Origin of the sequence: Streptomyces sp. HP-A2021, assembly GCF_022807935.1 — a bacterium.
Lineage (GTDB): Bacteria > Actinomycetota > Actinomycetes > Streptomycetales > Streptomycetaceae > Streptomyces > Streptomyces afghaniensis.
Map to the genome: position 1 here is coordinate 1 of NZ_CP094344.1, position 114,562 is coordinate 114,562.

96 protein-coding genes and 29 pseudogenes (1 of these 125 cut by a window edge) are annotated in these 114,562 nt (G+C 66.0%); 56 read left to right on the forward strand and 69 right to left on the reverse strand.

Annotated elements, in window-relative coordinates; genetic code table 11:
* Window positions 1–539: 539 nt before the first annotated feature.
* Window positions 540–1,868: pseudogene (locus MQE23_RS00005) on the forward strand (IS4 family transposase).
* 1,829 nt (window positions 1,869–3,697) lie between these two features.
* Here MQE23_RS00005 and MQE23_RS00010 read toward each other — a convergent pair.
* Window positions 3,698–3,880 carry a hypothetical protein gene (locus MQE23_RS00010; protein ID WP_243377774.1) on the reverse strand — a complete coding sequence of 61 codons (183 nt, stop codon included), beginning with the start codon at window positions 3,878–3,880 and terminating at the stop codon, window positions 3,698–3,700.
* Between the two features lie 1,461 nt (window positions 3,881–5,341).
* On the opposite strand from MQE23_RS00010, the gene MQE23_RS00020 reads away from it, so the two are divergent.
* Window positions 5,342–5,506, forward strand: a complete 165-nt coding sequence (locus MQE23_RS00020) for a hypothetical protein (protein WP_243377775.1) — start codon at window positions 5,342–5,344, stop codon at window positions 5,504–5,506.
* Between the two features lie 263 nt (window positions 5,507–5,769).
* Here the strand turns inward: MQE23_RS00020 and MQE23_RS00025 are convergent, their stop codons facing one another.
* The 21 genes and pseudogenes from MQE23_RS00025 to MQE23_RS43395 form a co-directional block, all read right to left on the reverse strand.
* Entirely contained in the window at window positions 5,770–6,075 is a 306-nt protein-coding gene (locus MQE23_RS00025; RefSeq protein WP_243377776.1) for a hypothetical protein, read from the reverse strand.
* A 2,736-nt stretch (window positions 6,076–8,811) separates the two neighbouring features.
* The gene (locus MQE23_RS00035) at window positions 8,812–9,156 is read right to left on the reverse strand and encodes a hypothetical protein (RefSeq protein ID WP_243377777.1); all 345 of its coding nucleotides are present in this window, start codon (window positions 9,154–9,156) and stop codon (window positions 8,812–8,814) included.
* Window positions 9,153–9,533 carry a hypothetical protein gene (locus MQE23_RS00040; RefSeq protein ID WP_243377778.1) on the reverse strand — a complete coding sequence of 127 codons (381 nt, stop codon included), beginning with the start codon at window positions 9,531–9,533 and terminating at the stop codon, window positions 9,153–9,155. Before MQE23_RS00040 ends, MQE23_RS00035 begins: the two co-directional genes overlap by 4 nt.
* A 907-nt stretch (window positions 9,534–10,440) precedes the next feature.
* A complete protein-coding gene (locus MQE23_RS43360) occupies window positions 10,441–10,737 on the reverse strand; it encodes a hypothetical protein (protein ID WP_279345093.1) in 297 nt (98 codons plus the stop codon).
* Between the two features lie 931 nt (window positions 10,738–11,668).
* The gene (locus MQE23_RS00050; protein ID WP_243377779.1) at window positions 11,669–11,971 is read right to left on the reverse strand and encodes an ATP-binding protein; all 303 of its coding nucleotides are present in this window, start codon (window positions 11,969–11,971) and stop codon (window positions 11,669–11,671) included.
* Between the two features lie 555 nt (window positions 11,972–12,526).
* On the reverse strand, window positions 12,527–12,784 hold the full coding sequence (locus MQE23_RS00055) for a hypothetical protein (RefSeq protein WP_243377780.1): 258 nt from the start codon (window positions 12,782–12,784) through the stop codon (window positions 12,527–12,529).
* A gap of 151 nt (window positions 12,785–12,935) precedes the next feature.
* On the reverse strand, window positions 12,936–13,397 hold the full coding sequence (locus MQE23_RS00060; protein WP_243377781.1) for a hypothetical protein: 462 nt from the start codon (window positions 13,395–13,397) through the stop codon (window positions 12,936–12,938).
* 280 nt (window positions 13,398–13,677) lie between these two features.
* Window positions 13,678–14,316: an MFS transporter gene (locus MQE23_RS00065; RefSeq protein ID WP_243377782.1), complete on the reverse strand. Its 639-nt coding sequence runs from the start codon at window positions 14,314–14,316 to the stop codon at window positions 13,678–13,680.
* 934 nt (window positions 14,317–15,250) lie between these two features.
* Window positions 15,251–15,466, reverse strand: coding sequence for an efflux RND transporter permease subunit (locus MQE23_RS43365; protein ID WP_347710155.1), 216 nt, complete (start codon window positions 15,464–15,466; stop codon window positions 15,251–15,253).
* Between the two features lie 86 nt (window positions 15,467–15,552).
* Window positions 15,553–15,681 (reverse strand): efflux RND transporter permease subunit, encoded by a 129-nt coding sequence (locus tag MQE23_RS43370; protein ID WP_279345095.1) that lies wholly within the window; start codon window positions 15,679–15,681, stop codon window positions 15,553–15,555.
* Between the two features lie 249 nt (window positions 15,682–15,930).
* Window positions 15,931–16,182: pseudogene (locus MQE23_RS00075) on the reverse strand (efflux RND transporter permease subunit); the annotation flags it as partial.
* A gap of 513 nt (window positions 16,183–16,695) precedes the next feature.
* Window positions 16,696–16,926, reverse strand: a complete 231-nt coding sequence (locus tag MQE23_RS00080; RefSeq protein WP_243377783.1) for an efflux RND transporter permease subunit — start codon at window positions 16,924–16,926, stop codon at window positions 16,696–16,698.
* A 74-nt stretch (window positions 16,927–17,000) separates the two neighbouring features.
* Window positions 17,001–17,135 carry an efflux RND transporter permease subunit gene (locus MQE23_RS43375; protein WP_279345096.1) on the reverse strand — a complete coding sequence of 45 codons (135 nt, stop codon included), beginning with the start codon at window positions 17,133–17,135 and terminating at the stop codon, window positions 17,001–17,003.
* Complete coding sequence (locus MQE23_RS43380) at window positions 17,132–17,377, reverse strand: efflux RND transporter permease subunit (RefSeq protein WP_347710156.1); 246 nt, start codon at window positions 17,375–17,377, stop codon at window positions 17,132–17,134. The genes MQE23_RS43375 and MQE23_RS43380 overlap by 4 nt, the downstream gene beginning before the upstream one ends.
* Entirely contained in the window at window positions 17,374–17,733 is a 360-nt protein-coding gene (locus tag MQE23_RS00090) for an efflux RND transporter permease subunit (protein WP_243377784.1), read from the reverse strand. The genes MQE23_RS43380 and MQE23_RS00090 overlap by 4 nt, the downstream gene beginning before the upstream one ends.
* Window positions 17,734–17,975: 242 nt before the next feature.
* A complete protein-coding gene (locus MQE23_RS00095) occupies window positions 17,976–18,668 on the reverse strand; it encodes an efflux RND transporter permease subunit (protein WP_279345097.1) in 693 nt (230 codons plus the stop codon).
* A 107-nt stretch (window positions 18,669–18,775) separates the two neighbouring features.
* Window positions 18,776–19,030, reverse strand: coding sequence for an efflux RND transporter permease subunit (locus MQE23_RS43385; RefSeq protein WP_279345098.1), 255 nt, complete (start codon window positions 19,028–19,030; stop codon window positions 18,776–18,778).
* Between the two features lie 101 nt (window positions 19,031–19,131).
* Entirely contained in the window at window positions 19,132–19,377 is a 246-nt protein-coding gene (locus MQE23_RS00100; protein WP_243377785.1) for an efflux RND transporter permease subunit, read from the reverse strand.
* Between the two features lie 14 nt (window positions 19,378–19,391).
* Window positions 19,392–19,757 carry an efflux RND transporter permease subunit gene (locus MQE23_RS00105; RefSeq protein WP_347710157.1) on the reverse strand — a complete coding sequence of 122 codons (366 nt, stop codon included), beginning with the start codon at window positions 19,755–19,757 and terminating at the stop codon, window positions 19,392–19,394.
* Window positions 19,758–20,279: 522 nt separating this feature from the next.
* Entirely contained in the window at window positions 20,280–20,378 is a 99-nt protein-coding gene (locus tag MQE23_RS43390; protein WP_279345099.1) for an efflux RND transporter permease subunit, read from the reverse strand.
* Window positions 20,369–20,542, reverse strand: a pseudogene (locus tag MQE23_RS43395) (efflux RND transporter permease subunit); the annotation flags it as partial. The pseudogene MQE23_RS43395 and the gene MQE23_RS43390, both read right to left, overlap by 10 nt.
* Before the next feature lie 53 nt (window positions 20,543–20,595).
* Between MQE23_RS43395 and MQE23_RS43400 the strand changes: the two are divergent.
* Window positions 20,596–20,793 (forward strand): hypothetical protein, encoded by a 198-nt coding sequence (locus tag MQE23_RS43400; protein WP_279345100.1) that lies wholly within the window; start codon window positions 20,596–20,598, stop codon window positions 20,791–20,793.
* Window positions 20,794–21,720: 927 nt separating this feature from the next.
* A complete protein-coding gene (locus tag MQE23_RS43405) occupies window positions 21,721–22,074 on the forward strand; it encodes a hypothetical protein (protein ID WP_279345101.1) in 354 nt (117 codons plus the stop codon).
* Here MQE23_RS43405 and MQE23_RS43410 read toward each other — a convergent pair.
* Window positions 22,058–22,348, reverse strand: coding sequence for a hypothetical protein (locus tag MQE23_RS43410; protein ID WP_279345102.1), 291 nt, complete (start codon window positions 22,346–22,348; stop codon window positions 22,058–22,060). The genes MQE23_RS43405 and MQE23_RS43410 overlap by 17 nt on opposite strands.
* 1,140 nt (window positions 22,349–23,488) lie before the next feature.
* Window positions 23,489–23,773, reverse strand: coding sequence for a hypothetical protein (locus MQE23_RS43420; protein WP_279345104.1), 285 nt, complete (start codon window positions 23,771–23,773; stop codon window positions 23,489–23,491).
* Window positions 23,774–25,003: 1,230 nt separating this feature from the next.
* On the opposite strand from MQE23_RS43420, the gene MQE23_RS00130 reads away from it, so the two are divergent.
* Entirely contained in the window at window positions 25,004–27,535 is a 2,532-nt protein-coding gene (locus MQE23_RS00130; RefSeq protein WP_243377786.1) for a DEAD/DEAH box helicase, read from the forward strand.
* A 58-nt stretch (window positions 27,536–27,593) separates the two neighbouring features.
* Here MQE23_RS00130 and MQE23_RS00135 read toward each other — a convergent pair whose 3' ends face one another.
* The 3 genes from MQE23_RS00135 to MQE23_RS00145 form a co-directional block, all read right to left on the reverse strand.
* Window positions 27,594–28,526 carry a DUF4238 domain-containing protein gene (locus MQE23_RS00135; protein WP_243377787.1) on the reverse strand — a complete coding sequence of 311 codons (933 nt, stop codon included), beginning with the start codon at window positions 28,524–28,526 and terminating at the stop codon, window positions 27,594–27,596.
* A gap of 499 nt (window positions 28,527–29,025) precedes the next feature.
* Window positions 29,026–30,051: a Gfo/Idh/MocA family oxidoreductase gene (locus tag MQE23_RS00140; protein WP_243377788.1), complete on the reverse strand. Its 1,026-nt coding sequence runs from the start codon at window positions 30,049–30,051 to the stop codon at window positions 29,026–29,028.
* Between the two features lie 50 nt (window positions 30,052–30,101).
* A complete protein-coding gene (locus tag MQE23_RS00145) occupies window positions 30,102–30,884 on the reverse strand; it encodes a TIM barrel protein (protein WP_243382396.1) in 783 nt (260 codons plus the stop codon).
* A 182-nt stretch (window positions 30,885–31,066) separates the two neighbouring features.
* Here MQE23_RS00145 and MQE23_RS00150 point away from each other — a divergent pair, with 182 nt between their 5' ends.
* Both MQE23_RS00150 and MQE23_RS00155 read left to right on the forward strand, forming a co-directional pair.
* Window positions 31,067–32,092, forward strand: a complete 1,026-nt coding sequence (locus MQE23_RS00150) for a LacI family DNA-binding transcriptional regulator (protein ID WP_243377789.1) — start codon at window positions 31,067–31,069, stop codon at window positions 32,090–32,092.
* A 397-nt stretch (window positions 32,093–32,489) separates the two neighbouring features.
* A pseudogene (locus MQE23_RS00155) lies at window positions 32,490–33,143 on the forward strand (DUF3800 domain-containing protein); the annotation flags it as partial.
* 123 nt (window positions 33,144–33,266) lie between these two features.
* Here MQE23_RS00155 and MQE23_RS00160 read toward each other — a convergent pair.
* Genes MQE23_RS00160 through MQE23_RS00175 form a run of 4 tightly spaced genes read right to left on the reverse strand, consistent with a single transcriptional unit; the run spans window position 33,267 to window position 35,918 of the window.
* Entirely contained in the window at window positions 33,267–33,647 is a 381-nt protein-coding gene (locus MQE23_RS00160; protein ID WP_347710158.1) for an SDR family oxidoreductase, read from the reverse strand.
* Window positions 33,572–34,012, reverse strand: a complete 441-nt coding sequence (locus tag MQE23_RS00165; protein WP_243377790.1) for an SDR family NAD(P)-dependent oxidoreductase — start codon at window positions 34,010–34,012, stop codon at window positions 33,572–33,574. Before MQE23_RS00165 ends, MQE23_RS00160 begins: the two co-directional genes overlap by 76 nt.
* Window positions 34,009–35,001: an alpha/beta fold hydrolase gene (locus MQE23_RS00170; protein ID WP_243377791.1), complete on the reverse strand. Its 993-nt coding sequence runs from the start codon at window positions 34,999–35,001 to the stop codon at window positions 34,009–34,011. The genes MQE23_RS00165 and MQE23_RS00170 overlap by 4 nt, the downstream gene beginning before the upstream one ends.
* A complete protein-coding gene (locus MQE23_RS00175) occupies window positions 34,998–35,918 on the reverse strand; it encodes a zinc-binding dehydrogenase (protein WP_020269197.1) in 921 nt (306 codons plus the stop codon). The genes MQE23_RS00170 and MQE23_RS00175 overlap by 4 nt, the downstream gene beginning before the upstream one ends.
* Window positions 35,919–36,007: 89 nt before the next feature.
* Between MQE23_RS00175 and MQE23_RS00180 the strand changes: the two genes are divergently transcribed.
* The 3 genes and pseudogenes from MQE23_RS00180 to MQE23_RS00190 all read left to right on the forward strand — a co-directional run.
* A complete protein-coding gene (locus tag MQE23_RS00180) occupies window positions 36,008–36,958 on the forward strand; it encodes a LysR family transcriptional regulator (RefSeq protein WP_243377792.1) in 951 nt (316 codons plus the stop codon).
* A 604-nt stretch (window positions 36,959–37,562) separates the two neighbouring features.
* A complete protein-coding gene (locus MQE23_RS00185; protein ID WP_020269281.1) occupies window positions 37,563–38,066 on the forward strand; it encodes a hypothetical protein in 504 nt (167 codons plus the stop codon).
* Between the two features lie 22 nt (window positions 38,067–38,088).
* Window positions 38,089–38,649: pseudogene (locus tag MQE23_RS00190) on the forward strand (alpha/beta hydrolase); the annotation flags it as partial.
* Between the two features lie 264 nt (window positions 38,650–38,913).
* Here MQE23_RS00190 and MQE23_RS00195 read toward each other — a convergent pair.
* Together MQE23_RS00195 and MQE23_RS00200 are read right to left on the reverse strand one after the other, a co-directional pair.
* Window positions 38,914–39,334, reverse strand: a pseudogene (locus tag MQE23_RS00195) (NUDIX domain-containing protein); the annotation flags it as partial.
* Between the two features lie 12 nt (window positions 39,335–39,346).
* A complete protein-coding gene (locus tag MQE23_RS00200; RefSeq protein WP_243377794.1) occupies window positions 39,347–40,312 on the reverse strand; it encodes a WYL domain-containing protein in 966 nt (321 codons plus the stop codon).
* 93 nt (window positions 40,313–40,405) lie between these two features.
* Here MQE23_RS00200 and MQE23_RS00205 point away from each other — a divergent pair, with 93 nt between their 5' ends.
* From MQE23_RS00205 to MQE23_RS43590, 3 genes and pseudogenes are all read left to right on the forward strand, one after another.
* The gene (locus MQE23_RS00205; protein ID WP_020269290.1) at window positions 40,406–40,771 is read left to right on the forward strand and encodes a VOC family protein; all 366 of its coding nucleotides are present in this window, start codon (window positions 40,406–40,408) and stop codon (window positions 40,769–40,771) included.
* Between the two features lie 71 nt (window positions 40,772–40,842).
* Window positions 40,843–40,977 (forward strand): annotated as a pseudogene (locus MQE23_RS00210) (leucine zipper domain-containing protein); the annotation flags it as partial.
* A pseudogene (locus MQE23_RS43590) lies at window positions 40,962–41,396 on the forward strand (Tn3 family transposase); the annotation flags it as partial. The pseudogenes MQE23_RS00210 and MQE23_RS43590, both read left to right, overlap by 16 nt.
* Window positions 41,397–41,669: 273 nt before the next feature.
* Here MQE23_RS43590 and MQE23_RS00220 read toward each other — a convergent pair.
* Window positions 41,670–42,608 (reverse strand): annotated as a pseudogene (locus tag MQE23_RS00220) (IS701 family transposase); the annotation flags it as partial.
* 165 nt (window positions 42,609–42,773) lie between these two features.
* On the opposite strand from MQE23_RS00220, the gene MQE23_RS00225 reads away from it, so the two are divergent.
* Window positions 42,774–43,172, forward strand: coding sequence for a hypothetical protein (locus MQE23_RS00225; protein WP_020269294.1), 399 nt, complete (start codon window positions 42,774–42,776; stop codon window positions 43,170–43,172).
* Window positions 43,173–43,434: 262 nt separating this feature from the next.
* On the opposite strand, the gene MQE23_RS00230 is transcribed toward MQE23_RS00225, so the two are convergent.
* Complete coding sequence (locus MQE23_RS00230; protein ID WP_037666235.1) at window positions 43,435–44,112, reverse strand: hypothetical protein; 678 nt, start codon at window positions 44,110–44,112, stop codon at window positions 43,435–43,437.
* 164 nt (window positions 44,113–44,276) lie between these two features.
* Between MQE23_RS00230 and MQE23_RS00235 the strand changes: the two are divergent.
* Window positions 44,277–44,639: pseudogene (locus tag MQE23_RS00235) on the forward strand (ATP-binding protein); the annotation flags it as partial.
* A 6-nt stretch (window positions 44,640–44,645) separates the two neighbouring features.
* Here the strand turns inward: MQE23_RS00235 and MQE23_RS00240 are convergent.
* From MQE23_RS00240 to MQE23_RS00250, 3 genes and pseudogenes are all read right to left on the reverse strand, one after another.
* Window positions 44,646–44,729: pseudogene (locus MQE23_RS00240) on the reverse strand (XRE family transcriptional regulator); the annotation flags it as partial.
* 31 nt (window positions 44,730–44,760) lie between these two features.
* Window positions 44,761–45,222 carry a GNAT family N-acetyltransferase gene (locus MQE23_RS00245; RefSeq protein WP_243377795.1) on the reverse strand — a complete coding sequence of 154 codons (462 nt, stop codon included), beginning with the start codon at window positions 45,220–45,222 and terminating at the stop codon, window positions 44,761–44,763.
* Window positions 45,223–45,318: 96 nt separating this feature from the next.
* Window positions 45,319–45,619: pseudogene (locus MQE23_RS00250) on the reverse strand (transposase); the annotation flags it as partial.
* Window positions 45,620–45,842: 223 nt separating this feature from the next.
* Between MQE23_RS00250 and MQE23_RS00260 the strand changes: the two are divergent.
* Window positions 45,843–46,397: a hypothetical protein gene (locus MQE23_RS00260; RefSeq protein WP_243377796.1), complete on the forward strand. Its 555-nt coding sequence runs from the start codon at window positions 45,843–45,845 to the stop codon at window positions 46,395–46,397.
* Here the strand turns inward: MQE23_RS00260 and MQE23_RS00265 are convergent.
* Window positions 46,394–46,717 (reverse strand): annotated as a pseudogene (locus MQE23_RS00265) (XRE family transcriptional regulator); the annotation flags it as partial. The gene MQE23_RS00260 and the pseudogene MQE23_RS00265 sit on opposite strands and share 4 nt — an antisense overlap.
* Before the next feature lie 27 nt (window positions 46,718–46,744).
* Here MQE23_RS00265 and MQE23_RS00270 point away from each other — a divergent pair.
* From MQE23_RS00270 to MQE23_RS00280, 3 genes and pseudogenes are all read left to right on the forward strand, one after another.
* Window positions 46,745–46,930 carry a DUF6233 domain-containing protein gene (locus MQE23_RS00270; protein ID WP_347710118.1) on the forward strand — a complete coding sequence of 62 codons (186 nt, stop codon included), beginning with the start codon at window positions 46,745–46,747 and terminating at the stop codon, window positions 46,928–46,930.
* Window positions 46,931–47,028: 98 nt separating this feature from the next.
* Window positions 47,029–47,229, forward strand: a complete 201-nt coding sequence (locus MQE23_RS00275) for a hypothetical protein (protein ID WP_243377797.1) — start codon at window positions 47,029–47,031, stop codon at window positions 47,227–47,229.
* A 144-nt stretch (window positions 47,230–47,373) separates the two neighbouring features.
* A pseudogene (locus MQE23_RS00280) lies at window positions 47,374–47,709 on the forward strand (IS30 family transposase); the annotation flags it as partial.
* Window positions 47,710–47,843: 134 nt separating this feature from the next.
* Here the strand turns inward: MQE23_RS00280 and MQE23_RS00285 are convergent.
* The 5 genes and pseudogenes from MQE23_RS00285 to MQE23_RS00305 all read right to left on the reverse strand — a co-directional run.
* Window positions 47,844–49,103, reverse strand: a complete 1,260-nt coding sequence (locus MQE23_RS00285; protein WP_243377798.1) for a lipase — start codon at window positions 49,101–49,103, stop codon at window positions 47,844–47,846.
* Between the two features lie 257 nt (window positions 49,104–49,360).
* Window positions 49,361–49,624: a DUF6207 family protein gene (locus MQE23_RS00290; RefSeq protein WP_243377799.1), complete on the reverse strand. Its 264-nt coding sequence runs from the start codon at window positions 49,622–49,624 to the stop codon at window positions 49,361–49,363.
* Window positions 49,625–49,698: 74 nt separating this feature from the next.
* Window positions 49,699–49,922 (reverse strand): annotated as a pseudogene (locus tag MQE23_RS00295) (hypothetical protein).
* 115 nt (window positions 49,923–50,037) lie between these two features.
* Window positions 50,038–50,664, reverse strand: coding sequence for an SDR family oxidoreductase (locus tag MQE23_RS00300; protein WP_279345185.1), 627 nt, complete (start codon window positions 50,662–50,664; stop codon window positions 50,038–50,040).
* 148 nt (window positions 50,665–50,812) lie between these two features.
* Window positions 50,813–51,399: pseudogene (locus MQE23_RS00305) on the reverse strand (IS6 family transposase); the annotation flags it as partial.
* Between the two features lie 75 nt (window positions 51,400–51,474).
* Here MQE23_RS00305 and MQE23_RS00310 point away from each other — a divergent pair.
* A pseudogene (locus MQE23_RS00310) lies at window positions 51,475–51,789 on the forward strand (ATP-binding protein); the annotation flags it as partial.
* Between the two features lie 35 nt (window positions 51,790–51,824).
* Here MQE23_RS00310 and MQE23_RS00315 read toward each other — a convergent pair.
* The gene (locus MQE23_RS00315) at window positions 51,825–52,424 is read right to left on the reverse strand and encodes a DinB family protein (RefSeq protein WP_243377801.1); all 600 of its coding nucleotides are present in this window, start codon (window positions 52,422–52,424) and stop codon (window positions 51,825–51,827) included.
* 285 nt (window positions 52,425–52,709) lie between these two features.
* Here MQE23_RS00315 and MQE23_RS00320 point away from each other — a divergent pair, with 285 nt between their 5' ends.
* Window positions 52,710–52,985 carry a transposase gene (locus MQE23_RS00320; RefSeq protein WP_243382403.1) on the forward strand — a complete coding sequence of 92 codons (276 nt, stop codon included), beginning with the start codon at window positions 52,710–52,712 and terminating at the stop codon, window positions 52,983–52,985.
* A 180-nt stretch (window positions 52,986–53,165) separates the two neighbouring features.
* Here MQE23_RS00320 and MQE23_RS00325 read toward each other — a convergent pair whose 3' ends face one another.
* Together MQE23_RS00325 and MQE23_RS00330 are read right to left on the reverse strand one after the other, a co-directional pair.
* The gene (locus MQE23_RS00325; protein ID WP_243382405.1) at window positions 53,166–55,223 is read right to left on the reverse strand and encodes a serine hydrolase; all 2,058 of its coding nucleotides are present in this window, start codon (window positions 55,221–55,223) and stop codon (window positions 53,166–53,168) included.
* A 377-nt stretch (window positions 55,224–55,600) separates the two neighbouring features.
* Window positions 55,601–56,662 carry an MBL fold metallo-hydrolase gene (locus tag MQE23_RS00330; RefSeq protein WP_243377802.1) on the reverse strand — a complete coding sequence of 354 codons (1,062 nt, stop codon included), beginning with the start codon at window positions 56,660–56,662 and terminating at the stop codon, window positions 55,601–55,603.
* 151 nt (window positions 56,663–56,813) lie between these two features.
* On the opposite strand from MQE23_RS00330, the gene MQE23_RS00335 reads away from it, so the two are divergent.
* Together MQE23_RS00335 and MQE23_RS00340 are read left to right on the forward strand one after the other, a co-directional pair.
* A complete protein-coding gene (locus tag MQE23_RS00335) occupies window positions 56,814–57,800 on the forward strand; it encodes a LysR family transcriptional regulator (protein ID WP_243377803.1) in 987 nt (328 codons plus the stop codon).
* Complete coding sequence (locus MQE23_RS00340) at window positions 57,797–58,705, forward strand: serine hydrolase (RefSeq protein ID WP_347710119.1); 909 nt, start codon at window positions 57,797–57,799, stop codon at window positions 58,703–58,705. The genes MQE23_RS00335 and MQE23_RS00340 overlap by 4 nt, the downstream gene beginning before the upstream one ends.
* Here MQE23_RS00340 and MQE23_RS00345 read toward each other — a convergent pair.
* On the reverse strand, window positions 58,653–59,282 hold the full coding sequence (locus tag MQE23_RS00345) for a hypothetical protein (protein WP_243377804.1): 630 nt from the start codon (window positions 59,280–59,282) through the stop codon (window positions 58,653–58,655). The genes MQE23_RS00340 and MQE23_RS00345 overlap by 53 nt on opposite strands.
* A gap of 948 nt (window positions 59,283–60,230) precedes the next feature.
* Between MQE23_RS00345 and MQE23_RS00350 the strand changes: the two genes are divergently transcribed.
* The 7 genes and pseudogenes from MQE23_RS00350 to MQE23_RS00380 all read left to right on the forward strand — a co-directional run bounded on the left by MQE23_RS00350 (window position 60,231) and on the right by MQE23_RS00380 (window position 65,912).
* Entirely contained in the window at window positions 60,231–60,815 is a 585-nt protein-coding gene (locus MQE23_RS00350) for a sigma-70 family RNA polymerase sigma factor (RefSeq protein ID WP_243377805.1), read from the forward strand.
* Window positions 60,812–62,554, forward strand: a complete 1,743-nt coding sequence (locus tag MQE23_RS00355) for a regulator (RefSeq protein ID WP_243377806.1) — start codon at window positions 60,812–60,814, stop codon at window positions 62,552–62,554. Before MQE23_RS00350 ends, MQE23_RS00355 begins: the two co-directional genes overlap by 4 nt.
* 515 nt (window positions 62,555–63,069) lie before the next feature.
* Window positions 63,070–63,716 (forward strand): annotated as a pseudogene (locus MQE23_RS00360) (helicase); the annotation flags it as partial.
* A 123-nt stretch (window positions 63,717–63,839) separates the two neighbouring features.
* A pseudogene (locus MQE23_RS00365) lies at window positions 63,840–64,207 on the forward strand (transposase); the annotation flags it as partial.
* Between the two features lie 72 nt (window positions 64,208–64,279).
* On the forward strand, window positions 64,280–64,927 hold the full coding sequence (locus MQE23_RS00370) for a GPP34 family phosphoprotein (RefSeq protein WP_243377807.1): 648 nt from the start codon (window positions 64,280–64,282) through the stop codon (window positions 64,925–64,927).
* A 148-nt stretch (window positions 64,928–65,075) separates the two neighbouring features.
* The gene (locus MQE23_RS00375) at window positions 65,076–65,567 is read left to right on the forward strand and encodes a hypothetical protein (protein WP_243377808.1); all 492 of its coding nucleotides are present in this window, start codon (window positions 65,076–65,078) and stop codon (window positions 65,565–65,567) included.
* 42 nt (window positions 65,568–65,609) lie between these two features.
* Window positions 65,610–65,912: a hypothetical protein gene (locus MQE23_RS00380; RefSeq protein WP_243377809.1), complete on the forward strand. Its 303-nt coding sequence runs from the start codon at window positions 65,610–65,612 to the stop codon at window positions 65,910–65,912.
* 29 nt (window positions 65,913–65,941) lie between these two features.
* Here MQE23_RS00380 and MQE23_RS00385 read toward each other — a convergent pair whose 3' ends face one another.
* Genes MQE23_RS00385 through MQE23_RS00395 form a run of 3 tightly spaced genes read right to left on the reverse strand, consistent with a single transcriptional unit; the run spans window position 65,942 to window position 68,796 of the window.
* The gene (locus tag MQE23_RS00385) at window positions 65,942–67,120 is read right to left on the reverse strand and encodes a DSD1 family PLP-dependent enzyme (protein ID WP_243377810.1); all 1,179 of its coding nucleotides are present in this window, start codon (window positions 67,118–67,120) and stop codon (window positions 65,942–65,944) included.
* Window positions 67,121–67,139: 19 nt separating this feature from the next.
* Complete coding sequence (locus MQE23_RS00390) at window positions 67,140–68,120, reverse strand: ornithine cyclodeaminase family protein (RefSeq protein WP_243377811.1); 981 nt, start codon at window positions 68,118–68,120, stop codon at window positions 67,140–67,142.
* Window positions 68,121–68,130: 10 nt separating this feature from the next.
* A complete protein-coding gene (locus tag MQE23_RS00395; RefSeq protein ID WP_243382410.1) occupies window positions 68,131–68,796 on the reverse strand; it encodes a PAS domain-containing protein in 666 nt (221 codons plus the stop codon).
* Window positions 68,797–69,077: 281 nt separating this feature from the next.
* On the opposite strand from MQE23_RS00395, the gene MQE23_RS00400 reads away from it, so the two are divergent.
* The 4 genes and pseudogenes from MQE23_RS00400 to MQE23_RS43435 all read left to right on the forward strand — a co-directional run bounded on the left by MQE23_RS00400 (window position 69,078) and on the right by MQE23_RS43435 (window position 71,787).
* Window positions 69,078–69,938, forward strand: coding sequence for an ATP-dependent DNA ligase (locus MQE23_RS00400; protein ID WP_243377812.1), 861 nt, complete (start codon window positions 69,078–69,080; stop codon window positions 69,936–69,938).
* Window positions 69,939–70,042: 104 nt separating this feature from the next.
* Window positions 70,043–70,671 (forward strand): annotated as a pseudogene (locus MQE23_RS00405) (hypothetical protein).
* 569 nt (window positions 70,672–71,240) lie between these two features.
* Window positions 71,241–71,303 (forward strand): annotated as a pseudogene (locus tag MQE23_RS43430) (hypothetical protein); the annotation flags it as partial.
* Window positions 71,304–71,454: 151 nt separating this feature from the next.
* Entirely contained in the window at window positions 71,455–71,787 is a 333-nt protein-coding gene (locus MQE23_RS43435; RefSeq protein ID WP_279345186.1) for a cysteine hydrolase, read from the forward strand.
* An 83-nt stretch (window positions 71,788–71,870) separates the two neighbouring features.
* Here the strand turns inward: MQE23_RS43435 and MQE23_RS00415 are convergent.
* Window positions 71,871–72,176, reverse strand: a pseudogene (locus MQE23_RS00415) (GFA family protein); the annotation flags it as partial.
* An 839-nt stretch (window positions 72,177–73,015) separates the two neighbouring features.
* Here MQE23_RS00415 and MQE23_RS00420 point away from each other — a divergent pair.
* The 3 genes from MQE23_RS00420 to MQE23_RS00430 all read left to right on the forward strand — a co-directional run bounded on the left by MQE23_RS00420 (window position 73,016) and on the right by MQE23_RS00430 (window position 83,952).
* A complete protein-coding gene (locus MQE23_RS00420) occupies window positions 73,016–74,296 on the forward strand; it encodes a hypothetical protein (protein WP_243377814.1) in 1,281 nt (426 codons plus the stop codon).
* A gap of 495 nt (window positions 74,297–74,791) precedes the next feature.
* Window positions 74,792–78,073, forward strand: a complete 3,282-nt coding sequence (locus MQE23_RS00425; RefSeq protein WP_243377815.1) for a hypothetical protein — start codon at window positions 74,792–74,794, stop codon at window positions 78,071–78,073.
* On the forward strand, window positions 78,070–83,952 hold the full coding sequence (locus MQE23_RS00430) for a toxin TcdB middle/N-terminal domain-containing protein (protein ID WP_243377816.1): 5,883 nt from the start codon (window positions 78,070–78,072) through the stop codon (window positions 83,950–83,952). The genes MQE23_RS00425 and MQE23_RS00430 overlap by 4 nt, the downstream gene beginning before the upstream one ends.
* Before the next feature lie 154 nt (window positions 83,953–84,106).
* Here MQE23_RS00430 and MQE23_RS00435 read toward each other — a convergent pair whose 3' ends face one another.
* The 6 genes from MQE23_RS00435 to MQE23_RS00460 all read right to left on the reverse strand — a co-directional run bounded on the left by MQE23_RS00435 (window position 84,107) and on the right by MQE23_RS00460 (window position 90,190).
* Window positions 84,107–84,514 carry a hypothetical protein gene (locus MQE23_RS00435; protein ID WP_243377817.1) on the reverse strand — a complete coding sequence of 136 codons (408 nt, stop codon included), beginning with the start codon at window positions 84,512–84,514 and terminating at the stop codon, window positions 84,107–84,109.
* Entirely contained in the window at window positions 84,511–84,861 is a 351-nt protein-coding gene (locus MQE23_RS00440; protein ID WP_243377818.1) for a hypothetical protein, read from the reverse strand. Before MQE23_RS00440 ends, MQE23_RS00435 begins: the two co-directional genes overlap by 4 nt.
* Before the next feature lie 516 nt (window positions 84,862–85,377).
* Complete coding sequence (locus MQE23_RS00445) at window positions 85,378–85,992, reverse strand: hypothetical protein (protein ID WP_243377819.1); 615 nt, start codon at window positions 85,990–85,992, stop codon at window positions 85,378–85,380.
* 24 nt (window positions 85,993–86,016) lie between these two features.
* Window positions 86,017–86,825 (reverse strand): IS5 family transposase gene (locus MQE23_RS00450; protein WP_243377820.1). Its coding sequence is split into 2 segments (ribosomal slippage): window positions 86,017–86,475 and window positions 86,478–86,825, totalling 807 coding nucleotides; the frame shifts between segments, so codons are not numbered across the junction.
* Window positions 86,826–86,874: 49 nt separating this feature from the next.
* Window positions 86,875–89,793, reverse strand: coding sequence for a hypothetical protein (locus MQE23_RS43440; protein WP_279345105.1), 2,919 nt, complete (start codon window positions 89,791–89,793; stop codon window positions 86,875–86,877).
* Window positions 89,794–89,809: 16 nt separating this feature from the next.
* The gene (locus MQE23_RS00460; RefSeq protein ID WP_243377821.1) at window positions 89,810–90,190 is read right to left on the reverse strand and encodes a hypothetical protein; all 381 of its coding nucleotides are present in this window, start codon (window positions 90,188–90,190) and stop codon (window positions 89,810–89,812) included.
* A 166-nt stretch (window positions 90,191–90,356) separates the two neighbouring features.
* Here MQE23_RS00460 and MQE23_RS43445 point away from each other — a divergent pair, with 166 nt between their 5' ends.
* Both MQE23_RS43445 and MQE23_RS00465 read left to right on the forward strand, forming a co-directional pair.
* Window positions 90,357–90,479, forward strand: coding sequence for a hypothetical protein (locus MQE23_RS43445; protein WP_279345106.1), 123 nt, complete (start codon window positions 90,357–90,359; stop codon window positions 90,477–90,479).
* 46 nt (window positions 90,480–90,525) lie between these two features.
* Window positions 90,526–90,789 carry a hypothetical protein gene (locus tag MQE23_RS00465; RefSeq protein ID WP_243377822.1) on the forward strand — a complete coding sequence of 88 codons (264 nt, stop codon included), beginning with the start codon at window positions 90,526–90,528 and terminating at the stop codon, window positions 90,787–90,789.
* A gap of 367 nt (window positions 90,790–91,156) precedes the next feature.
* Here the strand turns inward: MQE23_RS00465 and MQE23_RS00470 are convergent, their stop codons facing one another.
* Window positions 91,157–91,984 carry an SAM-dependent methyltransferase gene (locus MQE23_RS00470; RefSeq protein WP_243377823.1) on the reverse strand — a complete coding sequence of 276 codons (828 nt, stop codon included), beginning with the start codon at window positions 91,982–91,984 and terminating at the stop codon, window positions 91,157–91,159.
* Window positions 91,985–92,995: 1,011 nt separating this feature from the next.
* The gene (locus MQE23_RS00475) at window positions 92,996–93,865 is read right to left on the reverse strand and encodes a LysR family transcriptional regulator (protein ID WP_243377824.1); all 870 of its coding nucleotides are present in this window, start codon (window positions 93,863–93,865) and stop codon (window positions 92,996–92,998) included.
* Between the two features lie 68 nt (window positions 93,866–93,933).
* Here MQE23_RS00475 and MQE23_RS00480 point away from each other — a divergent pair, with 68 nt between their 5' ends.
* Window positions 93,934–94,845, forward strand: coding sequence for an EamA family transporter (locus MQE23_RS00480; RefSeq protein ID WP_243377825.1), 912 nt, complete (start codon window positions 93,934–93,936; stop codon window positions 94,843–94,845).
* Window positions 94,846–94,960: 115 nt separating this feature from the next.
* Here MQE23_RS00480 and MQE23_RS00485 read toward each other — a convergent pair whose 3' ends face one another.
* Window positions 94,961–95,380: an ester cyclase gene (locus MQE23_RS00485; RefSeq protein WP_243377826.1), complete on the reverse strand. Its 420-nt coding sequence runs from the start codon at window positions 95,378–95,380 to the stop codon at window positions 94,961–94,963.
* Window positions 95,381–95,478: 98 nt separating this feature from the next.
* Between MQE23_RS00485 and MQE23_RS00490 the strand changes: the two genes are divergently transcribed.
* The 3 genes and pseudogenes from MQE23_RS00490 to MQE23_RS00500 all read left to right on the forward strand — a co-directional run.
* Window positions 95,479–96,057 carry a PadR family transcriptional regulator gene (locus tag MQE23_RS00490; RefSeq protein WP_243377827.1) on the forward strand — a complete coding sequence of 193 codons (579 nt, stop codon included), beginning with the start codon at window positions 95,479–95,481 and terminating at the stop codon, window positions 96,055–96,057.
* A gap of 20 nt (window positions 96,058–96,077) precedes the next feature.
* Window positions 96,078–96,595, forward strand: a pseudogene (locus MQE23_RS00495) (alcohol dehydrogenase catalytic domain-containing protein); the annotation flags it as partial.
* 181 nt (window positions 96,596–96,776) lie between these two features.
* Window positions 96,777–96,890 (forward strand): annotated as a pseudogene (locus MQE23_RS00500) (class I SAM-dependent methyltransferase); the annotation flags it as partial.
* Window positions 96,891–96,933: 43 nt separating this feature from the next.
* Here MQE23_RS00500 and MQE23_RS00505 read toward each other — a convergent pair.
* Window positions 96,934–97,746, reverse strand: a pseudogene (locus MQE23_RS00505) (DUF6042 family protein).
* A gap of 64 nt (window positions 97,747–97,810) precedes the next feature.
* Window positions 97,811–98,320, reverse strand: coding sequence for a hypothetical protein (locus tag MQE23_RS00510; protein WP_243377828.1), 510 nt, complete (start codon window positions 98,318–98,320; stop codon window positions 97,811–97,813).
* Between the two features lie 164 nt (window positions 98,321–98,484).
* Between MQE23_RS00510 and MQE23_RS00515 the strand changes: the two genes are divergently transcribed.
* Together MQE23_RS00515 and MQE23_RS00520 are read left to right on the forward strand one after the other, a co-directional pair.
* A complete protein-coding gene (locus tag MQE23_RS00515) occupies window positions 98,485–98,682 on the forward strand; it encodes a hypothetical protein (protein WP_243377829.1) in 198 nt (65 codons plus the stop codon).
* A 171-nt stretch (window positions 98,683–98,853) separates the two neighbouring features.
* Window positions 98,854–99,600, forward strand: coding sequence for a phosphotransferase (locus tag MQE23_RS00520; protein ID WP_020269303.1), 747 nt, complete (start codon window positions 98,854–98,856; stop codon window positions 99,598–99,600).
* Window positions 99,601–99,676: 76 nt separating this feature from the next.
* Here MQE23_RS00520 and MQE23_RS00525 read toward each other — a convergent pair.
* Window positions 99,677–100,156: pseudogene (locus MQE23_RS00525) on the reverse strand (transposase); the annotation flags it as partial.
* A gap of 20 nt (window positions 100,157–100,176) precedes the next feature.
* On the opposite strand from MQE23_RS00525, the gene MQE23_RS00530 reads away from it, so the two are divergent.
* The 4 genes and pseudogenes from MQE23_RS00530 (at window position 100,177) to MQE23_RS00545 (ending at window position 102,690) form a co-directional block, all read left to right on the forward strand.
* Entirely contained in the window at window positions 100,177–100,665 is a 489-nt protein-coding gene (locus MQE23_RS00530) for a hypothetical protein (RefSeq protein WP_243382991.1), read from the forward strand.
* A gap of 61 nt (window positions 100,666–100,726) precedes the next feature.
* On the forward strand, window positions 100,727–101,017 hold the full coding sequence (locus tag MQE23_RS00535; protein ID WP_279345107.1) for a peptidoglycan-binding protein: 291 nt from the start codon (window positions 100,727–100,729) through the stop codon (window positions 101,015–101,017).
* Window positions 101,018–101,168: 151 nt separating this feature from the next.
* Window positions 101,169–101,970: pseudogene (locus tag MQE23_RS00540) on the forward strand (IS5 family transposase).
* 162 nt (window positions 101,971–102,132) lie between these two features.
* Complete coding sequence (locus MQE23_RS00545; protein WP_243377830.1) at window positions 102,133–102,690, forward strand: nucleotidyltransferase domain-containing protein; 558 nt, start codon at window positions 102,133–102,135, stop codon at window positions 102,688–102,690.
* 888 nt (window positions 102,691–103,578) lie between these two features.
* Here MQE23_RS00545 and MQE23_RS00550 read toward each other — a convergent pair.
* Entirely contained in the window at window positions 103,579–103,971 is a 393-nt protein-coding gene (locus MQE23_RS00550; protein WP_243377831.1) for an MmcQ/YjbR family DNA-binding protein, read from the reverse strand.
* A gap of 224 nt (window positions 103,972–104,195) precedes the next feature.
* On the opposite strand from MQE23_RS00550, the gene MQE23_RS00555 reads away from it, so the two are divergent.
* The 4 genes and pseudogenes from MQE23_RS00555 (at window position 104,196) to MQE23_RS00570 (ending at window position 107,968) form a co-directional block, all read left to right on the forward strand.
* Window positions 104,196–105,023 (forward strand): AraC family transcriptional regulator, encoded by an 828-nt coding sequence (locus tag MQE23_RS00555; RefSeq protein WP_243377832.1) that lies wholly within the window; start codon window positions 104,196–104,198, stop codon window positions 105,021–105,023.
* A pseudogene (locus MQE23_RS00560) lies at window positions 105,020–105,542 on the forward strand (transposase family protein); the annotation flags it as partial. The gene MQE23_RS00555 and the pseudogene MQE23_RS00560, both read left to right, overlap by 4 nt.
* A complete protein-coding gene (locus tag MQE23_RS00565) occupies window positions 105,542–106,006 on the forward strand; it encodes a DUF6336 family protein (RefSeq protein ID WP_243377833.1) in 465 nt (154 codons plus the stop codon). The pseudogene MQE23_RS00560 and the gene MQE23_RS00565, both read left to right, overlap by 1 nt.
* A gap of 345 nt (window positions 106,007–106,351) precedes the next feature.
* Window positions 106,352–107,968, forward strand: a complete 1,617-nt coding sequence (locus MQE23_RS00570) for a SpoIIE family protein phosphatase (RefSeq protein WP_243377834.1) — start codon at window positions 106,352–106,354, stop codon at window positions 107,966–107,968.
* A 90-nt stretch (window positions 107,969–108,058) separates the two neighbouring features.
* On the opposite strand, the gene MQE23_RS00575 is transcribed toward MQE23_RS00570, so the two are convergent.
* Window positions 108,059–108,658 carry a DsbA family protein gene (locus MQE23_RS00575; protein WP_020269201.1) on the reverse strand — a complete coding sequence of 200 codons (600 nt, stop codon included), beginning with the start codon at window positions 108,656–108,658 and terminating at the stop codon, window positions 108,059–108,061.
* Window positions 108,659–108,702: 44 nt separating this feature from the next.
* The gene (locus tag MQE23_RS00580) at window positions 108,703–109,410 is read right to left on the reverse strand and encodes an SDR family NAD(P)-dependent oxidoreductase (RefSeq protein WP_243377835.1); all 708 of its coding nucleotides are present in this window, start codon (window positions 109,408–109,410) and stop codon (window positions 108,703–108,705) included.
* Window positions 109,411–109,512: 102 nt separating this feature from the next.
* Here MQE23_RS00580 and MQE23_RS00585 point away from each other — a divergent pair, with 102 nt between their 5' ends.
* A complete protein-coding gene (locus MQE23_RS00585) occupies window positions 109,513–110,418 on the forward strand; it encodes a helix-turn-helix transcriptional regulator (protein ID WP_243377836.1) in 906 nt (301 codons plus the stop codon).
* A 54-nt stretch (window positions 110,419–110,472) separates the two neighbouring features.
* Here MQE23_RS00585 and MQE23_RS00590 read toward each other — a convergent pair whose 3' ends face one another.
* Both MQE23_RS00590 and MQE23_RS00595 read right to left on the reverse strand, forming a co-directional pair.
* Entirely contained in the window at window positions 110,473–111,624 is a 1,152-nt protein-coding gene (locus MQE23_RS00590; protein ID WP_020269204.1) for a GDSL-type esterase/lipase family protein, read from the reverse strand.
* Between the two features lie 58 nt (window positions 111,625–111,682).
* The gene (locus tag MQE23_RS00595; protein WP_037665961.1) at window positions 111,683–112,231 is read right to left on the reverse strand and encodes a YciI family protein; all 549 of its coding nucleotides are present in this window, start codon (window positions 112,229–112,231) and stop codon (window positions 111,683–111,685) included.
* Between the two features lie 547 nt (window positions 112,232–112,778).
* Between MQE23_RS00595 and MQE23_RS00600 the strand changes: the two genes are divergently transcribed.
* A complete protein-coding gene (locus MQE23_RS00600) occupies window positions 112,779–114,314 on the forward strand; it encodes an SDR family oxidoreductase (RefSeq protein ID WP_243382416.1) in 1,536 nt (511 codons plus the stop codon).
* A 70-nt stretch (window positions 114,315–114,384) separates the two neighbouring features.
* Window positions 114,385–114,562: pseudogene (locus MQE23_RS00605) on the forward strand (deoxyribodipyrimidine photo-lyase) (its annotated part continues 31 nt past the right edge of the window); the annotation flags it as partial.

The following is a 114,562-nucleotide window of genomic DNA, read 5'->3' on the forward strand; positions in this document are numbered from 1 at the left end:
GGTTATGGCGTTTTTCTCATAGTCAACGTGCCTGTGGTTTTTCATTTTGTGTCGGGGCGTTCAAGCAGCCTGACGGTTGGCTTTGCTGATCGTGAATAGCTCGGCGTTAGCTGCATACGTTCCCGTTATCCACCCATGGTAATGATGGTCGTGGTTGAGATGCGAGCTGTGGTTACTTTGAACCTGGAGGGAAAAAAATAGCCAGTATCCATTTGAGGTACAAAGTTCGCCCCAGATCTTGGGGCGAAATGGAGATAATTTATTCGTTGTAATTCACTTTGCTTTGATCGTTCTGGCTTTCAGCATCTCAACTCTGTCCTGATTCTGTTAATGACCAGAATGTGTAGTCTGCGCTGCCATCAATCGTTTTTAAATATTCAATTTTAATGAATCATATGCGCGCAATTGAAGGCCTATCGTCTTGATCCTGAGAGGAAACTTTCTTAGCGATGAGCCTTTGTCTGGGCTGATCAGTTACGATCAGAATGATCCACGAAGGTGTAAGAATCCGGGAAGTGTTCTTCATTTCCGGATTTTTTATGCGTATCTCTCAGGCCATCGACCTCGTTTCACGTTACGATTCGACCCGTAATCCTTTGACTTCTCTTGGCGACTTTCTTGACCCAGAACTTATTGCCCGTTGCCTTGCTGAGTCCGGCGTGGTCACCCTGCGTAAACGCCGTCTTCCTCTCGAAATGATGGTCTGGTGCGTTGTCGGCATGGCGCTTGAACGTAAGGAGCCGCTTCATCAGATTGTCAATCGGCTGGATATTATGCTGCCCGGTAACCGTCCCTTTGTTGCTCCCAGCGCGGTTATCCATGCCCGACAGCGGCTCGGAAGTGACGCCGTTCGACGGGTGTTCACGCACACCGCTCACTTGTGGCACAACGCTGTGGCGCATCCCCACTGGTGTGGATTGACGTTACTGGCGATGGATGGCGTCGTCTGGCGCACACAGGAAACACCTGAAAATGATACCGCCTTCCCGCGCCAGACTTACTGCGGCCAACCTTAGCTCTACCCGCAGGTCAAAATGGTCTGTCAGATGGAGCTGACCAGCCATCTGATAACCGCAGCAGCCTTCGGTACGATGAAAGACAGCGAATATACTCTTACTTGAGCAACTGATAGACCAGACCGCAGATAATACGCTGACGCTGCTCGATAAAGGGTATTACTCATTAGGGTTGCTGAATGCTCTAAGCGTGCGGGGAGAACACCGACACTGGATGATACCGCTTAAGAAAGGTACCCGTTACGAGGAGGTCCGGAAACTGGGAAAAGGCGATCATCTGGTACAGTTGAAAACTACGCCACAATCCCGCAAAAAATGGCCGGGACTGAGTACAGAAGTGACAGCCCGATTACTGACCTATAGCCGTAAAGGAAAAATCTATCAGTTACTGACTTCGATGACTGATGGCATGCGTTATCCGGGAGGTGAAATGGTTGAGCTTTACAGTCACCGTTGGGAAATCGAGTTGGGTTACCGTGAAATCAAACAGACAATGCAACTGAGCAGACTGACACTGAGAAGCAAAAACCGGAACTTGTGGAGCAGGAGTTATGGGGTGTGCTGCTGGCGTATAATCTCGTGAGATATCAGATGATTAAAATGGCCAGTCAACTGAAAGGTTACTGGCCAAATCAGCTGAGCTTCTCAGAATCCTGCGGGCTGGTCATGAGGATGTTGATGACGCTTCAGGGTGCATCGCCGGGTCGTATCCCTGAACTACTGCGAGATCTGGAGAGTATGGGACAGATGGTGAAGCTGCCGATAAGAAGAGAAAGAACCTTCCCGAGAGTGGTGAAAGAAAGGCCTTATAAATATCGAAAAGCGAAGAAAAACAGCCAGTCAGTTGCTTAACTGACTGGCATTACTCCTTTGTCTGCGATTTTTTCGTTTCGCAATTGTGGATGAGATTAATTTGATTCGGGATAATGTCTATAGGTAGGGCGATATTGTATGAAATATGTCCTTCCATTTCATGTCCACAGACCAAACTTTAATCCCGCCAGTTGTGTACACTTCAGGGAAAGTAGATTGCTAACAAAATCGAAAACATCATCGAAATCCGCTAGATTTAACTCAAGAGTTGGTTACAGAGATGTTTACATTACTAGTTCACTTTAATCGTCTGTTTTCTTTTGCAAATCGACTATTGCACGTAAATCATTTTCAGAAGATTGCCAATTAGCTCACCATCCGATTTGCTTGATGTTATCGTGTTTATTTGTTAACGCAACCAATCCATATAAATCTTTAGCTGTTGCCCATGTTTTCCCCAGAGGCGACGGTTGATGTCTTCTCGATGAATGCAGCAGCCTTCTCTGATTCAGAATCTTTTTCAGATTTGGGCTAAGTAGACTTTCCGGATTCTCGCGCACCAAAAACAATGAATATCGTAAAACTTTTGAGACCGCATAATCAAATTCTTCATATAACCAAACCATCTTCTGCGACAGAGCCATAACGGCCACCAGTCAGACGTGCAGATAGTAATCACAGTCACCATTTTTTAAATTCCATTGACCTTCATCGATTGTTGGGAATAATCACCCCTGCTGATGTAATCCATTTCTATTAGCGTTCGTATAACGTGTTTCCGTTCCTCTTCCAAATCCGTAAACGTTGAACTTACGAAACCTTGAGAATTGTTTATCCATTTCTATCCCTTAAAGAGTGAAGGCACGAAGCCCTCTATTCAACATTAACTCCGCGTGGTGGTAGGAATCACGCATACCATCACGATAGCCTTCAGCAATGCTGCTTTAGCTTTTATGGCGTACAGTGCCCGCTTGGTTACTTGTAAAACATGCAAATCGACTCAGACTTGTTCCGTTCGAGATAAGCCTGATTATAAGCCTTGATCGTAGGCGGCAGCCACAACATTTATGCCGCCCTCACCACCTTGGTCATCTGGTGAAGGGAATTAGCTGCATTAAAATGGATGAGATCGTATTACAGATTGTCGCAGCTCTATGAGCACTAATTGGTATTTACATGACCATCCAAGTCGGTACAATCAAAACCGTAGAAATGAAAGCGAGGTTAACAAACGTTGCTAGTCTGCAAACTCATGTAGGATTACAGTTGCAAGTCGGATTCATAATCATGAATCCGTTTTTTATGCCTGTCATTAACGCGATATCTGCTGTGTATTAATTCATTAAAATACCGCTGGCTTTAGTTGAGATTCTCGGAGTGCAAAGCTTGATTTTGAGGTTGAATTAGATTTTCACAGGTTAAGAAACGCTAACCTTGTCTGAGAATATAGAAATGCTCAATAACGCGCAAAAAATGAAAATTTGATCGAATGATTTTCAGCGGAAAATATAACCGCCTAATTTAGAGCGTCCTGTAGTGATATCTGGTTTGGGGTGCTTGAAAAACTGAACCGTTTAGCCCACTGACTGCGGGTCATCATTACTTTGCACGAAGTGATTGATGTCCATTAGCAATACCTCCCACTGGCATTATCCTGATCGAAGATTACGAAACACATCGCAAATATTTGATTTTGAAATGATCTGGTGCCCTTTCTTTGTGAAGGCTGAGAAATAATTCGTATCAACGATCTGGATAATGCCAGCAGGGAGTCACGGTATGCCCCACCGGTTGCCGCCTTCTTCCACGCGCCGTTGGGAGACTTATGAACACGCGACCTGCCGACTTTTCTGCCGCTTGCAGCAACATCACCACTCAATTTGCTCCTGTTTCTGCTGCTGGAAAAACGTCGACCAATGATGTGGTAACTTTACTGCTAATAGAAGGCTGGCGCGAATGCGCCGCTCGGCAATGGTGGCTGACCCTGAAGAGCTGCGCAGTTCAGCGCGGTGGCCGATGCGCTGCTGATTAATGTCGACGCTGGAGCGCACGCGAACTGAGGCGATGCGGCGTATAAAAACAGCGCACATCAGGCGGTACGCCGTGGGTGCTCGATCCGGCTGCGTTGGTGGCGACCTTTCGGGAGTGAATTTACCGGGAATGCTGGCGGGCTGACGGCGATTCGCGGCAATGCACCGAAATCGCGCATTGGCGGGGTTGCTGCACAGGGGCGTGGCGTGGATAGCGCCGATGATTCGCTGGCGGCGTTCTGCTGAGCGCGAACTGGCGCGTGGGGACATGGTCAGGTGACCGGCGTGGTGGATTATGTCACGGACGGCGAGCGAGATATCGCGGTAAAGGCGGCGATAGCATGATGACGCGCGTGGTCGGGATGGGCTGCGCCGTCGGCGGTCGTCGCGGGTTTCGTTTCGGAGGGGGATCGTTATCGCATGTAGCGGCAGCGTTATGTCAGCGGCGTTGCAGGCAGCAGCGGCTTCGGTGGCGCAGGGGACGGGGAGTTTGATACCCCAACTTCCTCGATAGACTTTATACCCTGAGTGATCTCATGAAGCGTATCAATGCGTTGACGATTGCGGGCAACGATCCGAGCGGCGTGCGGGTATTCAGGCGGATTTAAAAGCCTTTCGCGCTGGGGCCACGCACCGTCATTACCGCGCTGGTGGCGCAAAACACATGCGGCGTGCAGTCCATCTACCGGATTGAACTGGATTTTGTCGCGGTACGCTGGATCTGTGTTGATGATGTGCGTATCGATAGCAGCTAAGATTGATGCTGGCGGCAGGACTGGTTATCGTTGAAACCGTTGCCGAACGCCTGCGTCATTACGCGGTGCCTTCGTGGTGCTGCTGACACCGTGATGCTGGCGAAAAAGCGGTGATCTCATTGCCCGCGCCGGAGGCGGTGGAACTGATCCGTCGTGAGCCGCTGCCGCGGGTGTCCCTGATTATGCCCAATCTGCCGGAGGCCGCCGTTGCGAATACGTCGCCTGCCGCCAACGAGCGGGAAATGCGTGAGCAGGGGGAAATAATCGCTGGCGATGGGCTGTCAGGCGGTGCTGATGAAAGGCGGCCATCTTAGTGCTGGAAAGCCCAGATCGCTGTTCAGCCGGCAGGCCGAGCCACTGCGTCTTAGTTCCCACGCGTGAATACGCGCCATACGCACGGCACCGGTTGCACGCTGTCTGCTGCGCTGGCGGCACTGCGACCACGTCACGATAGCTGGGGCGAGACGGTCGGGCGCAAAGCGAAGGATTATTTACAGCAGGACAGCAGGCGGATACGCTTGAAGTCGGGCACGGCATCACCTCCCTGTTCATCACTTCCATCGCTGGTGGGTCAACACCATACAAATTGACTTGTACTTTGCGTGGCGTATTTGTCAGTAATTTCAAAACTAAATTAAGCGTGCTCGGTATAGACAGCACGCGGGTCGTCCGGTTACTTTGCTGTGAATTATTGGCGTTAATGTGAAATAGGGTGTGGGGATAACATATGGCAGGTCTGTTTCAGAAAAGCGATGGCCGCTGGCGCGCTTCAGACGATACTCACATCGGGCCTGCTGGTGCCAGCATCATTCTGGTGATTTTTTTAGTCAAGGAAACGTTCCATCTGGCGAAAGTGCTGCTGATCTCCAGCGAGAAAGATTCTATCAGCTGATAGAAGGCATTGTGATCTATTTCCTGTATTTTGAGTTCATTGCGCTGATCGTGAAGTATTTCCAGTCCGGCTATCACTTCCCGCTGCGTTACTTTATCTATATCGGCATCACGCCATCATTCGCCTGATTGTCGACCACAAAAGCCCGTCGGATAGCGTTGAGGTAGCCCGCGGCGATCCTGCTGCTGGTGTTTACGTTGTATCTGGCAAACAGTAATCGCCTGAAACGGGAGTAGTAGAAACAGGAATAGTTGAACGCGCCGCTATTCCAGCAGCGAGCACTGGGGTGGCAGCCGACAGTGAATCGCCAGGGAAGCACCTCTTTGATATGGAAGCGTTTTGGCACTGAGCGGCTCGCCGTCCAGATTAAACGTCATATCGTCTGGGGCGGTGATTCCAGCCACGGCAGGGTAGCGGAAATCATGTTCTGGTTTTCGCTGCCAGTGAACCACTTCTGCGCGCATATTCGGCAGCAGCTCGGTTGCCGACAGCACGCTCAGTTCCAGCAACCCGTCGTTGACCAGCCTCTGGGCAAAGCTTTTGCTGCCCACCACCTGCCTGACGACCATTTCCTACCGCGACAACCAGCGTATCCCCTGACCAGTGAAAATCCATCCCGCGAATCTCACAGCGCTCGGCTTGCAGCATGTCCATGCGAAAGAGTGCGTGCAGCACGTGCGAGGCGCTCCGAGCGCGGCCTTCATCTTGGCCGGTGTCTCGGTGGTGATGCGCGTAGCAAATCCGCCCGTCGCCAGTTGATGAAGTAATGGTTGTCGTTCACCTTGGCGATATCAATCGCGGTGGCGCGGCCTTGATCGCCAGCGTTAGCGCGTTGTGCATCTCCATTGAACTGACAGCTGGTGGCAAAATCGTTGGCGGTGCCCAGCGGTACAATTCCCAGACACGGACGCACCGGGTTTCCGGCTGCACCGCTATGGCGGCGACTTCATTGACGGTGCCGTCGCCACCGGCGGCGATCGATGTTATCTGCGTTGAGCTGAATTGCCCTTCCGCATAGCGTTTAGCATCGCTACGTATTCCCATACTACGCGGACAGCGCGAAGAGCTGTCCTTTGCGTAGCAGCTCAATGGTTTCTGCGAAGTTCTTCATTACCCGCACTTTTTCCATTCAAAATCAGCAGTGTGATTGGATTTTTTTCCATGGCCTATTTCTCCTAAGCAGGATAGTGGGAATTAATAATAGTCACTAAATCGGTAGGTAGAAATCAGAAGAGTCAGGGAATGTTTGCGTAGAAATGGGGGGCGTGAGAAGAAAAGCCAGCTCAAGGAGATTGAGCTGGCTAAGGAGGTGGTTCCCAGTAGTATCACTACGCTTATTTTTCGTTCTATGTTTTCAGTTACGCAATATTAACCACAAGGCTAGCGAATTGGCTGCAGATTCATTTTTAATATTCGTTAAAAACCCGAGTTATAACGATACCTTTTGGCTGGTTTACGTTTCTGTTCGCAGGGAAGGTGCGGTGATAGTGCATAACGTGCGAGCAGGGCTGATTACTGGGCAGCTGGATGTACGAGACATCCGGCGATATTACTGGATGATATCTGCATGTTAGATTGGCGTGGTAGTGCCCGGCAGATTGCGCAGCAGAAAGAAGCATAATCCAGCGAGACATCGTCCGGCACAGGCAGATAGACGATGGCGGCCGTTACCCGGAAAGCGACATCGGTCACGTCTCGGTATTCCGCATGGTGTCGATGGTGAATTGAATATTGCCGTCGGCGTCATCATTCCACGCCGTCGCCGCAGGAAAATTCTGTTCTTCACATTGACTTCCGCTGTAGCCCATCGCGGTGCACGCCGGTGAATTCACCGACAAACCCGCTGACGATCGGAAACGGAATAGCCGTAGTCGTGGTTCTGGTAATCTTCATGCACGTGGCGACGCAGGAAGCCCTCGGTATAACCACGGTGTGCCAGACCTTCCAGCGTTTCTAGCAGCGTTGAATCGAATGGTTTCCTGCGACAGCGTCGTCATTTGCGCGACGATAAACCAGGTGCGGTACGGGCGCAATAATAGAACGACTTGGTGCGGCCTTCGATTTCTTCAGCGAATGAACCCAGAGATTTGCGTCAGGCGTTCAACGTGCTGAATGGCACGCAGATCGCGGGAGTTCATGATGTAAGTGCCGTGCTCGTCTTCAAATGCGGTCACACTGCCGGCGCAGATTTTCTTTCCAGCATAAGGACTTTGTCGGTCGGTTCGCCGATGCCCAGCGCAGGCTCAACGTTTTTCACCGCGATAGTTCGTGCTGATGAACGATACCTGACCTCTTCGTCCCCTTTACCTTCCTGAACTTTATCTCTACATGGTACTGCGTAAAATGGATCGGATCACTTGTTGATGTAGCCGGACAGCAGGCAGCGACCGGAATACGCTATGCACAGCGCCGTGAACGAAGATCTGTCCGGATCTGGGACGTTCTGGCGGATTTCTTTGCCAGGGCGACAGTTCGCGGGACAGAATGACACGCGTCAGCCCCATTTGCTGCCAGAATCTCACCGTCGCCCAGTTGACCGCGTTGGCCTGAACGGAAAGGTGAATATCTATCTGTGGGAAGTTTTCGCGCACCAGCATAACTGGCGCCTGGATCGGACATGATCAACGCATCCGTACCCCATTTCGATCACGGGTTGCAGGTCACGCAGGAAGGTTTTCAGTTTGGCATTGTGCGGCGCGATGTTAACGACGACGTAGAATTTCGCCCAGCTCATGCGCTTGCCAATGGCTTGCGCCAGCGTCTGTCTGGATACACCTGTTATTGCGCACGCGCAGGTTTGGCGAGGTTGACCGGCATAAATCGCGTCCGCGCCAGGCAAAGGCGTAGCGCATATTTTTCAGCGTACCGGCCGGAGAAAGCAGTCTGCCGGAAACATGGTATCTCTCGATCTGATCATATCGGCTGCTCCACGGCGGGAGCTTTGCGCAGCGGAGGACTTAGCGCCAATAGGGGAAAATTGTAGTAGACGACACACGAAACGTGGGCCTTTGTTTGACATAAATCAATCGTTTGATGTAAATCAATTTTTTGACCTAATAAAGAATGGCCTGCCATTGGCAGAGCAGCGATGCTGCGGGATTAACGCGTCGCGATACGGATCTTCCGAACGTTTCAGTGTCGTGATTGATATAAACGACCAGGCCAGCCGGTATAATCTGTGTCGGGTTCACGGCGGCATACCACCAATAGCCTCATTGATATGGTCGATATTGACCGCTCGCGACGCCCGGCCACCGGTACAAACGCTATAGTCGACAGGTTCGGTGAATCGGCAATGTTTCAGATTACATTTGAATGCGCGTCGTGTAGGCCACGTCAAAACGCACCAGCGTCACAAACAGACGCCAGTCGGCCCGGTCAGCGTGTCGCCGATGATATAACGATGGCTGCGCCCAGATCGTCCAGTCGTCCAGAACGGCGCGAAGAGCGTGGTGACAGCGTCGTTGTAATGTTCCTGCGTTTTGGCGAATCCGTCTTATACACGCCGTTGTTGACGTTGTGGTACACGGTTTCGTTCCAACGGTCGATCCGCCGCGCAGTTCCGATGGATAGAAATCGAGGTGGTTGCCGGTCAGGATCGCAAATCTGCTGTTCAGCATGCGGATAATGTCCGCCGATTCGTTATTCACGATGCGTCCCCACCCGATCCCACAGCACAGGCACCGATACCTTTCCGGTATAGTCGGGCACGCTGGCGGTGTAGAGCTGGCAGGTAGTGAATCTCACCGACATGCTCGCCGGGCATCCTGCGGGTGGCAAATTCCCAGCCGTCATCGGCGATGCTGGCTACAACGAGAGAAATAATGTTCTCCAGCCCTTTCAGCTTGCGGAAAATCAGCGTGCGCGATGCCCACGGGTAGAGATAGAGACAAAAAGCTGGTAACGACCGGCTTCTGGCACCAGTCGGTTTGCCGAAATTAGTTTCTTCGCGGTGGAATGCCCCATTTTTGATCTCTTCCGCTGCGACATCGCCGTTAACCCATTTGCCATTCACTAAGCCTGACATCGTTTTTCCCCTTATCCGTTCTGTTGGTGGTGACCAAGTCCTGCACGTCGTGCGGGGTGATACCCGTTATTATTGTAGGCTTAAAAGAGTAACAGCCTTGCAGCAGAAAACGACGGCAACCCTTTCATTGTCATTGTTATTTTGACCAGACCGGAAAGCGTTGGCTAATCGTTTGAGCGCCAGCAGCCATAGCGTGCAGAGTCGACACCTTCGTTGTCACAATCCACCGCTGCTTTAACAGCCCTTCCTGCGTAACCAGTCGTTCCAGCGGAGTGGGTTACCGAGCTACGTTACCGGGATCGACTTCGGCTTCCAGTCGGCTTAGACCTGCCGTTTCAAAGTAAATCCCAGCGCAGAGAGCGCCTCCGCCATATAGCCTTTGCCTTGCGCACTCGCCGCCAGACAGTAGCCGATTTCGGCGCGTTTAGACTCAATCTCAACGCGCACGAGCACAGCCGATCAGCTCGCCGCTCTCTTTGACTTCCAGACCCAGTTTCCAGTGTGTTGCTGCACATGCGCTGCCCAGCATCGTCAATCGGCGCGGGTGCCTCGATGTGGCGTTGTTGCGCGGGTGGTTCCAGAAACGCATCACAACCGGGTCGGACATAAAGACGAACAGCGCTGGTGCATCATCACGATAGAGCAAGGCGCAGCAGCAGGCGAGGAGTTTCGATTTTGGTGGTTTCGGAAAATAGCGCAGTCATTATCGTGGAAAGCCTCTTTTCTTTGTGTGTAATGAATGGGTGCGGGAATGGAAGACGGTTATTCCGGACGAAGCGGCTCGCTTGCAGTGCGGCAATATCGCCAGCTGCGATGATGTCCAGATGACGCGTGATTTTTTCTATCGGCCAGTCCCACCAACACAGCGTTTCCAGTGTCTCGATGACGTCCGGCGCAAAACGTGGCTTCAGGATTTTGCCGGATTGCCGCCAACGACCGTATAAGCGGGCACATCGGCGGTGACCACGGCGCGTGAAGCACCGATGGCGCCATTTCCAATGCGGATGCCGGGCATGATCAGCGCGTCATAATAACCAGACATCATTGCCGATGAGCGTGTCGCCTTTGTAAGGCAGATCGCCGGGCTTGGGGTGTCACTTTTTCCCAGCCGTTGCCAAAAATCTGAAACGCGTGCCGACAGGCCGGAAAGCCGATGATTACTTCCCTGTTCATGATAAATTTTGCGCCACGCGCGATGGCGCAAAACTTACCGATGATTAATTTATCGCCGAGAAACGGATAGTGGTAGAGCACATTTTTTGCTCGAAATTTTCCGCGCCATCGGGATCGTCATAATAGGTGGTCGCCATCAAGACCGGTTGCAATAAATGTTCTGGAGAAACACACTTTGGGGAAACCGGCCATGGGGTAGCGGTTATCAGGGTCTTATCTGTTCAACATGGTCTCCATAACGTCATAACGGGTGTTACACCATTACAGGCGCGCTTCAGCGATAGCCGGTTGCATACCGTGCGGATAAATGAGTCTCTTCGTCCAGCTGTTCCAGCTTGCGACGTGCAGATTTTCCTTGATGTGGCTATCGATGGTGCGGTCGGTCACGACGCGGTGTAATCGTCGTAGAGCTTATCCAGCAGCGCTTCGCGGGAAAATACCTTGCCCGGCTCGGTGGAAAGCGTCTTGAGCAGGCGAAATTCAGCTGGCGTGAGATCGAGATTTGCCCCAGATAGCTGGCCTGAAAGCCGCTTTTATCAAATCAATGGCGCGCCGTTTCGGTTTTCTCGACGGCTTCGCTCGTCATTCGCCACGCAGCGGCGCAGCAGCGTTCTGACACGCACGACCACTTCGCGCGGGCTGAAGGGCTTACAAATATAGTCATCGGCACTCAATTTCCAGCCCCAGCAGGCGATCGATCTCGCTGCGGGCGGTGACCATAATAATCGGGCACGTTGGAAACTGGCGGATGGTGCAGATGTCAGGCCATCGCAGCCCGGCAGCATTAAATCTAGTAAAATGAGGGAAGGGGAATGCCGCCGCACCCACTGACGACCTCATTGCCGTTGGGCAGCCAGTGCGTGGCATAGTCCGCTGCCTGAAGGTAATCCACCAGCAGTTGTCCCAATTTGGGCTCATCTTCGAATGATCAGAATCGGTGATGCCATAGCGAAACGCAGTTGTCATAGCTCTGGCTTATTTTCGGTAAGCGAGTCGATCTTAATCAGGCGCAAGGGAAGCTCAATAGTAATCACTCCCCCTAATGGCGAATGTTCAGCATGCAGCCGTCCGCCATGTGCCTCAACGATATTATTGCAGATAGCCAACCCCAGCCCAGCGCCGCGCCATGGCGCGGTTGCGCGAACCTTCGCACGGTAAAACGCTCGAAAATCAGCGTGAGCTGCTTGTCGGCCGCCGGGGGCGCTGTCCTGCCAGATAATCGCCCAGCTGCTTCTGCGCGTTGTTAATACAACCGTAATGCACAACTGAACTGCTCATCAGTGTAGCGCAGGCTGTTTTCCAGCAAATTGTTAAACAGCTGGCTTAGCCGGTCGGGATCGCCAGCACGCCCGCCTGCGCGGGTAAATCGGTGGTGAGCGTAATCTGCTTTTCTGGAAACGTTCATGGTAGCGGCGATAGTAATATGCAGAATTGCACCACGTTCACAGACGCCTTGCGGTGGAAATGTGCGCCCTGTCGATCGGACAGGGTTAGTTGATGCAGGTCGTCCACCAGTTTGGTGAGCGCTGACCTCAGACTGGAGCGAATGCAGAGAATGCGAGTCGGGCTTCGCACGCCGTCCCGCAAGGCTTCCAGCTCGCCGCGCAGCACCGCCAGCGGCGTGCAGTTCATGAGAGACGTCAGCCAAACGCGCGGCGAGACTGCCTGTTTTTTTCCAGCGTGATGGCGAGCTGATTAAAATCCTGCGCCAGCCTGCCCAGTTCATCGTGCGAACTTGCCGTCACCGCGTACTGAACGCCTGAGGCCAACCAGGCATGCCGCTGACCAGCCGCTTGACAGGGCGAGCAGGCCGCGCGCGGTCAGCCAGTAAGGGCGATGATCGCGAGCAGCGTCGAGAGTGCGACAATCAGCCAACTTGCGTGCTGCTGCTGCTGATTTGAACTGATGCCGGCGTTGCGGGTCAGGCGTTCAACAGGCGAGCACAACCAGCCGACCAACCGGTTTTGTGCAATTGAATCGGCTGTTGGTGCGGTCTTCACTGGATCGGTGCCGGAGAACCCAATGTTTGCGTTGATTGCAGTATCCAGCACCCAGAGGCGCACCCGCAGCCCCTGCATGCTGTTGTCGTGTCGTTGTTCTTGTATTCAGCGAGTGCGCAGCATCTGAACACCAGCGCTCATTGTTGCGCAGGAATGACCAGCTCACGCCGCAGCTGATATTGTTCGCCAGCGCATCGCGCAGCTGCGACCCGCTGTTCGGTTGCCGCGCTTAATGGGGTCGATAAAGCCGCGCTCGAAGCTGGCGCGCACGCCCCAGTGCATAGTAATCAGCACTCAGCATACAGGTGGCGAAGATCGCGAGAACAGCTTGGCGGTGATTCCAAATTTCATGACAACCTTCACGACGCTGCGCGGCAGCGTGGATTTGCTTGACGCCGTCCGTCGGGACGCGGTTAAAAATCAACACGGGCAGGGCGATGATGACGATCATGCTGAGATAGGTGTAAATAAACACCATGTGAGTTTCTCCGTTGCTCGCTGCTATGTGCGGCTGGGAAAACATGCTCAGTAGAATGCCTGCGATGACGCCGAGGCTGGTGGACAGCTGCATCGTCATCGACAGCAGGCTATTGCCGCCGCTGGCGAGCGTATCCGGCAGATCCTTCGGTGTCCGCGTGTTCACGGTGGAGAAGCGAACGGCGTTTACCCGTACCGAGGAAGAATGCAGCACAACTCGGGATCATCCAGATCCATTTCATCAGCGCGACCAGAGCAACATAGCGCCGTGACCAGCGCCAGCAGCAGCGTGGAGACAATCTGCAACGCGGCGGTAGCCAGGGTCGGCTAACGACCTGCACCACGATCTCGCTTCATTCCCATGCTGCCTAGCTTCCGTTGGCACCATCATCAGCCCGGCGTGGGACGGAGAGAATCCCATTCCCAACTGTAAAAACAGTGGCGTCATAAACGGTAAACATACCGCTGCCGATACGCGCCACAGCCAGCACCGCTCAGGCCGATGGAGAAGGTCGGCGGTATCGAATGAGATGCGAGATCGAACAGCGCCCGTTTGTTGTGACGAGCGTGCAGCACAATAGCTTAATAGCGCGATCAGCCCGACAGCTGTTAACGCCAAAAAATGGCAATCGGCGGAATGCCCAGGCCGCGGTTACCGTCCAGCGCCAATGTCGGCGCAGCCATACCGACGGCAAGCCAGAGGAAGCCGCTACGATGTCAAAGCGCTGCGTTCGCATGGTGTAATTGGGCATCAGGAACCATGAGCGGCCAGCGCGCCGATATGGGCCAGCGGGCAGGTTGATGAGGAAGGTCCAGTGCCAGCTGGCGTGTTCCACCAGAGAAAGCCGCCGAGGGCTGTGCCCCGTGTACCAGGCCAATCCTGGCCGGGCAACGTCACGAATGTCATCGCCGCCATATACTGATCGCGCGGGACGATTTTCATCACCGTTAGCCTGCCAACCGGCATTCATCATCGCGCCGCCAATACCCTGAATGACGCGTGAAATCAGTAGTTCATTCAGCGTTTCTGAACGGGCGCACAGCAGCGACCCGAGCGTAAACAGCAGAATCGCAGTGAAAAAGATGTTCTTCACGCCGATACGATCCGCCAGCCACCCGCTGGCAGGCAGCATCACCGCAACGGTCGTGGCTACATGCGGAAACAATCACCGAATGCATATGCAGCGGGCTTTCATTCAGACTCGCGGCCATTGAAGGCAAAGCGCGGTATTCCCACGATGGTGGTGATCCAGCGTCTGCATAGTAGATAGCCAAAGGCGTCAATCCAGAGCTGCCAGCGGATGCGGAAGCCGGTTGGCGTCATATTCCTTGACCCTCTCTGAACTGTTGAATACATTTTTGGGCATAGTCGGTGGTGTCCTCAATATTTCGCATGGTGTCTCGTGTGCCATCAGGACTGATTATTATCTCGGGAGAGGGTTTCGCGGCAGCTTAACATTTGTTTTTCTCTGCATGCTTTCTTGCATGCGCACGACACAGGGGCGCTCAGCCGCCGCCGCCCTGTGAACCTGTTGCCTGTTTGGCGTGAAATGATGCCGCTTCGCGATTCCTTCGTCGTCAATGTTCTCTTGTCTGCGGACTGCCGCTGACGCGTTCCCGACGCGGCGGCGGCTTTCGCGGCGTCCCGCCGCTCATCCGAGAGATCATCTTCTCCTCAGCATCATTTACGCCAAGGTGGGGAGTAACGCTGCGTGAGCTATATATTCCTTTTCTGTCACTTCGTGTGCTTAACATTTTTCCCGGCTGCAAAAAATTGTACTGAGACGGAAGCTGGCTCACGGGTGAGTGGCATGGATCGCCACGAAAGACAAGTGCCGCGCCGAGAGCGCGTCACTGGCGTGCTCGTAAAGAGACGCAGCTGGTGAAGGCACCGCGTAGCGGTACAATTTAGCGCCACTGTAAGCCATAGTTCCAAGGGCGACGGGAATCTGAGCTGCTCCTTGGTCGGGCGCGTTCGGGGCGCCTACTAGAAAACACAGCGAACGTTGGGCGAACGAAACCTCCCCTAGAAATAGCATGTTATTAGATCTTTACCGTTACTCATGTTCAGTCGCCGACAGTGACAAATCCTTTCTCCGGGGCTTTGCGCCGAATATTCCTCAGCTTGTCGAAAAACAGATACACCACCGGGGTGGTATACAGCGTGAGGATTTGGCCCATCACCAGCCCGCCGGAGAATCGTGTGTGATGCCGAGCGGCTGTCTCAACTCCCGCACCGTCGCCGCTGGTCAGCACCAGCGGCAGCGCGCCAAAACAGCGCAGCCAGCGTGGTCATCATAATCGGGCGGAAACGCAGCAGGCAGGCCTGTAAATCGCGTCCTGCGCACTCAACCCGCCGCTGCGCCGTGCTACCAGCGCGAAATCCACTTCATCATGATCGCGTTCTTCTTCACGATCCCAATCAGCAGCATGATGCCAATCAGCGCGACCAGACCAAACGGTGCGCCGAACCACTCCAGTGCCAGCAGCGCGCCCAACGCCCGCCGAGGGCAGGGTAGACAGAATCGTCAGCGGGTGCACATAGCTCGCATACAGCACGCCCAGCACGATATACGCGGTGATAATCGCTGCCAGGAATCAGTAACAGTTGGGAAGACTGCGACTGCCGGAACGCCCGTGCCGTACCGGCGAACTGACCGCGTACCGCTGACGGCGCACGCCCGAGCGACGCATGGCTCTTTCTGTCGCTGCCGTCGCGCTGGAAAGATCGGTGCCCTCTGCGCAGGTTAAAAGAGATCGTCGAGGCGGCCGACAGCCCCTGATGATTCACCGAACAGCGGGGCGTCGATCGGCTTCCAACTGGCGAAGTAAGAGAGCGGAATGGGCTTACCTTCGTTATTGATCACGAACATCTTGTCCAGTGAACTGACGTCCTGCGTGTAGGCGTCGTCCACTTCCATCACCTGACCTCCATATTGGTTTAGCGGCTGGCAAATGGTCGAAATCTGACGCTGTCCGAAGGCGCTGCTGAGCAGCGCGTTGGCGGCAGAGTGACGCTGATGCCGAGCTGCGCCATCGCATCGCGATCGTAGGTGAGCGCCATTTCCGCGCCTTTATCCTCCGCTGATCGGAGTTCACGTCGGCTAGCTTCGGGCAGTTTGCTGGAAAGCAGCACGAATCTTGGGTTCCCAGCAGACGCAGCTCGCTCAGATCGTCAGACAGCAGCGTGTACCGGCATCCGGCGCTCGCTTCCCTGCCCGCCGATACGGATATCCTGCACCGGCATTAAAAACAGGTTGGTCACCGGGTTCTTTTGCCAGCTTGACGCGCAGGCGGCTGATCACCTGCTGCGCCGACACACTCGCGCTCGGACAACGGGTTTTCTTCAGCGAGATAAACATCGACCCGCTGGTTGGTACGCGATCCGCCGGTAAAACCCCTGGTTCACGCTATCCACCGCCGGGCCGCCGCTGACAACGGTCGCGAAGTTCTGGAGCTTGACCGTCATTGCCTGAAAAGAAATGCTCTGGTCGTAGCCTGAATGAAGCCCATCAGCCACCTGCATCCTGTTCCGGGAAGAAGGTCTTCGGAATGCTGATATACAGCCAGACGTTGAGCGCGATGGTGCCCAGCAGTGAGCAGCAACACCCAGCGTGTGCATGGTTGAGCACCCACTTCAGCGAGCGTCCATAGCCTTGTTGCACCGCCAGGCAATACACGATTAAAACCACGCGGTGCGCGGCTGGCTGCGTTTGGGCACGGCACGCAGCAGTCGTGCGCACAGCATCGGCGTGAGCAGTGAGCGAGATCAGTAGGTGAAATCTGGCGATCGCTTGCTGGCAGCGTGACGGCGAATTCACTGGAACAGCCGCCCCGGCAAGCCGTCCATCAGTAGCAGCGGGATGAACACCGCAACCAGCGACAGGCTCATGGATAAGACGGTGAAACCCACTTCGCGCACGCCCTGAAGCGACGCCCGTAGCGGCTTCACGCCCGCTTCGATGTGGCGGGAAATATCTCTCCAGCACCGTCGATGGCGTCATCCACCACGAAGCCAGTGGCAATGGCAAGCGCCATCAACGACAGGTTATTCAGGCTACAGCCGCGCAGGTACATCGCTGCAAAGGTGCCGATCAGCGATACCGGTACGGCCAGTGCCGGAATAGCGGTGGCTCGGCCGGAACGCAGGAACAGGAAGACGACCAGAATAACCAGCGCGACGGCGATAATCAGCGACTGCTCGACTTCCGCTGCACCGAGGCGCGAATGGTGGGCGAACGATCCTGCGCGACATCCAGCTGTATTTCAGCAGGCAGGCTGGCACGCAGTTCCGGCATCGCGGCGCGGATATTGTCTACCGTGGTAATAATGTTGGCATCCGGCGCGCGGCGAATCATCACCAGAATCGCAGGCTTCGAGTTCGCCATCCCCGCGTTACGGGAATTCTGCACCGAATCTTCCACGGTGGCGACGCCGCTCAGGCGGACGGCAGCGCCGTTGTTGCAGCGGATAATCAGCGGCGCGTAGGCATCGGCGGTTTTGAGCTCATCGTTGGTTTGTATCTGCCAGCTTTTCTGGCTGTTTTCCACATTCCCCAGCGGCTGGACGCACGTTTGCCTCGCGCAATAGCCTGCCGTACCTCATCAAGAGAAATGCCCCCTGATTAAACAGCGCCACCGGATTCAGCGCGACGCGCGTACGGCAGGGAGCGAACTCCCGCCGATGGATGACATCGCCGACGCCTTCCATTTGAGAGATTTTCTGTGACAGCTGGGTCGAGGCAAGTCGTATAGCTGCCCCTGACTGTAGGTATCCGAGGTCAGCGTCAGAATCATGACGGGGGCGTCGGACGGATTGACTTTGCGGTAGGTCGGGCGCGCCGACATACCGGACGGTAACAGGTTTCGTGCCGCGTTAGTGGCCGCCTGCACATCACGCGCGGCACCGTTGATATCGCGATCGAGGTTAAACACCAGACCGACGCGCGTGCTGCCGAGCGAGCTGGTGGAGGGGTCATTTCGCCAACGCCTGCGATCCTGCCGGAGTGCGCGTTCCAGCGGCGTGGCGACGGCAGAAGCCATCGTTTCGGCGAGGCACCGGGCAGCGAGGCGCTGACCGAGATCACTGGAAATCCACCTGCGGCAGCGGTGACACTGGCAACAGGCGGAAACCCAGCACTGCCACAGAGCGCGATGGCCAGCGTCAGCAGCAGGGTGGCGACGGGGCGGTGGATGAACAGGGCGAAGAACTTCACTCGGTTTCTTCCTCCTGACGGCGGCGCACGGCGGAAACGCGTCGCCAGACGGTCAAACAGCAGGTAGATCACCGGTGTCGTAAACAGCGTCAGGATTTGGCTCATGATCAGGCCGCCGACCATACAGACCCCCAGCGGCTGGCGCAGCTCCGCGCCGACGCCGGTGCTCAGCATCAGCGGCAGCGCACTCAGCAGCGCCGCCATCGCGGTCATCAGAATCGGCCGGAAACGCAGCAGACAGGCCTGATAAATCGCGTCACACGGTTTCATGCCCTGCTCCTGCCCGCCGCCAGCAAGCGAAGTCGATCATCATGATGGCGTTTTTCTTCACGATCCCGATGAGCAATATGATCCCAATAATGGCGATCACATCCAGCTCATTCCCCGCCATCATTAGCGCGCCAGCAGCGCGCCGACCTCGCCGTGGGCAGCGTAGACAAGATGGTGATCGGATGAATAAAGCTTTCGTACAGCACGCCGAGCACAATGTACATCGCGACAACTGCCGCCACGATCAACCAGACGGTGCTGCTCAGCGCCGACTGGAACGCCAGCGTACTGCCCTGAAAGCGGGTGGTGATATCCGCCGGCAGATTCAGCATCGGTTGCTCGGCTTGCAGTGCGGATGGCATCAACCGCTTCGCCTAGCGCATAGCCTTTCGCGACGTTGAAGGAGATCGTCGTCGATGGGAACTGGTCGATATGGTTGATCGCCAGCACTTCCTGACGCTCTTCAACGGTGGCAATGCCGGGCTGAGCGGAACTGCCATTCCGCCGTCGCTGCTGTGGATGAGGTGCGCACGTCGTTCAGCGCGTCCAGACCGGTGTTGTTCGTCGTATCGTGCTCCAGCACCACGCGATACTGGCTGGCCTGCGTATAGATGGTGGAAACCAGACGCTGACCAAAGGCGTTGTACAGCGCGCTGTCGACCCGTGACATCGTGATGCCCAGACGGCTATTGGCGCTGTCGCGGTTCACGTTGACATAAGCGTTTAACCGCCGCGCCGTCTTTGCCAATCGCTGCTGACATCCTCTAACTGCGGCAGCTTTTGCAGCTCGGTCATCAGCTCGGGCACCCACTGGCTCAGCTCGTCCAGCGACATCGCCCCGCAACGTAAACCGGGTACTCGCGTGCGGCTGATTTGGGTGTCGATGGTGAGATCCTGCACCGGTTGCAGATACAGCTGGATGCCGGGACCTGCGCCGCTTCGCCGTTGCGAAACGACTGATGATCTCTGGAATACGTTCCTGCTGCGTTCACCAAGTGGTTTCAGGTTGATTTGCAGTCGACCGCTGTTTAGCGCGGCATTCGTGCCGTCAACGCCGATAATCGAGTGACACGCTCTCCACCGCCGGATCTTTCATGATGATGGAGGCGACGCGCTGCTGGAAAACGGTCGGCCATATTACTGAACGAGACCGTCTGCGGCAGGTGCCCGTACTGTGCCCTGAATGATGCCGTTATCCTGTATCGGGAAGAAGCCTTTCGGGATCCAGATATAGAGCAGAACCGTTAGCAGCAGCGTACCGAGCGCGACGCCGAGCGTCAGCCACGGGACGGTTCAGCACTTTGCGCAGCCAGACGCCGTAGGCATCAATCAGGCGAGTGAAGAAACGCTTCGCTGGCGCGGGTAAAACGATTCTGTTTACGCAGCGACTGATGGCTCAGCATTCGCGCGCACATCATGGGCGTTAGCGTGAGCGACACGATCGGGCGGAAATCAGGATAGACACCGCCAGCGTGACGGCAAATTCGCGGAAGAGGCGTCCTGCAACGATATCGCCCATAAACAGCAGCGGGATCAGCACGGCGATGAGCGAGAAGGTCAGAGAGATAATGGTGAAGCCGATTTCACCCGCGTTTCACTTTCAGCGCCGCGTTAAGCGGCTTTTCCCCTTTTTTCGATATAGCGGGCGATGTGCTCAATCACCACGATGGCATCATCCACCACAAAACCGGTGGCGATGGTCAGCGCCAAGGAGCGTCAGGTTGTTGATGGAGAAACCGGGAGGGGAAATACATCGCGGCAAAGGTGCCAATCAGCGACAGCGGCACGGCGATACTGGGGATCAGCGTGGCGACGGCGTTACGCAAGAACAGGTAAATAACCATCACGACCAGCGCGATAGCTAACAGCAGCTCGAACTGGACGTCTCTTCACCGAGGCGCGAATGCTGGTGGTACGGTCAGTCAGCGTGGTGACCTTCGACGGAATTCGGCAGGCTGGCTTTCAACGCGGGCAGCATCTTAATAATGTCATGTCTGTCGTTGTGATGACGTTGGCACCCGGCCGCGCGCTTTCGAACGTTGATAATGATCGCCTGCTGCCGATTCGCCCAAGCGCGACCGATGAATATTCATCGGCAGCCTGCTCAATCGTCGCGACATCCTGAAGCCGCACTGGTGCGCCATTCTTCCACGCGACAATCAGCTTGCGGTAATCATCAACGGACTTCATCTGATCAAGCTGGCGGAGAGCGTGACCGAGCGCGTTTCAACCGTCCAGACTCCCCTTGGCGGAATTCACGTTGGCGGCAGTAATCGCGGTGCGGATCGTTTCGCTGGTCAAGCCGTACGCCGCCAGTGCTGGCGCGTTCAGCCTTACCCGCACGGCAGGACGCTGCCCACCGGCTAACGACACCAGTCCGACGCCCGCTACCTGCGAAATTTTCTGGTGCGATGCGGTTGTCTACCATGTCCTGAACTTGTGGCTACCGACATGGCGCTGGAGGTGTGACGGCCAGCGTCATAATCGGCGGATCTGCCGGATTCACTTTGCTGTAGGTTGGTGGGTAGGGCAGATCGTTAGGCAGCAGGCCAGCTGGTCCGCATTGATGGCGGCCTGCACATCCTGTTCGGCGACGTCCAGCGACAGCTCTAGCTGGAATTGAAGCGTGATAACGGATGCGCCGCCCGCGCTCTGCGTCGACACCTGTTTCCAGCCCGGACATCTGGCCGAACTGCCGCTCCAGCGGCGCGGTAATCGCCGACGTTACCACGTCGGGGCTGGCACCGGGATACAGGGTAATAACCTGAATCGTCGGGTAATCGACTTCGGGCAGGGCGGAAACTGGCAGCGCCCTGATAGCCGATAATACCGGCCAGCAAAGTAGCGATCATCAGCAGCGTCGTGGCGACCGGATCGCAGAATAAACAGGGCGTGATTTCACCACCGCCGCTGGCCGGAACGGTATCCCGCATCTGTGATTTCTCTCCCAGTGATGGCAGGCGTTTTCTCCGTCAGCGCTGGAGGGCATCGACTTCCACTTTCGCCCCTTTCGGTCAGGCGGCTACGGAGGCCGTCAGTCACGACCTGAACATTGAGCGTCCAGCCCGGCAGTCACTACAACCAACTGGCCGTACTGAATACTGGTGGTCACCTGACGCTTACTCACTTCATTTTTATCATTCAGAATCCAGACGAAGCGGCCTTCATTGCCCATCTGTACGGCGTGGCAGACGGCGCAACGACGGCGTTTTTCAGCGTGTCGACCTTCATACGGATATTCACGAACTGGTTCGGGAACAGGGCATCATCCAGATTGTCAAAACGCGCCTTGAGCTTGATCGTGCTCGTGGTAGAAGCCGATCTGGTTATCCATGCTCAGCAGGATGCCCTGCGAAAGTATCTTCTGATTGGCGCGATCCCATGCCGCTCTACCACGGGCGGCTGACCCGGATTTCTGCGCGCTCAGGATTGTGGCGATTTCCCGCTTCCGGCACGGTAAAGACGACATCGATAGGGTACGTTTGCGTAATCACGACAATGCCGTTGGTGTCGCTGCCGGTGATGTAATTCCCCACATCGACCTGCCGCTTTAACCCGATTCGACCACCAATCGGGGCGGTGATTTTGCCGTAATCCAACTGAAGCTGTGCGCCGGCTACGGCACCTTCATCGGCTTTTAGCGGTCCCTTCCGCCCGACGAACGGCGGCGGTCTGCGCATCCAGCTCCTGACGGGAGATCAGGTTGGTTTTCACCAACTGCTGATAGCGCGCTAAATCCTGTCGGGCGTTAGCCAGTGCGGCCTGATCTTTTGCCAACTGTCCCCAGTGCTCTGCGTCAGCTCAACCTGAAAATAGACGAGGCCGATTTCGCCAATAAGTCGCCAGCCTTAACCTGTTGCCCTTCCCGAAAATGCAACGCCATCACCCGACCGTTCACCCGCCGGCGCGGTGCCGTCACGGTATTGGCCGCCGTCACGGTGCCTAAACCGGACAGATATCAGGGGCACGGAAGCGGATTGCGTCAGCGCAGCCTGCACAAAGCCAGCGTGCGCATGGCAGCACGGCGTCCACCGCCACCGCTGTTGCTTCTCGGAATGTGACGTACGGGCGGCGTGCTGCTCACCCGCACCGGAGGTGGCAGGTGGCGTCTGGGCAAAATGGCGCCAGATCAGTACGGCAATAGCGACAACGGCGGCAAGTACCACAGCAGGCCTCGGATACGTTTGGCATCCATAGTGATGGATTACTCTCCTCCAGTGCTTGCGCGGGAAGCCACGGCGTAGCCGCATACTTCAGGCAGCATGTGCGTTTGGCTGCCTTACACCAGCACCGTTGGTAGACCAATGCCGTATTTTACCAGTTTGAACAAGGGATGCCGGACAAAATGACAGGAATCGGTGGACATGAGGTCAGGGTTTGCAGGTAAGAACCCGCGCGCGCTGGTGCCGCCGTGGATAGAGAGATGAAAGCGTCAGTAACGTGATGAAGTGATTGCGGCGTCCGCACCCGGCGATAGCGGCGGCGTGATGCTCGCCAGCGGTAGAACCAGGCGGTACCAGCTTTCTTCAGGCCGGAATACGTGGTGCCCGCGCTGCCCTGTTGTTCGTTCAGGGCCTTTTAACGCGTCGGCAATAATACCGATGGACGAGAAGTTGGCGAAGGACCAACCAGTGAACACGGTCGGTGATACCCACGCTGCGTGGAGACAGTTCGCCATGCCACTTTTTGCAGTTCCGGGATCGCCACAAATTCGTTAGAAACCAGTTTGGTTGCCATGATGCTACCAACCTGAAGGGCTTCGTGAGACGGAATACCCATGATCCATGCGAACGGATAGAACGCGTAGCCGAGGACTCTCCTCAAGCTGATGCCAAAAATGGCGTGCTGAAAAACTGCGTTGCACCGCGGCAATCAGTGCAATCGAAGCCGATCAGCATCGCGGGCAACGATAACGGCCACTTTGAAGCCTGCCAGAATGTATTCGCCCAGCATTTCAAAGAAGCTCTGATTTTCATGCAGAGTACCCAAACTGCAATCTCCGGCTCTTCACCGACTTTGTAGGGGTTAATCAGCGTATGCAGCACGATGAAGGCACTGAACATGTTCAGAATCAACGCAGCAACCACGAATTTGGCATCCAGCATGGACAGTGTACGCGCCGACGATAGACATCGAAACAGTCGACATGGCGGTCGCGGACATGGTGTACATGCGTTTTCCAGACATCTTGCCCAGAATGTCTTTGTAGGCAATGAAGTTTTCGGACTCGGCTGAGAATCACGCGAACTGACTGGCGTTAAAAGATTCCGCAGTTTACCCATGCCGTTCACTTTGGACACGACCGTACCAATCGCGCGGATGATGATGGGCAGCACTCTCATCGTGTTGCAGGATACCGATCAGCGCTGGAATGAAGACGATAGGGCAGAGTAACTTTAAAGAAGAAGGCCGAAATCAGGTTCTTCTCACCGTTAACCATGCCACCGAACACGAAGTCCGTCCCTTGACCTGCAAATCCGAGTAATTTGCCGAATACCGCTGCGAACCATTTGACGACACCTAACCCAATGTCCGAGTACAGGAAGAAGTAAGCGAGCAGAATTTCGATGACGAGTAGCTGAATAATAAAACGAATCCGCGAATGCTTTTACGATCGCGGCAGACGAGTAGCGCCAGCGCCGCAACAACAACCAGCCCGCGGAGTAACCTCGGGGCTGCGCCCCGAAGCAAGCGAACCACCGCGCTCCGCGCGGTGGTTGCGCTCCGCCCGCGGGAGCGCATGCCGAGTCACTGCGTGACTCGGCATCAACTCGCGGGCTGCGCCCGCTAGTTGGGCCTGCTTCGCTGCGCTTCGCAGGCCTTGGCCGCGTTGCGGCCGGCCGGGCTCACGCCCGGCGCAGGGCTTCCGCTGCGCTCCAGCCCCGAACCCCCGCGCTCCGCGCGGAAAAGCGGCAGCAGCAGGCGGTGGGGAGGCCGGGTGCGGACCGAATCGAGGGAGAAGGAAGGAGGTGACGGGGAGTCATTCAGGCGTGGAAGTGCTGGGCTGGGGCGAGGGTTGGAATCGCGATCGAGTGACCTCCCATCAGACTGCTTTCTGGTGTCGATACGGGCAGACTAAGAGGATCGCGCCACGTTCGGGGGATTTACTCGGCTGCTACTGCTTCATTTTGAAGCGTGAGATAGACTCTGGAGTCAGACAGAGGCGCCCCTGAGGGGCTGTGAGATTTGGGGATCACTTTTCCTCTCGCGTGATCGGTCCCGTTAACCCGGTCGAGGTGGCATCACCGTAGCCGATCGTGCACCGTCTACGTGCAGGTTTCCCGTTTCCTGTCGCGTCATGACACCCACCGGCCTACTGGAGAAGGCAGATCGGAATGGCAGCAATGGAACTCCGCCCCCACCAGCGAGAAGCCGTGGGCGCGGTACTACGCGCCCTCGAATTGCCTGCAAGATCTCTTGTGCCGGAGGGTGGTCTCCGGACTCAGGTGATCATGGCGACCGGATCCGGCAAGAGTCTCGTGGCCACCCGGAGCGCTGAGGAGCTCCGCGCGGGCCGGGTCCTGGTGCTCGTGCCCTCGTTGGATCTGCTCGCCCAGACTGAGGCCTCCTGGCGCGCGGGCGGGCGTACGGGCACGATGATCGGGGTGTCGTCCCTGCGCGGGGAGCAGGTGTCCTTCCCCAACACCACGGACGTGGACGAGCTGGTCTCTTGGGTGCGGCCGTTCGACAAGGTGACCGTGTTCGCCACGTACGCCAGCCTGGGGCTTGGCACGCTGGAGCGCGCGCACGAGGCCGGCCTTCCTGGTTGGGACCTGATCATCGTGGACGAAGCCCACCGCTGTTCCGGCCGGATCGGGAAGCCGTGGGCGGTGGTTCACGACAACACCCGGATCCCGGCCCTGCGTCGGCTGTACATGACAGCCACGCCCCGGCTGTGGCAGCTGGACGAGGACTCCGAGCAGGGCGCGCCGGGCGAGCTGGTGGCGAGCATGGAGGACGACCCCAACGGGCCGTTCGGGGCGCGCTGCTACACCCTGACCCTCTCGGACGCGATCGACCGGGGGATCTGTGCGCCGTATCAGGTGGTGTGTGTGGACGTCACCGACACCCAGCTCCAGGCCGCCATGCTGCTCGGTGCCGAGGGGCGGTCGGACCAGGTGCGCGGGGCCCGGCTCGCCGCGCTCCAGACGGCGCTGATCAAGGCGGCCTCGGAGGAAGGCTTCCGCCGCACGCTCACCTTCCATCACGTGGTCAAGGAAGCCGAGGCTTTCGCGGCCGGCCTCCCCCACATCGCCGCACAGCTGCACGACGCGGACCCGGAGCTGTACCCGGCCACCATCTGGGCGGACTGGCTGTGCGGCGACCACAAGCCCAACCACCGGCGGCGGGTTCTCGGGGAGTTCGCGTCCGGGATCGCCACGGACGGCACGATCGTGGAGAAGGGCTTCCTGAGCTCGGTGAAGGTCCTCGGAGAGGGAGTCGACACCAAGAACTGCGACTCCGTCTACTGGGCCGACGTGCGCGGCTCCATGCCCGACCTCGTCCAAGCCGTCGGCCGCGCGCTACGCATGCAACCCGGTGAGGGCAAGGTCGCCTCCCTCGTGGTGCCGGTGCTGCTGGGGCAGGGCGAGACGGCGGACAACATGCTCACCTCCCGGGCGTTCGGCGGGTTGGCGAAGCTGCTGGAGGCGCTCAGGGCGCACGATGCCCGGGTGGTGGAGCAGCTCGCCGAGCAGCAGGCGCCAAGCCGTGTCAGGGGCGTACAGAGCCGCAGCGGGGGCCAGGAGAGCCGGGGCGAGGGCAACGGGTCCGGCGGCCCGTCGGCGCCCGCCCGCCAGTTGCTGAAGTTCTCCACGCCGCGCGACCCCGCGCAGCTGGCGGTGTTCATCAACCTACGGGTCCTCAACCCCGAGCACGAGCACTGGCGCCGGGGCGTGGAGGCCGCCGTCATCTACACCCGCGAACACGGCGACTTCAAGGTCCCCTTCACGTACCGCGTGCCGGAGGGTGAGGAGGCTCAGGATGAGGGGTGGCCGGCGTCGCTGGCCAATTTCCCACTGGGGCAATGGATCGCCGACGCTCGCCGCTTCTACGCCCGCGGGGCGCTGGACGAGGACCGCATCGAGCAGCTGGAGAAGCTCGGCATGATCTGGTCGCACTACGACGTCGCCTGGGAAGAAGGCCTCGCCGCGGCACGCGGGTGGGCCGCCGAACACGGACACCTCCTGGCCCCGCTGGACGCCACGTTCCAGGGGGCGAAAGTGGGGATCTTTCTCAAGAACGCGCGGGCCGCCGCCCGGAAGGCCGCCGAGATCGAGCAACGGCGAGCCAAAGGCCTGCCCGTCGGATCGTCAGCCGGCGCAATGTCGCAGGAGCGGCGCGAGCAGCTGGAGGACATCTACCCGTCCTGGTGCCCCACCTGGCCCGTGGAATGGCAACGCGCCTTCCACCTCACCCGACAGCACCTCGAAGCCGGCAAACTGCCCACCGAACCCGGCAAGGTCGTGCACCAGGGCGAAGACCTCGGACGATGGGTCCGGGCGCAGCGGCTCGGCTTCGACAAGCTCACCACCGTGCAGCAGTGGATGTGCGAACACATCCTCGGAATCACACCCGCCACCGAGCACGAGAAACCCAAACCGCGCCGTACACAAGCCAGCAAATGGGCCCTCAACTACACCGCCGCCAAGCAGTTCTACGAGCGCGAGGGGCACCTTCGAGTACCCAGGCAGCATGTCGAGCGGATCGTCATCGGGGGCGGCGACGGAGACGGCGACAGCGGCGAGGACCAGGAGGAGCGGGAGCTCCGGCTTGGGGCATGGGTCGGGAATCAGCGGAGCAGGGCCGCGACGCTGTCGCCGGAGCGGGTGGAGCAGCTGTCCGCGATCGGGATGCGCTGGTCGTAGCGCACAGGCGTAGCTGTGGGTCGGGCGGGACTTCTGCCCGGCCCACAGCTGTGTGGTCTCACCGGCGGGTCGTGTACATGTGCAAGATGTCGCCCATGGGCTCTAGCGTGCCGTCCGGGTTCTCCTGCAAGCCGGGGCCCGAGTTGAAGCGCAGTGTGGGCCCGCGCTTGCTCAGCTGGACTCTGTCGAGCGCGGCGGGCCGGTCCGGGTGCCCGATGACGGCCTGCTCGCAGGTGTCCGCGAGGTCCTGGTTGCAGCTGTTCACTCGGCTGAGCCTGACCTCTTCCGCGGATGTGCCGTGCCCGGGGACGAGCACGAGCTGAGCCGTGGGGCTGACCGGGAACCTGATCTCGTGAGCACCCTCCAGGCCGAACCCTTGGTGGGCGTCCTCCGGAGTTTCCGGGCGCCAGAGCACCAGGGGCGCGTCGGAGGTGAGGAAGATCGGCTTGCGGCAGGTCTCGAGCCGCCAGTGCCGGGCACGGTACTGCGGGATGCGCACCCGGACCGAGCTGAGCGTCACGGCGACCGCTTCGTCGTGGGTGGGGTCGTTGCCCCCGTTCATCGCCCGCATGCCGTGGTAGTAGTCCCAGGCACCCTGGGCTTCGGCTTCCCGTGGCGGGTGACCGAGATGCTTGCGCGTGAGGTACTCGGTCATCAGCGCCAGGTCGACCTCCCGGCCGTTCGCGTATGCGGTGACGTTCCGCTCGAAGAGCGGACCCGTGCGCTTGCGCGGTGTCCTGGCCATCTGCACGGCCAGGTAGAGGCACGGCAGCTCGCGGTCGTCGGTGCCGACGTCCGGAGGCATTCCCGTCTCGTCTATTCGGCGCAGGGCGGCAAGACCTCTCCCTTCCAGGCCGCTGAGCTCGTGCTCGATGGCCGTGGAGGGCATGCCGTTGTCGTCCGTGATCGTGTAGAAGCCGGTCTCGGCAGCGACGTTCTTGACGTTGGCGAGGTGCGTCTTCGGCGGGCACCGGCGCCTCACCCTGACCATGTCGCTCGCCCGAATCGTGCCAGGTGGCTCTGAGGCACGTAGTGGTGATGTTTCGGTGCGGACACGTCGCCCAGCGTAAGCGGCCCGGCGGTCAGCAACGACGGAGTTTCTCCGGGCTGCGTGGAAGGCATAGCCGCATGACCTGGTCCTTGCCCGAGCCGATGCTCACCGTGGCCGTGGAAAGCCCTGACTTGCCCGCTGGGTGGGCCGCGGAGCCGAAGTTATGGAGAGGGTTTGCCATTGTGCGTTGTCCATGGCCAAGTCAGGACCATGAAGGGCGGCTGGCCACTCGCACAGATCGCCGCACCCGTCGGTGTCGGTGGACTGATCGCCTCCGTCGTTGCCCTGTCCGTCGGTTCATCCCTCTTCAGACGTCTACTAGTCACCGACACCCCCGCCGCACTCGAGCAGCGGGGGTGTCGCATGTTGGACTGGCCTGGCCGTCACCCGTACTTGTCACACGGCGCCGGGGTCCGCGCTGCGGCCGAAGACCCGTGCTTCACAGGTCTTGGAGCTTGTCGACGCGGACGGGACCGCCGGTGGTGACGGACTGGACGGCGGCGAGGGCGATGGCCAGGGCAGCGCGTGCGTCCTCGCCGGTGGCGGAGGGGGGGCGCTCGGTGCGGACGCTGTCGGTGAAGTCGGCGAGTTCGGCCACATAGGCGTCGTGGAAGAGGTGCTGGTCGTAGGTGACGCACTCGGCGGCGACGCCGTCCGGGCCGTATGCGGTCAGGTGGGTGCGGCGGACGTCGCCCATGGTGAGCATCCCGGCCGAGCCGAGGACCTCGGCGCGTACGTCGTAGCCGTAGACGGCCTGGAAGCTGGCCTCGGCGGTGGCGAGGGCGCCGTTGTCGAAGCGGACGGTGACGACGGCGGTGTCGAGCAGGCCGCGGTCCTTGAAGTCGGGGCGGATCAGGGCGTCCGCCATGGCGAAGACCTCGACGGGTTCGGCACCGGGATTGAGGTGGCGCAGGACGTCGAAGTCATGGATGAGGGTCTCCAGGAAGATCGTCCACGGCGGTATGCGGGCCGGGTCGGCCAGAGCGGGGTCGCGGGTGAGCGAGCGCAACAGTTGCGGTGTGCCGATGGCGCCGGCGGCGATCTTCTCGTGGGCGGCCCTGAAGCCCGCGTCGTAGCGGCGGTTGAAGCCCACCTGGAGGGGCACGCCCGCATCCGCGGCGGCCGCGATGGCGCGGTCGGCCTCGGCGAGGGTGATCGCCATCGGCTTCTCGCAGTAGACCGCCTTGCCCGCCTTGGCGGCCGCCTCGACCAGGTCGGCGTGGGTACGGGCCGGGGTGGCGATCACCACCGCGTCGATGTGCGGGTCGGCGAGCAGTTCACCGATGTCCGTGTAGGCGGTGGCGCAGCCGAGCCGGTCGCCCAGGCTCCGCGCGGCGCCCGGGGTGGGGTCGGCGATGGCGACGAGCCGGACGCCCGGGAGGCGGTGGGCGAGGGTCTCGGCGTGGAACGAACCCATCCGTCCGGCGCCGAGGAGGCCGACGGCGAGAGGCTGCTGGGTGGTCATGCGGGTGCTCCGTACGTCGTCGTCAGGGTAGGTACAGGCAGTGGAGACAGTCAGACGGTGAAGGCGGAGCGGAAGCGCTCCAGAGCGAGCTCGCTGTCGCCGGAGGCCCACGCCTCCATCGCCACCGTGCCCTCGTAGCCGAGGCCCACCAGGGCGCGGGCGACGGCGGGGTAGTTGATCTCCCCGGTTCCGGGTTCGCGGCGGCCGGGGACGTCGGCCACCTGGATCTCGCCGATCAGGCCCAGGGCATGGGCCCTGCGGACCAGCTCGATCAGATTCCCCTCGCCGATCTGGGCGTGGTAGAGGTCCAGATTCATCCGCAGCCCGGGCCGGTCCACGGCCGCGACCAGGGCCAGGGTGTCGGCGGCCGTCGCGAACGGCACCCCGGGGTGGTCGACGGCGGTGTTGAGGTTCTCCAGGGTGAAGACGACCCCGGCGCTCTCGCCCAGCTCGGCGAGGCGGGTGAGCGTGCGGTGGGCGGCGATCCACATCTCACCGGTGACCTCACCGGTCACCGGCACCACCGGCAGGCCCTGGCCGTCCAGTCCGGTGCCGTGCAGGTTCAGGCGAGGGCAGCCCAGTTGCTCGGCCGCCTTGAGTGACTCCTCGGCGGTGCTCAGGAGTTCGGCCGCGCCCTCCTCGTCGGTCAGACTGCCGCGGATGTAGCCGGTCATGGAGGAGAAGTTGGCCGGGGTCCGGGCCAGAGCGGCAAGGTCGTGCCGGGTCCAGTCCCAGATCTCGACCTGGAAACCGGCGTCGTGGATGCGCCGTGCCCGCTCGTCGATCGGCAGTTCCAGGAAGACCATCTCGGCGCAGGCCGCCAGTGTGTACATCGCCACGTACCTCTCTCCGCGACTTCGGGCTAGAACGTTCAAGGAACTAGAACGTTCTAGAACTCCGTGGAGCAGCAGTACGACAGCTGTCGCCCTCCCCTGTCAAGGCTCCGGTGGCGTGTGAAAGCTAGAACGTTCTATAGTCGACTCTGCAGGAGACGACCCCGACCAGGGAGGACGGGTTGCCGGCGACCCCAGCGGTCCCCAACGGAAAGCGACCGACGCTCGCCGACGTGGCGTCGCGGGCAGGGGTGTCCACAGCGCTGGTCTCCATCGTGATGCGTGGAGCGAAAGGGGCCGGCCAGGCCACCCGCGAGCGCGTCCTTCAGGCCGCGCGGGAGATCGGTTACCGACCCGACGCCCGGGCCCGGCTGCTCCGCAGCCACCGCTCCCATCTGCTCGGGGTGCAGTTCGGCCTCCAGCATCCGTTCCACTCCGACCTGGTGGAGGGCATCTACGCGGCGGCCGAACCGGCCGGGTACCAGATCGCGCTGAGTGCCGTGGCCGCCGGGCGCGGCGAGCAGCGCGCCGTCGAGACGCTGCTCGACGACCGCTGCGAGGCGCTGATCCTGCTCGGCCCGCAGGCCCCCGCCGCGCGGCTGGCGGAACTCGCCGGGCAACTGCCGGTCGTCTCCGTGGCCCGCCGGCTGCGGCCGTCCGTCCCGGGCCTGGAGGTCGTACGGACCGCCGACGACGAGGGAGCCGGCCAGGCGGTGGACCACCTCGTCGCTCTGGGCCACCGCGACATCGCCCACATCGACGGCGGCCGGGCACCGGGCGCAGCCGACCGGCGCCGCGGCTACCGCACCGCCATGAACCGCCACGGCCTGGGCGAACTCATCCGCATTCTCCCCGGCGGTCTCACTGAGGAGGAAGGCGCCGAGGCCGCCCGAACCCTGTCGGCCACCCGCCCGCGCCCCACCGCCGTACTGGCCTTCAACGACCGCTGCGCGACCGGCGTACTCGACCTCTTCCTCCGCTCCGGCGTCGCGGTCCCCGGCGACATCTCCGTCGTCGGGTTCGACGACAGCCATCTGGCCCGCCTGGCCCACATCGACCTCACCACCGTCGGACAGGACGTCGCACGCCTCGCCGGGCTCGCCGTCGGCCGGGCCGTCGCACGCCTGGAGGGTGCGGAGATCCCCGCCGGGGAACAAGTCATCACCCCCCGTCTCGTCGTCCGGGGAACGTCCGCCCCGCCCCCCTGAAGGCAGATCCCGGGCGTGCGCGGCCTGTGTGTTCCACGGCGACGACGCCGATCACACCGAGAAAGTACCGGTTCGACTCGACGTCGTACATGCCGACCGGCCTGATCAGGAACGGCTGCCCCTCGGGCACACGCCACTCGTCCGGTTGCTCATCGAGGCCGCAAACAGCTCGCTGAACTCCCGCCGCTGTCTTCCGGCAGGTCCCGTCGTACGCTCCTGAGCCGATTGCGCGCTGAGGGGGCGGCGCAGGCTGATGTGGCTGGGCCGAGGACGGGAGACAACGAGTGCGGCTGATCTTCATCGATGACAGCGGGCAGCGGCGCCCTCGCCGGGAGCACCTCGGCGAGCTCGTCTCGGTGGGCGCTAGTCATGTTCCCGGAGGACCAGGTGGCGCAGTACAGCCGCGCGAATCGACCAGCTCCGGACCGAGGTCGGAATGCCAGGCGGCGAGGAGTTTAAGTGGAAGCCGTCCAAGGGGAGCTGGCTGGACAACGCCGGCGGCGAAGTGGTGAAGGGCGCGCGCCGCCGGATGCTGGAGATCGCCGGGCAGTGCGGCGTCCGTACGGCCGTGGTGATCTGGGACCGTGGCTGTGCGGACTGGGACAAGGAGTACGCGGCCAACGCGATCCTGGGCTACCTGTACGAGCGCATCGAGAGGGAGCTGCAGACCACGAACGAGCGTGGGGTCGTCATCGCCGACGAACCTGGCGGTGGCAGGAAAGACCAGACGAAGTGGCTGACGGAGGCGCTGGACCTCACCACGGTCGGTACCACCTACGTGAAGCCGGACCGTGTGGTGATGCCCATCGTGACCGCCCCGTCCGATCACGTCCCGCACCTGCAGCTCGCCGACCTCGTGACTGCCGCGACCACCGCCGCCGTCGCCGGTCTGCGCAACGGCCTGGAGCTCATCGAGCTGCTCAAGCCGCTTGCCCGGCGCAACGCCTGCGGACGCATTGGAGGATCTGGTCTCGCGCTGGTCCCGCGAGATCCTCTCATCGGCCTCAATGCACCGACGAAAGTCGCTGACCTGGTCCTACGCAGGTGCTGATGGAGATCGTCTCCCACACTCTGCGGCTGCCTTTCCCACGGTCGAGGACGAAGGCTGGAGGGCGGTCGGCAGCGCAGCAGCCCCCGCAGAAGCTGGCTGGCTGCGAGTGTGCGCGGCCGATCATCAGGCGGGTACGGCACCGACCAGGCCGCCGTCGATGACGAGATCCTGGCCGTTGATGTAGGACGCGTCGGACGAGGCGAGGAACGCGACAGCCGCAGCGACCTCTTCCGGGCGTCCGAAGCGGCCGGCGACAATCTGGCCGGTGACCGCCGCTGCCTCCGCTTCGCTCAGTGCGTCGGCGGGATACATCGGGGTGTCGATATAGCCGGGGCTGACGGAGTTGACGCGGATGCCGCGCGGGGCGAGTGAGGCAGCCAGGGTTCGGGCCAGGTTGTGCACGGCGGCCTTGGCCGCCGAGTAGAGGGTCAGGACGCTGTTGCCCCGGTGGAGGGTCCAGGAGGCGTTGATGACGATCGAGCCTCCGTCCGCCAGTAGCGGCAGTGCCTTTGGACGGTGAAGAACACGCCCTTGAAGTTGACGTCGATACCGTGGTCGAAGTCCGGCTCGGTGATGTTCTCGAACGGCAGGAATGTGCCGGTGCCCGCGTTCGCGAAGAGGCCGTCCAACTGGCCGTGACGGTCCCGGACGGTCTCCATCAGCGCTTCCACCGCGCCGAGGTCGGCGGCGTCGGCCACGATCCCCGAGGCGTTGGAGCCGAGCTCCTTGACTGCGGAGTCCACCCGTGCGCGGGTGCGGCCGGTGACGATGACGTGGGCGCCTTCGGCGACAAGGCGGTGTGCGGTCGCCAGACCCATGCCGCTGGTGCCGCCGGTGATGAGGATGGTCTTGCCGAAGAAGCGGTTCATGCTGATGTTCCCGTCAGGGTGTGCGTGAGGTGGTCGCTGAGGTGGGGCAGCCAGTCGGGCCGCGCGTTACCAAGGAGGTGGTCGCCGTGCGGGACGGACAGGCAGGTGCCGTGCGGCGCCAGACGGGCCAGGGGCTCGCCGTTCGTCACGCCGGGGATGACGTCCTGGTCGCCGTCCACGACCAGCAGCGGAGCCGCGATGCGGGGGGCCAGGGCGGCGAGGTCCACGTGACGTACGAACTCGTGGGCGGCGTCGGCTCCTCCGGCGCGATGGGCCATGATGTCCCGTACCGGCGGGGGCAGTTCCTCCCAGTCGAGGCGGAAGGGACCGCTGACGGTGGCGACGGCTGCCACACGCGGCTCAAGCGCCGCGGTCCGGGCCGCGAAATAGCCGCCCAGGCTCAGGCCGACAAGCCCGATGCGCGCGACGCCGAGGGCGTCGATGACCCGGCCCACGACCCGCTCGTAGTCCGGCACGAAGGTCGTGGTGGCCGCGAGCACGCCCTGTCCGGGGCCGTCCATCGCGAACACCGCCAGCCCTCTGGCCAGCAGCGCGGACACCAGATCGAGGAACTCCTCCTTGGCCGAGTCCAGGCCGGGGACGACAACCACGGTCCCCGGCGCGTTGGAGGGGCCACGCAGCCAGCCGGTGAATCCCTCACCACTCACCCGCCGCGCACCAGGCTCCAACACGGTGAGAGCTCTACTCAAGGCGTGATCCGCCTCGACGGCAGCACGATGCGCTTCCGCGTACGGCGCCAGGGTGGCCAGGTGGAACCACCGGGCCGCCATCAGCAGGTACTCCCCCGCTGAGCGGGACGATCCCGCGTCCTCCGCGCGCTGGAGGTAACTCTGTCCGGTGCGCAGGAAGGCCGGCCCCCAGTCGGCGACGGAGGTGAGGCCATCGGTGACGCGCTGGTACTCGTGCGGGTCCACGCCTGCACCGGTGGCGCGTGTCCACTGGGCGGCGGCGAATTCGGCGGTGCTCATCGTGCTCCTCCGGTCAGCAGGACGGCCTTGCCGCGTATCCGGCGCTCTCGCAGGTCCACAAGGGTGTCGGCGGTCTGTGCCCAGTCGGTGGTGCGGCCGATCTCCGGGTGCAACCGGCCCTGTTCCACGAGGCTCACCAGTGCTGAGAGATCGGAGCCGTATGGGGCGCCGGCGTAGTGAAAGTGCTGGATCGTGACCCGCTCGGGCCCGCCGAGGAGTTGGAAGAAGTCGAGGGACACCGGGGTGCGGCTCGCCTGACCGAACCAGACGAGCAGGCCACCCGGGCGCACCTTCGACAGGGCGAGTGCCAGGCCGGGCCCACCCGTGGACTCCAGCACGACATCGAACGGCCCTTGAGCCGCCGCGACGTCGTGAACCACATTCGCACCCAGTTCCGCGAGCCGCTCGCCGCGCACCGGCGTGGACGTCACCGCGGTCAGCTCGGCTCCTGCCCCAACCGCAAGCTCGGTGACGTAGTGGCCGACGCCACCTGAGGCGCCGGTCAGCAGTACCCGTCGGCCGGCCAGCGAACCGGCCGTACGCAGCAGCCGCAGAGCAGTGATCCCGGCCAGGGGCAGAGCAGCGGCTCTCGCGCTGTCGATGCTGTCCGGGAGCACCGTGAGCGAGTGCGTGGGCACGGCGGCGTACTCGGCCCAGCCGCCCTGCGCCGGGTGCCCGACCACGCGGGTGCCGATGCCGGGGCCGGAGCCATCGGCTGCGGCCTGTACGACGAGCCCTGCGATGTCCTTGCCGGGCAGCAGCTCCGGCCGGGGCTGTTCGAGAAGGAATGTCTCGCCCCGGTTCGGGGCGAACGCCTCGACTTTGATCAGTGCCTCACCGGGCTCCGGCACGGGCTGGGGGACCTCGGCGAAGGCGACCGGGCGCGCCGCGTCTCCCGTGGGAATCAGTCTTTGCATGGAAATGATGCAACCCCCGGGGCCACCCCGCGATCCAACAACAGCTGAGCAAAGCCGACAACATTTGGTTGTCACCTATGGTGGGAGCCATGGATCTCGACGTGGCGCAGGTACGTGCCTTCGTGCGCACCGCCGAGGAACTGCACTTCGGGCGGGCAGCCGGGACGCTCGGCATCTCCCAGCAGGCGCTGTCCAAGAGGATCGCGCGACTGGAATCCCTGCTCGGCACCGAGCTGTTCCAGCGCGGCGGCAACGGCGTACGCCTCACCGAAGCCGGACAGCGCTTCCTCCCACCAGCCCGGCAGACCGTGGCCGCCGCCGACACCGCAGTCGCGGCGGCAATCGACAAGGAACGTCCGCTGCACGTAGACGTCTGGGGGCACCTCTACGCGCCGATGCGGACGCTGGCCCAAGTCGCCGGACGCGCCGGGGAACTGGCGCTGGGGCACGGGCGCGATCTGCCGTCGGTGACAACGGCACTGCTGAACGGCGACATCGACGCGGCCTTCGGCCGCGTCCACCCCCCGCTGCCCGACGGCCTAGCACACCGCCTCGTCCGCCTCGAACCGGTGGACGCCGTACTGAGCGCGGACCATCCGCTCGCAGCCGAACCGGCTCTGCGGCCCGGCCAACTACGCGACAGCACGCTGTGGGCACCCAGCGCGCTGAACCGGCTCGACTTCCTCCACCGGTTCGCCGACCGATTCGACATCCAGAACACGGCCACGAGCGTCAACCTGGGGCCCGCCCACTTCCTCGCCGAGGTGACAGCAGACCCGCGACGCTTCTCGCTGATGCCTGCCGATGTGCCACTGCCGCAGGTCCCCGGGTTGCGCTCCCTCCCCCTGGTCGATCCCACGCCGCTATACGCCTGGTCACTGCTGTGGCGCACCGGAAACGGCCACCCAGGGCTGAACAGCCTCGCCGCCGCCTGCGCTGAGGAAGCAGGACGAAGCCGATGGCTGGAGTACGACCCGACCGGCGACTGGCTGCCCGAACCACCCACGAACCATCCCCGGAACGGGAGTAAGCAGCACTGAGCAGTACTGCCCCAAACGTGCCCTCCCCACCGAGAGCAGAACCGGACCCGATCCGGGCAAGGCTGCCACGGCCGGTGAACATCGGCACCGAGATGGGCCGACACCTTCGTAAGGACGGACTCATCGTGATCAAGTGAGCCAGTATCGTCGGCACTGCCAGACACCTTCCACCGGTGTCCCACCTCTACTTCTGGGTGCTCAGTGAGACCAACTACCACAAAAGCGGCCGCGCCTACCCCATCGGCCCGACTGATTCGCCTTTCTCCCAGCCGGGGCGTCTCTTCCAACACCACGACGGCCTGCCGACCGCCGAGTCCAAGGGGCCTGGTGGCGTGGAGCCCTCGTTACATTCTGGGTTGCGGTCTCGACGGCCCTGCAGCGTCGAGCGTCGGCGCGGTGGAGGCGCACAGCGGGGCTCCCGTTGTGTGCCCCACGACCTGATGTGAACTGAGAAGCCGTTGCCATACCGATCATGGAGTCTGTCGATCGAACGGGAGTCTCGATCGGGTGATCGCGGGCCCTGCCCAGCATGAGAGCAGGGCCTGGCGGTATGCGGGGAAAATCCAGGGGAGCGGACGGCCGCGCGCTGTTACGGTCGGACGCCATGAGCTGGCTTCCCGATGACTTCGTCCACCCCGTCCTGGTACCGCTGCCGGGCGGTGGTCATCACCTGCGGCCGATCCGGGAGGCGGACACCCCGCTCGACTATCCGGCTGTGATGGGCTCGCGCGAGCGGCTGTGGACCATCTTCGGCCCGGCCTGGGGCTGGCCCGCGGCCACCATGACCTACGAGGCCGACCAGGCCGACCTGTTGCGGCACGAGAAGGAGATCGCCGCACACCAGTCCTTCAACTACGCGCTGTTCGACACGGCGGAGACAGCTCTGCTCGGCTGTGTCTACATCGACCCACCGGAGAGGGCCGGCGCGGACGGCGAGATCTCCTGGTGGGTGGTGGACGAGCTGGTGGGCAGCAAGGTCGAGCAGGCCCTCGATGCGCTGGTGCCGCAGTGGATCGCCGCCGACTGGCCGTTCGAGCAGCCGCGCTTCCTCGGCCGCGAGATCTCCTGGTCGGACTGGCTCGCCCTGCCGGAGCATCCCGACACGTAAGTGGTTGTTGCACGACACCCTCTCGCTGTCGTCTTCTGACCTGGTCAACAAGATCGCGTTTCGGAAGTTCTACGAGGCGGCCGACTACGCGGGCCTGGCTACGGCGATCGCGGGAATGGAGGCGAGCAAGCCGCTGCCCGCGTCGCCCACCTCGACAGCGCCGCTGCCTCCGGCCACGCCGGTCTTCTGCTCGGACTGGCACCTGCCAGTGCGCGACTACAAGGAGTACGCCTCGCTCGTCGCCATGATGAACATGACGGCGCCTGACCTGCCTTACCTGCTGCCGATCCACATGACAGCGGCGTGTCTGGGCGCGCCGACCGCCAACCCGCAGCACCGCCTGGACGTACACGGTGCCCCGCCGATCCTGGTGTCCAACGCGCTGCACGACCCCGCCACCGGCTACCCGTGGGCGGTCTCGGTGGCCCGGCAGCTCGGCCGCAGCGGCGTGCTCCTCACCTACGAGGGCCACGGCCACGGCAGCGTCACCAGCGGCCCATGTATGGAGGACGCCGTGGACAGCTACCTCACCGACCTGGCAGTCCCACCGCGGGGCACCAGCTGCCCCGCCGTGCCGACCTGACCACTCGCCGATCCGGATCCGCCTGGAAGGCGGATCCGGTAGGAAGACGATCGTGACGCGCAGACAAGTTACCGACGACCAGTGGAAGCTGATCAAGCCGTTCCTGCCGATTGGCGAGCACGGTCCGTACCCGGAGCGGCTGCGGGATCAGTTCCAGGGAGTGATCTGGCGGTTCAGGACAGGCGCTCATTCGCCTCGTTGTTCCGTGCTTTTTGCAGGCAAGTTGGCCGCAAGCAGGCACCCCAGCCCGAGAAGCGGGCAAGGTCAGGAGTGCGCGGTCCGGAACGCGAGATACCGGCTGAAGGCTTCGTGGCTGTCTGGGGTGAAGCGCCACTCCAGCAGGGCCGACCGCAGCTCCAGCTCGGTCAGCCAGCCATGCCAGGCGACCTCATCAGGATCGGCGGCCACGGCGTCCGGCACCACGACTTCGTGCACGCCGAGCCAGTGAGGGCTCAAACAGCTGCGGTTGAGGAACGTGAACAGCAAGCGCCGCACACGAATGCCCAGCTCTTCGGCCAGCTCCCGCGCGGCGGCCTGTTCATAGGACTCACCGACATCCACGGCGCCACCGACCACGACCTCGTAGAGCCCGGGGAAGGGCGACAGCTGCTCCGACCGCCGGTGAAGGAGGAACCGACCACGCTCATCACGACACACCGTCACGGCGACCCCGGTGCAGCCACCCCCCTGTTGCGGGTCAGGACATTGGTGACGGCGCATAGTGGTGGGCAAGATTGGTGGCGAGGTCGCGGAGATAGGCCCTGGCTTCGGTGGGGCCGTGCACAGTGATGGCGCTGCCGAACGGCAGTAGTGCTCGCACGTCCTCCAGATGCAGGAAGCGGATCGTGACCTTACGGCCGGTGGCGGATTCTTCGTGGTCGTCCCGGATGAGCCGTAGGCCGAAGATCCGTTGCGCTCGCTCGATCTGGGTCTCGTCGATGGTGGCGCTGACCTCTATCGCGTGGTTGTGTTCCCACTGCTCAATGAGCGCTGCAGCGACGGTGGCCAGGGTCTGGTTCTCGCGGATCCGTCGTGGCTGGTCGGCTTCTTTCCACGTCGTGATCCGTTCGAGTCGGTACATCCGTGGCACTCGGGCACAGTCGGCGACGAGGTACCAGATGCCGGCCTTGGCGAACAGTCCGTAGGGATCCACGACCAGGTCGCGTGGGCATGGCTCGCGTGGGCTGTCGTACTCGATCCGTAGCCGGCGACCTCGCCGCACTGCGCCGATCAGCGAAGCCGGAGTCGTGCCGAAAGCTCGTGCCTGACGCCAGGGACGGCTGTCCACGTGCACTACGTCGGTGAGAGGCAGGAACTCCCGAGCTCGGTGTGGCTGTGTAGCGCCGATCTTGGAGAGCGCGCGCTGGCTTTCGACCGATGCGTTGAGCTCCGCACGTTGCCTCTCATCCAGCCCAGTGAGCGACAGATGATCACGCTCGCCCGGTGTGAGCCGTGTGAGGTCGAGCCCGGACCCGGGCAGCATGGTCACGCCTCCGAGGCGGCCCCGGTGTGCGGACACCGGCAGACCGGCGTCACGGAGCCAGTTCAGGTCCCGGGTGATGGTTCGAAGAGACACCCCGAGCGCCGAGGCAAGTTCCTGTGTAGTCACGGCGTCCCTCGATTCGAGGAGCAGCATCAGGGCGAAGAAGCGGTCTGGGGTCACGCACCAAATTTATTCCGGAATTGCGACACGATGCGGCGCATATCCCGGTCAGGCTGGTGGATGCGTACCTACGACCTGTGAAAAGGAACCATCATGACCACATCCGTCGTGTCCATCGTCTATGTGAACGACGCTCCCGCCGCAGCTCGTTTCTACGGCGACCTCCTCGGCATGAGCCCCTCGTTCGAGACTCCGGGATACATCACCTTCGACCTCGGGCCAGGCGCTGACCTCGGTCTGTGGTCCGGCCAGTTCGAGGAGCTGTCACCGGACGTCCCGCGCACCAGTGAGGTTTGCCTGGCCATCGACGGTGGACCCGACGAGCTCAACGCGACCTTCAAGCAGTGGCAGTCCAAGGGGGTCACGATCCTGCGCGAGCCTCATGACGCGGGGTTCGGGCTGACCTTCCTCGCAGCCGATCCTGACGGGAACCGTATCCGCGTCGCACCGCAGGACTGAAAGACCGCAATGCGGCAGGCGCGCACCATAGGTGTCGCGCCTGCCGTCGTCTGACTTCGAGAGGACGACGAGTGCCCCACGCGAATGCACTCCTGAGTGTCGAGGGTCGCAGGCGGCTGGTGAAGCGGTGCCAGACATGTCCCATCGCCCACGTCGCCGCTGAGACGGGCATCTCTCGCGCATGCGCCAGCGAGTGGGTAAATCGCTGTTGCGCGTGGTCGACCCGGTCGACGACACCTACCGGCGGCAGATGAACCGGCAGCTCACCGTTCGTTCAGGAGTCCCGCCACAAGCTCGCCCGGGACATCTGCCACGGCAAGCGCGGGCAGATCCTGCAGGCGTACCGGACGGGACAGGAGGACCAGCTCGGCGTGCTCGCGCTGGTGCTGAATGCCGCCGTGCTGTGGACGACTCGCTACCTGGGCGCTGCCGTCCAGGAGTTGTGGGCGTTGCTGGCCGAGGAGTGAGCACGACGTCCTGGACGAGAACGTCGCCCGCGCTCCCTGCTCAAGCACGCGAACCTCAACGTGCTCGGCCGCGGCAGCTTCCGGTCTTACCCCTCCCCTCCCGGGTCGACGGCGGCCTGCGCCCGCTGCGCGACCCGGGTGCGCCGGAGCTGGACTAGGACGACGACGGCGGGCAGAAGTGAGTGTCAGGAGCTGGCCAGGCCCGACCCGTGACCGGTGTTCAGGTATCGCCCCGGCGGCAGAACCTCTCCTGAAGAAGATCGGTGAAGCTACCGATGGGGTCGTCCCAATCGCCATTGCTCCAGTCGCCGTTGACGTTGGTAGTGACCATCTGTTCGCCGTCGCGAGCGCCGTAGGCGTAGGACCACGATCCGAAGAGTGCACCCCCCCATGCCCCAGACCGTTTCCCCGCAGGGCAGTCTCACTGAGGAACCCTTGCCGGACTGGAAGAACTCCTCCACCCGCCACCTTGATCCAGCGACGCGCACCAGGGTGGTCAGCGGCACCGGTGCGGGTGAGTAGCAGCGGTAGTAGGCGAGTTCGCCGGTGCTGCGGTTTCGGCGGATGAGCAACTGGCGATTCCCGGGCCGGGGGTCGACGAGGTCGATGACGGCCCAGTCGTAGAAGCGGTGGCCCTTGGCTCCGGCCCCTGCGGACAGCTTTTGCCCGGCCCGCGTGGGCACCTTTTTGGCCAGGGCGTCCGCGCGGAACTTCCCGGCGCTGGTAGTGACTTTGTGCGTGCAGACCACCGCGAGGACGTAGCCGGTGCCGCGTTCCTCCAGCGCGGTTCGCAACGTCGGGTTGCCGCCGTAAACCTCGTCACCGGCGACCCAGGCGGCCCGGTGCCCGGCGTCCAGGAACCGGGCGACCATGCGAGCGGCCAGCTCCGGCTTGGTCGCGAACCCTGTCTCCTCGCCGAGCCCGGCGGCGCGGCAGCGGTCGGGGTCGGAGGTCCAGGAGCGCGGAATGTACAGTTCCCGGTCCACCGCGGCGTGCCCGCGCCGGCCTGCGTAGACCAGGTAGACGGCGACGTGGGCGTTCTCGATCCTGCCCGCGGTGCCGGTGTACTGGCGCTGGACGCCGACCGTGCCGGTGCCCTTCTTCACGTCGCCGGTCTCGTCGACCACCAGCACCGCCTGGTCGTCGTGCAGGTGCTCCACCACGTAGCCGCGTACGTCGTCGCGGACCTGGTCGGCGTCCCACTTGGCCCGCCCGAGCAGGTGTTGCATGCCGTCCGGGGTGGCTTCCCCGGCCCACTCGGCGATGGTCCAGCAGTTCTTACGCGGCAGGTCCGACAGCAACCCGAGCACCAACCGTCCGGCCCTGCGCCGGGGTTCGACTCGCGTGAACCGGCCTGCGATCCGGCTCATCAGGGCCTCGAACGCCTCCTGCCAGCGGGCAGGGTCTACGCTGTGACTTGCGGCCACCGCATGATCGTTTGTCTTCACACACCGATGATCAACGGTGGCGCACCCGTCTCCACAGCGCGTCAGGGTCGTGCAGTGTTCGTCTGCCGTCCTGTGTCAGGAGGGCATATGCAGCGTGGCGAAGTCTGGTGGGTCGAGTTCGACGAGCGGCGGCTGGTCGTACTGCTGTCGGCAGACGACGCGTCCGGGATCCGGGCGATGCAGGTCGTCGCGCCGGCGGGCGTCGACATCAGCGGTCTGGGCGTCGAAGTGCAAGTAGGCGCCAGGGAAGGACTGCCCTTTGAAGGCGTACTGCGGTTCGCATTCCCGCGTCCAGGCTTCACCCCCTGCACGTGGCTGACCACCATGTCCCGGGACGACCTGATCGAGCGGGCAGCCGTCCTGTCCTCCGCGAAGCTCAGCGAGATCGAGGATGCCCTCCGCCTCGGCGGACAGGCGAAAGAGTGGACCCCGGCGACAACCGCGAAGCTCAGCGAGATAAAGGGCGCCCTACGTACGTCTCGGTGAACTCGAGGAGGCGGACAACGCCCCCCGATGGTGTGGTCGATCTCGTCCAGATGATCGACACTCGCCACCTGTCTCCTCGGCGCCCTCACCATCGAGATCACGAACTACGGCTGGAGTACTAGGGAGTTCAAGGCATGGCAGCAGGTGCCCTCGACGGACCGGTTCCGGCAGCAGCCCCACGTGGGCAACAGAGCCGCGACCGCCTGAACCAGGCAATCGAGGTCGTGGCAGCGTGCGGCAGATACGAATTGCCAGGCCTGTCCTATTCCGGCGGGGCGGGCCTGCCCAACCACGGCCTCAGGCCCCGCTGCGCGACCCGCAGCACCTCATCAGGCGGCAGTCCATCGGCTGATTCGATCACAACGAGTCCCCAGTTCTTCCGGCTGACGGTGTCGAGCGTCACCGCACGCTCGCGCAGCAGGTACTTCACCGCCGACGCGGCGTCCGCCACTGGAGGGCTTACCTCATAGCGGGCGAGCTTTTCGACATACCGGTCCAGCCACTGCTCCCCTTCTCTCCTGGCGGCTCGGGACAATGCAGCTTCGGCGTTCCCATCGAGGAAGAGCATGACCGGGCAGACCGGCGCGAGCACCTCCGTGAGGTCAGTCATGAACGCATCGATCGTCTCTTCTCCGTGTCCCATGGCCAGCAGCGTCGGCACGAACGGCACCAGGGCGTCCGCGATCACCACGTCATCGCCGGTCGCCAGAACCGAATCAACGAACTCGGCAGTTGTTGCGATCAACGTCCCCAGATCGACGGCTCCGGTCGCCTTGAATTCCCCAGCCACCGCGGCGAACTGCGGCCTGGTCAAGACCTCCTCCTCGCGGAAGTGGTCCACTCGCAGTCCCTCATCGACCAGCCATCGGGACAGGCCGACACACAGCGTCGACTTGCCCACTCCGGGAGATGCTCCCCATACGGTGATCAGAACCGTCATAGCTGCCGAGCGTAGGAACGGCAATCATCGCTGCCAACCCGCCGTGTCTGCGCCCGTCCCTGCGACAGGTCCTGTCCTTCATGCCGGAACGGATCGGCGCCGGTAGTGGCTGGTCCGGGATCGAGCCTGCTGACGGCGGCGCCAGTCGGACCATCTGATACACACTTTCCACCAAGCTGGTCAACGAGTTGGTCGAGGCGGTGGACGAGAAGGTCCTGACCAAGACCATCACCCGCTACGGACGCGTCGATCTCCTCCGCATAGACGAACTCGGCTACATGGAGCTGGACCGCAGGGGCGCTGAGCTACTGTTCCAGGTGCTCACCGAACGCGAGGAGAAGAACAGCGTCGCCATCGCCTCCAACGAGTCTTTCGGCGGCTGGACCAGGACGTTCACGGATCCGCGACTCTGCGCGGCCATCGTCGACCGGCTCACCTTCGGCGGCAAACTCATCCAGACCGGCACCGACCCCTACCGCCTCGCCCTCACCCAGGGCCGAGCCGCAGCACAGAACGCCGCCGGCTGACCAGGCCGCTGCGGCAGCGATGTTGCGCAGCTGCTGCTCGCTGGCGCCGGCCTCTTGGGCGTCGAAGAGGCGGGCCGCGTACTGCGGGGGCTTCCCAATGATGTTGTCAAGCAGCGCTTTTTCAGCGCTGGATGGTGACGACCATCTGCGGCAGCACTCTGCCGGCGATGGAGCCAGAGGGGACGCTTCCTACACGGACTGCGCCCATCGCGCGGTAAAAGGGCTCGGCATTCGGGTCCGCGTCGATCGTGAGCTGGGAGAACCCCAGGTCTCGTCCAGCAGCGATGGTGTGTTCGAACAGCAGACGGCCGATCCCTTGGCCAATGGCCTGCGGCTCGACGAACATCATGCCCAGAACGCCAGTGGGTGGCTCTCCCTCAAGAGTCGTAAAGCCCAGGACGTGGCCATCTCTGTCAGCCACCGTGGTCCGTCGGCGTGCGACCTCGTGCGCGGCAACGGTGAGCTCGTTTCGACAGGCTTCCACGAAGTCGGCGTCATAGCCCCAATGCGCTTTGGACCGCAGTGCCAAGTCGGTGAGTACGTCGGCTTCCGTCGCCCGTGCAGGCCTGATCAGCACGCCCATCTACGTCCCCCGCTCAGGTGTAGGTCTTTCGATCTTCGCACCCTGAAGTCGTGCGGGAACAGTGCGCGATGGCCTCTGGCTGGACAGGACGAGCGTTCAGCAGGCCGTTGCTGGAGGTTCGACCTGGTAGCACCGTCGGTCGCGGATGAGTGCCCACAGGGCATTGACGCGTCGCCGAGCCAGCGCCAGGACGGCCTGGATGTGGCTCTTTCCTTCAGCTCTCTTGCGGTCGTAGAACCGCTTGGAGTTGGGATCGCTCCAGGAGCTGACCAGTGCGGATGTGTAGAAGACGTGCTGCAGGCGCCGGTGGTAGCGCTGTGGGCGGCGCAGATTTCCGCTGGTCTTGCCGGAATCGTGCGGGGGCGGGAGCGACACCGCCGAAGGCCGCGAGCCGGTCGGAGCGAGACCGTGACGGCGGAGCGGGTGCGGTGGCTCTCTGCTCGGGCCTCGGACCAGTCGTCCCCGCGCAGGTTCAGGTCCTCGCGCACCCACATCGCGCGGCGGTAGTCGGCGAGTTGGGGCCGGGTACGCAGACTGCATAGATCTCGTTCTCATACCCCGGACGGTGCGGTTCTGCGGGACACTGGTCCGGGCCTACGGCAGGCTGCAACCCTGGTCAGATGCAGATGACTGAGACCTACGCGGCCACGGTCGCAGCGGTCACACCCGTGTACATCCTTCTCGGCGCGGTGGAGATCAGGTTCGCAGAGCAACAGTTAAGGGGATATGCGCAGTCCCTGTCGCAGCCGCTTGTCGACGCAGCTGCCGTTCTGGATCACCGGGAGTCGAGCGATGAGGACATAGCGGAGGCTCGTCACAGCGTTGACGAGGTATTCGGCAGCCACGGGGGGCGCACACTCTTGAAGATCGGTGGAGCCGTCCTTTTTGCTGTCGTCTGGTTCATTCTCATGGTGCTGCTGTTCTTCCTCGAAGCCGCGATGCTGTTCTGGCTGACCCTGGAACCTGACGTCGTGTCTGACGAGCTGGCCGCCGGCGTCGCCGGCGAGTCATGGGTGCTGTTGGTCTTCGCGACCGCATGGGTCTGCATCGTCCCGGCCATGCGCTTGCTGGCCGCTCCCTACACGTCCTTGGCCCAGTTCTGGCACGTGCGGCGGCAGGTATGGGCACTCAGAAGGCGGCGGGACCGTCGTAACGTCCTGATCCGCCGCACCTAGAGGTCAAACTCCACGTGCTCGACGTCTGCGAACTCCACCTCCAGGCCGTGGGCGCGTCGGCCGTTGTCGCGGAAGTAGACCTCTCCGAGGCCTTCGGCAGCGATGTTGCGCAGCTGCTGCTCGCTGGCGCCGGCCTCTTGGGCGTCGAAGAGGCGGGCCGCGTACTGCGGGGGCAGAGCGATGGTCAAGTGGCGCAGCCGGGCGTCGTCGGTGGTGCCGGGTGCGGCGGTGAAGCCGAACCGGGCGCGGGTGTCGATCACGATGCCGGTGCTGGTGGCGGCCTGGCGCCGGGCGCTTTCGCGGATGCGTGGCTGCCAGCGGGCGACGGTCGCGGCCCGTCCGGCGGGGTGCTGCACGCACCGGACTGCGACGAGGCGCCGCAGGGCGCGCCGCTGCTCGATCTGGAACACGCCCTGGACCTCGCGGAGAGCCCGGCGACGCGGCTGTGCACGCTGTGCGGATGCGCCCAGGAACTCACGGCCATCCTGCGCGGCTTCGACCATGGCGCCGACTCCTCAAGCGACGACTCCTGACCCCGGCCGCCACCGCAGGGTCGAACAGTCGTGTCATTCAGGCCGTATCCTGCGGTTGAGGCGACCGGTGCTGGTCGCCCCGAACAGGGCACTCCACGATGACGACTCCCGTGCCGCCGGTCACCGAGCCAGACCCTTCCGCGCTGACCTGCCCGGGCGACCAGGTCGGCCCGTGCGCCACATGCCAGCGCAAGACCCACAAGTACGGCCGCGGCGGCTGCCCGCTGTGCCAGTGGTGCATGGCGCCCGCCATGGAGAAGTGGGGCCCGGGCGTGCGGTACACCAACACGCGCTCATGAGTGCCGCCTTTTGAAACCGAAGAAGAAGAGGCTTGGGTCTCTGGCGAACTCAGCGGCGATCCGTGAGGCATACCACCTTGCATGATTAGTTCACTCACTCCGGTGACGTCGATCCTCGTACCGGGCAGCTACAACTCCGCAGCCGTGCGCGATGCCCTCATCGCCACCTTCGAGACCTTGCCGCCCCTGCTGAAGCGGTCCCTGACCTGGGATCAGGGCACCGAGATGGCCGCTCACCACGGCTTCAGCATTGCTACCAACATCCCGGTCTACTTCTGCGATCCCGGCAGTCCCTGGCAGCGAGGCTCGAACGAGAACACCAACGGCCTGCTACGGCAGTACTTCCCCAAGGGCACCGACCTGTCCACGCACACCCCTGAGGACCTTCAAGCCGTCGCCGCCGAGCTCAACAGCCGCCCGCGCAAGACGCTCGGCTGGCAAACCCCAGCCGAGCGTCTGTCTAAACTGCTCGCGGCTTGATCAACTCACCACGGTGTTGCAACGCCCCCTACAGCGGACCCCTCACCCGAGGGACGGGCCGGGGAGAAGCTGTTCTGCACCCGGGCGAGTGATAGTGAAGGGTCCGACGGCGGAACACCCGGTAGGCGGCCCGCCTACCGCAGGGAGTGGAACCACCGCACCACGGCGGCGGTTCCCGCCTGCTGGGAACCCAGGTGGCGTGAGCCGCCGTAGTCAGGGGTGCCGAGGTCGATCGGCGGGGCATGGACGCCCCGGGCGCGCAGGGCGGCGTGGCAGCGGGCGGTGTTCGCGGTGACGGCCTGCTCGTCGCCGTCGGCGTAGTAGAGCCGGATCGGAGCGCGCGGCGTCCAGTCGGTGCACACGCCGTCGGCAATCCTCAGGGCCGCCGCCAGCCGTCCGGTGGGATGGGCCAGCATCGCCCGGCCTCGGGGGGTGAGCAGCGCGTCGATGGAGTCCGGGGTGCCCGCCTCGACCTCCTGACCGGTGTGTGTGCCGTCCAGCAGACCTTCGATCGTCTGGTCGTACGGCGCGCGGAACACCTGGGCCGGCGTGTCGTACAGGTGGTGCAGGCGATTGAAGGCGACCAGGGTCAGCGCCGTGTAGATCACGCTTGCCTTCGGCTCCGTCTGCCCGGCCAGCAGCGCGGGCAGTTCCGCGTCGCGGAACGCGTGCGCGCCGCTGATGGGCGCCACGGCCCGCAGCCGGAACCATCCGTCGGCGCCTTCCTGCAGCGACCGGGCCAGTCCCAGTGCCGCCGAGGCGCCCTGTGAGAAGCCGGTGACCAGTACGTCGCGCCGCAGCTCCCGGCCCTTCGCCGTCGCGACGGCGCGGGAGGCGCGCAGCATGTCCAGGGCGGCCGTCGTCTCCGAGGGCACGTCCATCCACGGGTGTGGGCCGGGGCCCAAGCCCAACCCGAGGTAGTCGGGGAGCACCGTGGCGAATCCTGCGGAGGCGTAGGTCAGGGCGGGTGCCTGGTCCCAGACGCTGGTCGAGACGGAGGCGACGTCGTCCTTGAACAGTTCTGTGCCGTGCGTGAAGGACACGGTCCGCAGCCGCCGTTCACCGCTCCGAGGCAGGGCCAGCAGTCCGCTGGCCGTCGTGGGCCGACCATGAGCGTCAACTGTGCGGTACACGATCCGGAAGGTGTCCAGACCGTACCGTACGGCGCCGGTGTCCCAGGCACCCGCCTTGTCCCCCGCAAGCTCGGCCGCGACCTCGCGGGCGGTGAGCGTGCGCAGGTGCTCGACCGACACGAGCGGGCCCCGCGATAAGTCCGCCGCAACGGGCGCGACAGCGGCGGCCCGGGGTTTCTCTGCTGTGTTTGCGACCACGGCCGTTGTGCCGCTCGCCGTCAGCGCCACCGACACCGCCGAGACCATCAGTATCCTGCTCATTCGCTTCATGCCGTGACCGTACGAATCCGCCGACAGAGCCGACCATCCGGCCAACCCTCCGACGTGTGTGGGGTTTTCCCCAGAGTGCGTTCGGTGCTCGCCGTCGCTGTCCGACGACGGCGTTCCCCGCCAACTTGATCCGGCACACCTGCAGCGACCTCGACGCCGTCACCTCCGAACTCAACAGCCGCCCACGCAAGACGCTCGGCTGGGAACCCCAGCCGAGGTCTGTCTAAACTGCTCGCGGTTTGATCAACTCACCGCGGTGTTGCAACGACCCCTGGAATTGGCCTGGTCGGGCCGACCACGGCGGCCGCGGTGAGCTCCTGGCGCAGGTCCAAGTAGCAGCGCAGCCGTACGCCGGGCTGCCCGGCGTCCCGCGTCGTCTGCTCCGCTGTGGCCGTCGCCCACCGGTCGGCGAGCAGCTGCTGGAAGGCCAGGGCGGTGGCGTCGTCGGCGGCCGCGACGTCGACGACGAGCAGGCCCGGCTCGCTCACGTGTGCCTCGTGGATCGGGTCCATGTACGGCACTATGCCCGGGCGCCCGGGGCGAGTTCCGTCGCGGTGGTGTCTTCACCCGACCGAGTGGCGGGCCGTCAGGGGCTGTCGCCGCCCCAGTTCCAGCGGGCCGGGTCGCCGGGGCGCGGGTCGAACAGCACCCGGCCCCCGGGGCCGACTGCCCGAACTCCGTCAGGAGGGAGACACCATCGCCGATCTCCTCCGACCTCCAGCCGGTGATGTCGAGCAGCGATCCGTCCAGCGGCCCGCCCACCAGTTCGACGTAGCGCCGGTCCAACCGCGGCCCCACTGTGGTCGTCAGGTGTGGCCGACGCGCGACGCGAGGAGTGGGACGGGGTCGATCCCTTCGCCGTCTGCTGGTACCTGATGCCGCCGTGGGAGCCGCCGTCCGATGTGTGACGGCGGCTCTCATGCCGTTATCGGGCGACGTAGCCGCCGTCGACGGGGAGGGCGACGCCTACGACGAAGCCGGCTCCCGGGCTGCACAGCCACAGGACGGCCTGGGCGATCTCGTCGGCCGTGCCGAGCCGGTTGATGGGCTGGTTGGCCTCGGCTTCGGCGCGGTCCAGTTCCCCCTTGGCGATCATGTCGCTGACCATGGGGGTGTCGATGGTGCCGGGGCAGACGGCGTTGATGCGGATGCCGCCCGGGGCGTATTCCAGGGCCGCGCTGGTGGTCAGGCCGATCACGCCGTGTTTGGAAGCGTGGTAGGAGGCCCGACCTGGGAGGCCGACTAGGCCCCCGAGGGAGGAACAGTTGACGATGGTGCCGCTGCCCTGGACGCGCATGTGCCGCAACTCGTGCTTCATGCAGGCCCACACGCCTCGGAGGTTGATGGCATGTACCCGGTCGAACATGTCAGCGGGCTCGTCGGCTGCATCGCTGGGTGGGATCTGGATGCCGGCGTTGTTGTAGGCCATGTCGAGGCGGCCTAAGGACTCGACGGTGCGGTCGACCGCGGCGGCGACCTGGTCCTCGTCGGTGACGTCGCAGGGGAGGGCAAGGGGCGCTGTCAACTTGGCTGGCGCAGGTTTTGTCGGGATAGGCCGGGCCCGGTCGGGGTGTGCCGGGACCGTCCTCAGGCCGTGGTCGGTAGGCCGACGATCTCGTTCCAGACGGTGAGCAGGTGGTCATGTGATCGCGGTACTGAGTGGCGGTGAGGCGGTGTCGGCGGGGCCGGAAGTGCGGGGAGATCGCGCTGAAGGCTGACAGGAAACGCTGGGCTGAGCCTGTTGAGTGGAAGCCGTCATGGCACGTTCTCGTTGGCGGGTGGGCTGGTGGGAGTTTTCCGCCCGGTTGTTCAGATACTTCGACTGCCGGTGCTCCACCGAGCGCATCAGCTCCCGGTGGGCCACGCCGTAGCTGCGCAGCTTGTCGGTGACCAGCACCCGCGGCACGCGGCACTGCTTCTTCATCAGCATGCGGAAGAAGCGTTTTGCGGCCGACGCGTCGCGCCTGCTCTGGACGAGGATGTCCAGGACGTTGCCGTCCTGGTCGACGGCCCGCCACAGGTATCGTCGCTCGCCGTTGACCTTGATGAAGACCTCGTCCAGGTGCCACTTGTCCCCTGCCTGGGGTCGGTGTCGCCGCAGTCCGTGGGCGTAGGCCGGGCCGAACGTCGTGCACCACTGCCGGATGGTCTCGTAGGAGACGACCACACCGCGGGCGAGCATCAGCTCCTCGACCTCGCGGAAGCTGAGCGGGAAGCGGTGGTACAGACACACGCAGTGCGCGATGACCTCCGCCGGAAACCGGTACCCCTTGTACGACGGCGCCACGGTGTCCCCCTCCCGATACCCAGCGACCCGGAAATCGTTCCAGGAACCCAGCCTTCAGCCAAGTTGACAACGCCAAAGCAACTGTCGGAGACGATCGCCCGCTACGGACGCGTCGGCCTGCTCTGCATCGACGAACTCGGCTACATGGAACTGGACCGGCGGGGCGCTGAGCTGCTGTTTCAGGTGCTCACCGAAAGCGAGGAAAAGAACAGCGTCGCCACCGCCTCGTACGAGTCCTTCAGCGACTGGGCCAAGACCTACACTGACCCCCGGCTCTGCGCGGCCATCGTCGACCGCCTCACCTTCAACGCAGCGATCATCCAGACCGGCACAGAGTCCTACCGACTCTCCCACACCAAAGCCCTGGCTGAACAGGCCACCGCTGCTTGATAAGGGGCCAGCGGGGGCGGCGGCAGAAGGTGAGGTCAGCGGTTACCGAGTTCCCGCGCCACACGCTCCAGTCGGCTTCGGTGGCCCTCCCACCATGCCTGATCACCTGGCGGCATGTTGTCCTTGCTCTGCAAATACCCGACAGATCCGTCGATGAGCTCTCGCACGATGTCGGCGTGGCCGGCGTGCCGCTGAGTATCGGAAATCACGCGCACCAGGATGTGGTGCAGTGTCACCTCCCGCCGTTCCTCCGGCCACCAGGGGACGTGACCGATCGCGTCAAGCGTCAGCGTCGCGATTGTGCTGTTGGAGTGCTCCCACGCCTGGTGATAGAGCCCAACGATGTCTTCGCGCGACTCGTCTGCACTGGCCCACATGTCCGAGTTGGGTTCCGCGTCCTCCGTATACCACCAGGACGGCGGCTTCTCATCGAAGAACGGCCGCCCGAACGTGTCGCCGAAGTACCCCAGCTCCACGCTGGCGACATGTTTGACCAGCCCCAACAGGTTCGTGCCCGTCGGGGTCAGGGGACGACGGATGTCGTATTCCGAGAGCCTATCGAGCTTCCACAACAGGGCGTCACGCCCTTCTTGCAAGTATCGGAGAAGGTCCGCTTTCGGGTTCGGTTCGATCATGCCGGGCAGTCTTCCACCCGCCACTGACAGCCGTGCTCCACCGAGGGCCCGCCGAGGCGGGTTGGCTCTCACCCAAGACTCCGGGCCCCCTCAGCTCCCATGCCGCCGGGAGTGACATCAAAGTCACCGAGCTATCCATTGCTGCGGCGGGTCTCGATCGAGTGGCTCGGCTCGGTCGGGCAATCGCATTTCAAGGCGCAAATCTCATGAGGAGCACGTCACCCTCAGCTCAGACCGCTTTGAGATCTGCCGTGCCCCGTTGCTGGAGTGGTCGTTGCGCATGCCATGAGCGGTGCTGGGGGTGGGTATCCGTCGGACCTGACGGACGGGCAGTGGGCGCTGGTAGAGCCATTGCTGCCATCAGCCAGGGTGGGGCCCAGGGGCGGCCAGCGGGAGAAGCATCCGCGGCGGCAAATCGTGGACGCGATCTTCTACGTCGCGCGGACCGAATGCGCCTGGCGGCAGCTCCCGAAGGACTGCGCGCCGTGGCCGACGGTGTACTGGTACTTCACCTCGTGGCACGATGACGGCGCGGTCGAGCGAATCTCCCGAGATCTCTGAAGAACCCGCAGGCAAGCGTGGCAGGCCGTGCTCGCCCGCCAACTGATGCGCTCGGCTCCGCCAACTGTCGGACTCATCCCCCGGCTGAGCGCAAAGTCACAGCGCCATCTACAAAGATCGCAAACGCGGTCTCAGGGGGAAGACCCAAACATCCTCCGAGACCCCAGGTTAAAAATCGAGCTAGTCCCACCGGGTCAGCTTGGCCAGCAAAGACGGCCTCGACAGGTTGTTCCGCAGGATCACCGGGGCCCTCTCCCCGTCCCAGCCACTGCCCGTGGTCAGGAACCCGACCCTGGTACCGGCTTTCGCGGTGTGCGGGAGCGCCGTAGGAGACGGGGTGATCTTCATGTCGACACGCTGACCCGGTACCCCGACGACGATGAAATCCTCGGCCGCGACCAGCGAGGTGTGCCCGCCGAGCCCGTCATCGAGATGACCAACTACCTGGCCCTTGCGGACAGCCGTGGAGGAAGTGAGCGCCTCCCGGACCGCCTGCACGATCTTCTTGCTGTTGTCCTGGACGAGGATGAGGCTGTTGGCCCCGTTCGGGTCGGGTCCCTCGGCATGCTGGTCCAGCATCGTGCCGAGAATCAGCGGGGTCCTGTCACCAACGGTCTTGTAGGCGGCCCACACCAAGGTGCCGCCGGCCGGTGTATTGGAGCCGGTCTTGATGCCTCTGATACTCAGGTCGGACATCAGCAGCCTGTCCATGTTGTTGATCAAGGGTTCGCCGATAGCGTCCACTTCCGCACTGGGTAACGCGACGACCGCGCGGAAGGCGTCGAACTTCATGACAGCCTCCGCAAGCTTCAGCTGGTCGACGGCGGTGCTCACGGTGCCGGCATCCAGACCGCTGGGGTCGGTGTAGGTGGTGTCCTTCATGCCCAGCTTCCGGGCGGCATCGTTCATCTTCCGCACGAAGGCGGTCTCGGTACGGCTGTCGGTGACCCAGCGGGCCAGCAGGCGGGCGATGTTGTTGCCCGAAGGAATCATCAACATCTTCAGCATGTCTTGCTGGCTGAACTTCTGGCCTACCGTCAGCCCTTCGATGCGCGACTCGTGTTTGGATTTGCCCTCCTTTACCGTCCTGGCGTCGACCTCGATCATCGGGCCCTTGTCGTCCTTCTTCAGCGGACGCTCCTGAAGGAGGACGTAGGCCGTCATCACCTTGGCGACGCTGGCGGTTGGCACAGGTTTCTGCTTCCCGTAGGTGCCGACGGTGCCCGTGCCCGGTAGCTTGACGGCAGCTTGGCCCTCCTGCGGCCACGGCACCGTGAAGTGCCCAGCAAGCGTGTAGGTGGTGTGCGCCGCATTCAGCCGCAGTACCGGGGCGGGTAGCGGCCGCGCCGTCTGGACCAGCACCAGGACCAGGCACAGCGCGAGCACGACCGCCGCCCCGGTCTTCATCCTGCGGGACTTTGGAAGGCTCGGAGCCGCGGCTTCCCGCACCGCTGCCGAGGCGGCGGTGTCCTCCGCGGGCTCCTGCGCTACGCCCTCCTCCAGCCGCTGGCCGCAGCGCGGTTCCGGCTGCTGAGGGTCGACGGCTTCAGGTTCAAGGGTGTCGTCCGGTTCCGACTCAAGAACCTCCGCGGGCTCCGACTCCCCAGCGTCGTCCGGTACCGCCCCAGGAAGGTCGGCGACCTCTGGCTCGCCCGCGTCGGCGGCTTCCGATTCATGAACCTCGGCGGCCTCTGCCTCCCCGGCTGTGTGCTCCTCCGGCCCTTGCAATCCGTCGTCGGGCGCGGGATCGGCCGAGGTCTGCTCCGGTGGCTGCGCGTCCGTAGATTTGCGCGTCACTGTTCGTCCTTTCTCGGCCAGGGGCCGGGGAGCACCGGGATGCTGTCCCGGCACAGTGGTGAGGCGTACGAGGCAGCGGTCGAGTACGGCCTGGAAGACGGACTTGGCGATGGGGGCGCCCAGTCGGCCGCCCGCGATCTCCGAGCGGGAGATCGGGTCGATGGTGGTGACCACGTCACCACCGCGCGGTTTCCTGCCCGTCAGCGCGTCCAGCGGGTTGCTCGTCAGCCTGACGTCCTCGCCGCTGAGCAGGTCGCCGTGGACGCCCTCGAGGAATGTGGCGCCCTGAGCCTGGGAGAGACAACCGGTGACCGGGGCATACATCGGACCGTCCCGGTAGACGCGCTGGTAAGCCAAATCCGAACCGGGGATCTCGCGGGAGGCAGTGATCGGCGTACCGCCGACGATGATGTCACCGCGCGGCTTGGCGAAGGCCGCCATCTGCACCGGGGCGATTGCGCGGGTCGTCGGCCGACGCGTCCGCCTGGACGAACTGTAACCACGTCGCCCGTGCCAGCAGGGCCAGCACCAGGACACCGCATAAAACGGCTGTGCGTCGCAGGAGTTTGTTCATCGCTCGTGCTCTTTCCGGGAGGACTGGAAGTTCTCGGGAACGAGGCCGACTTCACACGTCCGGGACACAGGCGTGCACAGGCCGGAAAGGCCGCGGATACGCCGGCAAGTCCCGGGCTGGAGTACGCCACTTCGAGCTCTTTCGGCGCCAAGTGATCACCACCAAGGATGGTGCTGCTCGGTGTCCTTCGCCTGGGTCTGGGCGTGGGCCTGCTGCGGCAGCGGGCGCCCGAGTGGCTGGGGCCTCAGAGTTCGAACGGTTCCAGGTGGCGGGGGTCCACGACGCGGCCGCCGGCCCCGACCACCTGCTGGAGCTGGTCGACCACGCCGCGGTTCACCGTGTCGTGCAGGGCGGGGTCGTCGAGCGCCGTGACCAGGTCGTCGTGGTGGCTCGGTACGACGACGCGGGGGTGGCCCAGGGTGCTGATTGCGCGCTCGAAGTAGTTGTGCACGGCGGCGTGTCCGCTGGCGCCCAGCACCAGGACGTCCGGCGTTGCGCCGGAGACTTCACGGGCAGCAAAGTTGGCAGTACCGCTCAGGAACATCACGCTCAGCCGGTCGCCCACCGTCACCTGGTAGCCCAGCGTGCCGCCCTCCACCAGATCGCCCAGCGTCCGGGGTCGGGAAGGGGGCGCGGTCAAGGTGCCGTACGGGTCGAAGCCGTAGCCGCCGAGCTGGCTGTGCAGACTGCGCACCACCTCGACGGTGTAGTGCGGGCGGGACCGCTTGCCGGACGACTGGAGGGGGTAGCGCAACACCTCGCCCCCTGAGACCACCACCGGACGGTGCTTGCGTCCCTTGCCGGGAACGCCCATAGCGGTCAGCAGGTGCAGATGCGTCTCGGTGCCCAGGACGTTGATCTCCTTGTCCCGCCAGGCCGGATGGTCCAGGAGATACGGCACGTCGGCGAGGTGGTCCCAGTGACCGTGGGTCAGCAAGATGAATTCCGGTGTCCCGGTCAGGTGTGCATCCAACACCCAGTCGATGATCCGGTGGTTCACCTCGAGCTCCCGCGTCATGTCACCTTTGCCGTCCGGGCCCTTGTAGGGCTGCCGGGTGAGATACGGGTCGATCAGCAACCGGTGCCCGTCGAAGCTCAGCTCCCAGCCCGCGACACCGAGCCAGCGCAGCCGGACACCGCTGCGCCCCCAGTCGGCACTGTCTCGCGCGGAACGGCCGCGGGGCGCTGCGGCTGTGGTGGTCGCGAACCCTCCCGTGACGCCCACGGCCCCGGCGGCCATGCTCGTCCGCAGCACACTGCGACGGCTCGGACGGCGCGGGGCGGCTGCGGGCTGCTGAGAGGACATGGCGGTACTCCTTCGCTCGTGGGGCTTCAACTGCTGCTCGTGACCCGGGCCTGGGGAAATGGAGTCAAACCTCGGCAACCGCCCTGTGTCGAATACACTCTCGACCGCATGCCGATTCGTTCGGCGTATCGCCGCAGACCATGGGGGGCGCATGCTGACGGAGCGGCACCTGGAAATCTTCGTCGCCATCGCCGAGGAAGGGCATTTCGGCGACGCCGCACAGCGCGTGGGCATTACCCAGCCGCCCCTCTCTCAGGGGCTGCGACGCCTGGAGGCGCTGCTAGGGGTGCGGTTGTTCGACCGGGAGCGTGGGGTCTCCCTCACCGAGGAGGGTGCACTGCTGCTCCCGCACGCTCGCCGGGCCCTCATCGCGCTGGCCGAACTGCGGGAGGCAGGTGCCCGGGAGGAGGCGGACGGGCAGCGTCTCCGGCTCGGCCTGCCGCCCGAAATGCCGCCCCGGCTCGGCGCGTCCGTCGCCGCCGCACCCGTGCGCGCCGGGGTCCGGGGCCGGGTCTCGGTGGTGACAGCACCGACGGCCACGCTACTGACGGACGTCTCCGCGGGACGACTCGACCTGGCCGTCGTCCGCCACCCCGCCGTGCTCCATGGTCTGGCCGCGGGCCCGGTGACTCTGCTGCCGACGTGGCTGCTGACACCGGACGACACGGGTGACGCCCTGACCGGGCGGTCCTCACAGGGCAGAGCGGCTGCCGGAGGGACCTCGCCGCACAACCCGCACGATGCCACGAGCGAGCCGGACCGGCGTGTAGGCGGCGCGCGGGCGGGGCGGCTCTTGCCGCACGCAGTCCGGCCGCGCGCGGAAGCGCCGGCGGCGCACGACCTGTTCCTGGACACGCTCGCGGGTCGGGGGCGGCGGGTGGAGACTGTGGTGGTCTCGGATGAACGCGCCGGGCTGGCTCTCGTTGCCGCTGGCCAGGCCGTGCTTGTCACGGCCGACGAGACGCTCACGGCCGACGGCGTCGCCCGGCGGCCGACCACCGACCCGGCGCTTCCACTGCGACTGCGGGTGGTGTGGGACGCGCGGCGGCTCGCCGCGGCGCACGCGGACGAAGCGGCCGAAGCACTGGTCGGCGTGCTGGCATCGGTGCACCAGCCGGGTGGGGAGAAGGCCCGGTGAGCGCGGCGCTCCCCGACAGGGGCATCGAGCGGACCCTGCGCGAGATGTTCGACGACGCAGGGGTGCGCGGCTGGCTCCATGTGGCTGAACTGCACCGGCCCACGGCGGCGGTGACGGTCGACGCCGACGAGGCCGTGCTGATGGGCTCGGTCTACAAGATGCCGCTCGCAGTGGCCTACTGCCGCCAGGTGGACGCCGGCGTGCTCGACCCCCGGCAACGGGTCACCCTGCCGCCCCAGGACCGGCTGCCTGGCCCCACCGGCATCTCGCAACTTAGCGACGAGGTCTCGATGTCCCTGCGCGACCTGGTCGTCATGATGATGAGCATCTCCGACAACGCGGCAGCCGACGCGGTACTCCACCACGTGGGTGCAGCGGCATTCGACGACACCTGCCAGGCCCTCGGCCTTTTTCGCACCCAGCTCAACGACGGTGCCGCGGGCACCCTGGCCCGACTGCTGGCGGAGACAGGCGCTGAGTCCTTGGACGCGGCGATGGCGCGGATCGCCGACAACGACCGGGCGGTGCCGCCCAGCGTCTACGACCCCGCATGGGCGACCTCCACCACCCCCACTGAGATAGCTCGCCTGCTGCACGCCATCTGGACGAACGAGGCCGCCTCCCCGGACAACTGTGCCTTCATCCGCCGGACGATGGGACTCCAGCCCTGGCAACACCGGCTCTCGGCGGGCTTCCCCTACGACGAGGTGGCGGTATCCGGGAAGACCGGGACGTTCGGCGTCATGCGGCACGAGGCCGGGGTCGTCGAGCTGGCCGACGGCCGCGCGTACACGGCCGTCGTCTTCACCCAGGCCGCCCGAGCCGACCGCCGGCTGCCCCGCGCCGACGCGGTCATCGGTGCCACGGCACGCGCGGCCGTCGAACACCTGCGAGGCAGAGAGTAACTCCTCCGCTTTCCCCCTGCCCGATGTGGGCGTTCCTGAGCAGGTTGATGCGGCGACGAAGCGGCCGATCGAGCAACGGAGAACACGCCCGGACCAGTGATTCGCTTGCACGCAGCAGCACTTCGCAGGCGCAGTTGACAGACGCGGGCCTCCACGATGTCAGGAAGTTCGTCGTGCCGTACTTGCCCGGCAGCCCGGTGGCCTGGGCGTCCTTGATGTGCTTGGCGACTTCGGGCCACGGGCCGGTCTGGCTGTAGCTGATCACCGGCACGGCCTGCAGGGTGATGCAGCCGATCTGGCGGGGAGCACCGGGCAGCGCGTTGTCACAGCGGACCTCCACGGTGGACAGCTTCGTCGGCTCCGACGGCGCAACCCACTCCCGGTTGCTGAACGTCCAAGAGGCGACGCTCCGGCCCGTTCCCCGCTGCTTGGAGGCACCGGTGTTGATCGTGGTGTCCATGAAGAACTGTCCGTAGGGCTCGGCACTCTTGGAGATCGTCTGGCCCGGGAAGCTCTTCTTCGCAACCTTGCACTTGCCGATGCAGGAAGCGCTCCCGGACGCCTTGGTGCCGTTCACCCCCCCCCCGCCCCCACCGCTTCGTCTCCAGCAGCCTCACCTGGTAGGCCCAACTCTTGGAGTCGCGGGCCGAGAAGGAGTAGCCGATGACCATGTAATTGATACCGCCGATCTTCCGGCCCGTGCGCACGTCTTCGACGTTGACCTCAGCACGCCAGATACCGCAGCCGCGACCAAGCCCCGCCGAGGACCGGAGCCCCTTCCGAACCGCGACCACACGACCAGGTGGGAACACACCGAACACACCACACAAGCCCGTGCACCTACGGGTAATTCGTGCCCTCACCCAGCACGTGGATGCTGGCGAGCACGGCGGAGCTCCGGTCGGGATCGGCGAAGTCGTCCAGCAGGTCGCGGCGCCAGTCGCCCGGCTGTTGGCCATGGTCGCCCGCGCCCACAGGTTCTCGATGCGTAGATCCTCACCAACCTTCAGGGCGGTGGTGCGCAGCGCGCTGTCGTCTTCTTCGCGCTCGTCGCCACCTGCGCTGGTCTTCTCAGGCCAAGGGTGTTCAGGACCGGGCGACGCAGCCCAGGGCATGTAAGACACCGGCTGAAGATTCTTGGAAGAACCGGTACCCGTTTGAGGTGGCTCGCTCGACTAAGAGAGTGACGGGCGCGTTCGGGCCGGAGATGGGGTATTGAGGAGGTGCGGGGCATGCCGGTGCTTGAGGGGGTTGTGATCGCTGTGGTCATGCTGGCCGGGGTGGTGGCGCGTGAGTGGCGGCGGGTAGAACTGGCCCGTGAGCGGCGGCGAGAGCATGAGCAGGAAATGTTGGCCAAGATGGTGGTTGAGGTCGCTTTCGGCGAGCGGGAGGTCCAGGTACACCACGGCGGACCGGCTGGTACTTGGTCGCTGACAGGGACGGTCCGTACCGGCGATGCGGCGCGCGGTCCGGCAGCTTCTCGGCAGTCTGTTGGAGGGCGGACAGCGGCCGCAAGGCGGCGCCGGTGAGCCTGCAAGATCGTGAAGGCTCCGGGCCAAGCACTGATGTTCCCGTGGTCAATGAGGCGATGCTGGCCTCGTTTTACGATGCGCAGATCGAGCGGCTCTTAACCTTCCTGGCCCGCCGGATCGGCCGGGACGATGCTGAAGATGTGGCCAGCCGGATTTTCGAGGAGTTCTTCGCATGGTGGCCCGGTCATGCCGAACACCCCCAGCCGGTGGCAGTGCTTTACCGGGTCGCGCAGTGCCGTCTGGTCGACCACTATCGCCGCAGCACAGTGACATCCGACGCTGAAGGGCGCATCTTCAAAGCGGTTCTCACCGCCACAGCGAGCGGGAGCCGAGACTTTGAGATCATAGAGTTGCGCCTCGACATTCAGCAGGGGCTGGCTGAGTTGCCTGAACGCCAGCGACAAGCCCTGTACTTGAAGTACTTGGCCGAACTCTCGGTGCAGGAGTGTGCCGACGTTCTTGGAGTCGGTTTCGACAGCATGAAGAAGATCCTAAAGCTGGCACTGAAGGCACTGCGGGAGTCACCGTGTATGGACGCCTATAGGACCACCGCCGCGGCGAAGGAGGTGCACCGGTGACCCACGAGGAAGAGGAGAGTGGGCTGGAGAAGCGCATCAGCTTGCCCGCGGCTGCGAAAGCGGAGGGCTTCGCTGCGGTGATGAGGCGTCTGGAACGGCGTAGTGCCGAGGAGAAAGACCAGCTGCAGGCCAGCGTCGAGGCCGCCGAGTCGGGGCACCAGGCATACGCGCGAGGCCATGAGTGCCTTGAGCAGGGCGATTATGCGTCGGCCCGCCAATACTTGAAGGACGCTGCTAAGAGTGGCGTCCCCGGCGCCGAGGCCGATCTGACAAGGCTCGGCTCAAAGGGCCTGCCCAACAGGAAAGCCACCGAACGCAGAAGCGCAGGCAGGCAGAAGAGGCGAACCGTCGCCCCCAACGCGCATCTGGCTGACTTCATAAGGGAGGCACAGTTCTCTCACGCGGGACTCGCCCGCCGGATCAACCAACTTGGCCTTGAGCACGGTCTTGATCTGCGCTACAACGAGACGTCGGTTACCCGGTGGCTGCGCGGCCAGCAGCCCAGAGGCATCGTACCCGCCCTGATCGCCGAGGTCTTCACCCGGCGCCTGGGCCGCCGTCTCTCCGCTCAGGATCTCGGCCTGGACGCCTGTGCGCCCGTCTACGCGGGGCTGGAGTTCGCCGCGACCCCCGAGGAGGCCGTCGACATTGTCAGCGGCCTGTGGCGCAAGGACTCCGGCAGCCACGCCGAGCTGCGCAAGATCGCCTTCACGCCCGCCGGGCTCGTCGTGCCGAGCCGGAACTGGCTGATCGGCCGCGCCGATGCACAGGTGGCGCACCATCCGTCACAGGAGAAGCGGCTCACGGACAGCGAAGGTATCTCGACCCGCATTGCTTCCGGTGACCTCGCTGCTCTGCGCTCGTTCAGCAGCCTTTTCACCACGCTCGATGAATTGCATGGCGGCGGGTACGTTCTAGGGCCGCTCGTACGCTATCTCAGGCATGAGGTCGAGCCGATGCTGCGCGGCACCTACGGCGAGCAGACCGGCCGCCGGCTGTTCGCCGCCGCCGCCGACCTGACCCGGCTCGCGGGCTGGACGTCGTACGACATCGCCGCGCACGGACTCGCCCAGCGCTACTTCGTGCAGGCGCTCCGCCTCGCCCAGGCGGCCGGGGACCGGACGTACGGGGCGTACGTGCTGGTCACCATGAGCCGGCAGGCCGTCTACCTAGGGCACGGGCGGGAGGCGGTGCAGCTCGCGCGGGTGGCGCAGCAGGGCGTCGGCACCTCGGCCCCGCCGGTCGTACAGGCGCTGCTGCACGCCTCCGAGGCACGCGGGCACGGCGTGCTCGGCGAGGTGCGGGCCTGCACCGCCGCACTGGTCCGCGCCGAGCGCGCCCTGGAGACGGCCCGGTCCGGGGACGACGTCCCCCACTGGGCCAAGTTCTTCGACGAGGCGCAGCTCGCCGACGAGTTCGGGCACTGCCACCGGGACCTCCAGCAGTTCCGCGCCGCCGCCCAGCACGCGGAACGCTCACTCCAGCTCCGTGCCCCGTCCTACGCCCGCAGCCGCCTGTTCTGCCGCGTCGTCCTCGCCACCGCCCGCCTCGGCCTCGGCGAACTCGACCAGGCCTGCCAACTGGCCGCGGAGGCCGCGGGCCAGGCCGCGGAGATGCGCTCGGTGCGGGCGGTGGAGTACGTGCGGGACTTCGAACGACGACTGGAGCCCTACCGCGACGCGACGGTGGTACGCAACTACCCGCGTCTAGCAGCCACAGGTACTTCGGGTTCGGGGTGACGTCATGTCGGAGCTGGGATGAAGTCCGGTCTCGGCGATGAGCTGTCGAGCAGGCCAGGCTCGTACTGCTTGTGTTTCAGGCGAGTGGGGGCGGTCAGTTCATCAATGGTGCAAGGGACGAGGTTGTCCAGACTGTTCTTCAGATGAGCTCACAAGCCCTCGGTCGGGTTCAGCTCGGGTGTATAGGAGGGAAGTGAAAAACGGTCAGGCTCGGCTTCGATAAGCTCGCGCCTCGAGGCTCGACATGCTGCCGCCTGTGAGGCGGCCCAATAGGCCAGACCAGTCCGCCGGAGAGTAGCGAGCAGCCGGGCCTCAGCGTGCAGCTCCCGCAGCGCCGGGCGGCCGAACGCGATGAGGACGCGGTGGCCGTCACGTTCCCGCGGCTCGAACAGTAACGCGGGCGTGGGCCGCGCCGGGCGAAGACCACATGTCCTCAACAGTCCGCGCAACAGCATCAGACCGGACATCGATCACCCCATCCCCTCCCGGCCAAACGTGCCTCGCGCTGCCAGCACCTCCAGATAATCGGCACCCGAAACTGTGACTCCGTGTACTGGGCCGACGTGCGCGGCTCGATGCCTGACCTGGTCCAGGCCGTGGGCCGCGCGCTGCGGATGCAGCCTGGTGAGGGCAAGATGGCGTCGCTGGTCGTGCCCGTGCTGCTCGGGCCCGGGGAGACGGCTGACAGCATGCTCACCTCCCGGGCATTCGGCGGACTGGCGAAGCTGCTGGAAGCGCTCAGGGCGCACGACGCCCGCATCGTGGAGCAGCTCGCCGAGCCTCAGGGGCGAAGCCGTTCACGGCGCGTACAGAGCCGTAACGCAGACCAGCAGGGCGAGGGAGCCGAGAGCGACCGAAGCGACCGACTGTCGGTGCCGGCCAGAGAGCTGCTGAAGTTCTCCGCCCCGCGTGACCCCGCGCAGCTGGCCGCGTTCATCAATCTGCGGGTCCTCAACCCTGAGCACGAGCACTGGCGTCGGGGCGTGGAGGCCTCCGCCATCTACCACCGACTCCACGGCGACCTGCGCGTGCCGTTCACCTACCGCGTACCCGGCAAGAACGAACCGGAGGCGGAAACCGAAGGGTGGCCGGCCTCCCTCGTTGCCTTCCCGCTGGGGCGATGGATCGCCGACGCCCGCCGCTTCTAGCCCGCGGGACGCTAGCCTCGCGCTTTCACGAGCTCGCTCGTCCATGCCTTGATCAAATAAGCGGAGAGTGCTCCTGACCTGCCACGATAGGACTTATCTAGGGTCCTGTTGGCTGCACGGAAAGAAGCACTCTCCAGGTGAGCATGCGTATCGGCTTGTACCCGCGTGTCCGCGTCGAGGGCGGTGGCAGCGGGGCGGTCTCCAGGCCGGGGCGGTGCTGCTGGTCGAGACCGTCCGCAAAACCGGGCTGGACGGGGCGATTTCGGTGGCGTTGGCGCCCTGGAGCAAGCCGCGGGCTGTCCATGATCCAGGCAAGATCCTTCTGGATCTTGCGCTGGCGGTCGGGCTCGGCGGGGACTGCCTGGCCATGCTGCGGACCGAGCCGGCCGTCTTCGGCCCGGTGGCGTCCGACCCCACGGCCTCCCGGCTCATCGACACCCTCGCCGCTGCAGGCGAGACAGCACTGACGGCGATACGCGCGGCACAGTCCGCACTTCGCGCTCGAACCTGACTTCGCCGACGCGTGCCGGGAACCCCAGTTTCCTGTGGCTCGTCCTCCTCTCGAGAGGGGGATCCCGTGACTGAGGATCTGACGATCGGCGAGCAGATTGTGCTGCTCGCACTGGACGAAGAGACCGGCACCCTGCGCGAAGCGCCGCTGCGGGTGTCACTGGCGGTGTCGGCGGCCGCCTTGCTGGAGCTGAGCCTTTCCGGGTACCTGACGGAGCGTGACGGCGCACTCGTCGTCGCTGAAGCGTCGACGCCAGTGGATCCGGCGGCCGCGGCCATGGCCGAGCGCATGCAGAGCCATCCCGAGGAGACGCCCCGCGAGTGGCTGCTGGCCGTACGCGAGCAGGCACTCGACACGGCGTACAAGGGGCTGTCGGAGAAGAGACTGGTGCGGGAGCAGGGACGACGGGTCCTCGGCGCCTTCGGATCGGTGAAGTACCCGGTCACGGGCCTGTCGGAACTCGTGGCGCTGCGCGGACGGCTGGCAGCCGTCCTCACGCAGGGCCAGGACCCCGATGAGCGCACGGCGGCGCTGATCACCGTGCTTCACCACGCGGGCCTCCAGGCCGTCATGCCGCAGGGCGCCGGGGCGGAGGCACCCGAGTACCGTCTGGCCGCGATCGCCGAGGGACAAGGCACGGCCGCGGCACTCGGAGACGCGATCCGCACCACGGTCGCCGCTCTCACCGCGGTCATCGTCTCGTCCGCTCTGTAGGGAGGGCGCTGCCCGAGGCGTAGGCGGACCCGCCGGCCGGGTCCGCCCGCCGGCGGGTCCGCCCGCCGGACAGTGTCTGGGGGCCGAGCAACGGGACCGGCACGACGAACGGGCCCTGTCCGGGCGAATCGCGCAGCTACCCGAACCGATGGCCGACCAGCTGCGCGCCTGGGTACGGGTCATGCGGGGCTGCGGCCGGTTCGAGCATCCTCCGGCGCACTACCGGCGTATCCGCCACTATCTGTGCATCGCCTGGCCCGCCCTTACGTCTTGGGCCGCTGCCGGGGAGGATCTGCGGCAGCTCACCGCCGACGACGTCCGGGCCGAACTGGCCCGGCACCAGGGCAATGTGGCTCGCGGGCTGCTCAGCGTGCTGCGCAGTATCTTCCGGGCCCTGAAGCAGGAGCAGCTGATCTTCCGCAATCCCACCGCTGGGATACAGGCGTCCGCCGGAGTCCACCTGCCGCTGCCGCCGTCCAGCGACCGGCTGGCAGGGGCGCTGGACCGGCTGGACGGGCCTGCCTCCCGGCTCATCGTCGGCCTGGTCGCTATCCATGCCGTTCGCGCCGTGGAGGTCGCCCGCCTCGACCTGGCCGATGCCGACTTGGTCCGGCGGACGCTGGCGGTGCACCGCGTCTAGCACACCCACACCGTCTATCTCGACGACCTGAGCGCCCACCTCGTGGCCGACTGGCTGCGCGAACGCAGACGCCGCTGGCCCCAGGCCAGTAACCCGCACCTGATCATCACCACCCACTCCTATCGGCATCCAGCATCGCCACAGCTCAGCTACTGTGCCCTGCGGGCTGCCTTCGACCAGGTCGGACTGCTGCCCCGGCAGGTGTGGGCCGACCGCATCCTGTATGAGGCACTAGAGACCGCCGATCCCGTGCACCTCGTCCGTCTCTTTGGCATCCACCCCAACATCGCGGTGAAGTACGTGCACGCCGCACATCCGGACACGGCCCTGCCCCGCATTCGCTGACGGGGCGGCTGGTCCGGTGTACTTGCTGGTCACCAGCCCGTGACGCGCTGCCAGATGTCCTGGATCGCCGGTGTGGTGTTCGTGGTTCGGGTGCTGTCGATGACGTGGTAGCCCTGGTGCTGGGCGGCGGTGGCGCAGGCGTGGTTGGGCAGGATGCGCAGGCGGGTGCCGACGGGCAGGTCGGGCAGGCGGGCTCCGTCGCGGATGGTGAGGGTGCCGTGTTCCTGGCTTGCGGCCGTCATGACCAGGTCCGGGATGAGAGTGCCGTCCAGGCGCAGGACCAGGCCATAGCCCTGGTCCTGCGCCTGGACGGCAGTGCCGCGGTCACGGGACATGGCCATCCAGCCGCCGTCGGTGACGATCCAGCCGTATTCGGGGCGGTGGCCGATGACGGTGACGACGACCGACAGGGCGATGTCCTCGATGCGGCAGACGCCGATGCCGGCCATCACCAGGTCGAAGAAGACGTAGTTGCCGGCGCGCAGTTCGGTGACGCCGGTGAGGTCCTCGGCCGCGTGGGCGGTGGGGGTGGAGCCGACGCTGACGGTGGCCACGGGCAGGCCGGCAGTGCGCAGCCGCTCTGCCGCGACGACGGCGGTGTCGCGTTCGTTCTTCGCTGCCAGGCGCTGTTCCTCGGCGTTGTAGGCGAAGTACGACTCGCCCGCGTGGGTCAGCACTCCGTCCAGACAGCCCGCGTCATGCAGGATGCGGCCGATCTCGACGAGCTTGGGTGCGCCGGGCTTGAGACCGCCGCGGTGGCCGTCGCAGTCGATCTCGATCTGGGCGGGGACAGGAAGGCCGGCCTCGCGGGAGGCTTGGGCGACGAACTCCGCCTGCTCGGTGCTGTCCAGCAGGATGCGCAGGGAGACGCCGCGGCGCAGCAGCTTGAGAACGCGCGGGAGTTTGTGGGGGTCGATGCCGACGGCGTAGGTGATGTCGGTGTAGCCGCCGTCGGCGAACGCCTCGGCCTCGGCGAGGGTAGAGACGGTGACGGGACAGGGAGTGCCGTGGTGCAGGAGGGCGGCGACGTCGAGGCTCTTGGCCGTCTTCATGTGAGGGCGCAGGGCGACCCCGAGCCGGTCGGCTCTGGCTGCCAGTCGTTCGATGTTGCGCTGCATCTTGTGGACATCGACGACGGCGAACGGCGTGTCGGGATCGGCAAGCGTCCAGGCGGCGCTGGGGCTGGTGGCGGGTGCGGGGTTGTTCACAGGGAGATGTCCATCTTCTTCAGGAGGGCCAGGCCCAGATACAGGTCCTGCAGGCCGATTCCGGAGCTGTCGAAGACCGTGATGTCGCTGTCGTCCGTGCGCCCCGTGGCGCGTTGGTGAGGACCTCGCCGAGCGGGATGAGGACCGTCTCCGCCGGGGCGTGCTGGCTTTCGCCCATACGGCGGGCCTGCTCGGGAAGATCACAGAAGACACGGGCGCGGGCGAACAGTTCGGGCGGGAGTTCCCGCTTGCCGGGGGCGTCGGCACCCATGCAGGAGACGTGCGTACCGGGGCGGACCCACGCAGCCTCGAACAGCGGCGGAGTGTCGGCCCGGGCGGTCGTGGCGGTGACGATCACATCGGCCCGGGCACAGGCTTCCTCGGCGCCCACGCTCCGGGCGGTATGCCCTTGCGCCGCCAGTACCGCGGCCATCCGCTCGGCACGCTCGGCGCTGCGTCCCACAACCAGGACCTCGTCGATGGGCTGGACGCGGCTGACGGCCGCCACCTCGTAGGCGGCCTGGTGGCCGGTGCCGAAGACGGCCAGCGTGGTGGTACCGGTACGGGCCAGCAGGTCGACGGCGAGGGCGTCGGCCGCAGCGGTCCGGTAAGCGTTCGCGGTGCCGACCTCCAAGACGGCCGCGATCCTGCCGATGGTCTGGTCGAACAGCAGCAGGGTGGAGTGGTGGCGCGGCAGCCCGTGCTCCGTGTTGCCCGGCCAGTAGGTACCGATCTTCATCCCGGCGTGGGTCGCGGACGCGGACGGCTTGAGGGTGAACTGGTTGCGCGGGTCGGACCCGTGCACGGCCAGGCTGGGAAAGACCGTGCCGTCCACCGTCGCGGCGAAGGCGGCGCGGGCCGCTTCGAGGGCCAGGTCCTCGTCCACGAGCGCGGCGGTCTGCTCCTCGGTGATGTGCAGCAGGCGGCGCGCAGCCGGTGGCCGGCCGGAGCCGGACGAGGGAGCGGGTATGGGATCGGTGGTCGATCCGGCGGCGGTCACGAAGTGCCCCTTACTTGGTGTAGTTGTAAACGGTCGCCCGGGACACGCCGAGCAGGTCCGCGATGGTCTGCGCGGCATCACGCGAGTCGAAGTAGCCGCCCTGGTGCAGCTGCCGTACGAGTGCCTTCTTGTCCTGTCTGCTCAGCGACCGGGGAGTCGCGCCGCGCTCTGCGGCCAGTTCCTCCACCGCCTGGCGCAGCTCGCGCGCGCTGCGGTCCCGCAGGGTCTCCAGGGCCTGCTCGCGGTGCTCGGTGTCCGTGGCCACGAGGTTCGACAAAGCGAGCGTCACCGGTGACAGCACCGACACGTCGAGGTTCAGGCAGAGAGCCGCGATGTACTCGCCGGCCGCGTTCTTGATCCCGATGGACGTGCTCTTCGCCGGGCGACCGTCGGGGAACTGGTTGGGGTAGTTCTGGATGACGCTGGGGTAGCCGGGGTCCTCGATGCGGGCCAGGCCCAGCTCTGTGACGGAGTCCCCGACCTCGCGGCCCGAGAGGTTGTTCTCGATCGCTCGGATCGCGTGCTGCGGATCCCGCAGGTCATGCAGAACCACCTCGCACAGGCCCGGGAACATGCGGCCCAGCGCAACAGCGATCTTCTCGGCCTCACGGATGAGGTGCTCGTCCGCCTCAGCCGAGGCCGAGGTGACGACGCCCTCGCGTTCGACCCTCTCCACACCATCAACGACGCGTGCCACGAGGCCCCCACCTGAAGATTTGACTGGACTCATATTCCATATCTAGATTATGAGTCTAGGAATCCTCTCGGCGATTGTCCAGCAGCCCTTCAGTCGGCGGGGGCGAGCATCAGGGCGTCGTCACAGAGCCACCCGCCGACGGCCACGTTCACCCGCCTCGCTACCTGGATGATCCTCGACCAGGCCGAACTCCCACGCGCCGTCCGTTGCTCCTGATCGCCGCGAACTCGCCACTGTGGCTGGCACCAACGCGGACCCTCGTGTGGGTTCATCCGCAGACCGCCCAAGAATCCGCGAACCCGTGCGCTTCCGCGTTCGATCTGCTGCGGCTGTCCGGGACCGACACGACCAGCTGGCCGTACCGGCGGCGCAGGACTGCGCTCGAGTCCGTGTTCGCCGCCCGGCTGCTGTCCGCCCCATGGGTGCTGTGCCCGTCGACCACCGATCCGGACACCGTGCGCGAGTGGCTGACGTGGGCGTCGGTCGGGATGGAGGGCGTGCTCTTCAAGCGGCTGGACAGCGTGTACGAGCCCGCGGTGCGCGGGTGGCGGAAGTACAAGGTGCGCGAGACCGCCGAGGCGATCGTCGGCGCGATCACTGATCCGGTGGCCGCCCCCAGCGGTTTACTGCTCGGCAGGTTCAACGACGACGGCCGTCTTCAGTACACCGGACGCACCACCACTCTCGCCCGGGCGGCGAGCAGCACGGTCGCCGGGCTGCTCGCCCCGGCGCGGCGCGGTCACCCGTGGACGGGCTGGTCGTTCTCCGCCGGGTGGGGCAGCCGGGAGACGCTGAACGTCACGCTGGTGGAACCCGAGCTGGTGGTGGAAGTCGGCGTCGACGTCGCCCGCGACGCCTCCGGCCGGTGGCGCCACCCCGCACGCCTGCACCGTGCCCGCCCCGACCTCTCCCCCGCCAACGTCCCCCGCGGGTGGAGGCGCCAGGAGGAAGAACCTCACACCGCGCTGACCAGCCGTGGTCGGGCTGCGTGCGGTGCGGGCGGGAGTCGTGGTCGGCCTCATGGTCGGGGTGCGTGGTCGCCCCGACCATGGCGACTCGGTGGGCGCTCGCAGCGGCTCCGGGCGGGTGATTTTCCTTCGCGTACGCGGGCGCAGTCCTAGCGGTTCCCGTCCAAGTCGCCCATTTTCACTGGCTATTGACATTATTTCATGTGTTCTGTCATTTTCTGTCCGCCGCTTCCAGCGAACGAGCGAGAGGTGATCTCATGCGACGAACCGAGTACGACGAGGGCCAGGCCGCTAAGCGCCTGAAGGTGCCCGCAAGCACCTTCCGGTGGGCCCGGCACACCGGGCTAATCCCGGCCTCGGACGTGTCCTCCTGGCAGTGGTCACGGGCCGCTGTGGAGGCGCTGGACGCCCACGCCATCCGGGCCGCGATGCCCTCCCCACCGATCTCCGGGGGCACGGCGGCGGACCGGATCGCCGACGCGCTCGGCACCCCGAACATGATCGGCGGCCTGCTGGTCGACCTGAGCGCGAACCCGGACGGCACGCTGCACCACCCCGGCCAGGTCGCGGACGTCTGCGCACGTGAGGACCTGGCGGACCTGGTCGCCGCCGACACCCCGCTGGGGCCGGAGCAGGCCGCCGCCCGCTTTGGGGTACGCAGGGTGGAGTTCGATTGGATGGTGCGGCTCGGTTGGGTCCGCTCGCCGCAGTCGATCGAGGTCCGCTTCGGCACCTCGCGGGCCGGGCCGTCGACGTCGCGCTCTACACCACGGCGTCCGTCGACGCGGTGGTCGCCGCGCACCCCGAGGTCGACTGGGAGCAGCTGCGCAACATCGGGAAAGGCCGGCGCTCCCCGCTCGCCGCTCTGCAGCCCGCCCCGGCCTGACCCGGATCGCTGCTGGCGACCCCGGCTCTTCGTCGCGTGCGGTACGGGAGGAGGGGCTGGTGTCGTCTTGCAATCTGCGGGAGCAGTTCACGCTCCCCGTCTCAAAGCCCTCTACCGAGTATGGACTTCACAACTCTGGGCCTGGTCGTGGGCCTTGCCACCGGCCCACTGGCCTTGTGGCTTCGCCTTCGCTGGCGCGTGCGGCAAGAGCAGGCGCGCGGTGCCTACCTCGTTGGTATCGCTCAGGCCCTCACCCGAGGAGGGCGGTTCGACGGGCGGTGCGGGGACGGAACCCGGCTTCGTCTGGTCGTGAACGGGAGCACCGAGCATGAGCGATCGTGAGCCGCGGGAAGCCATGGGCACGGCACAGCCAGCCCAGAGCGCCTCTGTCTTCCCTTCCACCGAAGAATTCGAGGCGTTCTACCGGGAGTTCACTCCCAAGCTGGCCGGTTTCCTCATCAGGCTGGCGAATCGAACCCCGGGAGTACGCGCGGCAGGAGGAGAGGCGCGGCAGGCGGCACGCGTACGAGAGCCTCGACCCGGTGCGCACTGCGCTGATCGTGATCGACATGGTGTCCTTCTTCGTCGAGGCGAATCCGTACGTCCGCGGCGTCGTGCCCAACATCAACCGCGTAGCTGATGCACTGCGCACGGCTGGCGGCCCGGTCGCCTGGGTGCTGCCAGCGAACGAGGCACCACTCGGGAACGTGAGCAGCGAGTTCTACGGACCGACAGTCAGCCAGACGTTCGCGGCGACAGGAGGAAGGTCCACTGCGCTCGCGCCTGTGGCATGCCCTCGACGCCCGGCAAGTCGACCTCGTGGTGGAGAAGACCGCCTACAGCGCCTTCTTCCCCGGACGCTCGCCGCTACCGGGACTGCTGGCGGAGCGCGGTATCAACACCGTCCTCATCACGGGCACACTCACGAACGTCTGCTGCGAATCCTCGGCCCGGGACGCGGCCACCATGGGCCTGCGCGTGCTGATGGTCGCCGACGCCAATGCGGCCCGGCGCGACCAGGACCACAACGCTGCGCTGCACACGATCTACCGGTCATTCGGCGACGTACGGACTACGGACGAAATGCTGGGCTTGATCGGACGGCACCCGAACTGACTACGCCGGACTGGAGGGGTGCCGTGATTCGCCGTCGCCTCCATCTCAGCCGCAGCGCGGGCCGGGAAACGGCTGTAATGCCGCTAGTGGTGGAGCGGGTCGGGGGCGAGGGTTACGGTCATCCAAGGCGCGGCTGACTCGCGGAAGCTGTGCCCGACAGGCTCCAGGCCGCTCTGCTCATTGAGGCTGAAAGTCGTCACCATGATCATGACTGAATCGTCGGCGGCGGAGACGAGGTGGGTCCCGCAGCGCGGGCAGAAGCCACGGTGGAGGGTCGGCCAGGTCGAATACCAGGTCGGTTCCCCTCCGGAGCCGGTCCAGGTCAATTTCTCCCGGCGGAACCCGACCCACGCCACCGCCGGGCCGCCGGCGACGAGCGTGCAATGCTTGCAAGAACAGAGTTCCCTGTCAAGTCCTTCTGTTCAATGCCCGGGTGCCCGCACCCGGGACAGGTTGGAATCAGCCTCGGCGCCTTGCGATCCAGCGGCGCGAGTAACCGCGCAGATCCCGCCTTTCCGCTCGCGCGGCTCCGATCTGCGGAAACATCGGCGGATCCCGCGACGCCACCTTGCCACTTCGTGCTGAACCCGCGCAGAACTCGACGAAGTCGCGCTCCCCCATCCGACATGGATAAGCATTCACTCGTTCGGAGCAGGTAAAGGCATCGATTGGGTGGAAACCGTGGCAGCCTGGACGGCGCGAAGAAGCCTGCGTCTGCCCGCTGTTTGTTTCGGCCAGGAGTTGTGCGGCCGGCCGGCGCAGACACGCGCTCCAGGATCTGGCGCCCTGACACAACGCTACTCGCCCTTCTCGCCTGGGGATTGCTTGGCTCTGGCGGAGGCGCCGCAATCCAGGCCCTCAATCCGAGAGGGCGGAGCTCTCATATGAAGCAGCGGTAAAAGTCCTGTCGATGCAGGACGCGTCGATCAGTAACCTTCGCAACCGCGCGACTGGGCTGTTGGGCACAGCCGCTCTCGCCGCGTCTTTCTCAGCGGGGCTCGGGCTAATTCAGACAGATAAAATGAAGGGACCCCTCTTCCCTTCCTGTGCCGCATATTCACTCTTGGGGATCTTTTTCCTGGTGGGTGTGTTCTCTATTTCTGTGCTCTGGCCGATCAAAAACTGGATATATGCGCCTTCCCCGGCCCTGATACCGGGGAGGCCATCCAAGTTAAACTGGCAAGGGCAGTCGCCAGATGGTTCGTGACGCGTTAGCGAGGCGAGCAGCATGACCTACCCCTATGACATGACCATATGGGGGGAGGACGCGTGGAAGGAGCTCGAGCAGGGGGACCTGGGGATCGTGATCGATCCGCTCGTTTTCCGCGTCGGGCAGTTCTTCCTCGCAGGCAGACCGCAGGACGACTCCGTGGCGGCTGAGCGCTGGGCAGCGATCGAAGACGACATCGACAGCCTGGTCAGTTTCTTCGACCTGGTCGTGATGCACAAACAGGTGCCTGCCTTCAACTACTTCGATACGTTCGACGCATGGCACGACTTCGGCGACTCCCTCGGGGAGCTTGTCAACACGCATGGCGACAAGACCCTGGTGCATGTGGACGTCGAACACCACATGTACCGGCAGGTGAAGAACGCTGCCGTTCATCAGCTCAGCAGCCGGCTTGCTGCCGGGCCCCTGGTGCAGGAGTCAGTCGGCCAGGAGATCCTCTCCACCCTTGCGGCAGTCCAGTACAAGTGGGACCCCAGCCTGGAGACGCTGGAGCCGCAGCTCACCGACCCCGATCAGGCCAAGATCGCGCGGTTCCTGCTCGGGCAGCTGGTCTTCGCGGGCTACGCCCAGCAGACCGGGGCACCTCACCTCCTGGCTCCGAAACGCGGTCGGATGCTGACCGCCGTCGGTCTCAGAGCCAAGGACGCGGGGCCGTCCGCGGAAGTCGCGATCTATCGCGAGCTGAGTCGGCGATTCCGCGATGCGGGCCCAGGATGGCGCGGCGCGGAGTTGCCCTGGACGCCGTCGTTCCTGCCCTTCCTCCTCAAGCGCGTGCAGCGGTACGACGAGGGCCCAGACGTCCTGCTGGATTGCGCCAAGGAACTGCGGGACAAGAGATCGATCGAGGGCTATCGCAAGCTCCGCAAGACGCTGGTGTCCGAGGACTTGGAGAGCTCCGGCGACGCGCGTAGGCGGCTGGGCGCGATGGCGGATGAGGTAGCGCGATTGTTGGACTCGACTCGTCAGGAGTCGGACCTCCAGCGGCCGACTATGGTCGGAGTGACGGCCCAGGTCCTGGGCGCGACGGGCGGCGCGGTGCTGGGGGCCCTGGTCGCGGATCCACTGGGGGGTGCCGCTGCTGGCGCGGCTGCCGGGGCCGTTGGCGCGCAGGCGTTCGAGAAGGTGAACGACCGGCTGTGGGGGTTGGTCATCGAGGGGCTGACGTTTCGCAGCGCGCGCAGGTTGCTCGTCCGGTCTGTGAAGGCGGATTACGCACTGAGGGCACAATTGGTGCCGCAACTGAGAACGGTGTGGGAATCACCCCGGCGGGCCGGCTGAATCCCACATGGGGCCGCTTGGCAAACGGGGCGCGGTCCAGCGGGGTGCAGACCGGGATCACGTCCGGTCCCTGTCAAGTTGATGTGTTCAGTTTCTGGGCCCGCCGACCTAGCGGCCGGCGGGCCCACGCACGCTCGCTGCTCCGCAGTTGTACGGACGTGCCATCAAAGTGGAAGATCAGGCACCACGACTCCCGCGGGTGGGCCGCTGAGTGTGCAGGGTCTCCGGCCATCGCCGTTCCCATCGGTAAATTTTCGTCCGATTTGTTCAACTTTATATCAGGCTATTCGGGTGAAGCGCAGCCGGTAACCGGTCGGCTGCGAACCGCCGCCACACGCTCGATGTCCTTGCCATGCCCTGAGGCCGCTCCTAACTTCGGGGGTAGGAGTCGTCTCCGGGCGGAGGTCCGTGGCTGTGTCGGCTGTGTTGCATGAAGAGAACTTCATCTCCCTCCGTACGTTGCACCCCCGGGTGAGCTGGCGTACGCCGTCCCGGGTGGTTGCGAGCAAGCCTGCGACCGGCGTCGAGCTGGACTATCGAGATCTGCTGTCCGAGGCCAACGAGTGCTATTTCCACCGCGAGTACACGGTGGCGCTCGGCAAGTACTTGCAGCTACGCGAGATGATCTTGCAGCAGAGCCACCCCGAGCTGCCCAAGGTCCCCGGTCTGACGTACGGTTCGCTCCACGGCGCCGACATCATCGACCCCAGCCGCCTGGTGGAACTCAGCCGACGCATCCTCCTCAAGGTTCCGCCCGGTGACCCGGTCATCATCCCCGCCACCTCGGACTGCCTGTTCCGGCCCGACGAGGTCGCCGCCAACCCGGTCTTCGACGAGTTCCGTGAGCTCGGCGTAGACGGCCGGATCGCCGACGCCGCGAGGTTCGGCGCGGCCCGCCAGGCGGCCCGGAAGCTGGCGTTCGACGGTGACGCCGAAGGCGCCGGCAGGTCGGCGAGCAGGCTGGCCGGCGAGGCGATCGACGCCGGCGATCACCGGCTCGCCGCCGAACTCCTCGCTGAGGCCGCCGCGATGATCGCCACCTACCAGGCAGAGGACCGGACCGCCGCCATCAAGTTCGCCGCGTCGTCGTTCAGCCGGGCGGCGAAGCTCTACGGCCTGCTCGGGGACACCCGGGCCGTGGCCGCGATGCAGACCAATCTGCAGAACCTCCGCAAGGAAGCAGCCGACTCCCCGGTCGACTCGCAGGACGGCTTCGCCGGACTGCCGGAGCTCCGGTCCAGCCAGATCTACCTCGCCCCCGACGGCGGGGTTTTCAAGTCCGCTGCCGGTCTGGTGACGACGGTGGCCGGCCGACCGGAGCCCAATCGCACGGTCGGCATTCTGACCGCGGGCACCACCGCGGTCGCCTCGCTGCAGGCCGACAAGTATCAGGACCGCATCGGCCAGCTCTACGCGGACCGGATCTCGGCCACCACGCTGGCCGGGATCGAGTGGCAGGAGGCCATCGCGACGACCTTCGTCGCCTACATCCCACACCTCTTCTTCTACGTGCTGCCGCTGGCGATCGCGGACACATACGCGGCGCTGGGCCAATACCGCTCCGCGTTCGACGGCTACACCGGGGTCCTGTCCTACCCGTCCCTCAACGAGAACCTCGAGGCGGCCAACCTCTGGCAGCGGATGGCGAGTGTCCAGCTCCGCTGGGGCGACGATCTCTTCCGGCGGGGCGATACCGCGGGTGCCCTGACGCACTACGAGACGATCGCGGTGCTTCCGGGGACGGTGCCGGCTGCGTCGCCGCTCTACTCCCCCGCGGCGTTCGCCGTCTCGAAGGCGGCCGCCGCGCAGGTACTCGCCCAACTCACCGGACAGCCGGCTGGCTCGGTCAACCCGAGACTGGCCCAGCTGGTCACCGCTGCGTTCACCCAGCTCACCAAGATCGACGCCGGGCTGAACTTCCTCGGCCTGTCCGACGACTTCTACCCGGTCGGGCGGTTCCGCTCGCTGCAGGCCGCCGCCAATTTCTTCGCCGACGCCGCAGTGACGGCGGAGCGCACGTTCATCCAGTTCCGCACCCAGGCCGAGCAGCAGAAGTTCGAGCGGCTTCAGCTGGAGAGCGCCGTTCAGCTGAACGAAGCGGCACTCGCCATGGAGAACGCCAGGCTCGCTGATGCGGCCCTCGATTCGAAGGCCGCAGCCCAGACGTTCGCGCTGACCCAGCAGCGCCAGGCCGCCGCCCAGGCCAACCTTGCCGACTGGGAGACCCTCGGCGTCGAACTCACGTCCATGGACGCGGCGCTCGTCTGGGCGGCCAACGCGGCCAACGACCAGAAGATCACCTACACCGGCGTGCAGTACGACGGTGCACGCCACGACTACAGCGGCGACGTGGAGGACTTCTTCGACCAGGTCGGCGAGAAGCGCGAGTGGGTGAACTACGAGATCCAGCACAACCGGATCGAGCGTCAAGTCCTGGAGGCGGCCCACGAGGTGGCCATCGCCCAGACCCGCGCGCAGCAGGCCGAGGTCCGCCGACAGGTGCAGCAGCTGAACCTCCAGCTCGCCGACGTCCGCCTGCAGGGAGCGCAGCAGGTCCTCGCCTACACCGAGCAGCGGATGTTCGGCGAGGACCTGTGGTTCCGGCTCGCCGCCGACCTGGAGGATCTGGCTCGCAGCAACCTGGACATGGCCATCGAGGCGGCGTTCCTCATGCAACGCGCCTACGACCTCGAGTTCGACCGCGACCTGCGGCGCGTCCGCCTGGACTACGGGCTGTCTGGTGCCGCGGGCGGCGGCGCGCAGGGGCTGCTCGGTGGCGACTTCCTCAAGCGGGACATCGCCTCCTTCACCGAGGACTACATCACCCATGCGCGCAAACAGAACCCGATCCGGGCCGTGCTCTCCCTGCGCGAGGAGTTCCCCCAAGCCTTCAACGCCTTCCAGAGCACGGGCAGACTCGATTTCCACACCGATCTCGAGTTGTTCGACCGACGCTGGCCCGGCACGTACCGGCGCAAGGTGAAGCGGATCGAGCTCTTCGTCCAGGGCCTGATCCCCAGCGACGGCGTGCGCGGCACCCTCGCTCACTCCGGAATCTCCACCGAATGGCGCTTCGTCTCCGGGGCGTGGACCAAGCACACCCGGGTGCTGCCGGCCGACACCATGCTGCTGTCCAGCTACCAGTATCGGCGGGACCTCGCCGTCCTGCAGCCCCCCGAGGACCTGCTCGCGCTGTTCGAGAACCTCGGGCCGCAGGGCAACTGGTCGCTCACGCTCCCCGGTTCGGCGAACGACCTGGACTTTTCCTCGATCAGCGACATCGGGCTGGTCTACTACTTCGACGCCGATCTCGACCTATCGCTGGCCGCGCACACCAGAGCGCTCTACGGCGACCAGGGGGCCCGCTCGTTCGTTCTCTCCTCACGCTTCCAGTACCCCGACGAGTGGTACCGACTGGACGCGGAGCGGTCGGTGGATTTCGAGGTGCTGACCGAGCGCCTGCCGCGCTTCGTCACCCAGCCTGCTCTCTCGGCCTTCGCCGTACGGCTGGTGCCGACGGCCGGTCAGCCCGCCCCGGTGGGCCTGAGCCTGACGGTTACCCGCGCCTCGGACGCCTCCAGCATCACGGTGGTGACCGAGGCCGGCGGGGCGGTGATCGGAGACGGCACCACGATGGCGCCGTTCACGGCCTGGCAGGGCGCGAGCCCGGCGGACACCTTCACGGTCGCCTTCACCGACGGCGCTCCGCCGGCTGGCCTCGCCGATGTGCAACTGGCGATCTCCTACGGCTTCACCTACCGCGCGGACACGCCGTGAAGAACGGCGTCGACAAGGTCTCCCGACCACTGCCGGGCGGTGGCGGCGGCGTCCGGAGTATCGGGGACGACTTCCGGCCCAACTTGGCGATGGGGGGCGGCTCGTTCCGGATCCCCTTCGACCTGCCGCACGGACCGGGCGGCGTCACGCCGAAACTGGAGCTGCTCTACCACACTGGGCTCGGCAACGGCCCGTTCGGCATGGGCTGGAGCCTGGCCGTACCGTTCGTACAGCGGCGGCGGACCTCGCCGTTCACCGCGCCAGGCGTCGACTCCTTCACCCTGTCCGGTGCCGAGCCGCTGATCGAACTCCCGGACGGCCGATTCGCGCCCGGGTGTGGCACCGCCCCGCAGTTCCTCGAGCGCCTCGGAGACGGCTGGACCAGCACGACGCAGGAACTGGTGACCACGACCTTCGGGACACGGCCGGACGCGCGGATCGAGGGCGAGGTGGACGGCGCCCACCGGGTCGTACGCTGGCTACTGGACACCGTCACCTTCGCCAACGGCGTGCAGGCGCACTACGACTACGAGGAGCATGACGGCGAACAGCGGCTAGCGGCACTCCGCTGGGGCCGGTTCACCCTCTCGCTCAGCTACGAGGCCCGGCCGGACCCCTCGACCTCGTACGAACTCGGCCTGCCGCAGCAGTCGGTGAGCCGCTGCACGGCCGTCGAGCTGACCCACACGCCGAGCGGCGGCGCTGCGGTGCTGGCGCGGCGCTGGGAGTTCGCTTACAGCCAGGCAGCGGCCGTGGGTACCAGCCTGCTGACCAGTGTGCGGCTCGCGGCCTGGCACGAAGCGGATGGCGCGCGGGTGCAGACCAGCCTCCCGCCGACCACCTTCGGTTACACGGCCTTCGACCCGGCGAACCAGCGGCTGCACCGGATGCGGGCCGCCACCGTCCCGCCGCCGCCGCTCGGGGACGAGACCACGCTGTTCGACTACCGGGGAACGTCGCTGCCCGGCGTGCTGCGGCTCACCGACGACGGTGCGACCTGGTGGGAGAACCGCGGCGACGGGAGCTTCGGCGCGCCGGAGCCCATCAGGGCACTGCCCGGCGGGGTCAGCCTGGCCGACGACAGCGTGCGCTTCGCAGACCTCACCGGGAACGGCACCGCAGACCTGATCCGGGCCGCGGACTCGGGCTCCGGGCTGGGCGGCAGCTGGTGGGAACACGACCCGGTCACCGGCTTCACGCGGGCCAGGCAGCTGAGGCTGGCGCCCGGCTTCGGCACAGCCGACGGTGGCGGGGTCTTCGTCGACCTCGACGGCGACGGCATCGTGGACCTGCTGCTGTTCGACGAACGCGGCCCGCTCGGATTCTTCAACGACCGCGGCCGCGGGTGGAGCGGCCCCGTCGCGTTGCCCTGGGGCGATGCGCCGCGCGGAATCGGCCGCGACCGCCGGCTGCGCCTGGCCGACATGAACGGCGACGGGATGGCCGACCTGGTCCTGGTCCGCTCCCGCGGAGTCGTCTACTGGCCGGGGCTCGGGAACGGACGGTTCGGCCCACCGGTGGAGATGGGCGGAACTCCGGACTTCGCTGTGGCCGACCCGGACCGCGATGTCCTGGTCGCCGACATCGACGGCGACGGAACGGCCGACCTCATCCTGCTGCGCGCCGGGTCCACGGTCGTACACCTCAACAGCGGCGGCCGCACGTACGGACCGCCGATCACCCTCAACCGCACGCCCGCCCTGGCCGGTGACCGCACCCTGGTCGCGGACCTGGCCGGCAGCGGCTGCGCAGGGTTGGTGTGGACGATGCCGTCCGTCTCGGGGGCCGGTGGCTACCTGTGCCTCGACCCGCTGGGTGGTACCAAGCCGTACCTGCTCTCCCGGGTGGACAACGGCTGCGGGCGGGTGACCGAGATCAGCTACGGCACCTCAAGCGCCGAGCGGGCCCGCGATCTCGCCGCCGGGCGCCGCTGGGACGGCTACCTCCCGTTCCCGGTGCACGTCGTGCGGCAGATGGACACACGGGACACCGTGACGGGGCAGCAGGCCAGCACCCGGTACCGCTACCACGACGGGCACTTCGACGGGGTCACCCGACAGTGGCTGGGATTCGGCGACGTGGAGTCCGACGAGACCGCGACCGGCCACGAGCTCGCCTCCCGGCAGCACCTCTACTTCCACAACCAGGTCGCGACGGCCAACACCCCGGCATTCGTCGCCGGCCGCGGCCAGCCCTACCGCACCGACGTCGTGGACCCGGCCACCGGTGACATCCTGCAGTCCTCCCGCTCGGATTGGGACGCCCTGCCCGCGGACCCGGCCCACCCGGAGGCCGGCGCCTGGCTCGCGATCGAGCGGTCGCGCAGCGCCACCCGATTCCATGATGGGACGCCGTACGCCACCGACTCCGTGACCTACGAGCACGACGACGCGGCCAACATCGTCGTCGAGCACCGCCGCGGCCAGTGGACCGACCGGGACGGGGCTACCCATGTCGACGAGCTCGTCACCCGCACGACCTTCGCGGTCCATGCCACGCGGGGCATTACCGGTTTCCCCGCCCGGCGACGGCACGGCGACGGCACCGGACAGGTGCTCAAGTCCTTCGACTACCACTACGACGGTCCGGACTTCACCGGCCTGCCGCTCGGCCAGGTGGAGCGTGGATTCCTCACCCGGCAGACGGAACTGGCGTTCACCCCGCAGCTGCGAGCGGCGGCCTACGGTGACGTGCCGACCGCGGTCGCCGGGCTGGTGGGCACCGCACTGGCAGCGCTCTACCGCACGGAAAGCGATCCCGATCTGGGTGAGGTGCTGCTCAAGGACATGCGCCGGTTCTGCCTGGACGCGCTCGGCAACCAGGTGGAGACCATCGACGCCCTCGGCCACCACGTTAAGGTCACCTACGACGCCGACGGCGTGTCACCGACCTCGATCACCGACGGCGGAGCCGCCCGCCCGGTGGAGTTCGACCCGGTCGTGCAGCAGGCCACCCTGGTCACCGATGCGAACGCGCACACGGTCCGCACCAAGTTCGACGGACTCGGCAACGTGATCGCCGTCTGGCGCAGGGACGCCGACCCCGCCCGCCCGACCGAAACGTACACCTGGAACCGCAGCACCGTGCCGACCGTGGTCGAGCAGGCGGTACGGGTGCAGCCGGGAGACGCGCAGCCCGGCTGGGTGCAGCGCTCGTACTTCGACGGCTCCGGCCGGGCCTGCCAGGTGCGCAGCCGCACCGCCGACGGCCGGTGGGCGGTCGCCGCCGCCGACATCCTGTCCATCCGCAACCGCACGATCGGTGCCACCGCCTCCTACTTCGACGACTTGCCCGACTTCGCCGCCGTACCTGCCGCCGTGGCGACCCGCGACTCCTCGTACGACGCCGCCGGCCGCCTGATCACCGAGGAACTGTACGGCGGCGGCCGGACCCACTATGCCTACCCCGGCGCAGAGACCCACTTCCACGACCCGCTGACCGACCCTTCGGTGAGCCCCACTCCGCCGCCGTCCCGGGCCAGCCGGGCCGACGCGTGGGGCCAAGTGGTGGAGATCGTCGAGCAGGACACCGGACAGCAGGCAGTCGAACGGCGCGAGTACGACGGGCTCGGCCGCCTCAGAAGGGTGGTCGACCCCACCGGACGCACCGCGCTGGCAACGGTGTTCGACGGCTGGGGAAACCGGGTGCGGATCGACTCGGCGGACCTGGGGACCACGTGGCGGGTGCTGGACGCGCTCAACAACGAAGTAGCCCTCATCGACGCCGACGCGCGGGTGGTATGGCGCACCTACGACGAGCGGGGCCGACCGCTGGAGACTCGCGATGGTGGGCCGACCGGCCCCCTCGAGACCACCAGGAGCTACGACGCCGGACCGGGCACCAACCTGACCGGACGCCTCGCGCGAGTCGAGGGCACGTTCGGAACAGTTGCGTACTCGTACGACGCCGAGGGCAACGCGGTGCAGATCGAGCGCACCTTCACCGGCGACCCCGCGACGTACACCGTCGGCTTCGGCTACGACACCCAACGAAACGTCAGGTCGGTGCGGTACCCGGATGGCCGGGTGGTCGGCTACGACTACACGCCGGACGGCCGGCTGCAGTCGATCGACGGCGTCATCACATCCGTCGAACACGGCGCCGACGGCAAACGGACCGCCGTCACGTACGCCAACGGGCTGCGCACCGACCGGACCTTCAGCCCTGGCGACGGTCTGCTCACCGAACTGGTCACCCGCAGCAGTGACGGCACGGCCTACCAGCACCTCGTGCACACCCTAGACTCACTCGGCCGGGTGACTCAGATCGACGACCTGTCGACCGTCGCGGGCAAGGTGCGCAACAACCAGACCTTCGAGTACGACGACCGCAACCGGCTGATCCGAGCCACGGGCGCGGCCGGCTCCGCCGGGCCGTACGACGTGCACTACCGCTACGACGTCCTCGGAAACCTCGTCGACGGCGAGACGTTCACCACCATGGTGCACACCGGCGACGGAGCCGATCCGGTGCACCCCAACCGACTCGTGCGCCGGGGCACGGCAACCACGCCCGAGTACGGGTACGACACGTCTGGGAACCTGACTGCCGGCCCCGAGCTCGGCACACTGCACTACGACGCCCACCACCGGCTCGTCCGGGTGGAACGCCCCGATGGCACCCGCGTCCGCATCGACTACGACCACGACGGCCGCCGCGTGGCCACCCGAATCACCGCACCGGGCGGCCCAACCCGGACGCGCCTCGAGATCGAGGGCGTGTTCGTGGTGGACGACGCCGGAACCACTGCAGTGGTTTTCGACGAGGACCGCCGACTGGCGCTGCTCCCCTCGCACGGCAACGGCCTGCTGCACCACACCGACCGGCTGGGCAACATCAACGTCATCTCCGATCTGGCCACCGGCGCCTTCGTGGCCAACGACGAGCACACACCGTTCGGCGTGGTCACCTCGTCCGTCCTGATCGCCACCCACTACACCTTCCAGGGCGCGCTGCTCACCGACGGGCTGGGCCTGGTGCTGCTGGGCGAACGCTGGTACAGCCCGGAGTTGGGACGGTTCCTCACTGCAGACCGCTGGCTGGCCATCAACCAGGACCGGCTTCCCGGCATCATCGCCGCCACCAATCTGTACCTGTACGCGCTGGACAACCCGGCCAACTACGTCGATCCGTCGGGGCGGCTGGCCTTCCTCGCCATCCTGTTGATCGCCGTCGTCGTCGGCGCGGTCCTCGGGGCGATCGGTGCGGCGATCAACGGCGTGCAGACCTGGGACGAGTTCCTGCTGTGGGTGGTGGGCGGGGCGATCGGCGGCGCCCTCGCGATCTTCTGCTGGACCGGCATCATCCTCGGTGTCTCGGCACTGTTCGGCCTCGGTGTCAGCGTGGCCACCGCAGCCACCATCGGCCTGATCATCTTCGGGACGGCGGGCCTGCTCGGGGCGGTGGTGAGCCCGCTGCTGGACAACACGGACAGCCCGGTTGCGTGGTTCTTCAGCTTCCTCATCAAGTGGGTGCAGTCGCCGATCCTGACGACCATCGGTCTCATCGCGGCGCTCGGTGTGGCACTGGGGCGCGGGAAGGTGGACTTCCGTCGGGGAATGCTGTTCATCGAGGTGGGCCACGGCGGCGGTGCTCTGACACTCGGTGCCGTGGCGTGGACTCAGTCTGGTCGCTTCAACCCGGACGGGACCGTCCCGGACGCACTCGCCCGGCACGAGTCCACACACAGCCGGACCGTGGCGGCGATCGGCGAGCTCGGTTTCTACTTCACCTACGCCACGATCGGCGCCATCTGGGGCGTGGCGGAGGGCGGCTCGTGGAACGACCTCAACGCCGCCGGTTGCGGCAACCCGTTCGAGAAGACGGCGCACACCTTTACGGGCGACCCTGCCACCGCACGCTCCACCAGCGACTGCTGAGGACCGCTGTAGCCGGACAACCTCACGTTCCGTGGCCGCAACAGTGAACGTCTGGCAATCCAGGCGACGTCGGAGCGGAACGCGGCCAGCGCGGCCTCCAGGTCCAGGCTCCGGCGGCTGCGTGAAAACGGCTTCGACGAGGGGGCAGGTTGAGTCAGGCGCCGTTCGGGCGGAGAGGGACGACGTTTCCGGGGGCGGTTTTGTCCTGGCCCGTGGATTTACGGAGTATGAGGACGGCGGCCGCGAGGACCACCTGCTCCGCTCGGTGCCGGGACTCGGCCTCGGCAGCCCGGGATTCCTTGAGGGCCCCCTTCAGGCGGACGACTTCTTTGCGGAGCCGCTTTTCGACTTCCGGCGTCTGGTGCGTCTCCGCGCGCACTCGCGCGTAGAACTCCTCCTTGAGGTCGGCGTGGCGCTTGTGCAGAGCCATGCGGTGAACATCCGCTTCTGCGGCGAGGGCGACCGCGGTGAGGCTGCCGTCGGAGCGTGTGGGCTGGCCAGCCAGGAGGCGGTCCATGGCCGCGCGGATGCGGGCGCGCTCGCCGTCGTGCTGCTGGTTCATGTGAGACCCTCCGGGGCCGTGTGTGCGGCGACGGTGTGGGCGTCGGCGAGGCCGCGGAAGCGGTTGGCGGTCAGGCGAAGCCGGTCTCCCAGAGGCTGGGGCACGAGGGCTGCCTTCGCATCGAGCCGATCAGCGTGCTCTCGTGCCGCCTGCGCGTGACTGTCGGTGCGGACCGCGTTGCCGCAGCCGAGCTGGCAGGCGAACTGGTTGGGTGCCGTCGCCCCGGAATCCGGGTCGCACAGCGCCGTGTCGCGCTTGAAGGCACAGATGAGGAAGGAGTCCGGGTTGTCGAAGAGTACGAGGCCATCGCGCGCGAGGAACTTGGCGGCGGCCTTCGGGGTGGTCAAGGCGCCTTCGAAGCTGGGGAGCGAGGTTGCTCCGATGAGAGCCCGTCGAGCGGCGGGACCGGAGATCTTCTCGCCGGCCGCAGCAGCGTCGCGCAGCCGTGCTGCGGTCTGCGCGGCGGCGAGAGCGGTCTCGACGTCGAGCTCCCCGTGGAACCCCCCGGCGACCGCGGTTGCCGTAGCCGGTCGAGGTGCGGGCGTCCAGGGCGGTGCGCATGTGTCCGTACTGGATGGCGAGAGCGACCAGACCGCCGGGGCGGCGGGCGATGTGCCAAGCCAAAGTTCTGCGCAGACGACTCAGTCCAAGGTTGCCGTGCGGGTCCTCCGGCACCATCTGGGCGTCCAGGCCCTGGGCGGTGGCCTCCTGGTTGATCCACGACACGAGATTCTCGACGCGGCGGTCCAGCGTGCCCCGCTTCAGCGCACCGTGGTGCTTGCGCTGGGAGACGACATCGTGGTGGGTGGAGCTGAACAACAGCTCGCCCTTGGGGACTATGCGCTCCAGAACCCGGATGGCGTTCACGACGGGGTGATCGCGACCCAGGGGACGGCGCGCTCCTCACCAGCGGAGATGTGGTGGCCGTCAGAGTCGCGGACGTTCTTGTAGTGGTGGGCTCGGATCAGATGCCGCGGCATGGAGCCGTCGGGGTTCGGTTGTGGGTCCGGGCAGCAGCCGGACCGCAGCGACCGCGCCTCCTGGGGGCGCATCCCGGTCAAGTACAAGATCACGATGGCGGCGGCTGTGGCCAGGTGACGCACCAGAATCGGCGTCTCCTCGTAGTCCATGAACTCGCGCCAGGGCCGCCCCTCGATCCGGCCCGTCACCGGCACCTGCATCGGGCTGAGGCCGGGCCACCGGGCGGCGAGCGCACGGAGCCCGCGCCGAGTAGCGAAGTCGTGGACCTGGTTCCAGCTGGCTCCCGTGACTGCCGCGACGTAGTGGTGGGCCAGGGTGATGCCGTGCTTTCGGCTCACGGTGGCGGGCAGGAAAGCGCCGGAATCGACCAGCGGCTGCAGGTAGTTCTTGACGGCTGCCAGACCTCCTCGGGTGCTCGGGGTGGCCGTCACGCGGGCGTGCATGCGGCGGCGCTCGGCCCAGGCGGCCAGGATGTCGTCGGAGAAGTCCTCGACCATGCGGATCGACCAGGAGAGGCCATTTCATTTGGTCAGTCTGCGGTGGCATATGAGGGTCGCGGCGATGGCGGTGAAGGCGAGGAAGTGTTCCGGCTTGCGCTCGTAGCGGCGGTGGAGGCGGCGGCAGCCGGACAGCCAGGACACGGTCCGCTCCACGATCCAGCGGTGCTGGCCCAGGCGGCGGGATGACTCGATGCCCTTGCGGGCAACGCGGTGCCGGATGCCGCGAGAAGCGAGCCATCGCCGCAGGTGGCGGTAGTCGTAGCCCTTGTCGCCGTGCAGCTTGCCGGGCCGTCGGCGTCGCGGGCCGCGACGTGAGCGGATGGGCGGGATGCCACGGACCAGCGGGATGAGGGCCTGGCTGTCGTGGAGGTTGGCGGCGGAGATACCGACCGACAGGGGCAGCCCCTGGCGGTCGACGATGAGGTGGATTTTCGATCCCTTCTTGCCGCGGTCGGTCGGATTCGGTCCCGTCAGCTGCCCCCTTTGAGGGCCCGGACGCTGACGGAGTCGATCGCGCATCGCGACCAGTCCAGCTCACCCCGGGCACCGAGCTCGTCCAAGACCAGGCGGTGCAGCTTGGCCCACACCCGGGCCTCGGTCCACTCGGTGAACCGCCGGAAGGCGGTGACACCCGAAAGACCGAATCCCGGCGGCAGTTGGTTCCAGGTGCAACCCGAGGTGGCCACGAAGATGATGGCGGCCAGCACCTCGCGGTCCCCTCGCCGACGGTGCCCTCCACCCTGCGGGCAAACCGGCGCCGGCGGCACCACCCGCTGGAACAACGTCCACAGGTCCTCCGGCGCCATCCGCTCGACAAGCGCAGCAGTCATCACCCCAGACTGCCGCAAGATCACGCCAACTGAAATGACTTCTAAGCATTCATGCACAGCGGTCTCCGCCGGATTCCTCGCCTGAGGCAATCTCCCAGCGCTCCGCAATGGAGCCATCCGGCTCCCATCCGAACCCTCGCAACCTCTCGCTCTCCTCCTCCCGGCCTGACTCCTCCAGCAGCCGGGCCACTTCTCGCAGGGCATCGGGGTCGCCGGCGTCGGCGGCGCGCTGGTACCAGGCGAGCGCCTCCTCCCGGTCCGCCTCCTCCAGCAGCCGAGCTACCCCCAACGCGAGGGGGGTGCCAGCACGGGCGCGGGTCTGCAGCCAGGCGAGCGCATCCTCCCGGTCCCCCTGCCCCAACAACCAGCTGGCCTCCCTCAGCAGCTTGGCTATCTCCCGCAGGGCGAAGGGGTCGCCGGCCTCGGCGCGGGTCTGCAGCCAGGCGAGCGCCTCTCCCTCGCGGCCCGCCTCCTTCAGCAATCGCACCACCGCTCCCGGAGCGAAGAAGTCGCCGGCCTCGGCGCGGGTCTGCAGCCAGAGGAGCGCCTCTCCCTCGCGGCCCGCCTCCTTCAGCAATCGCACCACCGCTCCCGGAGCGAAGAAGTCGCCGGCGTCGGCGGCGCGCTGGTACCAGACGAGTGCTTCCTCCTCCCGGCCCACCGTCTCCAGCAGCCGCACCGCCTCCTCCAGGGCGTCGTGGTCGCCGGTGTCGGCGCGGGTCTGCAGCCAGGCGAGCGCCTCCTCCTCCCGGCCCGCCTCCTTCAACAGCCGCACCGCCTCCCGCAGGGCGTCGTGGTCCCCGGCGTCGTCGTCGGCGGCGCGCCGGTACCACGCGATTGCTTCCTCCTTCCGGCCCACCTCCTGCAGCAACCAGGTCGCCGCCCGCAGGGCGTCGTGGTCGCCGATGTCGGCGCGGGTCTGCAGCCAGGCGAGCGCCTCCTCCTCCCGGCCCGCCTCCTTCAGCAGTCGCACCACCGCCCCTGGAGCGAAAGGGTCGCCCGCGTCGGCGGCGCGCCGGTACCAGGCGAGCGCCTCCTCCTTCCGACCCGCCTCCTCCAGCAGCCGGGCCACCCCCTCCAGGGCATCGCGGTCGCTGGCGTCGGCGTCGGCGTCGGCGGCGCGCCGGTACCAGGCGAGCGCCTCCTTTTTCCGACCCGCCTCCTCCAGCAGCCTGGCTCCCCACTCCAGGGCATAGGAGTCGCCGGTGTCGGCGCGGGTCTGCAACCAAGTGAGTGCCTTCTTCTTCCGGCCTGCCTCCTCCAGCAGCCCCACGGCCACTCCCAGGGCATCGCGATCGCCGGTGTCGGCGCGGGTCTGCAGCCAGGCGATTGCTTCCTCTCTCCGGCCTGCCTCCTCCAGCAGCCACGCCGTCCTCCGCAGGGCGAAGGAGTTGCCGGCGTCGGCGGCGCGCCGGTACCAGGTGATCGCTTCCTCCTTCCGGCCCGCCTCCTCCAGCAGCCTGGCCGCCTCCCGCAGGACATAGGGGTCGCCGGTGTCGGCGCGGGTCTGCAGCCAGGCGAGCGCCTCCTCCCTCCGGCCTGCCTCCTCCAGCAGCCCCACGGCCACTCCCAGGGCATCGCGATCGCCGGTGTCGGCGCGGGTCTGCAGCCAGGCGAGCGCCTCCTCCTCCCGGCCCGCCTCTTCCAGCAGTCTCACCACCTCCTGCAGGGCATCGGGGTCGCCTGCATCGTCGGCGGCGCGCTGGTACCAGGCTTCTTCCTCCTGGCCTGCCTCCTTCAGCAGTCGCAGCGCCTTCCACAGGGCATCGGGGTCGGCGCGGGTCTGCAGCCAGGTGAGCGCTTCCTCCCCGCGGCCCGCCTCCTTCAGCAATCGCACCGCCTCCCGTAGGGCATCGGGGTCGCCTGCCTCGGCGGCGGTGCTGTAGAGGCGGATCGCGATGCGGAACAAGCCGCGGTTGTGTGCTGCGTGGGCGAGGGTGGTGCGGTCGGTGGAGGCGGCGTGGTGGATGAGGGCGTCCCACAGGGCGGTGGGGACGCGGGGGGTGCTTCTGTTGTCTCGGCCGTGTTGTTCGAGGTAGTCGGCGAGGCGGTAGTGGGGCTGGGCGGATGCGGTCTGGCCACGTCGGGGGCGGATGCGGGTGAGGGGGCCGCGGGCGCCGCGCAGAGGCTGGGCGGTGTAGGCGAGGGCTTGATCGAGCCAGTCGTCGTCCAGCAGGTCCCACTGGGTGTCGGTGAGGTAGCCCTCGGCTGCGTCCTTCAGCAGTGCCAGGGGGAGGGCGAGGCTGTGGCCGAGGCGGCGGGCGTCCATGGCAGCCTCGATCAGCGCCTTCGCGGCCGGGACTGCATTGTTGTACCGCTCGATCAGGGCGGGGGCGCCGGCCAGGTACTGGGTGATCTGCCCCTGCTCGGCGTGATCGGCGGCGTACGCCAGCCGTGGGTCGTCCCGCGCCTTCTCGGCCAGGGCCTCAAGGCCGACGCTGGTGAAGGCCGGCGGGACGGGCAGGTCGTGACCGGTCAGCAGGGCGCGGGCCTGGGCGTGCGGGTCTCTGGTGCCGGAGTCGGGCGCGGTGACGAGGGGGGACCAGTACTTGGGCCAGATGGTGCCCAGCACCAGCACCGGTGCCCGGCTGGAGTCGCGCAGGAGCGCGCGGAGTCCGGCCGCGACACGCTCGCCCAGATCGCTGGCGGGGGTGAGGAGGTAGTGCTGGGCTTCGTTGAGCCAGACCACGGTACGCGGTGCGAGATGCTCCAACTCGGCGAGGGCGGCCTCGGGATGGCTGGGGTCGAAGGGGTGCCACAGCCGCCACCCGCTCGGCAGAGTGTGGACGGCCTCCCAGCAGGCCCGGGTCTTGCCCGTGGACGATTCTCCCACCAGCATCACCAGACGGCTCGCCCCGTCTGCAACCTCTCGCGTAATCCCGCGCAGCCGGGTGTCGTGGTCCCTCTCGATGTAGGCCGGCAGCACCGTGCCGTCCTGCCGGGGGCCGGTTTCGATGGCTCGGTGCACTTCCAGGGCGAACGGGTCAGTGAACTCGGCGACCGGCTTTCCCCGGGGGGATGGCCGTATGTGCCTGGATCCAGCGGTCGCGTACCCGTGCTTCCAGATCGTCCGCGTCCCAGGAGGCACGGCGGGCGAGCACGACCGCGACAGAGACCGCATCGGCCTGGCTGGCGGGAATGTCCGGTGCGCTGATGCAGCGGCGGATGGTGTCTCTACTCGGAGCCCCTGGTAGTGCGTCGTCGGCGGCGACGGCCACCGTGATCTCGTCCAGGCTCGGGCAGCCCGCCGCCACGTACGCCCCGTAGAGCAGGTCCTTCAGCTCCCGCAGCGGCCCCGGCGCCACGCGCGCCCGCTCCAGCCTCCGCGGGCGCTTCACCGGACCGCCCCCCATGTCGCCACTCATCGCACCATCGTCCCCCAACCGGCCTCGCACGGGGGCCTGAACAGCACAGATACCGCACCGTGCCGAGGGTCTGTCGCAACTGGGAGTCGATCTCGGTACGGGGTTCACCGTGAGAAGCGAGCGGGCCGACTGCCCGGCTACTGATCGCTACCCCCGTGGAGGACCGATGCCCCGCAAGCAACTCACACACCGCGAGCGCCTGGCCCTGATCTGCGCAGCCCTGGGCGGCCTCGTCTCCGGCGCCGCCCGCGCCGTGGCAGCCTGGCTGCTGGACCGGCTCCAGCCGTGACCCGATCCGGCCCTCCTGGGCGCACGCCCGCAGGGAAAGCCCGGCCTTGCGGCGGCGTCAGGCCCCCGCCGCCGCTGCCCGCCTCGCATACGCCTCGTACGGCCTCACGCAGGTCGAGGACCATCGCTCCGTCGGTCTTCTCGATGCCGCCGACGCCGAAACGCACCACAGCGGGCCGTCCAGTAGGCGGGCGCGCGGGTCGGACCAGTGCTGCGAGGTGGACGCGAAGATATCGCGGCGCTTCAAGGCGCAGAAGAGCTACTGCTTCCGCGAGTACCGGGCCTGCCGGCTGGAACGGCCGCCCTCGTGAGGCAGATCTTCCATGCCAACCAGCCAGACAGAATGGAAAGCGCAGGTCAGCGTCAGAAGACTGCGTCATGACCAGACATACGAGCACCTACAACAGGGAAGTTAGTCCGCCGAGAGCCGCTGACCTGCGCGGACTAGCTTCACTGTCAACGCACCCCCCGTAACCCCAGCCGTGTTCCGAGTCCCTGGCCTGCGGCGACTGGAATGGATGGCAAGGGCGTCCGCGGACTGGGTTCGATGTCGGCGGACAACTGTTGTCCGATGTCAGCTGTGGGCGCGAAGCTGAGTTTCGGGGACGATCTGGACGTGCTATAGGTGGGCCAGGGACCTCAGGCATGCTGCTGGCGATCCCCATCTGGGGATCACGTCTAGGCTTTCCGGGCCAGTCCGGCGGCGATGAGGTGTTCCCAGACCGTGAGCTCTCGTCTTTCGCCCCTGTCCCACGCGTTGTCGGTTTCGTCGGGACGCCACAGGGACGCGGGGACGATCCCGGGGTCGAGGATCTCCAGGCCGTCCAGCAGGGAGGCGATTTCCGCGTCGGTGCGCCACCGGCCGCGGCCGAACGTCTGCTGGAGGACCTTCTCGGCCTCCGCGGTCTCCGGGTTGTTGCCAGAGCGGAAGTGGCTGACGAAGAAGTAGCTTCCGGAGGGGACGTGGTCGCGCCAGTAGCGGACGATGCCGGCAGGGTCCTCGTCATCGTTGACGTGGTGGAGGATGGCGCTGAGGATGACGGCGACGGGACGAGCGAAGTCGATGATTTCGATGGTGTCGGGGTGAGTGCGGATGCCTTCGGGGTTGCGCACATCGACCGCGATGACGCGGGTCCGGTCGTTGTTCTCCAGCAGTGCGCGGCCGTGGACCAACACTTGGGGGTCGATGTCGACGTAGACGATCCGGGACTCGGAAGCGTGCCGTTGCGCGACCTGGTGGACGTTGTCCGCGGTCGGCAGGCCACTGCCCAGGTCGATGAACTGGCGAATGCCGGTGGTCTTCGCGATCTCCCGGACCGCCCGCGTCAGTGCCGCGCGGTTTGCGAAGGCGATGGCCACCGAACCGGGCAGGTCGCGCTTGAACACGTCGCCGATCTCACGGTCCACGGCGTAGTTGTCCTTGCCGCCGAGCAGGTAGTCGTAGACACGGGCGATGCTGGGCTTGGCCGGGTCGATGGAGGAGCCCTCGTACGTCATGGCGGCCATTCTTCCCCGCAACGTCGCCTGCGCACCCTCGTTTTGGGGTCCTCAAGCCGGACGGGGCGGCGCGAGGGCATGGACGCCTAGGTTCGGTGTCAAACGCCACGATTGGATGACAGGGCGACTGGCTTCACTGTCCAAGGACAACAGTTCTGTCCGTTGACATCGAACCCAGTCGTTTCGCCATCGAACCGAGTCGTGCCGCATCCGGCGTGCCCGGAACCACGAAACGAACGAGGGCCGACGGCAAGCCGTCGGTCCTCTGGTCAGCTATCCCACAGCACAGCACGCCCTGCAGCTCATCAGCCGCCGAGAGTCCCCATGCACGTCATGCACCGGCTCGTCGCCCGCAGCTGAGCGTTCCCCCCAGTGGCGATGGCTGGGCTGCTTTCGCTGATACGGCCCCAATCTCCGGGGGACGGATCGAGAATCCAACCCCACTTCGGAGGCCGCACCTCGTCTTCGGTCATGTGATCGCAGGCGCCTGGAACGTGCGCCTTACCATTCTGTTTGATCAAGATGGCGTTGCCGGGGAACCGCCGCCACTCCTGTCGAACACACCTTTCCTCCGGGTGCGCCTTGGGCACGCTGCCATCAGGAGGGCAGGCACACCCCATGCCGATGATGTTGTCGCATCGCTCGCAGCGCACCTCTTTCATGCGACCAAGTGTCCCATCCGAGAGTGCGCAACTCACGCGTAACGGCATGGCCGCAATGTCCATTGCGGCGACACCGAGAGATCACCGCGATTCGACTGGGTTGGATGGCAAAGCGGCTGGCTTCGCTGACAACAGACAAGTTTTCTGTCCTTTGACAGCGAAGTTAGTCCGGCCGAAGTCGCTGACCTGCGCGGACTAACTTCGCTGTCAACGCAGTCGCGTGACGCCGCCTCCGGCCCGAACCCTCTGGCCTGCGGCGACTGGGTTGGATGGCAAGGAACGTCATGGGCTGGGTTCGTGTCGGCCCGGGCCTCTATGTAGTGAGCTGGCTGGTGCTCGCGGTCCAGGGGCTCGGGTGTCAGGCGTCTTCGCGGTAGAGGTCGGTGAGCAGGGCGACGGCGGCGTGGGTGGCGGGGTGGGGGTCCTGTCGGCGCCAGATGAGGTGGACGGAGACGGGTTCGGCGTCGCGCAGGGGGCGATAGGTGATGCCGTCGCGGCGGTACTGGGTGACGGTGGCCTGCGGGGTGACGCCGACAGAGCGGCCGGTGGCGACGGTGGCGAGCCAGTCGTCGACGTCGCGGGTGTACTCCACGGCGGGGCGGGCGTCTTGGGGCCACAGGTCCAAGGTGGTGGTGCCGGTTCGGCGGTCCACCACCAGGGTGCGCTCGCGGATCTCCGCCAGGCGGATGCTGCGGCGCCTGGTCCATGGGTCGTCGGAGGCGAGGGCGACGTAGCGGCGTTCGTGGCCGACGAGGGCGTGGGCGTAGCGGCGGGTGTCGACGGGGGTGCGGAGGACGGCCAGGTCGCACAGGCCCTCGGCGAGGCCGCCGGTGGGGGTGTTGTGGCGGATCAGGTGGAGTTCGACGTCGGGGTAGCGGTCGTGCCAGCGGCGCTGGAACTCCGCGGTGTGGCGGCCCATCGCGGACCAGGCGTGGCCGATGTGCAGCCGGGTGTGGCCGGTGGTGGCCTGGTGGACCAGTTCGTCGGCGTCGGACAGGAGATTCCGGGCGCGGGCGAGAACCTGCACGCCTGCGGTGGTGGGGGTGACAGTGCGGCTGGTGCGGTGCAGCAGTCGCACGCCGAGGATCCGCTCCAGCGCGAGCAGGGTGCGGGAGACCGCGGCCTGTGAGACGCCCAGCTCGATCGCGGCGTCGGTGAAACTGCCGGCGTCGACGATCTCGACCAGACAGCGCAGGTGCCGCAGCTCCAGTTCTGTACGACCATCCATGCGTCCAGCGTATAGCTGAGGCTTCCGATGCATTTTGGGTATGCGGCGGTCCGCCGGATGGTCGTGCCATGACACTCGAAGCTCGCGCAGAGACGACTGCGACTGCTGCGGCGCAGGGGTCGTCGCCCCGGTGGTCCGGGGTGGCGCTGATGGTGGGCAGCGGCCTGTCCAACCAGGTCGGAGCATCAATCGCCGCGCTCGCCTTCCCGGTGCTCGGGCCGGTGGGAGTGGTGGCGATGCGCCAGTGGGTGGCCGCCGTGGTGCTGCTGAGCGCCGGCCGGCTGAACCTGCGTTCATTCACCGCCGCGCAGTGGCGTCCGGTCCTGGGACTTGCCGCGGTGTTCGCGACCATGAACCTCACGCTGTATGCGGCGATCGACCGGATCGGGCTCGGCTTTGCCGTCACCCTGGAGTTCCTCGGCCCGCTCGCTGTGGCGCTGGCAAGCTCCCGCCGCCGTATCGATCTGGCCTGTGCTCTGGTCGCCACGGCAGGCGTGGTGGTCCTCACCCGCCCCCGGCCCAGCACGGACTATCTCGGCATCGGCCTGGCCCTGATCGCCGCCGTCTGCTGGGGCTGTTACATCCTGCTCAACCGCGCCGTGGGCGAGCGCCTGCCCGGGCTGCAGGGATCGGCCGCCGCCGCGGCCGTCTCCGGCCTGCTCTACCTGCCCCTCGGCGCTGCTGCCCTGTGGCTCCACCAGCCCACCGTCGGCGCCCTGCTGTGCGCGCTGGCCGCCGGTGTGCTGTCCTCCGCGGTGCCGTTTCTCGCCGACCTGCTCGCGCTGCGCCGGGTCCCCGCCCGCTTCTTCGGGACCTTTATGAGCGTCAACCCGGTGTTCGCCGCTCTGATCGGCATGCTCGTCCTCGACCAGCACCTCGGTGCGGCATCATGGCTGGCCATCACTGTGATCGTCACCGCCAACGCCGTCTCCGTGGGCACCGCCGCCAGCACTCGAAGGAAGACCAACCTCTCGCGGTGAACCCGAGCCGGCCGCCCGCGCCCGGTGTGTGCCTGCGCCCTCTGCCGCAGCGATGTGCGGTCCCCTCCCGACGGCGATGGTCCCGCGCGAAAGAAGGCACCCAGCACGACTGGGTTCACGGCGCCGGTACGGCACCGATCTGCTGCATCACCCCGAGGAGGTCGGGCTGAGCCCGTTCGCCGACAATCCGGCCGTCGGCCAGATAGTAGAAGTTCATGGCCTGCACCGAGATCTTGTTGCCGCTCGCCGGGACCCCGAAGAATTCACCGTCGTGGGTTCCCCGCATGGTGAACCGCGCGGCGACCGTGTCGCCTTCGGTGACTGTCTCCTCCAGCGTCCACTGGATGTCCGGGAAGGCGCTGCGCATCATCCCAAGGACTTCCATGTACCCATCGGGCCCCCGCAGTGGTTCCGGGTGACTCGGTGCGTGGAACACCGCGTCCGGAGAAATGACCTCGCGAGCGAGACCCTCGTCGCCCGTGTTGATGAACTCGACGAAGCGGTTCATCACTGACTCGCTGGACTGCGGCGGCATCTTGCTGTGCCTCTCCAAAGACGGTGGGTGGACACCTGAGAGCGTAACATCGAATCGATGTGCACATCGTTTCGATGTGAGCGTGCGAAGATGGACTCATGCTGGAACTCGCGATACTCGGATTCCTGGCCGAGGGCCCTCTGCCTGGACACGAGCTGCGCCGGCGCGTCTCACAGCTGACCGGCTACACGCGGCCGGTCAGCGACGGCAGCCTGTATCCGGCGATCAATCGTCTGAGCAAGACGGGCTTGATCGAGCGGCGTGCCGACCCGGCAGCGGGGGCGGCCCGGTACGTGCTCAGCCTGACCGAGCCAGGGCGGGCCGAAATGCTTCAGCGTCTGCGCGAGCCCGCCGACCACGAGATCACCGACTTCACCCGGTTCTACGTCGTTCTGGCATTCCTCTCTCACTTGCCTGACGTGGCCGAACAGCACGCGGTGCTGCGCAGGCGGCTGGAGTTCCTGGAAGAACCGGCGAGTTTCTTCTACGACAGTGACCGGCCCCTGCGTGCCGAGGAGATCGCCGACCCCTACCGGCGCGGCATGCTGCTCACCGCCCGCGCCACCAGCCGCGCCGAACGGACCTGGCTGCGCGAGACTCTCGGCGAGGAACCGCCCGCATTCGACTCCGCGTGCACCGAGAGCGATCCGCATGCGCCCGCCGCTCCCGCGAGCTGACCGCCCACGGAGGTATCTCCATGCTTGCTTCCTGGTACGAGGACCAGGGCTCCGCCGCCGATGTCCTGCACGTCGGCGAACTCCCGGAGCCCATCCCCGGCCCCGGCGAGGTGCGCGTCCGCGTCACCGTCTCGGGCGTCAATCCCGGCGACACCAAGAAGCGGCGCGGCTGGCTCGGCACGTCCATGCCCTACCCGCGGGTGATCCCGCACAGCGACGCCGCCGGAGTCATCGACACGGTGGGCGCCGGAGTCGACGCCCACCGCGTCGGACAACGGGTCTGGGTGTACAGCGCCCAGTCCTACCGCCCCTTCGGCACCGCCGCCCAGTACACCGTCGTACCGGACCACCAAGCCGCACCCCTGCCCGGCCACCTGAGTGACGAGTTGGGCGCGAGCCTCGGCATCCCCGGCCTCACCGCCCACCGCACCGTCTTCACCGACGGCCCGGTCGACGGCCAACTGATCCTGGTCCACGGAGTCCTGGCGGCGTCGGCTCCCTGGCCGCCCAGCTCGCCCACTGGGCCGGCGCGACCGTGACGACGCCGCTGGCCTCACCCACCGACAACACACCCCTTCCCAGGGCGGTGGTGTCAGTTCTCATCAACATTTTGCGGTCCGGTGATCGACAAGTGCTGCCCGAAGTCGTCGACAACCGGTGTCAGGTCTCAGGCTCTGGTCCACTTCGTGTGGTCGCGCACGCAGGGTGACATCCATCGCATCAGGACGAAGTTCCTCGACGACCTGTTGCAGCAGGCCTCCGCGTCCGGCGTCCGGCAGGTCGTGTTACTCGGCGCCGGCATGGACAGCCGGGCCTTCCGGATGGACTGGCCCCACCCGAGCGGGCCGCGAGCACAGACCGGCCGTCAGGGTCAGTTCACGCGTCGTCGCCCTTGATGGTCAGCTGCACCCGGTTCTCGTGGAAGTGGTCCCAGTCCATGACCAGGCGGAAGCGCTGGTGTGCCTCCAGGCGTTCCGCGTCGGCCGGCTCCCGGCCCCGCTGCACGCGGGCCTCCCCGGACGCCACGAGCTCTGCGAGGGCGATGCGGACGTCGTCGGCATCCTGGCTGGTGGCGGCCGCAAGTCGGTCCAGGGACGTGAGGATCTCCTGCGGTTCACCCAAATCGTCGACCAAGTGGTTGATGAGCCCGTCGACGAATGGGCCGGTGCGCAATGCCCAGCGAACCCGGTCGAGCCGCTTGGCGAGGTCGGCGTCCAGGGGCAGCAGGTCACCAGGCAACGGCAGCGCGGCAGGCATCGACCACCGGGTGCCGTCCGGTGTCTCCTCGCGGCGCGCCAGGCCCTACGTCAGGTAGAGCTCGGACAGGTCCCGCACGGTCTTGGGCACCGGTTAGCCGGCGGCCGTGAGCATGGCGCCGAACTTCTCCCAGCGATGTGCCTCGTTCGCTTCGCGCCCCTCCGGCGCCTCCTCGTAGTCCCATTCCTCGTCGGGCCACGAGAACGTGAGCACGCCGTCGAGATCGCCGCCGATCATGTCCCAGTGGCCTTCGAAGATCTCCTGAAGGAAGTCGTCCAGAGAGCCGGTGAAGTCAGGCTGACTCGCGGTCCCGATCAGCATCGTCAGCGGGAAGCCCTGGCGGGGCAAGACGTGGTCCCAGCCCGAAGCCCACCAGTCGTTAGGCATCACCAGGTCCCGGCGCGGCCCAGACGCCGACGGGTTCTCAGTCATCCGCAGCTCTTCCTCGAAACGGTCAAACGCTGGCAGCGTACGCACTGTTGTACGCGCAGCGTTGTCAAGCGTGCCCGACCCAGGCTTGATGGTGGGTGGCGACGTGCAGCCCCTCGCGCAGGCGGCCGCACAGGACACCAACGCGTGTCCTGCCCTCCACGACCTGCAGACCGCTGTCTGATGGGTCCAGGAGGCGCCGCGCGATCAGGATCGGCGGGCGTAGCCACGTCCCGTGCTCTTCCCAGTGCTGGCTGACCTGTGGGGGCCGGACCGTGACCCAGTGCTCCGGGTTCTCGGAGTAGCTCTCGATACAGCCGGCATCGGATGCTCCGGTCGGCATCTCGTTGAAATCCGCGGCCGGGATCGTCTCGAGCCGCCATCTGATCTCGCGCAGGTCGAGGCCGCCGTAGTCGGACACGAAGGCGGCGTTGTCCCCGTGATCGAAGAGGAACTGTTCGAGGACGTCGTCGGGCCAGTGCAGGGATGCCAGTGCAGGGTCGGCGCGGAAGCGGTCATAGCTGAGGCCGCCGTCTTGACGGTGTGCCATCAGCGGGCTGAGGCCGCTCAACTTCATGCCGCCAGGTGTACCGCAGGCTTCCGGCAGGGCTCTCCTGCTCCGGTCCAAGCGGACCCGGCTCTTGCTGGGACGCCGGTGCGAGAACCCTCCCTTCAGCAAGATGGTCTTGTTGGGCGAGTTACGGCTGGAAAGGGGATCGAATGCCTACAGGAGTGGCTGTCGTGTGCGACAACGACGACTGCTTCGCCGTCTACCTGGCGGTGGAGACTGGCGACGACGAAGATGCGCGCTCCGCCTCCGAGGTCTCGCAGCTGGCGCGTGACGCCGCGCAAGGCGACGGGTGGGTGGTCAGCTTCGGCTTCCGGCAGCCGGTGATGACCTGCCCAGGCATGCGCGGACGGCCGGGGGCCGGTGCGTGAACGCGGGGACTGCCGGCGGTGCATGGGCCGCGTCGACTCCGCCTCCCGGTGCGTGTACTGCCTGCGCCAGGCGGAGCCTTCACAGCCCGAGTAGCGGGACACGGTCAGCCGCATAATCGCACGCGATAAAGCTGGCGACGTCGGCGATCATCCCAGGGATACTGGTCGCCCATGGATGAGGTCAAAGTCGTTGTCGCCCATTCCGAGCGCGCTACCCTGCGCGTCGGCGACGTGTTCCTGAAGGTGGACGCCGATCAGGCGCGCATCGACGTCGAGGTCGAGGCGATGTCCCTCGCGCCGGTCCCGACCCCGGAGGTCCTGTGGCGCAAGCCGCCCGTGCTTGCGACGGCCGCACTCCGGGGGACGACGCTTGGGCGCCTCGGCGGGCCGGCGACCGGGTCGCCGGCGGCGTGGGCCGCGGCGGGCGCCGCCATCCGGAAGCTGCACGACGCGCCGCCGCCGCCCTGGCCTGGCCGGGCCGGCCGGAGCATCGACGAGTTGACGAAGGAGCTCGACGACGAGTGCGAGTTGCTCGTGACGAACGGCGTCCTGCCCGCCGACCTGGTCACCCGCAACCGCCAAGTCGCCGAGGCCGCGCTGCGGCCGTGGACTCCGGCGTTCACGCACGGCGACCTGCAGATCGCGCACGTGTTCGTCGACGGCGACGAGGTCACCGGCATCATCGACTGGTCCGAGGCGGGCCAGGGTGATGCCCTGTACGACCTCGCCACCTTCATACTCGGACACGAGGAGCACCTCGACGACGTCATCGCCGGCTACGGCACCGACATCGACCTCGACGTGATCCACGCGTGGTCGTCGTTGCGAAGCCTGCTGGCAGTACGCTCGCTGATCGAGCAGGGCTTCGACCCCTTCGCGCCGGGCTGTGAGGTCGACGTGCTGAGATCCCGGATGTGAGGCCGCGCGGGCCCGACTGCCACGTATGCGTTCTGACGCATCGAGCACGCCATCTCCTGGGGCGCATCGCCTGCCCTTACTCTCCACAAAGTGCGGTGCGCAGTCGTCGCCAGCAGATGACGGCGCAGCCGAGGGTGACGAACGCGTGGTGGATGTCGTCGCGGATCTCCAGCGGATGCGCAGGCGGCGGAACCAGTGCAGCAGCGTGATCGCTCCTTCCACGACCCAGCGGTACACGCCCAGGCCGGGAGCCGTGCCCGGTCATAACCGCGGTCGGCGTACAGATACCTGGGGCGGCGCAGGGGCTGGCCGCACTTGCCGCGGATCGGCGGGACGGCCTGGATCAGCGGGATCAGTTGGGCGACGTCGTTGCGGTTGCCGCCGGGTGGTGATTGCCGCGAGCGGGATGCCGTGCGCCTCGACGATCAGGTGGTGCTTGCTGCCGGCCTTGCCCCGGTCCACCGGGGACGGACCGGTGGCCGGCCCCCTTCATCGCGCGGATGTGGCTGGAGTCGACCGCTGCACGGGAGAAGTCCAGCAGGTCTGCGGCCCGCAGCTCGTGCAGGCGCTGAGGGCGTGAGCGCCTTGGTGCAGGAACTGGGCGGTGAGCCGGCGCAGGATGGTCGTGCTGTCGCCGCTTACGCCAGTGCAGATCAGGATGTACGGCACGTTGTCGACGGCGCCGTCGCGCTGGCTTTCCCGCGCGGGTATCCCGTGCCGTCCGAGCTGAAGTCGACCGTGGCGCCGGAGAAGCGGACTGTGGCGCCGGAGAACACCGCGTCGGTGACGTGGACCCTGCCGCCGGAGAACATCGCACCGTATAGGTCTCCGCCGTCGAAGGTGACGCCGTACGGCCGCGTCAATGACGTCCAAGACGGAGTGGAAATGATGCAGGCCATCGGAGATGGGGAATACCGGAAGGCCTTCTCGAAGGGCATGGGAATCTTCGCGGGAGGTGCTGCAAGCGCGATCTGTGGAACCGGGGTTGCGCCGTACCAGTGGCCCAGCTTGCCGGCCGAGTTGGATGCCGCGGTAACGATCACCAGACATCCGCCAATCGCATGAACTTACCTAGTCGCAAAGGCGTGAACATGCTGGCAACGGTGGATACGCCTAACATGCAAGCATGAGTACAGAAGACGGCTACGTTCCCTTTCCAGGTTCCGAGTGGTTCAAAAGCGAGCCGAGTAGCCCGATCATCAGGATGATGGCGATGCGCCTGGCCGAAGAGGGATGCACCGAATTTGGTCCGGCCGGCCCACCCTCGGCCCACCCTCTCAGTGGACGTCGGTGGACGACGCACCACCGTGACTCCTACGCCAGGTGGCAGCGGAAGCTCGGGTACCAGGGTGCGGACGCGGACGGCTGGCCGGGAGCAAAGTCCTGGGCCAAGCTCAGGGTGCCCTATTCGGAATGACGGTAACTCAACATGCTGAGCTCCCGGAACGGCTTTGAAGCACGACGGCGTGCTCCGACTCTGGGTCCGACCAGCACAGGCGGCCGATAGCCCGCCGAGATCCGCTTCACTTAGATCGTGTCCTACGTGGTGAGGCGTCATTGAGCTCGGCATGGGGCGGGGTACGTGGAGTTGGATTGTTCCGGACGGGCTGTGGGAGATCGCGAAGCCGCTGATCCCTCCGTCGAGGGTGCGGCCGCAGGGCGGGGGAACGCAGGACACGCCTGATGAGACGCTGTTCGCCGCGATCATCCACGTGCTGGTCAGCGGCTGCGCCTGGCGAGCTCTGCCGCCGTGCTTCGGCATATCGAAGTCGACCGCCCACCGCCGGTTCCTCATCTGGTCCAGAGCCGGTGTCCGGGGCCGGCTGCACGAGGCCGTGCTGCACCAACTCGACGACGCCGGCCTCACCGACGTCACCCGCGTAGTCCTCGACACCGCCCACGTCCGGGCCAAAAAAGGGGCGAACACACAGGTCCGAGCCCCGTGGACCGGGGCAAGCCGGGTTCCAAGATGCACGTCCTGCCGGACGCCAACGGACTGCCCCTCCTCGTCGGCGTCTCGGCGGTTAACACCCACGACAGCGAAGGACTGAAGCCCATGCGAGACACGACCCCCACCGCAGCCGGTACTTCAAGCCCCAGCGCCTGCATGCGGACAAAGCCTACGACCGGGCTGACCTGCGCAGGCGGCTCCGCGGCAAGTGCATCGGAGTCCGCATCGCCCGCAAAGGCATCGAGTCCAGCAAACGATTAGGGCGGCGCCGTTGGGCCATCGAGCGCACCATGTCGTGGCTGTCCGGCTACCGCAGACTCAGCCCTCGCTACGAGCGCGATCCCCGCAACTACCTGGCCTTTCTCGGCCTCGCAGCAGCCCTCTGCTGCTACAAACGACTCATCCGCCTCACCACGTAGGACACGGTCTAAGGCCTCGCGTAACGCAGTTACACCGGGCGCGGAACACCCCCGCATCGGCGGGGGGTCCGAGGTTGAGGGTGACCTGCTTGGCGTAGCGCGATACTCATCGGAGACAGCGGCGAGACTCGCCGGGAGACGATCCGGTTCGAGGGTCGTGTCGTGGAGTTCTTCGTCCATACCCGTGCCGGACTCGTGGACCTCTTCGCTGCGGACGTTGCTGCGCGCCGTGCGGTCTTGCAGAGCATGTATGCCACCGGTCTCGTCCTCGTCGATACAAATGGTGAGGCCGAGCGTGCCCGAGCCCTGGCCGAAGCGGACCTCCGCGAAGGTCCGTCGGCGCTGGAACCGCAGATGGTCGAAACGAAGAGGTATGGGCTGACGGACTCACTGGACGATCTCGCCGACGCGAGTGACCGATTCGAGCGTCTTGCGGTGGCCGGGTTCGTTCTCAATGCTGCGGCCGATCTGCTCTGCGACTACCACCACGCGTGGATCGGCGGCGGGAAGTGGCTGCCGCGGCGTCTTCTGGAGGCGGACGATCAGCGCGGGACCGCCCTGCTTGAAGGGCACCTGCACCTGTGCGAGTCGGGAGACCCGACGCCGATGATGGACGCAGTGTCGGAGATCCTCGACCTTGTCGGCGGGCCGCTTCGTGAGGGCTATCACCGGACCTGGCGTGGCGTCATTGAATCGGTTTCTGCTACTACCGGGCGTTGACGGAAGCTCAGGTCGCACGCCTGGGTCCAGGCACACGAGACGATGGTCCCGCTCAACTACGGCGCCCCGAAGCGAGGCCGGCCTCGCCGACCAGGCCCGCCGCGCCGCCGGACACCTGCCCACCGCGGCCGCGGTACCGGCGGCCGCCGGTCGCCGCCCGCGCCTACGCCCTCAACCACCAGCCCGCACAGGCCCGCTCCGCGCTTTCGGACGCCGACGCCCTGATGGACCAGCTCCCCGCAGACGAGCAGCGGACACCTAGCCGACCTACTTCCGAGCAGAAGCACCACGCGCACCTCAGCCACGCCTACACCACGCCCCCAGACACCTCCCGTGCATCCGAGCGGACGCGGGCACCGGAGCTGCCCGCGCGGACCGGCAGCATGACCCACATGCTGCTGCGCATCGACAGCGCGACCTGTTCCCATCACAACGGCGGCAGCGAAGAAGCGTGCCGCCGCACGGTCTCCGCCCTACCGCGTGGCCGGACGGTTACCGCACCGGCCTGGTCCACGCCGCGCGCTGGATCTGTGTGAGACGGTCCCCACCCGGCGCCGCCACGAGCACGCCGTACGGGCGTTCCGGGACGTCCTCGCCTCCTGGACACGCCCACACCGGCAGAGCCCAGTGAGCGTCGCGCGTACTGGGCGGTGCCCCGGGGAAGCCTCCGGGCCGCGCCTCGACCGTGTCCGCACCCCAGGTGTCCGGGCCCGCTCTGGGCCATCGCTTCCGCGGCGGGCACTACACGGCGTTACGCCCGGCGATGTCACCGCCGGGGTCGTCCAGCAAGGCGGTGCGGGCGGTGATGTGTTTGCCGAGCGGCTCGCGCTGGCCCTGCAAGCCCTGCGCCACGGTCATGACGATCTCCAGCGCCGACGACGGCCTTGCTCACCGGGGCGCCTTGCCGCCGGCGTAGGTGTGCGGGTCGACGGGCTGCTCGGCCCTGGGGAGGTTGGCGACGACGAGCCGGTAGGAGTCGGTGACGAGTTCCCTGACGAGCGTCTTGCCGATGCCTTGCCCGCCTTCCAGCGTGATCCAGTGCTTCTTGTTCATGTGATAGCCGGGGGTAATGTGGCTGGTCTGCTCTCGCAGGGCGTGGGCCTCGCTGGGGTCTGCCTTGAGGATCACGACGGGACGCCCCGGGACCTCCGTCATCAGCATGAACACCTTGCCTCGCACCTTGAAAACCTCCCAGTCGGGGCCGAAGGGGTGCTCCAGCTGGGCCCCGGGAAGTTCCTGCGCGCAAGCGGCCGCGGTCTGGTGCAGGGGCGGTCCATTCATGGGGTGTTGCCTTCCTCAGGTGGTGACGGACTGCGACATCGAAGGACGCGCCGCGCGGTCGCGCGGCACGACCCATCCTCAGTCCATAACCGACACAACGGGTGGTAGGCTGCGGACACATGGTGGTCGACAAGCGACACCTCAGGCGGGACGGGCAGTCCGGGTCGGCCGCAGTTCCGCTGTATGGTTTTCAGCCCCCGGTCGGAACTCCGTACGGGCTTGAAGTGAGTACCGTCGAGGACTTCTTCGCCCAGCACGACGACTGGCCGTGGAATCCGCCTCGTCCGGGCCGTGCCAGCTTCCACTACCTCATCGCCGTCACCGCGGGTGAGTTGCGGCACGACGTCGACCACGTCACGCGGACCGTCTCCCGCGGCCAGTGGCTGTGGGTGCGTCCCGGGCACACGCAGTGCTGGCATCCGCCCGGCGACGCACGCGGCGCGTTCGTCCTCTTCGAGCCGGACGTGCTGAGTCCTGACATCGCCCGCCTGTTGGCCCCGCTCACGGCGCACACGGCCCCCGCCGTGCTGACTCCCCACCCCGAGGACGGCGCCTGGCTCCGGCAGACCGCGCTCCAGCTCTTGGACGAACACCGTGCACTGGGGCGCCGCCCACTCGATGTCCACCACGCCCTGCGGCGCAGCCTGCTCGAATCGCTGCTGCTGCGCCTGGCCAACTCCCCGGACATCACCCCTGCCGGCACGACGGCCGGTGCGGGCCGTGGTGACACCTACGGACGGTTCGTGGATGCCCTGGAGCTGCACTTCCGCGAGCTGCACCAGGTCGCGGACTACGCCGAGTTGCTCGGCTGCTCGGTCCGCACCCTCAGCCGTGCCGCCAGGGACGCCACCGGCAAGGGGGCGCGTGAGCTCATCGACGAGCGGCGGCTGCTCGAGGCCCGGCGGCTGCTGGGTGGTGCCCGGTGGACCGCCCGGGCGGTGGCCGCCCATCTCGGTTTCACCGATCCCGCCAACTTCGGCCGCTTCTTCCGTGGACACACCGGTCTCTCTCCGGCCGCCTTCGCGGCCGAAGAGGCCACGAGCACTCCGTGAGGCGGGGAGGCTGGACAGCCCCGTTCACCGGGTTAGGCCCGCGCGCCTTCGGGAAGCTGGTGACCGTGCTGCGGCGCGAGGGTGCGGACGCGGTCCGCAAGAGGCCGGCCGTGGGGCCTGACCCTGGAGGACCGGGGGCTGCTGGTCGCGGCGTACCGGCGCACCAACCTGACGATGCGCCAGCTCGCCCCGCTGTTCGGAGTGTCAAAAATCCGCGGCGGACCGCGTGATCGACCACCTCGGACCAATGCCACCGGGTCGTCATCGACGCCGACACCCGGCTCGTCGTCGCAGTCGGCCAACCGCTGCCCGGGAACCGCAACGACTGCAAGGCATGGGAGGAATCCGGCGCCAAGGCCGCCGTCGGCAGGACACTCACAATCGCCGGCGGCGGCTATCCCGGCGCGGGACTCGTCATGCACCCAGCGTCGACGCAAGGGCGAAGACCTGCCCGACTGGAAGGAAGCGCACAACACGTGCCACAAGCAGGTCCGCGCCCGCGTCGAGCACGTCTTCGCATGAATGAAGACCTGGAGCACCCAAAGATCATTTACGGGACAGCCCATAGGGTGATGGCCATGGCTTTGGACCAAGACGGCGTGCTGCTGCCGCGGCTGCGGCCGGCGGACGTTGCGCGGCGAGGCGTGACCTTCGGCCTGCTGGGCGTGGTGCCGCTCGTGGTGGCGGCTTTGAGTATCACTGACCACAGCGACCGACGAGACTTCCTGGCCGTCGTCGGTGGTGTTGTCGGCCTCTTCGGTGCGATCCTGCTTGTGATCGGTGCCGGCTTTTGGTGGGCCAGTGCGGAGGACGTCCGCCGCATGCGGGATTGGCGCACCCTCACGGGACAGGCCGCCTCAGTGACAGTCGTGGGTCCGCTGTTCCTGCGCTCCGGACTGTTTCTGCTTGTCCTCGGAGCTGCCGCTCTCGGGCTGTACCAACTCGTGGCCGCAGCACCTTACGGCAGCTGGTTGCACAGCTAGAACCTGCCCTCGACCGGCAGGCCAGCAGAACACTCGCCGGCCTCCTCGCCCGGCCCAGCCCGGACACCTGTGGACGGGCTGGACGTTCTCCGCCGGATGGGGAACACAGCGCACATAGCTGACCTCACAGGAGCGATACGCGAGCCGCCAAGCCTCTGACGTTCGGCATGCTCCGCCTTCAACGGTGGAGGAAGCTCACCTCACCGCGAGAAGTCTCCCTCGACGGGGTATGGATTGGCTCCAGCAAAGACAGCGAGAGGGAACCTGTGAACGGTGAGGGCCCCATGCCACAGTGGCACTTTCCGGAAGGTGATGGCTTTCCGGCGCGTCAGCTTGTTGGGGACCTTGGCCCCCATCGTCGTTCTCGACGCGCAGCTGCGCCACCTGTACGTCAACCCTGCATGGGCCACAGCCAGTGGCGTGCCCGCCACCGCGTTCCTGGGGCGAACGCTCGGGGAAGTGCTGCCGGATCTCCAGAGACCGGACGACGTCCTGTTCGAGGTACTCGCGGACGGGCAGCCTCGGGAGGCAACCGTCTCAGGCACGACAGGGGTCTCCTCGCCGCTAGGGCGAAGGCTCTGGCGCGCGGTCTATCACCGGGTGGATCTGCCGGACGGGGATGCGTGTCTGTGCGGCATCGGCGTGGAGATCAGTAACCTGCGCCGCTACCTGGACGACCTGGAGACCGCGCATCAGCGGCTTGCCCTGCTGGATGCCGCGGCCACGCGCGTCGGCACCACCCTCGACATCGAAACCACCTGCCAGGAGCTGGTCGACCTCCTGACCCCCTCGCTGGCCGACATGGCCGCGGTGGGAATCGTCGAAGAGGAGTTCACCGGTGCTCCCCCGCCTCCTCCCGGTTTCCTGCGGCTGCGCAAGACGAGGGGTTCAGCGCCCCCTGGGATGGAATGGCTGCTGCGCCAGATGGGCGGGCCGGGACCGTACGTCGACGTTCCCCGGGGCGTGGCCACCCGGCACTGCCTGGACAGCGGGCGGCCGTGGCGGGGCAACCTGGCCTCGGACGAGCTGTTCCAGAAGGTGACCGTAGACCCCGAACGGACCAAGCTCTTCCGCGCGGCGGGCATCCACTCGTTTCTCATCGCCCCCCTGATCGCGAGAGGCCGCCCGGTCGGCGTCATCCTTCTGGGGCGGGCCGGGGCATCGCAGCCCTTCAACGACGACGACCTCGTGACGATTCAGGCGCTGGCCGACCGAGCCGCCATCTCCATCGACAGCGCACGCCGCTACAGCTACGAGCACGCCATGGCGCTGGAACTCCAGCGGGCCCTGCTGTCCGAGCCCAGCACCCCCCACCCCGCCGTAGAAGTGGCCGCCCGCTACCTCCCAGCCGGCCGCAGCGTCCTCGTCGGTGGGGACTGGTACGACTCGATCCCCGTGACGCAATCGCGCACCTTGCTGGTCATGGGCGATGTGATGGGCCACGGCTTCCAGGCCGCTGTCGCCATGAGCCAGTACCGCTCCCTGCTACGCACCCTTGCCGCTTCCGGCACGAGCGTCGACAAGATCCTCGGCGAGTTCGACCGCCAGGTCACACAGCTCGGCCTTGACCGCCTCGCCACCTGTCTTCTCGCGGTCATGGATCCCCGGGCCGGCACCTGCACAGCGGCCAGCGCCGGGCACCTGCCACCGGCCGTCCTGCGACCAGACGGCGGCATCGAGGTCTTGTGGCCCCCGGCCGGCCCGCCCATCGGCACCGGACTCGGTGGCTATGAATCGTTCACCGTGCGAATGGACCCCGGCACCACGCTGCTGCTCTACACCGACGGGCTGGTGGAACGCCGCGGCACGGACATCGACGTCTCAGTGCAAGCGCTCCAGACGCTGAGCTTGCCGACGGACGGCCCTCCGGACGACATGCTCGACACACTCCTGACCCACCTTGCGAACGGTGCCTTCGAAGACGACGTCGCAATCCTCGCCGCCCGCGCGCGCCGACCATGAGTAACCCGCACCGGCGGACAGCGCGGCACCCCGCCGGTACGCGCCACCAAGAGGAGGACTCCGCCTCAGGAGCCGGGGCGAGGGCTGGTGTCACTCGCCCAGTGCGGCGAGGACGTCGTCCTCTCGTATCTCCCCGGACAAGACAGGGCCGCCGGCGAGGAGGAGTACCGGCGGGACCGGCAGGTCGAGTGCGCGGACGCGGGCGAGTTCGGCCTGTAGGGCTTCCGCACCGCCGCCGGTGGTCATGATGCCCGTCTCCGCGGCGAGCCGGTCGAGCACGGTGGAGTCCGCGATGTTCAGGCCGTCGGCGAAGTACGCGCGAAACAGTCGCTCGGCCATCTCTTCGCCCTTGCCTAGCGCGCATGCTTGCGCGGCGAGTCGGTGCGCGTCGAAGGTGTTGGTGAACACCGCGCGGCGGAAGTTGAGTTCGAGGCCGTCGTCGGCGCCGAACGAGGCGTCGTCGGCGAGCCGGGCCGCGACGGCCGCGCCGCGCTCGCGCGCCCAGACCTCGACCAGCGGTTCACCGGCGGGTGATGCCTGGGGGCGGAGCTGGACAGGGCGCAATACTGTTTCGACGGTGCCGCCGTCCGCGCGGTAGCGGCGGACGGCCCGGAGGTAGCGGGTGAAGCCGAGGTAGCAGTGGACGCAGACGAAGTCGAGGACGACCTCGACGCGGTGCGGACGGTGCATGGCCGGACTCCTGTCGGTGCGGGTGGTATTCGGCGGCTCGGGTGTCACCAGGGCATGGGGCCGTCGGCCGTGTAATAGCCGCCGGTCGGTCCGTCGGGGCCGATCGAAGCCATGCGGACGATGATGTCGGTGCCCTGCTCGACGCTCTGGGCGCCGGTGTGGCCGTTGAGGTCGGTGGCGGTGTGGCCGGGGTCGACGGCGTTGATCCGCATGCGCGGCAGGGCGCGCGCGTACAGCACCGTGACCATGTTCAGGGCGGCCTTGGAGGAGTTGTAGGGCAGCGAGGAGATCCAGAGGGGGACGCGCGAGGCGTGGGCGGCCGGGTCGGCCGCCACGGCCAGCGAGCCCAGGCCGCTGCTGACGTTGACCACGACCGGCGACGCACTGCGGTGCAGCAAGGGCAGGAAGGCCTGGGTGACGCGCACGGCACCGAAGACGTTGGTGTCGTAGACCGCGAGCATGTCCGCAGCGGTGACCTCGTCGGCCGTCCGCATGGGGCCGGCCACGCCCGCGTTGTTGACCAGAACGTCGAGGTGCCCGGTGTGCTCGCGGACCTGCTCGACGGCCGTCGCGACGGAGTCGTCGTCGGCGACGTCGAGGAGCAGCGCCCGGGCGCCGACCGCCCGGGCGGCCTGAGCACCACGGCGGGCATCGCGGGCACCCAGATACACGGTGTGCCCCGCCCGGGTCAGGCGGCGGGCGGTCTGCAGTCCCAGGCCCTTGTTGGCCCCTGTGATGAGGGTCGTCGTCATGTCCGGCAGCCTCGCCGCCCGGTGGCCTGCCGGACAGATCACTGTTGTTCCTGGTAACGCCGGTACCAGGACGGCCTGGAGCGGGACGCCGATACTGGGGTCATGAGCGCACAGGGCGACAGCGGGCCTTCGCGGCGGGAGAGCGATCTGGGAAAGGCACTGCGCCGGTGGCGCGAACGCGTACCTCCCACCGCGGTCGGGCTGCCGGCGGGGCGAAGCCGCCGGACGTCCGGGCTGCGCCGCGAGGAACTGGCCCTGCTGGCGGGGATATCCGCCGAGTATGTGATCCGCCTGGAGCAGGGCCGGGCGACATCCCCCTCCGCCCAAGTGCTCGGCGCTCTGGGGCGGGCGCTGCGCTTGTCTCATGCCGAGCGTGCCCATCTGTTCGCGCTGGCCGGGCAGCCCGAGCCCACGGACGGCCGGCTGCCGGGCCGGCTCACTCCGGGGGCGCAGCGGCTGCTCGACCAGATGCCGGGCACTCCCGTCGGCGTGTACGACGCGGCCTGGACTCTCATCGCCTGCAACCGGCTGCACGCCGCCCTGACAGGCGACCCGTCCCCACTGACGGAACGGGAACGGAACTTGGTCTGGCAGCACTTCACCGGCTCTGCCGGACCGGTGCGCCACACCCCTGCGCAGCAGGCCCGCTTCGAAGCCGCCGTGGTCTTCGACCTGCGGTCCGCGTCCGCCCGCTATCCGACGGACCCGGTCCTGTGCCGCCTCGTCACCGACCTGCGCAGCACGAGCCCGCGCTTCGCCGCCCTGTGGGAGGCCCACGAGGTGAGTGGTCACATGCTGCACACCAAGACCGTCCACCATCCCGAGGTCGGGCCACTTCACCTCGACTGCGACATCCTCACCGAATCCGCCGGCGACCTGCGCATCGTCATCCTCACCGCCCCGCCGGGCAGCGACACCGCCAGCCGTCTCGGACTGCTCGACGTCATCGGCATCCAGCAGATGACAGAACCATCCCAGCTCCGGCACAGCGTTAACCCGCCCACATAGCTCTCACTATTCGGCCAGCCCGAGCCCACTCCAGGGTTGAACAGCCCGGCTCACTCAGCGGAAGGGACCGTCGGTCGCGAAGGCGTGGGCTGCAAAGCGCTTGCCCATGCGGCGGTATGCGGCGGCGGTGGGGTGAAGGCCGTCGGCCAGGTCGTCTGCCTCGTCCGGGCCGAGCAGCTCGCGTCCGTCGAGATAGTGGAGGTGGGGATCGGACGCCTGTCGTGCCGCAGCGATCCGGGCCAGCTCGGCACGGACCACCGCCAGCGACAATGCCCCGCCGGCCACATCGGCCGGGTCGCCCAGGGCAGCGAGCCTCCCGTCCGGGCCGGTGGCGGTCGGGCCAGGGGCCTCCTCCAGGGCCGGACAGCTCACCGGAGAGATCAACAGCAGCGGGGTGTCCGGGTGTCCGTCCCGGATCGTGTCCAGGAATCCGTGTACCGCCGGGCCGAACGTCCGCAGCCGGAAGGCGGACAGGCTCACGATGTTGATGCCCACCTTGAGGCTGATCAGGTCGGCGGGCGCATCGCGGATCGTCCGGGCGACATAGGGATCCAGCAGCGCGTTGCCCGCCTGACTGAGGTTGATCACCTCCACCCCTCCGAGCGCAGCTGCCACCACCGGCCAGGTCCCGGTCGGGCCGTCGGCCTCGATGCAGTGGCTGATGGAACTGCCGTGGTGCACCCAGCGGCGCCGTCCGTCCGGCAGCGGTGCCAGGACGTCGCCGTCAGCGCGCAGTGCCACCAGTTCCGTCGGGGTCTGCTGTGGCAGCCACAACTCGACGTCCTTCATGCCGGCCGGCAGCCCGGCGAACCGTACGGTCCCTGGCTCGCCCGGGATGAGTCGCTGTACGGCCCCGGGGCCCGCCATCCGCAGCACGTTGCCCACCGGCGCCTGCTGACGCCCGGCCAAGGCACCGTCGACCAGCAGCTCCAGCATCCCGGTCGGGCGAGGGTGGGGGTCGGAGTCGAGCTGGCCGGTGGAGGTGAGCACCTCGAACTCCAATTCGCGCGCATCGGTGCGGAACACCAGCCGCACCCCCGAAGGCATCACGGTCACCCCGTAGACCGACGGGTCCTGGTACTGCTCCTTGGTCCACGCGGGCAACCGGCGTGGCATCACCCCTGCCTGTGTGATCTCCAGGTCCAGCGCGCCCCGTAACTCCACCGGCCCGCCCACCAGTGGGACCGCCCGCAGCGCCACCGTCACCGCTCCTGTCCCAGGTCGACGTGGACCGGAGACGACATCGACCCGGTGCCTCCGTGGCTCATCGACGCCCGCCGAACTCCCAGTCGTGGACCTCGATGTCCGCGTACCGGTCCGGAGTCAGGACGGCTCGTGCCGTGTCCGGATCCGGGGCCCTGAGCAGCACAGCCGTACCCAGCCAGGTGTCGCCGTCGTCGGACAGCAGCGGCCCGTACGCGACCAGCTCGTCCCGGTCGAGCGGCAGGACAAGGTCGGTGGCGGGGCCCTCGCCGAGGCCGAGCACCAGGTACCGGTTGCCACCGGTCCGGCCACCGGGGAAATCCCACATGGTGCGCCCCAGCACGTTGCGCCACCGGCGCAGCAGCACGTCCCGGTACGCGCCGGCCTGGTAGTTGGGCTCGTCGAAGGCGAACGCGCGGGCGGCGGCGGGATCGGGCAGGTCGACGATGTGCACGCTGCCCGTGGGTGTTTCACCATCATCGGCGAAGGTCGGACCGCGAGCGATCAGCTCCTCCGCGTACCGGTCCATGTAGGACCAGTGCTCCTCCAGCAACTCCTCGCGTAACGCGAGGGAGCCGGGCCGATCACGGTGGTAGCAGAAGAACTCCATGACCACACACCCTTCCCCAGCGAGGGCGCTATCTCAACTGGCTTTTGGCGACGATGCCCCCGCGCTCCAAGGAGGCAGCATCCCGTCAAACGACGTAGGCAACACGGCCGCGCGCTCACAACCAACTGGCGGCGTTCATCAACCTGCAGGTCCTGAACCCCGAACACGAAGTGTGGTCGCACTTCGGCGTCGCCTGGGAGGAGGGCCGGGCCACCGCACGGAAGGCGGCTGAAATCGAGCAGCGGCGTGCCGGGGGCGGTGACCCTCGCTCTGATCCTCGCGGCTCCGATCAGCGAAGCGGGCTCCGGAGCGGACAAGGCCTCTTGCGCGCCGCCTACGCGGCAAGCATGGCGTCCGATCGTGCTCGGTGCAGCTGCCGCCCCCGCGGTACTCGTTCCCGTAGGCGAGGCTGGAGCGCGCAGCACCAACAAGCCCCCTCCAAGCGTCATCGTGCATCCGCCGGGGCGGCCGAGGGGGAAGTCTTCGTGCCGGGGCCGGCCGCGGCCCGGCGGCACGACGACGACGGCGTACGACGGGAGGCATGATCATGGCGGCGGACGGACAGCCGACCGGGCAGCGGCTGCACTGCCTGGTCACCGGGGCGTCCGGGTACATCGGCGGGCGCCTCGTGCCGGAGCTGCTGGAGGACGGTCATCACGTCCGGTGCCTCGCCCGCTCCCCCGGCAAACTCCGCGACCACCCCTGGGCGGCACAGGCCGACACTGTCCGGGGGGACGTCACGGATCCGGAGTCGGTCGCCGCCGCGATGCGCGGGATCGATGTCGCGTACTACCTGGTGCACGCCCTCGGAACCGGCTCCCGGTTCGAGGACACCGACCGCGCCGCCGCGCGGATCTTCGCCGAACAGGCGCGTGCCGCCGGCGTACGGCGGATCGTCTACCTCGGCGGGCTCACACCACGCGGCGTCCCGGAGGAGTCGCTCTCCCCGCATCTGCGTTCCCGGGCCGAGGTGGGAGAGATCTTCCTCGACTCCCCCGTGCCCGCCACGGTGCTGCGGGCCGCCGTCGTGATCGGCTCGGGGTCGGCGTCCTTCGAGATGCTGCGCTACCTCACCGAACGCCTGCCCGTCATGGTCACGCCCAGCTGGGTGCACACCCGCACCCAGCCGATCGGGGTCAGGGACGTGCTGCGCTACCTCGTCGGGTCGGCCACCATGCCGGACGACGTCGACCGGGGCTTCGACATCGGCGGGCCGGACGTCCTCACCTACCGGGACATGATGACCCGGTACGCCTCCGTCGCCGGGCTGCCCCGGCGGTTCATCGTGCCGGTCCCGGTCCTCACTCCCCGGCTGTCCAGCCACTGGGTGGGCCTCGTCACCCCGGTCCCAGCCTCCCTCGCCCGGCCGCTCACCGAGTCGCTGCGGCACGAGGTCGTCTGCCACGAGCACGACATCGCCCAGTACGTGCCGGACGCTCCGGGCCGGCCGCTGCCGTTCGACGAGGCCCTGTCCCTGGCGCTGCGCAGGGTGCGAGAGGCGCAGGTCTCCACGCGGTGGTCCTCCGCCTCGGTGCCCGGAGCTCCCAGCGACCCGCTGCCCACGGACCCGGACTGGGCCGGCGGCAGCCTCTACGAGGACGAACGGCACAGGCCGGTCGACGCGTCGCGGGAGGCACTGTGGAAGGTGGTCGAGGGCATCGGGGGCGAGAACGGCTGGTACTCCTCTCCCCTGGCCTGGGCGGTCCGGGGGTGGCTGGACCGGTTCGCCGGCGGGGTCGGACTGCGCCGGGGACGGCGTGACACCGAGCGCCTGAGGGTCGGCGACTCGCTGGACTTCTGGCGGGTCGAGGAGATCGAGCCGGGTCATCTGCTGCGGCTGCGCGCCGAGATGAGGCTCCCCGGCCTCGCCTGGCTGGAGATGTACGCCGAGACCGACGACGAGGGCCGCACCCGATACCGGCAGCGCGCCCTGTTCCATCCGCGCGGCCTGCTGGGGCACGCCTACTGGTGGAGCGTCGTCCCGTTCCACGCCGTCGTGTTCGGCGGCATGGCGCGCAACATCGCCCGGGCGGCGGGCGGCACGAGCGGACGCCGGAGCGCCTCGCGCGCCACCCGCATCTGACGGGGCCGCGCCGGGCGAAGGAAGAGGCAGCATCCCGCGTCTCCTGCCTCACCGCACCAGGAGTCACGCCATGACCGTCGCGGTCGTCGTGTTCACCTCGGACCTGCGTCTGTACGACCGTCCGCCTTTGCACGCCGCGCTGACGCGTCCGACGAGGTGGTTCCCCTGTTCGTCCGCGACCCGGCCGTCCATGCGAACGGCTTCGACGTGCCCAACCGTAATGCCTTCCTCACCAATTGCCTGGCCGA

Excerpts from the sequence above, each read along its gene's own strand:
- MQE23_RS00020 (WP_243377775.1), top strand. The coding sequence starts at position 5,342 with ATGGCAGGTCTGTTTCAGAAAAGCGATGGCCGCTGGCGCGCTTCAGAC.
- MQE23_RS00025 (WP_243377776.1), bottom strand. The coding sequence starts at position 6,075 with ATGGTCGTCAGGCAGGTGGTGGGCAGCAAAAGCTTTGCCCAGAGGCTG.
- MQE23_RS00040 (WP_243377778.1), bottom strand. The coding sequence starts at position 9,533 with ATGTCAGGCTTAGTGAATGGCAAATGGGTTAACGGCGATGTCGCAGCG.
- MQE23_RS00055 (WP_243377780.1), bottom strand. The coding sequence starts at position 12,784 with ATGCAGGGGCTGCGGGTGCGCCTCTGGGTGCTGGATACTGCAATCAAC.
- MQE23_RS00065 (WP_243377782.1), bottom strand. The coding sequence starts at position 14,316 with ATGCTGCCTGCCAGCGGGTGGCTGGCGGATCGTATCGGCGTGAAGAAC.
- MQE23_RS00095 (WP_279345097.1), bottom strand. The coding sequence starts at position 18,668 with ATGAAACCGTGTGACGCGATTTATCAGGCCTGTCTGCTGCGTTTCCGG.
- MQE23_RS43385 (WP_279345098.1), bottom strand. The coding sequence starts at position 19,030 with ATGCCATCCGCACTGCAAGCCGAGCAACCGATGCTGAATCTGCCGGCG.
- MQE23_RS43410 (WP_279345102.1), bottom strand. The coding sequence starts at position 22,348 with ATGCGCAGACCGCCGCCGTTCGTCGGGCGGAAGGGACCGCTAAAAGCC.
- MQE23_RS43420 (WP_279345104.1), bottom strand. The coding sequence starts at position 23,773 with ATGCTGGATGCCAAATTCGTGGTTGCTGCGTTGATTCTGAACATGTTC.
- MQE23_RS00130 (WP_243377786.1), top strand. The coding sequence starts at position 25,004 with ATGGCAGCAATGGAACTCCGCCCCCACCAGCGAGAAGCCGTGGGCGCG.
- MQE23_RS00135 (WP_243377787.1), bottom strand. The coding sequence starts at position 28,526 with ATGGTCAGGGTGAGGCGCCGGTGCCCGCCGAAGACGCACCTCGCCAAC.
- MQE23_RS00140 (WP_243377788.1), bottom strand. The coding sequence starts at position 30,051 with ATGACCACCCAGCAGCCTCTCGCCGTCGGCCTCCTCGGCGCCGGACGG.
- MQE23_RS00145 (WP_243382396.1), bottom strand. The coding sequence starts at position 30,884 with ATGTACACACTGGCGGCCTGCGCCGAGATGGTCTTCCTGGAACTGCCG.
- MQE23_RS00165 (WP_243377790.1), bottom strand. The coding sequence starts at position 34,012 with ATGAACCGCTTCTTCGGCAAGACCATCCTCATCACCGGCGGCACCAGC.
- MQE23_RS00170 (WP_243377791.1), bottom strand. The coding sequence starts at position 35,001 with ATGAGCACCGCCGAATTCGCCGCCGCCCAGTGGACACGCGCCACCGGT.
- MQE23_RS00175 (WP_020269197.1), bottom strand. The coding sequence starts at position 35,918 with ATGCAAAGACTGATTCCCACGGGAGACGCGGCGCGCCCGGTCGCCTTC.
- MQE23_RS00180 (WP_243377792.1), top strand. The coding sequence starts at position 36,008 with ATGGATCTCGACGTGGCGCAGGTACGTGCCTTCGTGCGCACCGCCGAG.
- MQE23_RS00185 (WP_020269281.1), top strand. The coding sequence starts at position 37,563 with ATGAGCTGGCTTCCCGATGACTTCGTCCACCCCGTCCTGGTACCGCTG.
- MQE23_RS00205 (WP_020269290.1), top strand. The coding sequence starts at position 40,406 with ATGACCACATCCGTCGTGTCCATCGTCTATGTGAACGACGCTCCCGCC.
- MQE23_RS00225 (WP_020269294.1), top strand. The coding sequence starts at position 42,774 with ATGCAGCGTGGCGAAGTCTGGTGGGTCGAGTTCGACGAGCGGCGGCTG.
- MQE23_RS00230 (WP_037666235.1), bottom strand. The coding sequence starts at position 44,112 with ATGACGGTTCTGATCACCGTATGGGGAGCATCTCCCGGAGTGGGCAAG.
- MQE23_RS00245 (WP_243377795.1), bottom strand. The coding sequence starts at position 45,222 with ATGGGCGTGCTGATCAGGCCTGCACGGGCGACGGAAGCCGACGTACTC.
- MQE23_RS00260 (WP_243377796.1), top strand. The coding sequence starts at position 45,843 with ATGCAGATGACTGAGACCTACGCGGCCACGGTCGCAGCGGTCACACCC.
- MQE23_RS00275 (WP_243377797.1), top strand. The coding sequence starts at position 47,029 with ATGACGACTCCCGTGCCGCCGGTCACCGAGCCAGACCCTTCCGCGCTG.
- MQE23_RS00285 (WP_243377798.1), bottom strand. The coding sequence starts at position 49,103 with ATGAGCAGGATACTGATGGTCTCGGCGGTGTCGGTGGCGCTGACGGCG.
- MQE23_RS00290 (WP_243377799.1), bottom strand. The coding sequence starts at position 49,624 with ATGGACCCGATCCACGAGGCACACGTGAGCGAGCCGGGCCTGCTCGTC.
- MQE23_RS00315 (WP_243377801.1), bottom strand. The coding sequence starts at position 52,424 with ATGATCGAACCGAACCCGAAAGCGGACCTTCTCCGATACTTGCAAGAA.
- MQE23_RS00320 (WP_243382403.1), top strand. The coding sequence starts at position 52,710 with ATGAGCGGTGCTGGGGGTGGGTATCCGTCGGACCTGACGGACGGGCAG.
- MQE23_RS00325 (WP_243382405.1), bottom strand. The coding sequence starts at position 55,223 with ATGGCGGCCTTCGCCAAGCCGCGCGGTGACATCATCGTCGGCGGTACG.
- MQE23_RS00330 (WP_243377802.1), bottom strand. The coding sequence starts at position 56,662 with ATGTCCTCTCAGCAGCCCGCAGCCGCCCCGCGCCGTCCGAGCCGTCGC.
- MQE23_RS00335 (WP_243377803.1), top strand. The coding sequence starts at position 56,814 with ATGCTGACGGAGCGGCACCTGGAAATCTTCGTCGCCATCGCCGAGGAA.
- MQE23_RS00375 (WP_243377808.1), top strand. The coding sequence starts at position 65,076 with ATGGCCGACCAGCTGCGCGCCTGGGTACGGGTCATGCGGGGCTGCGGC.
- MQE23_RS00420 (WP_243377814.1), top strand. The coding sequence starts at position 73,016 with ATGACCTACCCCTATGACATGACCATATGGGGGGAGGACGCGTGGAAG.
- MQE23_RS00435 (WP_243377817.1), bottom strand. The coding sequence starts at position 84,514 with ATGAACCAGCAGCACGACGGCGAGCGCGCCCGCATCCGCGCGGCCATG.
- MQE23_RS00445 (WP_243377819.1), bottom strand. The coding sequence starts at position 85,992 with ATGGTCGAGGACTTCTCCGACGACATCCTGGCCGCCTGGGCCGAGCGC.
- MQE23_RS00460 (WP_243377821.1), bottom strand. The coding sequence starts at position 90,190 with ATGAGTGGCGACATGGGGGGCGGTCCGGTGAAGCGCCCGCGGAGGCTG.
- MQE23_RS43445 (WP_279345106.1), top strand. The coding sequence starts at position 90,357 with ATGCCCCGCAAGCAACTCACACACCGCGAGCGCCTGGCCCTGATCTGC.
- MQE23_RS00470 (WP_243377823.1), bottom strand. The coding sequence starts at position 91,984 with ATGGCCGCCATGACGTACGAGGGCTCCTCCATCGACCCGGCCAAGCCC.
- MQE23_RS00475 (WP_243377824.1), bottom strand. The coding sequence starts at position 93,865 with ATGGATGGTCGTACAGAACTGGAGCTGCGGCACCTGCGCTGTCTGGTC.
- MQE23_RS00480 (WP_243377825.1), top strand. The coding sequence starts at position 93,934 with ATGACACTCGAAGCTCGCGCAGAGACGACTGCGACTGCTGCGGCGCAG.
- MQE23_RS00485 (WP_243377826.1), bottom strand. The coding sequence starts at position 95,380 with ATGCCGCCGCAGTCCAGCGAGTCAGTGATGAACCGCTTCGTCGAGTTC.
- MQE23_RS00490 (WP_243377827.1), top strand. The coding sequence starts at position 95,479 with ATGCTGGAACTCGCGATACTCGGATTCCTGGCCGAGGGCCCTCTGCCT.
- MQE23_RS00510 (WP_243377828.1), bottom strand. The coding sequence starts at position 98,320 with ATGAAGTTGAGCGGCCTCAGCCCGCTGATGGCACACCGTCAAGACGGC.
- MQE23_RS00520 (WP_020269303.1), top strand. The coding sequence starts at position 98,854 with ATGGATGAGGTCAAAGTCGTTGTCGCCCATTCCGAGCGCGCTACCCTG.
- MQE23_RS00535 (WP_279345107.1), top strand. The coding sequence starts at position 100,727 with ATGAGTACAGAAGACGGCTACGTTCCCTTTCCAGGTTCCGAGTGGTTC.
- MQE23_RS00550 (WP_243377831.1), bottom strand. The coding sequence starts at position 103,971 with ATGAATGGACCGCCCCTGCACCAGACCGCGGCCGCTTGCGCGCAGGAA.
- MQE23_RS00565 (WP_243377833.1), top strand. The coding sequence starts at position 105,542 with ATGAATGAAGACCTGGAGCACCCAAAGATCATTTACGGGACAGCCCAT.
- MQE23_RS00575 (WP_020269201.1), bottom strand. The coding sequence starts at position 108,658 with ATGCACCGTCCGCACCGCGTCGAGGTCGTCCTCGACTTCGTCTGCGTC.
- MQE23_RS00580 (WP_243377835.1), bottom strand. The coding sequence starts at position 109,410 with ATGACGACGACCCTCATCACAGGGGCCAACAAGGGCCTGGGACTGCAG.
- MQE23_RS00585 (WP_243377836.1), top strand. The coding sequence starts at position 109,513 with ATGAGCGCACAGGGCGACAGCGGGCCTTCGCGGCGGGAGAGCGATCTG.
- MQE23_RS00595 (WP_037665961.1), bottom strand. The coding sequence starts at position 112,231 with ATGGAGTTCTTCTGCTACCACCGTGATCGGCCCGGCTCCCTCGCGTTA.
- MQE23_RS00600 (WP_243382416.1), top strand. The coding sequence starts at position 112,779 with ATGGCGGCGGACGGACAGCCGACCGGGCAGCGGCTGCACTGCCTGGTC.